Raw genomic sequence first — 115,343 nt, 5'->3', positions numbered from 1 at the left:
CGAGCGGACGGCCATGTTCCGCGCCATTGCGGACGGCCATAAGCCCGGTACCTTCAAAGCTATCGCAGTCGTGGCGGACACAGACGGCCCCGTATCGCCTTGCGGCGTCTGCCGCCAGGTGATGGTCGAGCTATGCGGCCCCGATATGCCAGTCATTCTCGGCAACCTGAAGGGCGATATTATGGAGACTACGGTCCGTGACCTGCTCCCCGGCGCCTTCGGTCCTGCGGATCTTACGCAGGGGCAGGCTCCGGAGTAAACGGCAAGCTTGTAAAGACGGTTGCTGTACGGTAGCAGGATCGAAAATGCATACCGTATGAGCCGGCTTTAAGTGTATATGGTACAACTATATTTCCGTGAGGATAGGTGAAATAAGGTTTAAGTGTAAAATGTACAACTAAATTCACGGTATATTGCCAAAAGTGACTTTGCTGAGGAAAATAGATGTACAAATTACATCTAAACTGCAAAAACCTCTGATTTTGAGCAGAATAAGTGTACAAAATACAACTAAGCTTTTTGGTGAGGGTTCGGGGTTCAAGTAACCTTTTGCGCCGCAGTCAAGCGTGTTCCCGCAGGGAACGAAAAGCGCTCGTGCTCCACAGCTCCCTGTCCCGCGCCGCATGCTGGTCACCGCCAATCAACCGCGCCGCAGTCAAGCGTGTTCCCGCAGGGAACGAACAGCGCTCATACTTCCAAAGTCTCTTACCGCGCCAAGTGCTGCGCCCACGCCAGTTCCGGGTGTCCAGAGGGCCGGGGCCCTTGGGGTCCCCTTTGGCGAAGGGGGATTTAGGGGGATCGAAACGCTTTTAAGGGTGAACGCTTTTAAGGGTGAACGCTTTTGACCGAAACGCTTTTGACCAAGTTGTAAGATAAATAGGAGGATCATATGAAATTCAAATCAGGGTTTGTCGCCATTATCGGCAGACCAAACGTAGGCAAATCAACACTCATGAACCAGGTAATCGGCCAGAAGATTGCCATTATGTCGGACAAGCCGCAGACCACCCGCAACAAAATTCACGGAGTATACACGGCAAATAACTCACAGATCGTATTCCTGGACACACCGGGTATCCATAAAAGACAATCCAAGCTGGGTGATTACATGAATCAGACGGCGATGAGCACTCTGCATGAAGTGGAAGCGGTATTGTTCCTCGTGGATGCCTCTGAGGGTATGGGCGGCGGCGACCGTTTTATCGCGGAACAGCTTGGCAGCATTAAGACCCCGGTCATTCTGGTCATGAACAAGATTGACAAGATTGAGCCGGAAGCGCTGCTGCCGATGATTACGGAATACAACAAGCTGCATGAGTTCGCCGAAATCGTACCAATTTCTGCCAAGATGGGCAATAACGTCAACACGCTGCTGGAGCAGGTGCAGAAATACCTGCCGGAAGGCCCGCAGTATTACCCGGACGACCAGATTACCGATCACCCCGAGCAGTTCGTCTGCGCGGAGCTGATCCGCGAGAAGATTCTGCATCTGACCCGTGAAGAGGTGCCGCATTCCATCGCAGTGGCGATTGAGGATATGAGCGTGGAACCGAATGGGGTTGTGCATATTTCGGCGGTTATCTTTGTTGAGCGCGATTCCCAGAAGGGGATCATTATCGGTAAGCAGGGAGCGCTGCTGAAGGAAGTCGGACGCCGGGCGCGGACGGATATTGAGAACCTGCTGGGCTCGAAGATTTTCCTGGAATTATGGGTGAAGGTGAAAAAAGACTGGCGTAACCAGGACCGCGTCCTGCGGGATTTGGGCTTCCATAAAGAATGATCACCTCTCACGCCGCCTCAACATGGCAGGAATTGCACGGATAGATCCTGGGGCATCGCACATCCTACATCTGAAGAGACATCGTGTTTCCGAAGAAAGGATGAATACGAATGCGGAATTTTTCGTGGAAGTATTTTGCAATGACTGGAGATCTCGATGCGTATTTGCTGTACAGGGAAGCTGGGGATTCGCCCGAGGGCAGCGGACCGCTGCCGGCGGAGGAAGAGATGGCCATCGATGAAGAAGCACAATAAGGACTGGTTGCTTGCCGAGTGGTTGGGGGAAGAGGCATGCTATACAGGGTGGAAGGGATCGTCATCCGCAGCATGGACTACGGTGAAGGGAACGCCATTATTACGCTTTGCACCGAGAACGCGGGTAAAGTAGGGGTTCTGGTGCGGGGCGCCAAGAAGGTCAAAAGCCGTCATGCTGCCCTGATCCAGCTGTTCACAACAGGTGAGTTCGTGTTCTTCCGTAACAACGGCGGACTGGGAACACTCAATGCCGGGGAGATCACGAAGTCCCATCATCCGCTGCGCGAGGATCTGGTCAAGGCGGCGTATGCATCCTATGCCTGCGAGCTGCTGGACCGGGTGCTGCATGATGAAGAGACAGGCAGCTTCTGGTACCGCCAGCTGACCGCCTGCCTGAATGCACTGGAGGAAGACAAAGAGCCCGGCATTATCAATAATGTATTTGAAATGAAGGTGCTGCAAGCTGCCGGTTATGGGCCTCAGCTCGATGCCTGTATCGTCTGCGGCAAGGACAAGCCGGATGAGGAGCTTAGAATCAGTCCCCGTCTGGGGGGAGTTCTCTGCCGCAGTTGCCGGCATAACGATCCTCCGGCCATGGAGATTTCCCCGCGTGCCTTGAAGCTGCTGCGGATCTTCGCGGCGCTGGATCTGACCAGGCTGGGAAATGTGGATGTGAAGCCGGAGACCCGTGCGGAGCTGAAGACCGTTATGCGGGGATTCATGGATATGCAGCTGGGACTCAGACTGAAGACCCAGAGCTTCCTGGACCAGCTTGATAAATACAATATTTGACGAATCACGAATTATCCGTTACTATAAGTTCAGTTTCTTTTATAAGATTGCCGTGTTTGCTCCAGAACTGGAGAGAGTGCGTGGATCGGGAAAGTAGTGGGCGGTATTGTCGCAGCAGCGAGCCGGGGGTAGTGGAAGCCTGGCGGGACGACGTTCATGAACAGGGCACCCGGGAGTACGGAAGCGGCAGCATGAAAAGTGGATTTCGTGATTTTTGCGTAATCAAGTAGGGTGGAACCGCGGGAGAACATATTTGAGCTCTCGTCCCTATGTCTGTTCATCAGGCATGGGGGCGGGAGCTTTTTGGCTTGTGGCTGTGCGGGAGATCATCTTCCATCACAGACCGCAGGTACATAGAAGCGGGTGCCGCCTCCATCGCGCAGCAGCAAGAGCCAGTCATACGCAAGAGGCAGTACCACACTTGTAAAGCGAAGGAGCCGGTAGTTATGAACTTTCAGCAGATGATTCTGACCCTGCAGCAATTCTGGGCCGCCCAGAACTGTATTCTCGTCCAACCGTATGATACGGAAAAAGGGGCGGGCACGATGAACCCTATGACTTTTTTGCGTTCCTTGGGTCCGGAGCCGTGGAAGGTTGCTTATGTGGAGCCTTCACGCCGTCCGTCCGACGGCCGTTACGGGGAGAACCCGAACCGCCTGTATCAGCATCACCAGTTCCAGGTTATCATCAAGCCGTCCCCGGACAATATTCAGGAGCTGTACCTGGATAGCCTGAAGGCACTGGGCGTAGATCCCCTGCTGCATGATGTGCGGTTTGTCGAAGACAACTGGGAGAATCCGTCTCTGGGCTGTGCGGGTCTCGGCTGGGAAGTGTGGCTGGACGGTATGGAAATTACCCAGTTCACGTACTTCCAGCAGGTTGGCGGAATTGAAGCAAGTCCGGTAGCGGTGGAGATCACTTACGGGATGGAGCGTCTGGCCTCCTATATTCAGGATAAGGAAAATGTATTTGACCTGGAATGGGTAGACGGTATGACGTACGGAGATGTATTCCATCAGCCGGAGGTTGAGCATTCCACCTACACCTTTGAAGTCTCGGACGTCAAAATGCTGTTCACCCTGTTCAACACCTACGAAGAGGAAGCCCGCAGAGCGATGGAGAACCATTTAGTGTTCCCGGCGTATGATTACGTGCTGAAATGCTCGCATACCTTCAACCTGCTGGATGCGCGCGGCGCAATCAGCGTAACGGAACGCACTGGCTTCATTACGAGAGTACGCAATTTGGCCCGCACCGTAGCGGCGACATATCTGGAGGAACGCGAGAAGCTGGGCTTCCCGCTGCTGAAGAAAGAAGGTGCTGACCATGTCTAAGGATATTCTGTTCGAGATCGGTCTGGAGGAAATCCCTGCACGCTTTATCCGCGCGGCGATGGAGCAACTGAAGGACAGAACGGCGAAATGGCTGGAGGCCTCACGGATCAGTCATCAGGGCGTCAGTGCATATGCAACACCGCGCCGCCTTGCCGTACTGGTGAAGGATGCCGCAGATCGCCAAGAGGATGTAAGCGAAGAGGTCAAAGGCCCGTCACGCAAAATCGCACTGGATGCAAGCGGCGAATGGAGCAAGGCTGCATTAGGCTTTGCCCGCAGTCAGGGCGCCTCGCCGGAGCAGTTCACGTTCAAGGAACTGGCAGGCGTGGAATACATCTATGTGACCAAGAACAGCACCGGCATCGAGACAGCCTCCTTGCTCTCCGAAGGCCTGGCTGGCATTGTCAACAGCATGACCTTCCCGAAAAATATGCGCTGGGGCGCTTATGATTTCAAGTTCGTCCGTCCGATCCGCTGGATGGTCGCACTCTTCGGCCAGGAGATTATTGATCTGGAGATCACCGGTGTCAAAGCAGGCAATGTGAGTCGCGGCCATCGCTTCCTCGGTGAAGAAGCTGTGATCGCAGAGCCTGCTGCATACGTTGAAGCACTGCGCAGCCAGCATGTGATGGTGGATGTGAAGGAGCGCGAAGAGCTGATTCTAAGCGGTATTCATAAGCTTGCGGAAGAGAAGAGCTGGAAGATTGCGATCAAGGAGGATCTGCTGGAAGAGGTCCTGTTCCTGGTAGAGACGCCGACTGTGCTGTTCGGCACCTTTGATCCGGCCTTCCTGAATATTCCGCAGGAGGTGCTGATCACCTCAATGCGTGAGCATCAGCGTTACTTCCCGGTGTTTGGTGAAGACGGCAAGCTGTTGCCGTTCTTCGTAACGGTACGTAACGGGAATGCGGTATCGCTGGATGTCATCGCCAAGGGGAACGAGAAGGTGCTGCGCGCCCGCTTGTCGGATGCCAAATTCTTTTATGAAGAAGACCAGAAGCTGCAGATTAACGATGCTCTGGCCAAGCTGGAGAATATCGTCTACCATGAAGAGCTGGGCAGTGTAGGTGACAAAGTGCGCCGCATCCGTGCCATCGCTGACCGCTTGGCGGTGAAGCTTGAGCTGTCTTCAGAGGCTGCTGCGGAAGTGAGCCGTACAGCGGATATTTGCAAATTCGATCTGGTTACCCAAATGGTGGGTGAATTCCCTGAGCTGCAGGGTACGATGGGTGAGGATTATGCCCGCAAGGCCGGGGAAGCAGAACAGGTGTCCAAAGCGGTCTTCGAGCATTATCAGCCGCGCTTCGCCGGAGATGCTGTTCCTTCTACACAGGCAGGTCTTGTAGTCAGCCTTGCTGATAAAATCGATACGATTGTCGGCTGCTTCTCGATCGGAATTATTCCAACCGGCTCCCAGGACCCTTATGCCCTGCGCCGTCAGGCGGCAGGAATTGTCCAGATCGTACTGGAGCATCAGCTGAGCCTAAGCCTGCAGGAAATTTTTGCAGCGGCACTGGAAGTTCATGAAAGTTTCCGTACAGAGAAACATTTCACCCCTGAACTGCGTATAACTCTGTACGAGTTCTTCGGTCTGCGCGTCAAACGCCTGTTAGCCGACAACAATGTACGTTATGATGTTGTAGATGCAGCGCTTGCGGCTGGATTCGATGATATCGTTGATGTAGTAAGCAGAAGTCTGGCTTTGATGAATGCCGTAACCGATCAGGCTGATTTCAAAATTACTGTGGATTCCCTGACCCGTGTCAGCAATCTGGCCGCCAAAGCTCCGGAGGATGCAGTTATCGACCCGGCCCTGCTTAAGGAAGAAGCGGAACAGAAGCTGTACGCGACTTGGCAGAGTATTCATGAGCCTTACCGCGCAGCCCTTGCTTCCAGACATGCCGCTGAGGCCCTGCAGATTCTGTCGGGACTTGAAGCATCCGTTACCGGATTCTTCGATTCGGTTATGGTTATGGCCGAAGACGAAGCCGTCCGCTCGAACCGTCTGGCGCTGCTGGCCGGCATTCATACCGACTCCAAGTTGTTTGCTGATTTCGGCAAGCTGGTGTGGTAATTCAGGCAGGTTTTAAGTAATGTTTACGATTTTATGGTATAGATCGAGGGTTTAGGGTATAAATATACGGAACGGTGCCAATGCGTAAGTTGACATTCGTTCCGTATTTATGCTTTACCAAAGAAGGATTTTTGAACGGTTGAGCGTAATATATATTACACAGGAATTTGGTGAGGTGAGCTTGGGAACTTCCCGGCTAAGAAAGATTGTTGTGGACGGGGATGCTTGTCCGGTTAAGCAGGAGATTATTACCGTGGCGCGCGAATTCGGGCTTCCGGTGCTGATGGTCTCCTCCTATGATCATGTGCTGCGGGCGGAAGAAGGCGTTAAGGTGGTTCAGGTGGACCGCGGGGCAGACAGTGCCGACCTCTATATCGCCAATCATATTTCTGCAGGAGATATCGTAATTACGCAGGATTATGGACTGGCGGCGCTGGCGCTGGGCAAACGCTGCCTTGCACTTTCAAACCGGGGCCAGGAATATGAGAATTCTACCATGGATTTTATGCTGGAGAGCAGGCATGCCAAGGCGGTTGAACGCAGGCGCGGGCACTATTCCAAGGGTCCCAAAGCGATTACCGCAGAGGAAAAAAATCTTTTTCAACATAAACTGACAAAACTTTTAACAATTTTGCAGGAGAATGTCCAGCTATAGCGAATTATATTTAACTGTTAAGAGATGAAGGTGGTTGAAGTGGCTAGCGGACATGGTCCTATTCCCGAAGAGGTTATCGAGAACGTGCTGGCGCGGCATGATATTGTCGATACAGTCAGCAAGGTTGTCCATTTGTCCAAGCAGGGTAAATATTTATGGGGCCTCTGCCCGTTCCATTCGGAGAAGTCCCCTTCCTTCACTGTCACCCCTGACCGGGGAGTCTTTCATTGCTTTGGCTGCGGTATGGGCGGAAATGCCATCAAATTCAGGATGGAAATCGAAGGATTATCCTTCCCCGAAGCAGTCAGAATCATGGCGGAAGAGAGTGATATCCCTGTTCCTGAGGGGAGAGGCGGGGCGCTTGCTGCCCCCGATCCCGAGCGGGACCGGCTAATTCAGGCGTATGAATTATCGGCGAAGTTTTATCATTTTTTGCTGAAAAACACGGAATACGGCACTGCCGCCATGGATTACTTAAGAACCCGGGGTTTCAGCGACAAAATGATTGACCAGTTCCAGATCGGTTACGCGCCGGACCGCTGGGATACGCTGCTGCAGTTTCTGGAGAAGCGCAGCTTCGATCTCGCCGAGATGGAGAAGGGCGGACTATTGTCTGCCAGAGGGGAAGGCAAAGGGTATCTGGACCGCTTCCGCGGCCGGGTTATTTTTCCGATTGCGAACCGCATGGGCAAGACGATCGCCTTCGCCGGACGTATTCTCGGGGAGGGTCAGCCGAAGTACCTGAACTCTCCCGAGAGCCGGTTATTTAACAAAAGCCGCATTCTGTACAATCTGCACCAGTCCAAAGCATCCATCCGCAAAACGCGGCAAATCGTCCTGTTCGAGGGATACGGTGATGTCATTTCGGCTTGGGAGGCAGGTGTACAGAACGGGGTAGCCACGATGGGAACCTCGCTCACCGAGGGTCACGTGGGCCTGATGAAGAGCCTTGGAGATGAGATTGTGCTTGCCTATGATGGAGATAAGGCTGGACAAGCTGCCGCCCTTAAGGCCATTCCTATCCTGGAAGCCAGCGGTCTGCGGGTCAAGGTAGCCCTGCTTCCAAGCGGCCTCGACCCGGATGAATTCATCTCCCGGCATGGCGGGGACAGATTCAGGGAACAAGTGATTGACTCTGCCGTGTCATCCATCAAATTTAAGCTTATATATCTGAAAAAAAACCATATACTCCTAGAGGAAGACGGCAAAATTGCCTATGTCAAGGAGGCTCTGGAGATTATCGCCGGGCTCCCTTCTTCAACGGAGCGGGAGGTGTACCTGCGGGAAATCGCCTCCGAGCTTGAGCTGTCTTATGACAGTCTGAAGCAGGATTGTAATTTACTTCGGGCCTCCATGCAAAAAAACAACCCCGAAGGGGATAATAACGATAATAGGTGGAATAATGGTAGGCATAAAAAAGGGCAAGTGCAGACACCTACCTTACTGCCTGCTTACCATGTTGCGGAACGGCGCCTGTTATCATTCATGATTCAAGATCCCGAAGCGGCGGCCTATGTGGGTGAACGGCTCGGAGAAGAGTTCAATATTGATGATCATGCGGCAATCGCCGCTTATCTATATGCTTATTATGCGCAAGGCAAACCACCCGGCATCAGCCGGTTTCTATCATCGCTTCAGGACGACCGTCTGGAGAAGACCGCAACGGCCATCTCCATGATGGATACTCCTCCAGACTGGAATACCCAGGTTCTGGACGATTGTATTCGTGAAGTGCGGAAGTATCCTCTGCAGCGCAAAATTGAACCCAAGCGTGAAGAGATGATTCAGGCGGAGAAATCCGGTGACTTTTTGCGTGCAGCACAAATAGCAAGTGAAATTTTAGCCCTAGAGAGACAATGAGCTGTTGACAGGATGTACCTAGGGAGGAGGGAGTCGAATTATGGCGAACGATCAGCACACTGAACTGGAAGCGGAATTTACTCTGGATCAGGTTAAGGATCAGCTTATTGATCACGGGAAGAAAAGATCATCACTTAATTACAAAGATATCATGGAGAAATTGTCGCCATTCGATCAAGACCCCGAGCAGATGGAGGAATTCTACGAGCAGCTGAGCGATCTGGGGATCGAGGTTGTCAATGAGAATGATGAAGAGGTGAACAGCCTCCGTCCAAGCGAAGACAATGAGGACAAAGAAGGAGACGACTTCAGCTTCGACGATGATCTGTCGCTGCCTCCGGGGATCAAGATCAACGATCCCGTCCGGATGTATCTGAAGGAAATCGGCCGCGTGCCGCTGTTATCGGCTGACGATGAAGTGGAACTGGCGATGCGGATCAAGAATGGTGATGAGGAAGCGAAGCGGAGACTGGCAGAAGCGAATCTGCGGCTCGTGGTCAGTATCGCCAAGCGTTATGTCGGACGCGGCATGCTGTTCCTGGATCTGATTCAGGAAGGCAACATGGGTCTGATCAAGGCCGTTGAGAAGTTTGACCATAACAAAGGCTTCAAATTCAGTACTTATGCAACCTGGTGGATTCGTCAGGCGATTACGCGTGCAATTGCTGACCAGGCGCGTACGATCCGTATTCCGGTGCATATGGTTGAAACCATCAACAAGCTGATCCGGGTCTCCCGCCAATTGCTGCAGGAGCTGGGACGCGAGCCGTCGCCTGAAGAGATTGCAGCGGAGATGGAGCTTACCGTTGAGAAGGTTAGAGAGATCATGAAGATTGCCCAGGAGCCGGTATCGCTGGAGACACCGATTGGTGAGGAAGATGATTCGCATCTGGGAGATTTCATTGAGGACCAGGAGGCGCTGGCGCCTGCGGATGCAGCGGCATATGAGCTGCTGAAGGAACAGCTGGAGGATGTGCTGGACACGCTGACTGAGCGTGAAGAGAATGTGCTCCGTCTGCGCTTCGGACTGGATGACGGACGGACGAGAACACTTGAGGAAGTGGGCAAGGTGTTCGGCGTAACCCGCGAGCGGATTCGCCAGATCGAAGCCAAAGCGCTTCGTAAGCTGCGTCACCCCAGCCGCAGTAAGCGGCTGAAGGATTTCCTCGAATAGACCTTACAACCGGGACCTTCTGCTGCACGGTGGCAGGAGGTCCTATTATGTTGTCAAGGGGATTCACCAATGCTGGAGCCCCGCCGTGTGCGGGAGCTTGTAATGAAAGTGAAGGCAAGTTCTGGAAAGAGGGATGCCGGTTGAACCTGGAGAAACGTGATACTATATTAAGAGAAATTCAATACTGGAGAAGAAGCAAGCTTTTGCCCGAGCAATATTGTGACTTCCTGACTAACCTGTATGATGATCAGGCAGAGGTGAAGGACAGCAATCCGGTATCGTTACGGAATCTCCAGCAGGGAAGCATCAAAATTTGGCTGTTTGGTTTTGGAATTATTTCCTTGATTTTCTTGATTAGTCTTTATTTTAGCGTTTTTCCCTGGCCTTTGCAACTTGCTACAGCGCTCAGCGTCCTAATTATTTGTTATGGATATTCAGCGATTTACCTGAACCGCAACAAGACAATCAGTCTGATGCTGGCGGGAATCGGCAGCATTTTAACGCTGGGATTCGGACTGTGGCTGATTGAGCTGCATAAGCTGGATGCTGATTTTTGGACACCGCTGCTGATTGCGGCCTGCGGGCTGCTGTGGTGTGTGCTTGGTTTTTTTCTGCGCATCGGACTGCTTCATTTCTGCGGATATGCCTTCTGGGCTCTGCTCTATGCAGGATTCTTCGGACATGTCCGGCCGGACGCCTCTCTTCTGGAGCTGGAGCTGCTCTGGCTTCCGCTGTGTGTGCTTATGATCTGGATGAGCTGGTTGATGTATCACAAGGTTAGCGGGGTCTCTGGGGTGTACCTGGGGGCGGGTGCTGCCCTCTGGCTGATGCCGGAGGTGGATGCGCTATGGCTCAGAGCGGGATTCCCGGAATGGACCTCGCTGATATTAATACTGAAGATTGCAGTGGGCCTTGCGCTGCTGTTCCTCTTCAGAAAAAAATGGATAACGTGGGTGGCCTCATGAACAACGTAAAATTATCAGACCGGCTTCAGCTGCTGCTGGAGCAGGTACCCGCAGGCAGCAGACTTGCCGATATCGGCTCAGATCATGCCCTGCTGCCTGTTGCCGCTGTGAAGAGCGGCCGGGTGCCTTCAGCTATTGCCGGAGAAGTAAATCCGGGACCCTATGAAGCGGCGCGTCGTGGTGTTGCGGAAGCAGGGCTCGGTGCTAAGATCGCTGTACGGCGCGGAGACGGGCTGGAGGTGCTGGAGCCGGGGGAAACGGACTGCATTACCATTGCCGGGATGGGCGGCTCACTGATCGCGGCGATTCTGGACCGCGGGCAGAAGCTCGGCAAGCTGGCCGGGGTGAAGACGCTCGCGCTGCAGCCCAATGTAGGCGAGGATATTCTGCGCCGCTGGCTGCTGGCTAACAGCTGGGTGCTGGTCTCGGAGCATATTTTGGAGGAAGACGGCAAAATCTATGAGATCCTGACCGCTGTCCCTGAGGGCGCTGAAGCGGCGGGTACGAATGAAGAGCTGTACAGCGGACGTCTGCTTGCAGCAGGAAAGGTTGCCCTTGATCAGGCGCTGCTGCTGGAGATGGGACCGCTGCTGCTGCAAGCGCCGAATGAAGTATTCGCTGCCAAATGGCAGGGTGAAATCTCCAAGCTGGAGAGCATTCTGGCCTCGCTCGCACGTTCGGAGCTGGAGGCAGCTGAGGAGAAGCGCAGCAGAATCAAGCTTCAGATTAAACGGATTGCGGAGGTGCTGGAATGTTTGCCAAAGGACAGACCGTAATTGGATACATGGAGCAGCTTGCTCCGAAGCATCTGGCTGAGGAATGGGATAATGTCGGGCTTCAGGTCGGCAGTCTCCAGAAGGAAATCACTGGGGTGCTGGTGGCGCTGGATGTTAATGAGAGCATTGTGGACGAAGCGATTGCCAAGGGCTGTAATCTGATTATTGCCCATCATGCGGTGATTTTCCGGCCGATCAAAGGGATTCTGACAGATACCCCGGCGGGCCGCTTATATGAGAAGCTGATCAAAAACGACATTGCCGTGTATATCAGCCATACGAATCTGGATGTGGCCGAAGGCGGAATGAACGACTGGATGGCCGAGGCGCTGGGCATTGAGAACGGTGCACCGATCAAGGATATTCATACCGAGCAGCTGTCCAAGCTGGTGGTATTCGTGCCGAAGGATCATCACCAGAAGGTGCTGGATGCCATCCTGAACGCCGGAGCGGGCTGGATCGGCAATTACAGCCATTGCAGCTTCAATATAGAAGGCTATGGCACCTTCATTCCGCAGGAGGGCACGGACCCGTACCTCGGCACGCCTGGCAAGCTGGAGCGGGCTGAGGAGGTCCGTATCGAGACGATTGTGCCGCATACGATCCGTAACAAGGTGGTACAGGCCATGCTGAAGGCTCATCCGTATGAAGAGGTGGCTTATGATCTGTATTCCATGGACCTCAAGGGACGCAGCCTTGGACTTGGAAGAGTAGGGAAGCTTAAGGAGCCAACAACGCTTGGTGAGTTCATTGAGACGGTCAAACGCGGGCTGGATGTGGAGAGCGTGCGGGTAGTTGGAGATCTGGACCGCAAGGTCCGCAAGGCGGCAGTCATGGGCGGGTCCGGTGCCAAGTACTACAGCAGCGCTATCTTCAAGGGAGCGGATGTGCTGGTGACCGGCGATATCGATTACCATACCGCACAGGATGCGCACCTCGCGGGAATCGCCCTGATCGATCCGGGCCATAATGCGGAGAAGATCATGAAGGTGAAGGTAGCGGAGTTTCTGGCCGGCAAGCTGACGGAGCATAAGTACGGCACGGCGGTACATGCCTCGCAGCCGGATACCGAGCCTTTTATATTCCTGTAGGCTGTTATTATTTACACTTGTGCGCTGGGCGGCATATCTGTATAATATACAATGTTGTTTCGGAAAGTTTGACAGACAATCGCCGGTATGCGTGAGAGCGTATGCGGGAGGAAAGTCCGGGCTCCACAAGGCAGGGTGCTGGATAACGTCCAGTCGGCGCGAGCTGAAGGATAGTGCCACAGAAATGGACCGCCGATGGCCGCTTTCGGGCGGCACAGGCAAGGATGGAACCGAGGTGTAAGAGACCCCGAGGAACGCTGGTGACTTCGTTCCTGGTAAACCCCATCTGGAGCAAGACCTAATGAGACGCAGCGTCTTCTTCACGGAAGCCGCAGCCTTCGCCTGAGGCGTGTCTAGGTTGGTCGCTGGAGCTGTGCAGTAATGTATGGCCTAGATAGATGATTGTCGCTTATGGTGGGAGGGTAGTTCCCGGCTGAACCACAACGAGCACAGAACCCGGCTTACGGCAAACTTTCCTAACTGACAACTTTAACAAGACTTTGCACTAATCACACTATATGAACAATAAGACGGCGGCCTCCTGATGGGGGCCGCCTTTTTGTGAGGAAATGTTGGGTTATCCGGAGCATTGAACGAGAGTATGGATACTTCAATGCTGCGGGCGGATGGAGTTACAGAGGAAGCAGGCGTTCCTCATACCGGGAGAGCGCGGTGGTCAATCGCTGCACCGCGAGCGGCAGCAGCTCCGGCCGCGTATGGGTGAAATTCAGGCGCATCGTGTTCTTCATGGGCTGCTCCGAATAGAAGACTTCCCCCGGAACGAAGGCAACCCCTTGCTCCACAGCAAGCGGCAGCAGCTCGGCGGTATGTATCCGGGCAGGCAGGCTTAGCCACAGGAACATGCCGCCGCGCGGCTCCAGGAAGGATGTATCCTGCCAGTTCTGTGAGACCAACTCTGCTGATAGCAGCTGCATTCGTGACTTGTATTCCCGGGAGACCAGCCGGATATGAGCTTCAAGGTCGAAGGACAGCAGCAGCTCATGCAGGGCGCGCTGATCGATGGTGCTGGAGTGCAAATCGGCGGCTTGCTTGGCTCTGGCGATCACTCTGACCAGCCCGGCGGGGCCAATGATCCAGCCTGTCCGCAGTCCCGGAGCTACGATCTTGGAGAAAGTACCTGTATAGACTACGCAGGTATCCCCGCCCAGATTCCTGTCGATGGCTGCGAGGGTTGGCGGATACGCTTCCGGGGATTCATCGAACCTAATCTCTCCGTACGGATTATCCTCTAGCATCAGCACGCCGTATTTCCGGCATAACTCCACCACTTGTTCACGGCGTACCTTGCTCCAGGTTGCGCCTGACGGGTTGTTGAAGGTGGGGACGGCATACAACAGCTTAGGGCGGTGCACTCGAAGCTGCTCTTCGAGATGCTCCGGCAGCAGCCCTTCCTCATCGCTCTTTACAACCTGGATGTCTGCTCGGTAAGAGCCCAGTACCTGCAAGGCGGCAAGATAGGTCGGTGCCTCTACAAGTACGGTGTCTCCCGGATCGAGCAGAATTCTGCAGAGCAGATCTATGGCCTGCTGGGAGCCGGTAGTGAGGATCATTTCCTCGGTGGAGACCGGGATGCCCTGTTGCCCCAGTCTGGCGGCAAGCTGTTCACGCAGCGGAAGATAGCCTTCTGTCAGTCCGTATTGCAGCGCAGAGCTGTCGCCGCTCAGCACGCGGCTGTAAGCATCCCGGATCGCTTCTGCCGGGAACAGTTCCTCGGCAGGCAGCCCGCCGGCAAGTGAGATGATGTCCTTGCCCTGTGTGATCTTAAGGATATCGCGGACTGCGGAGGACCCCAGGTGGTTCGTCATATCCGCGTAGTTGATCTTCATATTCATGCTCCCTGCTATTCTGAATTTTGTAGTATCATAACGGTATAGCGGTATAACAGTAAAGCGGTAAATATAACAGTTGGGAGGAGACAGGCCATGCATATTGATTTACTCCGCAGCGGTGACAAATCGCTGCCCCGGCAGATCAGTGAGACTATCGCGCAGCGGATCACCTCGGGACTGCTCCAGCCGGGCACGCGGCTGCCGTCCGTTAGAGGTCTGTCATCCTCCTTAAAGGTGAGCCAGGTAACGGTAAGCAAGGCTTATGCTGACCTGGAGCAGCGCGGACATATTCTGTGCAGCCAGGGTAAGGGCTGCTATGTGGCAGAACGGGACCGGAGCAGGCAAGGAGTAGAAGCAAGGTGGCAGGACGGTTATGATGACTATCTGCCACGGGCCCAGCTATGGCGTAACTTCGATTATTCTGAGGTGGACTATCCCTTTCATCTGGCCTCCATTCACAGCAGCCTGCTTCCGCTCGGGCCGATTGGCACGACCATGGCTGCACTTGTGAAGGAGCAGCCTGAGCTGATGGCCACCTATGGTAATTTCCAGGGTGACCCGGAGCTGCGCGAGGTGATGCGCAGGCACCTGCAGAGCCGGGGAATCCAGCTGGGCGCCGGTGATTTGATGATCACCAGCGGTGCACAGCAGGGGATCGATCTGGTCGCCCGGACCTTTGTCGGTCCGGGGGATACGGTGTATCTGGAGGCGCCCAGCTATACGGGGGCGATTGATGTTTTTGCCGGGCGGGGGGCTGAGATGATCTTCGTTCCGATGGACGGGGAGGGCATGCAGGTGGACCGGCTTACAGCGATGTGTGACCGGAGGCCGCCTAAGCTCATCTATACCAATCCGACCTTCCAGAATCCGAGCGGGGTCACGATGAGCATGCCAAGAAGACAGCGTCTGCTGGAGCTTGCCCGCAGCTACCGCTGTCTCATTGTGGAGGATGATCCGTTCAGTGACCTGTATTTCCATCAGCCGCCCCCGGCGTCTATTAAATCGCTGGATACCGCCGGGCATGTAGTCTACATGAAGAGCTTCAGCAAAGTCCTCGCCCCCGGCTGCCGGATCGCCTGTGTCGCCGCTGAGGGCAATATTCTCTCCCGGCTGATCGCCGCCAAATCGGCCAGTGATCTGGGCAGTCCGCTGCTGACCCAGCGGGCAGTGCTGCCCTTCATCGAGCGCCAGTATGACGAGTACGCAGCGAAGCTGCGGTCAGCATTGCGTGCCCGCCAGGAGGCGGCAGCGAGGCTGCTGAAGCAGAATGCTCCGGCCGGGGTAACCTGGCAGCTGCCGGGGGGCGGGCTGAATCTGTGGCTGCAGCTGCCGGAATCCCCCGGGATTGAGCAGCTGCATGCTCTGGCCGAGCAGGAAGGGATCTCCTTCCTGCCGGGCGATGTCTGCTATGCCGGGGATATCCCCTCCAGGCATATCCGGCTGAGCTATTCGCAGCTGACGCAGGAGGGGATGGAGCGCGGACTCCGCCGGTTCCTGCTGCTGCTGGAACGGCATCTGCGCTCTTAACCGCTAACGGCCGCAGCTTATTGTATAGAATCGAGCTGTTTGCCGACCTGCTGCGGGAACAGCTGGAGCGGAACCTGGCCTCCTCCTGCCGCCTGCAGGGTACGGTAGATATCCACCTGGCCCCAGCCGTAATACTTATCATGGCCGGCGGTGCCCAGATCGATGGCATTAGAGGTCAAGAGCGCGGTCACTTCCTTGTTCGTCAGCGCAGGGTTCAAGGAGCGCACCAGTCCGGCCAGCGCCGCTACATGGGGACTGGCCATCGAGGTGCCGGATAACGCCGCATACTGATTATCGGGATAGGTGCTGGCAATGCTCTCCCCGGGTGCAGCCACATCGATGTAATCCCCGTAATTGGAGAAGGAAGCACGCTCTCCCGCCGCATTCGTTGCGGCGACTGCAATCACCTCCTCATAGGCTGCGGGATATCCCGGCCGCTCCGTATTGTCATTGCCGGAAGCGGAGACAATCACTACATCCCGGTCATAGGCATACTTAATCGCATCATGCAGAAACTGCGAATCGGCATAGTTGCCCAGGCTGAGATTAATCACCTTAGCCCCCTGATCTGCCGCCCAGATAATGCCTTCGGCCACCGAATAGGTGGTGCCCGCCCCTGAATTATCCAGCGCTTTTACCGGAAGGATCTTGTTATACCAGCTGATGCCGGCGACCCCTTCTTCATTATTGGTTAACGCTCCAATGATGCCGGCCACATGAGTGCCATGTCCAACATCGTCATCCGGCGTGCTGCCGCTGGTAATCGCATTGTAGCCCTTGAGCAGCTGCCCCTTCAGATCCGGGTGGTTCGCTTGAACACCGGTATCCACAACGGCGATTACGATCTCCTTGCTGCCCTTGGACAGATTCCAGCCTTGCGGGGTTTCAATCGCCGGCAGATTCCACTGGTAAGTTGAGAAGAGCAGGTCGTTAGGGGTAATCACATTAGCTCCCGTATTTTCACTGACCGTATCATTGGTTAAGTACATATAGTGAGGCTCTGCGTACAGCGGATGCCACTTATTGGCGAAGTAAGTCTTGAGCTGGGAGTAACTCATCTTGTCTGACCGGAAAATATAGGCATACCCCAGCTTGCGCGGCTCCTTGCAGCGGATATCGGCAGCGATGATCTGAAGCTGTGCCGCCGTGGGATGTCCATTCGGGAAGCGGACGACAATCTCATTCTCGTAGTAATGGCTGGCATTCTCATTGTCATGTCCGGTCTTGACCGTGATGTCCTTCAAGGTATCGGCATGGACGGATTCTATCCGGTACTTGCCTTCCTTCGGGTACGGAATGAGCCGCAGATTCTTCAGCTGATGCAGCGCAACGCGGTCCAGAATCTTCTGGTTAATTAGAGCGATGACAGCCACTTGTCCCTCCCGGTTTCGCTGGGCTACGAAATAATACTTTTTGTCGCCGATGATGAACGAGGGGGATTCATAGGATTGGTGGCCTTTAATCGCAGCTTTGGCGGTGTTCAGATAATGAAGCAGCTGCTTATTCTCCTGGTCGGTTCCTTCCGGCAGTGAAGATTTGAAGGTGGTTGTCTTACGGGTGTTGAAATCAACCATCATCAGCATGGTAATATGCCCGTGCCCCTGCTGAAGGCTCTCGGCATAAGCTGAGATAGCTTCAGGGGAAGCATGATGCATATCGGCCAGCAGTGTGCTCAGATGTCTGTGCACATCGACTCGGTTCAATTTGTCAGTGGCCGCTACATCCTGCACAAGGGTGGTTTTTTTGATCGCTTTTTCCTGAGAGGGTTTAGGCACAGACGCTTGCCGAAGGGTGCCGCCGCTGCCTTCCGGCCGCAGGGCGAAGGTGAGCAGCAGTACGGTCAGCGCGGCAGTGACTATACCGGCGACGGTTAGATTTTTACGTGACATGATTTCCGCTCCTTCCTTGTCGTTTCATATACCTGTTAGGGTTCGGAGCTGAAGCTGGTTTTATTCATCTTACGAAAAGGCTACCGCCGTCCTTGGTTTTATGTTAATATCAAAAAGAAAGCGCCTTCCGGGGCTTGTACTTTTCTTTTTAGAAGAAGGATTCTTTTCCGGTATCCGTACGGTGGAGGCTTAGGAGATTTTGTGATACTATCAAGAGAGTACAACTGCAATGTCTAAGTGTCATTAACAACTACTAATGCAAGGAACAATAAGGGGGAGCAACCGCCATGTCAGCAGTAAGTGTGCAGAAATTGTGTGAATCGACGAGAGAGAAGCTTAAGTCCGTTATCGACAAAATGGAACTGTTCCTGAATGAGCATGCGCTTCCGCAGCTTGTTACCGAAGAGGATGAAGAAACGCTGCATTTCTATCGGGGGTTCTTGTCCGATCTCCGCCATCTGCTGGTGTTCTCGGAAATGTCTTATGAGAAGCTTGGGCTTGCATTGCGCCGCGCTACCTTCGATGAACCTTTCGCGCAAAAAGCGCTATATAATGTATATCATCTAGGAGTTAATAACTTCTTCTATCCTAAGAATGAGAGTTATTCGGAGGATGGACGTTACGCCTATACCGGGCAGGATGCGATCCGTTTCCGTAAGAAGCCTGTGCGTCCGGCACGCGATATCATTATGGAGATCACCAAGGTCTATGAAGAATTGCGTGATGATCTGACTTATTATGAGAATGATTATTTGACAGAGAAGCGGATGCAGAATCAGGTGTAATCCATTGTCCGGTCTATCATCTTATTTCTGTAAAAGACTGTCCAAACTGCCGATATGGCTGGTTGGGGCGGTCTTTTTTTTGTAAATATAAGCATTTATGTGTTTCACGCAATAAATCAATTTCTCGCCGAAACGGTAACAGCCTTTAAAAGGACGGCAAAGCCGTTTCCACTTGTGTGTTCAGGTGAGCAGCCTTCAGCCGCATAGCCGATTTCACCAGCGGGCATAATACATGACGAGGTGATCATTATGACAAACGCTAAACCGCTTGTGAAGTGTAGTGTAAGCAACTGTCATTTTTGGGGAGAACAGAACCTGTGCCGTGCCGAGGAAATTGTCATTGAGATCGATCAGCATGCAGGCAGCCGTTACATGGAGGAATACGCAGAGGAGCTGACGGCGGGTAATCATCATGATCATGCCGGAACCTCGTCCGCAACCTGTTGTCTGACGTTCAAGCCGAACACCTGAGAAGGAGGCCCTTATGGATAATCCGAATGATGAACCCAAAGTGGACCGTTCCGCCCGCCGAAAGGTTATCCTGCGCCCGCGCAGCAGAGTCGATTACCCCCGCCGGGACCGAAGCCACAATGAGGAGTATGCCGCCGAGCTCAGTCCGCTCCCCTCGCAGCTTCAGAACACTATGGAACGGAGCGGCGAAGCTCAGCGGCCATCAGGCCGTGTAAGAGAGGGAGAGGACAGGAGTATTGGCTATATCGGCCTGGGCTTCGGTGTAGTATCCTTATTCATCTGGTCCATTATATTGGGGCCGATTGCCGCTGTTCTGGGGTATTATGCGTATGCCAGAGGACAAAAATCAGCCGGGGCCTGGTCGATGGGGCTGGGGATTGTATCCACTTTAAGCTATTTTGTCTTAATTCCTTTTGCCCGTTAGCGCCGGCTGAATCTGCACATCCGATTTTCAAAACAGGCTATCAGACCTAACTATGCAGGTCTGAGGTCTGTTTTTTAGCTTAGGCATATAGTAATTGCTGTGAATAAATAGTAAAGTTCAAATATAAGACTTCGCGTGAAAGAGGGAATGAATGCATGTCAATCAATGCCGCTGCGCCAAGCGGTCAGTTGAAATGGGTAGACCTGAGAAGCTCAAGCATGAAGCGTGAGGATACCAAATCGAACCCCGGAGTGACCGGTGCCTCGGCGGCGTTCACTGCAATGCTTCAGCAGGCAGCCGGGACGTCTCAAGCCAATGACAGCAGCAATAAAAGCACATACGTTGCTCTTGCAGGTGCCTCTTCAATGGATAATCTGCTGTGGCAGCAGCTTGGGGAAGCAGCAGGACCCAAAAGTGACATTTCCGGGGAAATAACGCAGACCGTGCCGACAGATTATGAACAGCTGATTCAGACTGCCAGCGCGAAATATGGCGTTCCGGTTGATCTGATCAAGGCGGTTATTGATACGGAATCCTCCTTCAATCCGAATGTTGTATCTTCTGCCGGTGCCAAGGGACTGATGCAGTTAATGGACGGAACGGCTAACGGACTGGGTGTCTCCGATCCCTTCGATCCTGCCCAGAGCATTGACGGCGGCGTACGATACCTCTCATACCAGCTTAAGCGGTATGACGGACAGGAGAAGATGGCGCTGGCCGCCTATAATGCCGGACCGGGCCGGGTGAACAAGCTTGGAGTCAGCAGCGATGCTGAGCTTATGGCGAATCTCTCCGGGCTTCCGAAGGAGACACAGGCCTACATTGCCAAAATAGAACGCGCCCGCGCGCAATTCGCGGTATAATATAAGGATCAAACGGAATCTGCCCCCTGCTTCTTTTGGGAGGCAGGCCGTTTGATCCTTTTTGCAACATATAAGCAGTTATGAATTCTGATCAACAAAGGAGAACGCAGATATATGCTGTATTGGGATTATGCCGCTGCTGCCCCTCCCTATGAGGAGGTTGTGCAGACGCTGGAGCAGGTGATGAGGAAGCACTTCGCCAACCCCTCTTCCCTGCACCGGGCGGGAGAAGAGGCTGACAAGCTGATCAAGCGGGCGCGCGAGGTGTGCGCAGCTGCGCTTGATGTGTTGCCGCAGGAAATTATATTCACCTCGGGTGCTACCGAGAGCAACAATCTGGCGGTCAAAGGAGCTGCGCTGCAGTATCAGAGCAGAGGGCGGCATATTGTGACCACGGAGCTGGAGCATCCTTCGGTCTACGAGAGCTGTCTTCAGCTGCAGAAGCTGGGCTGGGAGGTTACCTTCGTAGCCCCTGACCCTCAGGGGGTGGTCGAACCCTCACGGATTGCCGCTGCGGTCCGGCCGGATACGGTGCTGGTCAGTGTGATGCATGTGAATAATGAGATCGGCACGGTACAGCCGCTGCGTGAGATCGGACAACTGGTCAAGGCGGTGAACCGCCGGACGCTCTTCCATGTAGACGGCGTGCAGGGCTACGGGAAGCTTGAGGCTCCAATGAAGGACTGGCAGGCAGATCTGTACAGCCTGTCCGCGCATAAATTACGCGGGCCGCGCGGTACAGGGATTCTCTATGTCAGAGAAGGCGTCACGCTGTTTCCCTTGTTGACTGGCGGTTCCCAGGAACAGGGCAAGCGCGCCGGGACAGAGAATGTGCCGAATATTGTAGCTTCAGCCAAGGCCATGCGGATGAGCGGGGAACAGCGGGAGGCCTTCAGCGCCCGGATTCGTCCGCTCAAGGCGCGGTTGGAGAAATATATAGCAGGGATACCGGAGCTTGTACTGAACAGCATGGAGGACGGGGCGCCGCATATTGTCCACTTCTCTTACCCCGGCATGAAGGGGGAGGTTCTGGCCCGCAGACTGGAGGAGCTCGGGATGGCGGTCGCCACACGCTCCGCCTGTTCCTCGCGTCTGGCTGAGCCGAGCCGGATTCTGCTGTCCATGGGCAGGGATACCGCTGCTGCGCTTGGCGGCATACGGATCAGCCTGGGGGACAGTCATACGCAGCAGGATGTGAGCCGGCTGGAGCAGGCGCTGCTGGCAGCCGTTCAATCCTTGAAGATTGCAGAAGGAGGCATGAAATAACCAATGACAACAACAGAGACAGGTAGCGGAGCACAGAATGGCGGATACGGAAGCAGCATGGACTATGCCGATATGCTCCTGCTGCGCTTCGGGGAGTTCATTTTGAAAGGAAAGAACCGCAGCCGGTTCGAGAAGACCGTACTGCGGCATGTGAAGGAGATGGTGAAGCCGTATCCGAACGTGAAGCTGACCCGGGAATTCGGGCGGATCTACGTCGAATTGAACGGTGAACCGGCAGGAGAATTAACAGAGGCGCTCGTAAAAGTATTCGGGATCGCCTCGATTAGCCCGGTAAAGGTCTCCCGGCCGGAATTCGAGGATATTCTTGCGGCCAGCCGGACCTTCCTCCACCTTATTGCTCCGGCGGCGGGAACCAGCTTCAAGGTTAGCGCTCGCCGGGTGTGGAAGGACTTCCCTTACGGCTCTATAGAGATGAATAAGCTTATAGCTACACCGCTGCTCCAGGGTTATCCGGGGCTGCTGGTAGATGTGAAGTCTCCCGATCTGGAGCTGAAGATTGAGATTCGAGAAGGTCATACTCTTATTTTCTGTGAGAATATTGCCGGAGTCGGCGGCTTCCCGCTGGGAACGAACGGTAAGGCTATGCTGCTTCTCTCCGGCGGGATCGACAGTCCGGTTGCGGGCTGGTCATCCATGCGCAGGGGGCTGGAGGTAGAGTGCGTCCACTTTTACAGCTATCCTTATACGAGCGAGCTTGCCCGCCAGAAGGTTGTAGATTTGACCCGTATCTTGTCACGTTATGCTGGTGTGATCAAGCTGCATCTGGTTCCGTTTACGGAGGTGCAGACCTCTTTTACCGGAATCGGGCAGGATAATCTGATTATTACACTCATGCGCCGGGCTATGCTGCGGATTGCTACCGCCCTTGCGGAGAAGGAGGGGGCGCTTGCGCTGATTACCGGCGATAGTCTGGGCCAGGTGGCCAGCCAGACCCTGCCAAGTATGAATGTGATCGGGCGTGCAACGGCTCTGCCGCTGCTGCGTCCGCTGGTGATGATGGACAAGAGTGAGATTGTGCAGCTCTCCAAGACCATCGGTACGTATGACTTGTCCATCCTGCCATACGAGGATTGCTGTACATTGTTCGTGCCCAAATCACCGACGACAAATCCGAATCTGCGGATTGTAGACAAGATTGAAGCGACGCTGCCGGGCTATCAGGCCTTACTCGATACGGCGGTTGCCGGAACCGAGACCGTACTCATTACACCTTATGGCAACGAGAAGCCGGAGGACTTGGTACCGGCGCAGGCAGGCCTTCAGGAAGAATGGTTCTGAACAGCGAGTTGTGTCCGGCGGCGCTTCCAGTGTCCCGCAGCCATAATACCGGCAATGACTGCGGCGATGAACAGAACATGCAGCAGCGGATGTGACTTGAAGTACGGGGCAATGACCTTCTCGCCGGAAATCATGCTGGAGGCTGTGAAGCCGAGTACGCCTGACCCGAGATAGATAATCCATGGATATCTGTTGATCAACCGGATAAACAGGGTGCTTCCCCAGACCACAATAGGTACACTGATCAGTAGTCCCAGTATGACCAGCGTAATATTATGATTCGCTGCACCGGCAACAGCAATGACGTTGTCCAGTCCCATCGCTGCATCGGCTATCACAATCGTCCGGACAGCTGCCCATAGAGTTCCGCCGGCCTGAATATCCGTCTCTGCACTGCCGCCGGCCAGCAGCTTATAGGCTATAAGAATCAGCAGCAGCCCGCCGATTGCCAGCAGCCATGGAATCTTAAGCAGCCATACCACAAGAATCGTGGCGATGATCCGCAGGATTACCGCTCCGCCTGTGCCAAGAAGAATTGCCTGCTTCTGCCGTTGTCCTTGCAGGTTCCGCGCGGCCAGGCCGATGACGATGGCATTGTCGCCCGCCAGAATAAGATCGAGGAACACGATATTCAGCAGAGATAATATGAAATCCGCAGCGGATGTATTCATCCCGGGTCACTCCTATAGGTTTGGTGGCTTGCATTCCCCTTGCGGCCATTCCGGCCGGAGACTATAGATATACGCTGCAATCCGGCCGTACATGCGCAGTTTCTAAAATAGCGGGACAAGAAGCATAGCTTGTCGCCCCCCGGCATACATGTAGATACATGGAGTTCAGGGAGGCTGAGGTGGATGGATTCATTATTGCTGCTTGGTGAAATTCTAATGATTAATCTGGTGCTCAGCGGAGACAATGCCATGGTCATTGCGATGGCCAGCAAGAATCTGCCGGAGAAGCATAGGAAGCTGGCAGTCTGGTGGGGGGCCGCTGGAGCAGTCGCGCTGCGCTGTATCCTGACCTTCGCCGCAGTGCTGCTGCTCAAGATTCCGTATATTGAAGCCGGAGGGGCCATGTTGCTGCTCTGGATTTCCTTCAAGCTGCTGCTCGAGGACGAGGAAGAGCTGAGAATTGAGGGAAGCCCTAGCGTATGGAAATCGGTGCGCACCATCCTGCTGGCGGACTTCATCATGAGCCTGGATAATGTACTGGCGATTGCCGGGCTGGCCAAAGGGGATCTGGCACTGATTGTAATCGGGATTGCGATCAGCATTCCGATTGTCGTCTGGGGGAGCGGCATCATCGTGGGCTGGCTGCACCGCTTCCCGGTGCTGGTCTTCATCGGCGCCTATATTCTGGCGTATACCGCCGGGAACATGCTGCTGCAGGATGCCAAATTCGGCCCGGTGATTTCGTTCCTGCTGCCGACGCTTCATACCATACTGCCAATGCTGCTGGGCATTATTGTGGTTGTCACGGGCATGCTGAAGCACAGGAAAGTATCCGCAGGCTGATAACCGGCAATAATAAGGCTGTACCAAAAGCTGGAAGGCTTTGGTGCAGCCTTATTTCTTTTTTTTTCGAGAATGCCCCGCCGGGATGTGTGAAGAATGATGGTGTTTTATGCGTTTATCAGATAAAATAAAGGAAAACCTGTCGCCGGATTTGCCTGCTGAAGGGGCACCGACCGGTGAAAAGACACGAAATTTTGAAGGGATAGGTGAAAGATGTCTTCCAAAAATGACATGAAACTGGGTGTGTTCATCGCCGCCGCCGGCCTCGTGATTCTGCTGGGCAAGCTGGGGGTGTTCGGTTTTCTGGGACGGGCCTTATGGCCGCTCATCATTCTGGTTCCGGGCCTGTTCCTGCATGTGCTCTTTTTCACCCGCCGCGCTTCTGCATCTGTACTCATTCCTGCGGGCATACTATCGGTGTATGGCTTGCTCTTTGGCTTATGCAATACCTGGGGCTGGGACCTCATGAGATACTTATGGCCTGTTCTTCTGCTGGGGATCGCAGTGGGACTGTATGAATATTCGCTGTATGCTTCAGGCAGAACCGGAGGGTTAACTACAGCCGTTGTGATCCTTGGATTGCTTAGTGTAGTGCTGGTTATCTTCACCCTGCTGGGTACTGGTGCGCTCTATCTGCTCGGCGCTGTGCTGGTTGCTGCGGGACTGTGGCTGATGCTGGGAAGAGGCAGACCGGGAAGCCGCAAGAAGTGGAACGGTGGCTGGTAGAACAGATCGTCTACACGCCCTGATAGGACAATTCAAGACCGCTGAGCCGGACATGAGGCAAAATTAGAAAATTTAAGCGGACTTGGCAACGTTTTTTTTCAGAAAAAGACTTGCTTTTCATAGTACTTTCACTATAAAATTAAGGAATGTTGGAGCGTCGGCTTTCTGCCTGGCGCTTCTTTTGTGAGACTGCCGTGACATGCTAAGAATTTAAACAGTTTTAATTTGATAAATGAGAGGATTTGGATACAAATCATGCATTCAAGAAAAGATATCCGTAACATTGCGATCATTGCCCACGTTGACCATGGTAAAACAACACTCGTCGATCAGCTTCTTCAGCAGTCCGGGATTTTCAGCGCGCACGAGCACGTTCAAGAACGCGCCATGGACTCTAACGATATCGAACGGGAACGTGGAATTACAATCCTAGCTAAAAATACAGCAATCACTTATAAAGAGTTCCTGATTAACATCGTAGATACACCTGGACACGCTGACTTCGGCGGCGAAGTAGAACGGATCATGAAGATGGTTGACGGCGTACTGCTCGTTGTTGACGCATATGAAGGCTGCATGCCGCAGACCAAATTCGTACTCCGCAAGGCGCTGGAACAGCACCTGACCCCAATCGTAGTCGTGAACAAGATTGACCGTCCGGCTGCACGTCCGAAGGAAGTTATTGATGAAGTGCTGGACTTGTTCATTGAGCTTGAAGCCAGTGACGATCAGCTTGAATTCCCTGTAGTCTATGCTTCTGCGCTTAACGGCACATCGAGCATGAATGCTGAGAAGCAGGATGAGACCATGCTTTCACTATACGAAACAATCGTTGAGCATATCCCGGCTCCAACCGAGAAGGTTGAAGAACCGCTGCAGTTCCTGGTAACACTGATGGACTACAACGAATACTTGGGCCGTATCGCCATTGGCCGCGTGAACCGCGGTGTAATCAAGCAAGGCCAGTCCGTTACAGTCATCATGCGTGACGGCAAGAGCAAGACTGCCCGTATCGAGAAGTTGTTCGGCTTCCAGGGTCTGAAGCGTGTGGAGACAGAAGAGGCCGGCGCAGGCGACATCGTGGCTATTGCCGGTATCAAGGACATCAACATCGGTGAGACGATTGCTGATCCGCAGCACCCTGAAGCATTGCCTGTTCTTAAGATTGACGAGCCAACGATGCAAATGACTTTCCTTGTGAATAACAGTCCTTTTGCCGGTAAAGAAGGTAAATGGGTAACTTCCCGTAAGCTTCGTGAGCGTCTGTTCAAAGAACTGGAAACGGATGTGAGCTTGCGTGTAGATGAGACAGACAGTCCTGATGCGTTTATCGTTTCTGGACGCGGTGAGCTTCACCTTGGTATTCTGATCGAGAATATGCGTCGTGAAGGTTATGAAATGCAAGTGTCTAAACCGCAAGTAATCATTAAAGACATCGATGGTGTCAGATCCGAGCCGCTTGAGCGCCTCATGATTGACATTCCGGAAGAAAGCATGGGCTCCGTTATGGAAAGTCTGGGCAGCCGTAAAGCCGAGATGGTCAACATGATCAACCACGGTACCGGCCAAGTCCGTCTGGAATTCCTGATTCCGGCACGCGGCCTGATCGGCTATAACACACATTTCCTGACGCTGACACGCGGCTACGGTGTAATGAACCATGCCTTCGACAGCTATGCTCCACTGGTTGGCGGCCAAGTTGGCGGACGTCATCAGGGTGTGCTTGTAGCAAGTGAAAGTGGCACAACAACCCAATACGGAATCGTGGGTGTTGAGGATCGTGGTATTCTCTTCCTGGATGCAGGTACAGAAATTTATGAAGGTATGATTGTTGGCGAGCATACCCGTGATAACGATATTATCGTTAACATTTGTAAAGAAAAAGCACTTACCAACATGCGTACCTCAGGCAAAGATGATACTGTAAAAATGAAGACTCCACGTACCTTCTCTTTGGAAGGCGCGCTTGAATACTTGAATGATGATGAATATTGTGAGATCACTCCTAAATCTGTACGTCTGCGCAAAAAGATCCTGAATAAGGGCGAGCGCGAGCGTGTAGAGAAGCAGCGTAAGGCGGCGCAAGCCAGCCAAGCGTAAGCTGATAACAATGAAGCCGCCGGATTATTCCGGCGGCTTTTCTCATTTTACAGGCGTGGATCTTTCAAATTGCAGGGATTAATAGCAGTATAAAACGGCTGCGGGTGATATAATGTAAGCGTAACTTATGATCCGGAAGGAGTGACGGGCTATGCAAAGCTGGTTCGCTGAGCATCCAGTTATCGCTTACATTGTCATTTTTATCTTACTCACTTATGTGTATAACCGAGTATTCCGCGTCAATCAGAAGCTGCCGATCGGCAAAGAGATCGTACTGTATGTGATGATGGCGGCAGGCTCAGGCATGCTTCTTATCTTCCAGCATGACAAGCTGCCGATCATCCAGTGCCTGCTGGTAGCGGTCGGGCTGATGCTGCTTGTGCGGGTCCGCTACCTGGTGGAGGCCCGGCAGAAGCGGAAGGCTGCAGCGGCTGCAAAACGGCAGTAGGCGCAACTTTTGATGACAGGGCTCGTCTAAGTTATTACGAAGTTATCTACTTCAACTCCAGTTGAATGAAAAGGAACTAAAAGGATTATGAATACAAGCAAGGGCAATTTGCCACCCAGAAGGAACAGCCAGCAAGGAAGCACCACTACTAACCGGCAGCAGCCGAGGTCTGCTGCTTCAGCTACAACTGCAAAGAAAAAAGCGCGGAAACCGAAAAAGCGCGGATTCTTCGCCCGGATGATGAGGGTGCTGCTCATCATTCTCCTGATTGCTGTTATAGCAGCATTGGGTTACGCTGGATATTTGTACTGGAAGGTGGACCACGGAGGATTCGGCGTGGACCAGCCGGTTGCGGCAGGACAATCCGCCTCGGAGAAGCCGCTGACGATGCTGCTGCTTGGAACGGACAACCGTCCGAAGCACCCGTCCAACCTGACGGATGTGATCATGGTCGCGGCCTTGAACCCGGAGACCAAATCGGCTACGGTGGTCTCATTACCCCGTGATACATATGTCGAGCTTGGCGGATACAAGAAGACGAAGATCAATGCCTTTTACTCCCGCTTCAAGAGCAAGGAGAAGACCTCCGGGACTCTGGCCGAGGATGAGATGAAGAAGATGATGGGCAAATATCTGGACATTAAGGTCGATTACGCAACCGTACTGGATTTCCAGGGCTTCCGGGATATTGTGGATGAGTTCGGCGGTGTAGACGTTAATATTAGTGCCAATATGTGTTACACGGACAGTGTGGACGGCACCAATATTAATCTTAAAAAAGGCGAAGCCAAGCTAAACGGAGATAAAGCGCTGGATTATGTGCGTTACCGTAAGTCCAACTGCAAGCCGGCGACGAAGCCTTCGGATGATTTTGAACGCAATAAGCGCCAGAACGAGGTACTGACTTCATTAATCTCTCAGATGCAGTCGCTGGGCGGTGTTCTCAAAATCGGCCGGGTGCTGGATGCGGTGGACGATAATCTGGAGAGCGATATTGAGAATGCGCAGATTAAGAGCCTGATCGCTACGTATTGGGATATTTCCAAGGAGAATGTCGAATATGTACCGGTAACCGGAACCTGGCGCAGCCCCTATGTATATATTAACGATAAGGAGCTGGACGCAGCCAAGAAAAGCCTTCAGGACCGGATATCCGGAGTGTCCGCTGCAGTGGTCTCAGGCCAGCCTTGAGCAGCAGGCAGGGTACAATCTGTAAATTGAATGCAAGTTTCGTCCTGTGCTATAATATAATAAATTGAATGTATTCTTGCCGCATAGGGGGCCTGTAACTATGTCTGAAGCCGTTGCTCAGCTCAATGAAACTCTGCTAGCTATGCTGCAATCGGAGACGTTTGTTCTTCTTAACACTGTGGACGCAGAATCCGGCGGACCTACGTCGACTGCGATCTCCTGGATCTATGCTGTGAGCCCTTCCATTGTCCGGCTGGCTGTGGACCACCGCTCCAGACTGGTGAACAATATGAAGGTTAACCCGAGGGTAACGATTACTGTGTTTGGCGAAGGGACGGTGCATGCCATTAACGGTCATGCTGCGGTTCGGCTGGACCCGTTGCCGGATGTTCCGTTTAAGATGTGCTGTTTTGATATTGAGATTGAAGCGGTCCGCAATGCGCTGTTCTATGGTGCGCACCTGGAATCTGCTCCGAAATATGCGAAGGTATACGATGCACGTGCGGCCGAGAAGCTGGACGGACAAGTGTTTGCCGCCATGCAAAAAGCCTAGTGTGCTATCACTAGGCTTTTTTTGAAATTAGCTCCTACCGGGTATTGCCTTGCGGCTCAATATCCTCCGGCAGCTGCGGAATGATCCGGCCGATAATATCGGCCATCTCGGAGGCGAAGCCCGAGACCGGGTTGCCCTTGGAGATATGCTTGCCCATCTCGGCGAGTCTGCTGCTGAGGTCCATGTCGGCAGTCACCAGAACTCTTACGCCCCGCGGGTCCTTGCGGATCGCTTCGGCGACCGAATATTTCACGCTTCCAACCCGCGAACGGGTAAGGGCGCCGTCCACATCAATGCCGACCACGGCAAGGTTGTTCATGACGACACAGTGGACGCCTTCTACACCTGGGACTCTTCGCGCTAATTGTTCAAAATGATCCTTGAGTGCCACATCGCTGTCGCGCTTGCCTGCTGAAGGTTGTCCCGAATCCGGGGTGGGCTCCTGTACGGCTGTACTATCTTCCGACAAAGTCCGCACTCCGCGGTTCCCCTGGCTGTGCACCGCTTCAGCCGACTGTTTATCCTGAGGAGAGGGTGATGTCTCTTTATTAGCGATACCGCAGCTTGTCAGCAGCAGCAGTACCAGCAACAGACACATTGATTTTCTCATATGTGCGTACTCCTTTCAGCCTGAGAATTAGTGATTTACCTTATCTTGCCCTTGCTGAAAAGAGTTATGTATGATCAATCAAACCAGGCGCTGTGGAGGGGATAACATGAAAAAGATATTCGTACTGGACACTAACGTGCTGTTGCACGACCCCAATTCGATTTTTGCTTTCAAGGCGAATGAGGTGGTCATTCCTGCTGTAGTCCTGGAAGAAATCGACTCCAAGAAGCGTAATGCCGATGAAATCGGCCGCAATGCCCGCACCGTATCGCGTCTGTTAGACGGGCTCCGGGAGCTGGGCCACCTGCACAGCGGGGTGGTACTGGACCACGGAGGCACGCTGAAGGTGGAGCTTAACCACCGCAGCTTCGTCAAGGTACAGGAGATGTTCGGCGAAGTCTCCAATGACAACCGGATACTCGCTGTAGCGCTCAATTATCTCCATGAGGAGAATGAGAAGGCTGACCCGAGTCCTGTGGTACTTGTAAGTAAAGATGTTCTCGTCCGCATCAAAGCGGATGTGCTTGGTATAACGCCGGAGGATTATTTGTCTGACCGCACCGGCGATCTGAATGAGCTCTACTCCGGCTGCCAGTCGCTGATGGCCCATCCTTCACTGATTGATGAATATTACAGTCACCGGTTCCTGCCCACGAAGCAGCTGGCGCTTTCCTATCCGCTGTATCCGCATGAATTCGTCATTCTGAAAGATGAAATCGGCAGCGGCAAATCAGCGCTACTGAAGGTCAACAGTGATGCTTCCCGTCTGGAGCCGCTCTATCTGGGCAATGATGCGGTATGGGGCATTAGCGCCCGGAATGCGCAGCAGCGGATGGCACTTGAGCTTCTGCTGAATGATGATATTCCGCTGGTGACCATTACCGGCAAAGCGGGAACAGGTAAGACGCTGCTGGCGTTAGCGGCCGGATTGTTCAAGGTAGAGGATGAACACAAATACAAGAAGCTGCTGATTGCCCGCCCGGTAGTTCCGATGGGTAAGGATATCGGCTATCTTCCGGGAGAGAAGGATGAGAAGCTCCGTCCATGGATGCAGCCGATTTATGATAACCTCGAATTCCTGTTCGACACCAAGAAGGCAGGGGATATCGATAAAATATTGATGGGTCTGGGAAGTATCCAGGTTGAGGCGCTGACTTATATCCGCGGCCGCTCCATCCCGTCGCAGTTCATTATCATTGATGAGGCGCAGAACCTGTCCCGCCACGAAGTGAAGACGATTGTCTCCCGGGCCGGCGAGGGCAGCAAGGTGATCCTGATGGGTGACCCCGAGCAGATTGACCACCCTTATCTGGATGCGGCGAGCAACGGCCTCAGTTATATCGTTGAGAAGTTCAAGCAGCAGGGCATCAGCGGACATATCACTCTTGAGAAGGGTGAGCGTTCGCATCTGGCCCAGCTGGCTGCCGATCTGCTCTAACCCGCTAAACAACACTAACAAACTTTATTCCAGCCGGGAGCTCACCACTCCCGGCTTTTGCCTGCCCGTCCCGGAAGGGGCGGGAGAGGACTTGGCTGGAGTCAGTTGGAGCAACAAAGCGATAGCACCGCAGGTGCGACTACCGCCCAGATTGCGACCCTGCTCTTCAGACACTCCCATCCCGCCGTTTCCTTCTATATAAAGAGAACGGTTTCACAACCCAAGACAAGCGCCTGTATCTCTGCTAAAATGAGGAATAAGAAACGCTGAAGGAGAGAGCGCATGTGCTGAAACGCAAAAATTACTGGCTGCTGTTTGCAGTTCTGCTGCTGGCGCTGACAAGCCTGTCACCCAGCATGGAGCTGAATACGGATCATGGAAGCTATCAGCCCAGACAGCCGTTGGACCAATCAGAGCGTCCTCCTTCAGGGGTAGCAGGAGAAATCGAGAGCCTCCAGATCCGCGTCTCACTCAGTGCGGAGGAGTTCAGCGTATTGGAGCAGATTAGCAAAGAGTACGCTTTATCCAGCGGAGTCAGCGTGATCCTTAAGAATGTAGAGGCGGAAGACGGAGGAGCACAGGTGCGTGATGAACTAACCATTGGGACAAGCCCGGATATCGTGATGCTGGACGGCCACAGCATTTATGATCTGGCGACCCGGGGCTATTTGCTGCCTGTAGATATCTACCAAAGTGTTCCCGGGAGCACGCCGCTTACGATGCTGATTCCGCAGATGCAGTGGAACGGATATAACTGGGGAGTGCCGCTGGATATCGATCCCTATGTCCTTGTCTATTCGCCGGAGCGGCTCGCCGGAATGGGTTTTGCGGAGGTGCCCGCAAGCCTGGAGCAGTGGAATATGCTGCTAGGCCGGCTGAAGGAGGACCCGGAGAAGAAACGTTATCTGCTGGCTATGGATACGCAGAATCCGTACGGATATGCCGCCGTGCTGCATAGCATGGGCAGCAGTTTGCGCTCCGCCAGCCTTGAGCAGGCTCAGTGGACAGAAGCGGCGCGCAGCTATTTGTATCTGACCAGCCGGTTCAATAAGGAGATCTGGGAGCTGCTGCAGGATGGGAAGCTTGCGGTGGCGGCTGTGCCGCTCTCGGAGTGGGAGAAGCACGGGAATTCGACGCTGGCGGTGCAGATGCCGAAGAAGCAGGAGGGGATACCGAGCTACGAGGTTATTCACAGCCGCTTTTTTGCCCTTCCTGCACAATCCGGCAGTCCGGAAGCAGCGGTCAAATGGCTCGCCTACGTGACTTCAAGCAAGGCCCAGCTGGAATGGCTGGAGAACACGGATCGTCTGCCGGCACTGGATGAGCTGTACCGCTCCGCTCAGCCCAAGATTGGGAAGCTGCCAATGGAAGCCGGATGGTTCCTTGCAGAGGATAACACCCCCGGTCCCGGCTCTGAGGCAGAGTGGAGCCGGAAGGCGGAGGCGGCGCTTGGTTTGTTAACAGGCAAGCTGAATGCCGCCGCTTATGAAGCGGTGGTACAGCCTCCTTTAGAATGAGAGGGACAGCTTCACATGCAGGATGCCGTCCGAGCTTGAGACCTCGGTGGCCTGCAGGAAGGAGACAATCTTCGCCGGATAGAAGCCGAGATCGAATTCTTCCTCCAGAGCCTGGCGGGTGGTATCCGGCAGCTCCAGGCCATTGAATACCACATGATCAACATGGAACATCAAGCCGTTGACAGGCTCCTGCTGTATGGTATAGCGGCCGGTCAGCGACAGCGACAAGCCCCCGCTTTTACCCGTTGCCGAGACTGAATTGTCCTTGAACGCAAACCGGAAATCCTGAAACAGCGGGTTCTGGGTTACCAGGAACTCATTCAGATCCTTTTCGGACAGGGCCAGATTATAGGTCATCCCCTTGCGCACCAGCACGCCATCCCGGCTCTGAACGAACTCCGGCAGCTGCTTCATCGCAGAAGCCAGCGCTTTGAAATACTTCCTCACCTCATGCAGTCCGATATTCTCCCAATATTTACTGAACTCCTCCAGCAGCCGCTCCATACTCTGAGGATCTGTACTGGCCTGAATCCCGCCTGCAATCTCCTTATCTAAGGCAAGCACACGCTTCTGCTGCTCTTCGAGCGCCGTTTTGAGCTCTGCCAGCTCCTGACTGCTGCGCCGGGCGGCCGTGAGTGTGCTTTTCAAATCCTTGTACTGCGTCTCATATTCTGTGAGCGTCTTCCGGTCTTGCCCCATAATAATCTCATAATAATCGAATAGAGCGATTAGCCTGCTGATGCTTTTGGCGGAGAGGAATGCGGTAAGAAGTCCATCCCGTTCCCCCATATAATAGGCCCGCACAACAGCACCTGCCCGTTCCTGCTGGTCCGCGATATTACTCTGTTTGGCAGCAGCTTGCTCCTCCAGCTCAGCGGCTTTGTGCTCCAGCGTCTGTTGCTCTGCAGTAATCCGGGCAATCTCACGTTCAAGCTCTGCAGAGGACAGCGTCTGCTCCAGCAGCTTGCGGGTCTCTTCGTCATCCGGCATAGAGGGCGGCGGAGCGCTGACTCCTGAAGCGGAGCCGGAACCGGCGGACAGATAGACCGGAGAAGCCGGCGACATAGCGATGCAGGTGAGGATCAATATTGCTGCGAATAACCGGCGAACCGTATTACGGGATAACACTTGCACCACCACCTTGAACAGAGTTAGACAGGTATGTACTATTAATATGTTTCAGCCTGTTAAAATATCATACCCTGTTTTGCGTCTCCCCGAACTACAATTTTGCAAACAAAAAGAACGGAAATGCTCCCTTAATCAAGAAGCCATATCCGTTCATTTCTATATATATGCGTTAGAGCGGCAATTCCATCTCAAATATCGTCCAATAGCTGAAGCCCGTAAACGTCAGGATCATATACCCCCAAAAGAGCAGGATGTAGGTCTTTTCCGTAAACTTCATGTACCCCAAAATCACAAAAAAAGCGGTTTGCAAAAAGAATAACAGGGCCATTTCCGTGAGATTTCCGGCAAAAGCCATAAGTCCGATGGTAAGTGTAAAAAATCCCAATACGCGAAACATGCGGTCCAAGAGAGGGTCCCCCTTCCAATATGAATCCGGCTAACAGCTGCTTTAGCTTTATTATAACGGCTCTCCAAAACACTGTAAACGAATTCATTGAAAAAAATACAAAATTTCATAAAAAATATGATTTTTATTATTGACACAAGCCTTTTGTTTCGAAAAAGAGAATTTATAGCAAAGGTAGTATGAGGTGCAGACAAATTGGCAATACAAATTAGTATCAAATAGATTCTATGAACTCTAATAGAGGCATAGAAATGGAGTAAGCAGCTTTTATCCCTATTCACTACCCGGCGGAGCTGCCGGTTCTGAAGATGGTTATTTCATGATGTTGTTAGGAGGGTTAGGCTTTATGACAGCCGTTAGACAGGATGCTTGGAGTGCAGAAGATGATCTGATATTGGCAGAAATAACGCTGCGTCATATCCGCGAGGGCAGCACACAGCTTGCTGCTTTTGAAGAGGTGGGTGAAAAAATCGGCAGAACGTCGGCTGCCTGCGGTTTCCGCTGGAACAGCTGCGTGCGCAAAAGCTACGAGGATGCCATCGGTATTGCCAAAGGCCAGCGCCAGAAACGGAGCTATCTGAAAAAACAGCCTGCTTCGCGCGGGGCGCAGGTAGCCGGACTGATTCTCGGTGACATTGAGGAAGACTACAGCCGCAGCGAAGGATTAAGTGAGAACAGCTTGTCCATCGATGCCGTCATCCGCTTTTTGCGGCAATGGAAAGGAACGTTTCAGGAGGCTGGAAGACAGCTTAAGATGCTGGAGCGCGATCTGCGGGAGAAGGAAGAAGAGCTTTCAGAGCTGAGAGTGGAGAATGAACGCTTATCCAGAGAGGTTAATCTTGCCCAGAGCGATTACCGTGTGGTCAATGATGATTACAAGGCACTGATCCAGATTATGGACCGTGCCCGCAGGCTGGCTTTTCTTAATGAAGAGGATGAAGAGAAGCCCCGCTTCAAAATGGATGCGAACGGAAACCTGGAACGGATTGAATAGAAGATTTATGCAGCGAGCCCTGCGTCCGAGTGCGTAACAGCAACGGATTAGCAGGGCTTTTTGTTTTGCTTTTGCAGAGACAAGCAGGATATAATTAGGAAAATTATTGGTGCTTAGCATGGCAGGGGGCAGGGTTAGTGAGAATAGATGTGATAGGTGCGGGGTCACTGGGGCTGCTGCTTGCAGGGCGGCTGATCGCCGGTGGGGCTGAAGTACGGATATGGTGCAGGGGGGAAGAGCAGAGCAGGGCACTATCCGAACGGGGGCTGACTGTCAGCTATGAAGATGGCAGGGAGGCAACACAGCTTCCAGGCGGGAGTTTCTCCGCTGCACCGGTAGAAGAATATACACAGCGTCAGCTCGCCGAGCCCGGGGAGGTTACGCTGTTAACGGTCAAGCAGAAGGTGCTTCATGAGGCTCTGCCTGAGATTCTCCTGCCGCTCAGAGACAGAGAGCTTGTAATCATAGGCTTTCAGAACGGCTGCGGACATCTGGAATTGCTCAGGGGGCTGCTGCCGCAATCATCCATCTGGGCGGCTGTAACGACAGAGGCGGCAAAGAGGAAAACATTAACAGAGGTTATTCATGCCGGCAAAGGGGAAATATGTATAGGGAAGAGCAGCTCTCCTATAAATATTCATGAAACTGACCGGCAGGCATCTGAGCCTGCGGCGATAATTAGTTTCATAGAAGCTCTTGCCTCAGCAGGATTTCACGCTTCTCTGTCGAAAGAAGTGGATACCATCATTTACCGGAAGCTTCTGATCAATGCTGTCATTAATCCTCTAACCGCCATTTGGCGGGTCCGGAACGGCGAATTACTGGCCTCCGCTGCACGTGTACAGCTTATGAAGGAACTGTATACAGAGGCAGCCGGGATATTAGAGGCCTGCGGGATTTCCCTGGAGCACGGTGCCTGGGAGGCCATTCTTGAAGTGTGCCGCGCGACCTCGGGCAATACATCATCGATGCTTGCTGATGTACTTGCTGCAAGGGAGACGGAAATCCGCTGGATTAACGGAAGCATTGTAGATATGGGGCTGCGGCAGGGCGTTCAGGCTCCGCTGCACCGCTGGATCTGCGGACTGGTAGAAGGCATGACTGTGAGGGAGGGGTGAGGCTGTTTGGAATTTCTCCGGAATTCGTTCGGCGTGTTAAGCGTTATTCCGATTGTTCCTTTTTTGATTGTGTATTTCGCAGGAATCGGGCTGAGGCATGATAAGAGGAAAACGATGATGCTGGCGATGGACGTAACTACTTTATTTTTATTGCTGTCAGTTTCGGGACTGTTTAATATTATTTTTGACTCAACCTTTGGATTCTTTCTTATACTACTTATTGTATTAATATCCGCCGGACTGATTGGCGGCGCGCAAAACCGCCTCAAAGGAGGGGTGGACGGAAAACGGTTACTTCGTGCTGTGTGGCGGCTTTCTTTCTTTTTCCTGGGCGTAGGTTACGTATTATTTATGGTGGTAGGCCTCATTCAATACATATCACAAGCGATGTAACGTTCCATTGCTCCGGTGAAGCGTCAACGTCACAAAATTTTAAAGAATTAAAAAAAACTCGTTTTCAGAAAATATTGCTCTAGATTTTTTTGACCACTGGTTGTATAATCATAAACCATATACCACATTCTATTTAGGGGGAACTGCTAGATGAAGAAGAGTAAAAGTCTATTGCTCATGATTGCAATAGTTCTGGTGATCGGCACAGTGCTTGCTGGCTGCGGCGGAAACAAGAACAATGCGAACAGCGGCACCAATGCAGCGGCGACGACTGCACCAGAGGGCAGCACGAACACAGGAACAACAGGTGACGAGAAGCTGGCTGCTGACCAGACACTTAGAGTCAACCTGACTGCAGAACCACCTACGTTTAACCCTGCACAAGCTCAGGACAGCCAAGCCAACACCGTCCTGAAGACAATGTATGAAGGCTTGACCCGCATGAATGATGAAACTGGCCAAGCTGAGCCAGGTATTGCCGAGAAGTGGGATATTTCCGCTGACGGACTGGTATATACGTTCCACCTGCGTGATGCGCAGTGGAGCAACGGTGACCCTGTAGAGGCTGCTGACTTCGTTCGCGCATGGAAAATCGTGCTCGACCCTAACACAGATCCTACTGCACCTTACGCTTATCAATTGTACTACCTGAAGAACGCTGAAGAATATTATGGAAAGAAAATTACAGATTTCAGTCAAGTGGGCGTAAAAGCTGTAGATGCGAAAACTCTTGAAGTTACGCTGAAAGCTCCAACTCCTTACTTCCTTGGACTTCTGTCCTTCTATACTTATTACCCTGTACACAAATCCGTTGAGGGTAATGCTAAATGGGCTACAAGCAAAGACACTATGATCACTAACGGCGCGTTCACACTGACTGAGTGGACTACCGGCCAATCCCTGCAAGTAAGCAAGAACGATAAATACTGGGATGCTGCCAACATCAAGCTGGCTAAAATCGACTTCTCCCTGGTTAACAGTGGAGCAACTGAACTCTTGAGCTACAAGAACGGCGAGCTTGACCGCGCTGGTGCACCTCACGGTGAAATCCCGCAAGAACAGGTGCCAATCGTACAGAAAGAGCTTCCTAACGAATTCCAGAGAAAAGGTATCGCAAGTACCTACTACTATGAATTCAACATCACCGAAAAACCGTTCAATAACGTTAAAATCCGTAAAGCATTGGCTATGACTGTTAACCGTCAATCGCTGATTGACAACGTAGCACAGGGCGGACAACTTCCGGCATTCGGGTATGTACCTCCAGGTATCGCGGGCGCTGACGGTGAATACCGTACTGCAGTTAAAGACGATTACTTCAAAGAAGATACAGAAGAAGCTAAAAAATTGCTGGCAGAAGGTCTTGCTGAAGAAGGCCTGACTGCACTGCCACCGGTTGAATTGTCTTACAACACAAGTGAAGGCCACAAGAAAATTGCTTTGGCTGTAGCTGATATGTGGAAAAAAGCTCTGGATATCACTGTTAACACGGTGAACCAGGAGTGGGCAGTATTCATCGACAACCGTCAGAACCTGAACTACCAGATCGCACGTGCCGGCTGGACTGCGGATTACAATGATCCAATGACCTTCCTGGATATGTGGGTAACAGGCGGCGGTAACAATGATACTGGTTATGCTAACCCTGAGTACGATAAGCTGATCCAAGAAGCCAAAACAAGCTCTGATCTGGCAAAACGCCAAGAATTGTTTGCTAAGGCTGAGAAAATGATCATTCAGGATGACATGATCCTGATTCCGTTCTACTACTACACCAACAACTCCCTGACTAAAGAGTACCTCAAAGGTGTAACTCTTGACTTCAGCGGTGCAATTGACTTCACTCGCGCTTACCTGCTCGAGCACTAAGAATGACAGAACCTTCAGCTTATATAACTGAATAGTGATAGTCTGAAGGGAGCTTTACACTTCGGGATATATATGTGGAATTCCATATATATCCCTTTTTTTTGCATTTCGGGCATTTTGTTAAACATTTCACGAACTTACAAAATAAGAAATTAGACAAATGGCCATTTTTTTCATAAAATCTAATTATGTGTCTTAAAAAAAGTCAAAGGAGGTGTTGATGGGGATGGTTCGTTATATTGCCAATAAGTTTTTCTATATGCTTGTCTCGCTGTTTGTGCTGATTTCAGCGACCTTTTTTCTGATGAAAGCTATTCCGGGGGACCCGTTTACTTCTGAAAAGAAGATTCCACCAGAAATAAAAGCGCGTTTATACGAGCAATATGGATTGGACAAGCCGCTCTATCATCAATATTTTAAGTATTTGGGTGAAATCGCCCAGGGCGATCTGGGTGTATCCATGAAGCGTCTGAATCAGGATGTAACACATCTGATCGGTCAGACATTCTCGGCGTCTCTGAAGCTGGGGCTTATCGCAATTCTTGTGTCGGTTATTGTCGGAGTCTTCCTCGGCATGATGGCGGCACTCTATCACCGCAAGTTTATTGACAGTGCAGCAATGGTGCTGGCGGTGCTGGGGATTGCGGTTCCGAGCTTTGTAGTCGCCTCGCTGCTGCAGTATGTGTTCGCCTACAAATTTCATATGTTCCCGGTCTCCGGGTTCAAAGGGCCGATGTATTATGTCTTGCCTGTAACCGCGTTATCGGCGCAGCCTATAGCCTTCATAGCGAGGCTGACGCGCTCCAGTATGCTGGAGGTCCTGCATGCAGATTACATCAAGACAGCTAAGGCGAAAGGCCTAAGCTGGGCAGCCATCTTGAGCCGCCACGTGCTGCGTAACGGAATTCTGCCGGTGGTAACCTATATGGGACCTATGACGGCTAACATCGTAACCGGTTCGGTCGTTATTGAGCAGATCTTCGGTGTCGGCGGGATCGGCAAGCAATTTGTCGAAGCGATTGGCGTCCGTGATTATACCGTTATTATGGGGATTACCATCTTCTATGGTGTACTGCTTATGGTAGCGCGGTTTATCACTGACATTGCTTATGTGTTTATAGATCCGCGTATCAAACTATCTGGCGGAAAGGAGGGCTAACGAGTGGCTTCTGATAAAAACTTGGTATCGCAGGATGCGAACCTGAAACCGGAAGATTTCCGTAAGGTCGGAGTTGATGAACGGCAGGCTGAAGTCATTCAGCGCGAAAGTCTGTCCGCCTGGCGGGATTCCTGGGAACGTCTGCGCCAGAATAAAATGGCAATGACAGCTCTGGGGGTTCTTGGACTGATTGTACTGGCTGCAATAATTGCGCCGTTCTTCTCAAAGTTCAATTACTACTCTAACGATTTGCTCAACACGAATAAGCCCCCATCATCCGACCACTGGTTCGGTACAGATGATCTGGGACGCGATATCTTTGTCCGTACCTGGTACGGCGCACGAATCTCACTGATTGTCGGCCTTGCCGCTGCTGCCATTGACCTTTTCATTGGGGTCATCTACGGCGGAATCATGGGTTACTTCGGTGGCCGTGTAGACAATATCATGAATAAGATCTCTGAAATTCTGTACTCCATTCCATACCTGCTGGTAGTTATCCTGCTGCTGGTCGTACTTGAACCAAGCCTTGGTACCATTATCCTGGCGCTGACGATAACGGGCTGGATTACGATGTCCTGGATTGTGCGCGGGGAGATTATGCAGCTGAAGAACCGTGAGTTCGTATTGGCTTCGCGTTCGATGGGTGCAGGGTCCAAGCGTCTGCTGTTCAAGCATCTTTTGCCGAATGCTGTAGGACCGATTATTGTAACGATTACGCTGTCCGTGCCGAATGCCATCTTTGCCGAAGCGTTCCTGAGCTTCCTCGGTCTTGGTGTACAGGCCCCGGTAGCTTCACTCGGTTCGATGATCAATGACTCGCTGACCGGCTGGCTTTACTATCCGTGGCGTTTCCTGTTCCCTGCGATTCTTATCAGTTTAACGATGCTTTCCTTTAATATTTTTGGTGACGGCCTGCGTGATGCGCTTGATCCTAAGCTGAAGAAATAGATATTAACAATGGTGGAACCCATGCGGCAAAGATATTGGCATGATATTTCAAGACCCGATGACTTCTTTGAACCCAATGATCCAAGTGGGCAATCAGATAACCGAAGTTTTGATTAACATCAGAATATGCTAGCGGCCGAAGCGAATCATTAAGCTGTTGAAATGCTGAAGCTAGTAGGCATTATGAAAGCGTAGGCTCGCTTTAACCAATATCCCCACGAATTCTCCGGCGAAGTGCAGCAATTCGCTTGGGATCTCCATCATCCTGAATACACTGAACCCCGGCGTAGTTGCCGGGACGGTTATCGTAATACACCAAGGGTCTTGTGCGGCATGGCAGCACAAGACCCGAAGAAGGGCGAGCAGGTGATTCCGATCACTTCAGCTTCCCCGGATCTGATTAAGCCGCCGGTCGGTTATCCGTTCACAGCGTACTGCAGCGAAGCAGTGCCTCCTGTGAAGGAGTTGATTGATCCCGGCATCACAGAGTTCAGTGATACGCTTATAGCGCGCTGCTGGAATCTGCATTCGATGGCCAAGGAGGTGCAGTTCGTTTGAGTAAGAATCTGAGCAAGAATCTGATTGAAGTAGAAGGTCTTAAGAAATATTTCAATGTGGGCAAAGGAAGAGTTCTTAAGGCAGTTGATAATATTAGCTTCTCGATCCGTGAAGGCGAAACCCTGGGGATGGTAGGGGAGTCCGGCTGCGGCAAGACTACTGCCGGCCGCACAGTTCTCCGCTTGTATGAACCGACTGCGGGAAGCGTGAAATACAATGGTACAGATATCTACAAATTGTCCGGCGGCAAGATGAAGGCTATGCGCCGTGATATGCAAATGATTTTCCAGGACCCGTATGCCTCGCTTAACCCGCGGTTCACGGTGTCTGATATCATCGGTGAAGCACTGGATATTCACAATCTGGCTGGAAGCCGGCAGGAACGCAAGAAGCGGATTGAAGAGCTGCTGGATATGGTTGGACTTAACCATGACCATGCCACCCGTTATCCGCATGAGTTCTCCGGCGGACAACGTCAGCGTATCGGGATTGCCCGTTCGCTCGCCGTGAACCCTAAGTTCATCGTCTGTGACGAGCCGATCTCGGCACTCGACGTATCCATCCAGGCGCAGGTCGTTAACCTGCTGAAGGAGCTGCAGGATCGTCTTGGACTTACTTATCTCTTCATCGCGCATGACTTGTCCATGGTTAAGCATATCAGTGACCGTGTGGCCGTTATGTACCTGGGCAAAATGGTAGAGCTGGCGGAAAGCGAAGAGTTGTATGCTAATCCGATCCATCCATATACCAAATCTCTGCTCTCGGCGATTCCGGTTCCAGACCCAGAGGTTGAAGCGAACAAAAAACGCATTCATCTGCATGATGAGCTGGGCAGCCCGATTTATGCGGCCGGCGAGAAAACAAATGACAGCGATTATGAACTGGTTGAAGTGTCCAAGGGACATTTCGTAGCCAAGCAATTTGCCTAAACTTAAAAGGGCAAGTAGAACGTAGGCGGGAGCATTCAGCTCTCGCCTATTCTTTCGATTTACGGATATCCTTCATAAGGATGGCGTATATTACTTTGACGCCGCACCCAACTTTGGATACAATCATAAAGGGTTTACCGATTTATGAATTACATATAGCAGCGGGTTATTGCAGAACAAGGAGGCCATTATCGATGAATGTTGTACCGGAACCACTGCCGGGCGGATCTGCGCTCGCCAGTGACTATATACATCAATACGAAACAGTAGGACATTTGTATGGCGGGGACTTCCGCAGCCCGGAGAGCCGGGCTGAACGCGCAGTGTGGCTTGATCGTACAGGAAGCTTGCGGGCAGACCGTGCAGAGGTTGTGTCGTACCTGCGCAGCTACAACGGGAAACACAATACCCATGAAGCCGTCCTCCGCTCGATAGAATTGCTGGAACAGCCGGATACCCTGGTAGTGACAGGCGGCCAGCAGAGCGGTTTGTTCACAGGCCCTCTATTCGTGGTCTATAAGGCCATTACTACGATTCAGGCAGCCAAGGAGGCAGCGGCCCAGCTTGGCCGGCCGGTCGTTCCGCTGTTCTGGATTGCGGGTGAGGATCATGACTGGGATGAGGTCAATCATACGTATGTGCTGAACCGGACAGGCGAAATTACCCGCATTAAGCTGGATAAAGGCGAAGGTCCCCGGTCCTCGGTCAGCGAGATCCAGGTAGATACCGAGAGCTGGCTTCAGGCGGTTACGCAGCTGGACGGCTTATTGCAGGACAGTGAATTCAAACCGCAGCTGATGGAACTGGTTACGGCTGCATCCACGGCCGCCGGGAATATGACGGAGGCGTTTGCCAAGCTGATGGGATCTTTGTTCGGCAAATTCGGACTGATTCTGCTGGATTCGGCCGATCCTGCCCTGCGCAGGCTGGAAGCGCCCATGTTCGCATCAATGATTGAGCGCAATGACGAGCTGGAGGCAGCTTATCTTGCCGCAGCTGAACGGATTACGGCCAGCGGATATGAGCTGCAGGCCGATGTGACGCCCGGCAATGCGAATCTTTTCTATATTCATGAAGGTGCAAGGCTTCTGCTCCATAAGGTAGAGGGACGGTTCGCAGACCGGAAGGCTACGGTCTCGTTCTCGCGTTCTGAGCTGCTGGAGCTGCTGGAGAGCCATCCCGAACGGTTCAGCAACAATGTGTTAACCCGTCCGCTGATGCAGGATTATGTACTTCCTGTACTCGCTACGGTGCTTGGACAAGGGGAAATGGCTTACTGGGCGATTCCGCATCAAGCCTTCAGGGTGCTGGACGGACAGATGCCGCTGATTATTCCGCGCATGTCTTTTACAGTGATTGAGGGAACGCTTCGCAAGCATATGGATAAATACGGCTTGTCCTTCACGGATGTGCAGACGGGTCTGGATGATAAACGCAAAGCGTGGCTGAACGCTCAGGATGAGCTGAAGCTCGAAGACAAATTTGAAGAGATCAAGACGGCCTTCTCCGGGATGTATGAGCCGCTGATCGAGCAGCTTGGCAGCATTCAGGCAGGTCTGCTGAAGCTGGGTGGCAATAACAAGGATAAGATTATCGACCAGATCTCCTTCCTGCAGGGCAAAGCTCTGGATGCGATGGAGAAGCAGAATGAGGCTGCACTTCGCCAGTGGGAACGGATCGAGCTATCGCTAATGCCGCTGGGTAAGCTTCAGGAGCGTGTCTATAATATGATGTATTATCTGAACCGGTACGGGCTGGAATGGCTGGAGGAATTGATGGCTGTGCCTGCTGACTACAGCGGAACACACCGTATTATTTATATGTAAGCAAATTATTCTAGGGGGTCCTACCATGAGTTCATTATCCAAGCAAAACAGTATTGTTGCCGATATGTCGCTTGCACCCGAGGGGCATCTCAAAATCGACTGGGTTCGCCAGCATATGCCGGTACTGAACCGTATCCGTGAGCAGTTCGAAGCAGAGCAGCCGTTCAAGGGGCTCAAGGTATCGATCACCCTTCACCTGGAAGCTAAGACCGCTTATCTGGCCAAGGTAGTGCAGGCTGGTGGCGCTGAGGTAACAATTACAGGGTCCAACCCGTTATCTACCCAGGATGATGTGTGTGCTGCACTCGTTGAGGATGGCATTACCGTATTTGCCAAGTACAATCCTTCTCCGGAAGAGTTCAAGGCACTGAACATCCGGGCACTGGAGAGCAAGCCGGATCTCATTATCGATGACGGCGGCGATTTCGCCACTCTGCTGCACTCCGAGCGCCCCGACCTGATGGAGAATATCCGCGGGGGAGCTGAGGAGACAACGACCGGTATTATCCGACTGAAGGCGCTGCAGAAGCAGGGCATGCTGAAATTCCCGATGGTGGCGGTAAATGACGCTTATTGCAAATATTTGTTCGATAACCGTTACGGTACAGGACAGTCGGCATGGGACGGTATCGTCCGCACCACCAACCTGATTGTGGCCGGCAAGACCGTGGTTGTGGTGGGCTACGGCTGGTGCGGTAAAGGTGTAGCAATGCGGGCCAAGGGTCTTGGAGCGAATGTGATTGTAACGGAAGTGGATGCGATCAAGGCGGTAGAAGCCCACATGGACGGATTCCATGTCATGCCGATGCTGGAAGCTGCGAAGCAGGGTGATTTCTTCGTTACAGTCACAGGTAACCGGTATGTGATCCGCGGTGAGCATTATGATGTGATGAAGGATGGCGCGATTCTCTGCAATGCCGGACATTTCGATGTGGAAGTCAACAAGCCGGAACTGGCCGAGCGCTCGGTGTCCCAGCGGACGGTGCGCAAGAACATCGAAGAGTATCAGCTGAAGGATGGACGCAAGCTGTACCTCCTGGCTGAAGGACGTCTGGTGAATCTTGGCGCAGCTGATGGTCATCCGGCAGAGATTATGGATACCACCTTCGCACTTCAGGCATTGTCCCTTAAATATGTGAATGACAATTATAAGAGCATTGGTGTCAAAGTGGAGAATGTTCCCTATGAGCTGGATGAGCAGGTAGCGCGCTACAAGCTGGAAAGTCTGGGGATTGCCATCGACAGCCTGACACAGGCGCAAGTCGAGTATCTGGACAGCTGGAATCTGAACGACTAAGGATATGGATCTGCACGAGCCCGGAGCCAATCACATTGGCCCGGGCTTTTACGTGTCCGCAGGAGATGCAAGAATAGCCTCTTGACAAACAAGAAAAAATTACCTTGCTCCGGAAAAAGGTTTTTGATTTTTAATGGCGAATCTATTATGCTTAGGTGGTGAAAAGTGGGGCAAAGTGGGGACTCGGGATGTAGAGGTGGGAATAGATCATGTTTATGGGGGAATACCAGCATACCATTGACGATAAAGGACGGATCATTATCCCGGCCAAATTCCGTGACATGCTCGGAACCTCCTTCGTGGCGACCCGCGGCCTGGACTCCTGCCTGTTTGTTTATCCCATGGAAGAATGGGGAATCATGGAGCAAAAGCTTAAAAGCCTTTCACTGATGAAATCGGATGCCCGTGCCTTCAGCCGCTTTTTTTTCTCGGGAGCGACTGAGTGTGTATGGGACAAGCAAGGCAGGGTGAATCTGCCGGGAAACTTGCGGCAATATGCCAAGCTGGACAAGGACTGTGTTATTCTGGGCGTTTCGAACCGGGTGGAGATCTGGAACAAGGAGCTATGGGAGCAGTACTTCGAACAGTCAGAGGAATCGTTCAACGAAATCGCCGAGAAATTGGTGGATTTCAATTTTGATCTATAAAACATAACATTTCGAATTACTGCCTTGGAGGGATGCAGCTTGTTTCACCACATCACGGTACTAAAAGAAGAAGCGACAGAAGGGCTGCACATCAAGAAGGATGGCCTATATGTAGATTGTACGCTCGGGGGAGCCGGGCACAGCGCCCTTATCGCATCCAAGCTTAGCGGCGGGGGACGGCTGATCTGTCTGGATCAGGATGACTGGGCACTGAACAACGCGAAGGAGAGATTGTCCGGATACGGCGACAAGGTGGTGACCGTCAAGACCAACTTCCGCGATCTGGAGCAGGTGCTGAAGGGACTGCCGTTTGTTCCGCAAAAGGACGGAGTTCCCCAAGTAGACGGGATTCTCTTTGATCTGGGGGTATCTTCTCCGCAGTTTGATGAAGGGGAACGAGGCTTCAGCTACAACCATGACGCCCCGCTGGATATGCGAATGGATCAGTCGGCACAGCTGAGTGCAGCAGATATCATTAACACATGGAATGAGCAGGACATTGCCAGGGTGCTTTTCCAATATGGAGAAGAGAAATTCTCACGGCGGATTGCCCGGAAGATTGTAGAGCGCAGGGAAGAACGCCCGGTGGAGACCACCGGAGAGCTGGCCGAGCTGATTAAGGAAGGCATTCCTGCGGCGGCAAGAAGGACCGGAGGACATCCGGCGAAGCGGAGCTTTCAGGGGCTGCGGATTGCCGTCAATGATGAGCTGGGTGCTTTTGAGGAAGGCCTGCATGCTGCTGTACGTTGCCTGGCGCCTGAGGGCAGGGTATCCGTTATTACCTTTCACTCGCTGGAGGACCGGATCTGCAAGCAGATTTTCAGCAGCTATCTAAGCCGTTGCACTTGTCCGCCTGACCTGCCGTACTGTGTATGCGGTGCCGAAGGCACCCTGAAGCTAATTAACCGCAAGCCAATTGTGCCGGGGGAAGAAGAGCTGGAGCTTAACTCGCGTGCCCGTTCAGCCAAGCTGCGTGTCGCAGAGAAATTGTAGATGACGATAAAGGAGAATCAGAGATGGCTTATACCCGCGGAAATTTAGCAGTTCAACCAAAGAGAAAAGAAGAGGCAAACCCGCTGTACCGTGAGAAAACGAAAGTTGTCACCAGGCGCAGAGTGCTGCCGCTGCAAGAGAAGCTTTTGTACATGCTGACGCTGGGAGCCTTTATTCTGGTAGCAGCCTCCCTGATCTGGCGTTACGTCCATATTTACGATTTGAATATGCAGGCCCAGAAGCTGGACAGCGAAATCGCTAAGAATAAAAAACAAATTGCCACCTATCAGATGGAGAAGCAGACGCTGGAGCAGACAATCGTCCCGCGGGCGAAGGAAATGGGCTTTGTGGTCCCTTCTGAGGAATCTACTATCTATGTTCCGCTTAGCAGCCAGGCTACTGACAAAGCCGGTAAAAAATAGCGATGAACGGCAATCGCAATAATAGAGGTTGTGAGGTACCTTATGGTTAAGAGAATCAAACTTCGCACGCTGTTTATAGGAGGGTGTATTACCCTCTTTTTTCTTGTTTTAGTCGCCAGAGTATTCTGGATTCAGGTTCTGCAAGGCAAGGAGTGGCAGGAGACCGCAGCTAAGCAGTGGGCTCATACTTCAACCATCAAGGCCGTCCGCGGGGTGATCGAAGACCGTAACGGCAATGTGCTGGCGAGCGATGTGCCCGCCGAGACTGTAGTCGTCAATCCTAAGGTCATTGCCGAGAAGAAGATCGGCGAAGAGGTGATCCAGGGTCTGCATGAGCTGCTGAACAAACCGGTGGATGAGCTGAAGAAGCTGGTGGAAGCCAAGAATAATGAAGGCGAGTATTTAACCAACCGTGAGATCCGTAATGAAGGCTGGAAGATCGACAAGGACATGGCCGACAAAGTGAGGGCTTTTGTAGACAAGCTAAAGGAAGAACATGATACGCTGGAAACCGGGGTAGGGCTCGTCAGAGAGCAGAAGCGCTATTATCCTAAGGATTCGCTGGCTGCACATATTCTGGGCTATACCGACAGGGACGGCAAAGCGATGATGGGACTGGAAAAGTATCTGGATACACAGCTCGCCGGGGTCGATGGCAAGCTCAATTACCAGAGCGATGGCAAGGGGGTTAAGCTCCCCGATTCCAAGGACACGTTCCAGCCGGTGGTGAACGGCAGTAACTTCAAGCTGACGATCGACAGCACGATTCAGTACTATATTGAAGAGGCGATAAAGAAGGCGAATGCCGAGTACCGGCCGAAGTCGATCAGTGTCATTGCCGCCGATCCCAAGACGATGGAGATCCTGGGGCTGGCGAATACACCAACCTTTAACCCCAATGAATATTATGACCTTAATCAGGACCCGGCGGGCTTCTTCAACCATGCGATCATGACGAGATTCGAGCCGGGTTCAACGTTCAAGATTGTACCGCTGGCGGGTGCTGTGCAGGAGAAGCTGTTCGATCCGAATGCTAAGTTTCAATCCGGCTCCATCCGGATTAAGGGATACAGCAAGCCTATCTTTGATATGAACAGAGCCGGATATGGAACAATTACCTTTTTGGAAGGGGTCAAGCGGTCCAGTAACGTCGCCTTCGTCAAGTTTGGGTATGAGATGCTGGGCAAGGATGGGTTGCTGAAGTATATCAATGATTTTGGTTTTAGTGAGAAGACAGGAATTGATCTTCCGGGCGAAATCACCGGGCTTGTCAACCCGGACCCGAACCGGGCGGTAGAGAATGCTACACTTGCCTACGGTCACGGCAAGCTGCTGGTGACCCCGATTCAGCAGTTGACCGCCATGGCGGCGATTGCGAACGGCGGCAAGCTGCTGGTGCCCCATGTAGTGAAGGAGGTTACCGATCCGAACACCGGCAAGACCACGGTTACTCAGCCGGAGGTTGTGCGGCAGGTGCTCTCCGAAGCAAGTGCAAGGGAGACGGGCAGCTATCTGGAGCAGGTAGTGGCAGATCAGCAGCACGGAACCGGCCGGCATGCCTACATTGAGGGATACCGGGTGGCGGGCAAGACAGGTACGGCGATTAAGCCGGATGGTAAGGGCGGGTATAACCGCGACAAGGTTCGCTCCTCCTTCCTCGGTTACGCACCGGCCAATGACCCGAAGATCGTGGTCTTCGTAACCATTGACGAGCCTGCCGATGCGGCCGGCGGCGGTGCTGCGGCGGGTCCGGTCTTCAAGGATATCGTCTCCCAGGCGCTTCCTTATATGGGCGTGCCCAAAGCGGGAGATGTCACAGGTCCTGCTGACAAGAAGACGGTGAAGGCCGAAGCTGTTGTCCAGCGCAAAGCGCCGGATCTGACCGGCAAGACGGTGAAGGCAGCGAGACAGCTGCTCATTAATCAGGGCTTTGATTTCGAAGCTGTAGGCCAAGGGGCAAATGTGGTCAGTCAGTACCCTGAGAAAGGCACCGCCCTGACCGCCGGGCAGCGGATCTATCTGTTAAGCGAGCAGGGAGAGAATGTGACGCTTCCTGATCTGCGCGGCCAGTCTCTGCGCGATGCCCTGGAGATTCTGAACCTGCTGAAGGTGGGAATCTCCGTTGAGGGAGAAGGCTATGTCACAGAACAGAGCCAGGCCAAGAATAAGGGAAAAACGCAGGTAGCGCTGAAGCTTAGCCCTCTCAATGAATATGGCGAGAATATTCCTGTTGCTTTAGCGGGCGATGCAGAGAAAGAAGAAGCTGCAGAATAACACCCATATAGGCTTGTTCTAACCCCTGTTTGTCCCGAATAGTCATGAAGGTAAGAGATCATGTCTATGAGTGAAAGCGGGGAGAACACAATGAAGGTATCGAAAGTCGTTAGCCGGCGGAGAATGCTGTGGACGCTGCTGGGACTGGCCGTGTTGTTCGGCGCGCTGGCTGTGCGTCTTGCCTATGTACAATTAACCCAGGGTGAGAAGCTGAGCGAGAGGGCCGAGGATTTATGGCGGCGGAACATCCCCTTCACCGCCAAGCGCGGCGAGATCCTGGACAGGGAGGGGGTGGCGCTGGCTTACAACATCAGCTCACCTACGATTTATGCCATTCCTGTACAGGTGAAGGAGAAGGAACAGACCGCGAAGCAGCTGGCTCCGCTGCTCGGCATGACCGAGGAGAAGCTGGTTCAGCTGCTGACCCAAAAGAAGGCCTCAGTGAAACTGCAGCCCGGCGGCCGCAAAATTACGATGGAGCTTGCCGCGAGCATCCGTAATTTGCAGCTGCCGGGCATCGTTGTCGCTGAGGATAACAAACGGTATTATCCCTTCGGGGATCTGGCCGCACATATTCTGGGCTTCACCGGAATTGACAATCAGGGGATTACCGGAATTGAGAGCATCTATGATAAGCTGCTTCAGGGGAGCGCGGGCAATATCTCCTATCTCTCCGATGCGGGAGGCCGGCTGATGCCCGGGTCCTCCGAGAAGTACACCGAGCCGCAGGATGGACTTAGCCTGCAGCTGACTATCGACAAGCAGATTCAATCTATAATGGAACGCGAGCTGGATCAGGCCATGGTGAAATATCAGGCGCAGGGGGCCTGGTCTATTGCCATGGACCCCCGCAATGGCGAGATTCTGGCGATGGCCAGCCGGCCGGGGTATGAGCCGGGCGCTTACCAGGAATACGATGCCGAAGTATATAACCGGAATCTTCCGATCTGGATGACGTATGAGCCGGGTTCCACCTTCAAGATCATCACGCTGGCTGCGGCCTTGCAGGAGGGGAAGGTGGATCTGCAGCATGAGCATTTTTTTGATCCGGGCTACATTGAGGTTGGCGGAGCTAAGCTGCGCTGCTGGAAGAAGGGCGGACACGGAAGCCAGACCTTCCTTGAAGTGGTCGAGAACTCCTGCAACCCGGGATTTGTAGCCTTGGGACAGCGTCTGGGTAAGGATACGCTGTTCAAGTACATCCGGGATTTCGGCTTCGGGAGCAAGACGGGCATTGATTTGAACGGTGAAGCGAACGGAATTCTGTTCAAGCCGGCCCAGGTGGGCCCGGTGGAGCTGGCGACTACTGCATTCGGCCAGGGGGTATCCGTCACGCCAATCCAGCAGATTGCTGCGGTATCGGCAGCCATCAATGGCGGCAAGCTGTATACTCCGCATGTGGCCAAGGCCTGGATTAACCCGGACACCGGGAATGTTGTCTCCGAGACTGAGCCGGAGGAAGTGCGGCAGGTGATCTCGGAGGAGACCTCGAAGAAAGTGCGGGCTGCCCTTGAGAGCGTGGTTGCCAAAGGCACAGGCCGACCGGCATTTATTGACGGCTACCGTGTGGGCGGCAAAACAGGGACAGCACAGAAAGTAATCAACGGCCGGTATTCTCCAACGGAGCATATCGTTTCCTTTATCGGCTTCGCCCCGGCGGATGATCCGCAGATCGTGGTCTATACGGCAGTCGATAACCCGAAGGGAATTCAGTTCGGGGGTGTAGTAGCCGCTCCGATTGTCCAGAATATTCTTGAGGATTCTCTTCTGTATCTGAAGGTTCCAGAGCGTAAGGATCAGCTGCCAAGAACCTATAAATACGGCGAGACCCCGATAGTGACGGTTCCTGATCTTACGGGAGCCACCGTTCAGGATATCTATGAGGATTTGAATATGAATTTCATGCTGGTCCGTTCCGGCACCGGCAACACCGTGATCAATCAGGCTCCGAAGGCGGGGGCAAGAGTGCAGCAGGGCTCTACGATCCGGATTTACATGGGTACGCCAAGTGAACCCTGAAATTTGTTATATAATGATTTAAAAAAATTGAACTTGAAAATATACAGACAGGGAAAAGTGGCGGAAGGGAATTTTGGAGCTGTAGGAGCGGTAGCGTCCGCCTTTGTCACCGGATTTCTACCGCAAGCAGCGGTTTGATTAAGAGAAATCTGGGGACAACAGCGGCCGGAAGCCCAAAACTTCTCTGGAGTCACGGTAATCCCATACTGAAAAACTTACAAGTACAAATGCAGAGTGAGGGATAGGTATGTTAATTAAAGAACTCTCTTCTTGTCTGGCCGCTGCCCATCTATATGGGGACGGAGACATAGAAATTTCGGATTTGCAGGCCGATTCACGCAAGGTGGGTCCGGGCGATCTGTTCATCTGTCTGCCCGGACATACAGTGGACGGACATGATTACGCACCTCAGGCTGCTACCAAGGGCGCGGCTGCCCTGGTCTGCGAACGGAAGCTGGACATTGACCTGCCGCAGATCGTGGTGGATGACTGCCGGTATGCCATGTCTGTGCTGTCCAATGCCTTCTTCGGTTCACCGAGCAGCCGGATGAAGCTGATCGGCATCACCGGTACCAACGGCAAGACCACGACTACGTATCTGATTGAACGGATCATGCAGGATCATGGGGTGAAGACCGGCCTGATCGGTACAATCCAGATGCGGTATGACGGTCAGAGCTATCCGATGTCCGGTACGACACAGGAGTCGCTGGAGCTTCAGCGCAGCCTGAATCATATGGCGCTTAAGGGCGTGCAGTGCTGTGTAATGGAAGTATCCTCCCATGCACTCCAGCAGGGCCGGGTGAAAGGGACCGACTACCGCACCGCGATCTTTACGAATCTGACCCAGGATCACCTGGATTACCACCATACGATGGAGGAGTACCGTGCAGTGAAGGGCTTGTTCTTCTCGCGGCTCGGCAACGTGATCTCCCCGTGGAAGGAAGAACGCAAGTATGCCGTGCTGAATGCTGACGATGAAGCCAGCGCCTATTTTGCCACCCAGACCGCAGCGGAGGTCATTACATATGGTATCGACAAGGCTGCCAATGTCCGGGCCTCGCAAATATCGATCACCGCCAAAGGAACTTTTTTCCACGTGGAGACGTTTAAGGGTGAGACGGATATTTCGCTTCGCATGGTCGGCAAGTTCAACGTCTATAATGCGCTTGCGGCTATTACGGCTGCGCTGCTGGAGGATGTGCCGCTTGCGGACATCAAGGCCAGTCTGGAGTCGGTTGCCGGCGTGGACGGCCGTGTCGAATCGGTGGATGCCGGGCAGGATTTCGCGGTGATCGTTGATTATGCGCATACGCCGGACGGTCTGGAGAATGTGCTGAAGGCGGTATGTGAATTCGCTGCGGGCAAGGTGCTTACTGTCTTCGGCTGCGGCGGGGACCGCGATACGACCAAACGGCCACTCATGGGCAAAATAGCTGCGAAATACAGCGACCATGTGCTAGTCACCTCCGACAACCCGCGGACGGAGGACCCGCTGCAGATTCTGGCTGATATTGAGGCGGGCCTGCGTGAGGATGGCGTGGCGCGTGAGCGCTATGAGATGATTCCGGACCGGAGGGAAGCCATCACAAAAGCTATTGAAATGGCAAGCCCCGGCGATGTAGTATTGATTGCGGGGAAAGGTCATGAGACCTATCAGCTGATCAAGGGAGTCGTTCATGACTTCGATGACCGCATCGTTGCCAAAGAAGTGATAAGGGGCCGAAGCTATTGATTATTAGAACATTGCATAACGTCGCGGAAATGTGCGGAGGAGAGCTGTCCTCGTCCGAAGCTAAGGATATAGAGATTAAGGGAGTCGTAACCGACTCGCGCAAAATATCGCAGGACTGCCTGTTCGTCCCGCTCGTTGGAGAGAACTTCGACGGCCATCACTATGCGGCCGCTTCGCTGGCGGCAGGATCTGCCGCTACCCTCTGGCAGAGGGATAAGGGGCCTGCACCCGCAGGCGGCGGGGTTATTCTGGTAGAGGACACTTTAGCGGCACTGCAGAAGCTGTCCTCCGCCTATTTGGCCGAGGTGGCCCCCCAGGTGGTTGCCGTAACGGGAAGCAACGGCAAGACGACGACCAAGGATATGATTACGGCATTGCTGGAAGTGCAGTACAAGGTACACAAGACCCAAGGGAACTTCAACAATCATATCGGCCTGCCGCTTACGATTCTCTCCATGGACAGCGATGTTGAGATCGCTGTGCTGGAGATGGGCATGAGCTCACGGGGAGAGATCGCCCTGCTGTCTCTGCTCGCTTCTCCTGACGTAGCGGTAATTACCAATGTCGGCGAATCCCATCTGCTTCAGCTTGGCTCCCGCAAGGAGATTGCCAGAGCTAAGCTGGAGATTGTGGACGGACTTCAGCCGGGCGGGCTGCTGATCTATAACGGGGATGAGCCGCTGCTTGCCGAGGTTCTGGCAGAGCCAGGCTTCCGCACGCCTGAAGGGCTGCTAACCTTCCGCTTCGGGCAGTCGGATGACAATGATGATTATCCGACCGGCCTGATGACGCACAGCGGGGGAATGACCTTCACCTCGCTGCAGCATGGGGAGCGGGCCTTCACCCTTCCGCTGCCGGGGCAGCATAATGTAATTAATGCGCTCGCTGCGCTTGCAGTGGCGCGTCATTATAAGGTGACCGATGAGAATATGGCAGAAGGACTAAGCGGCCTCAAGCTGACCGGTATGCGGATTGAGGTTATTCAGGCGGCAAGCGGGCTGGTGCTCTTGAATGATGCCTATAATGCCAGCCCTACGTCCATGAGAGCGGCGATTGATGTGCTGCAGTCCATGAAATGCAGCGGCCGCAGAATCGCGGTGCTGGGGGACATGCTGGAACTCGGGCCGGAGGAGCTTCAGTTCCACCGGCAGATCGGCAGCTATCTCGACCCGGAGCTGACGGATGATGTATTCACCTTCGGGCCGCTGTCGGCGCAGCTTGCGGCGGCGGCCTCGGAGCGGTTCGAGGCCGGGCATATCTATGCTTTTACAGATAAAGAAGCCTTGATCAATGCCTTGACTGCGATGTGCGGCAATGATGATGTTGTGTTGTTCAAAGCATCCAGAGGGATGCGGCTGGAAGAAGTGCTCCACCGCTTGAAAGAACATTCTGAAGCGAATGCTAACTAAGGAGGGGTGTACCCATGGATTATCAATTACTTCTGCTGACTATTGCTGTGTCCTTTATCCTTGCGGTCATTGCCGCTCCGCTGATCATACCGCTGCTGCGCCGGCTTAAGCTGGGACAGCAGGTTCGTGACGACGGGCCCCAGACCCATTTGAAAAAGGCGGGAACCCCTACCATGGGCGGCGTAATTATCATGGTCGCGTTCACGCTGTCTTTTCTGAAATTCTCGGTCATTAATTCGGATTTCTATGTACTGCTGGCCGCTACACTGGGTTATGGACTCATTGGATTTCTGGATGATTATATCAAAATTGTGTTCAAGCGCTCCCTCGGCCTTACGGCGCGCCAGAAGCTTCTGGGCCAGCTGCTGGTCGGCGTCGTGCTCAGCGTCCTGCTGATCTCGGCCGGACATAGTACGAATATCAGCGTTCCGGGAACCTCCTTCAGCTTCGACTGGGGCCCCTGGTTCTATTATCCGTTCATTGTGCTGATGATGATGGCGGTCACGAATGCAGTTAACTTCACGGACGGTGTGGATGGTCTGCTATCAGGCGTAAGCGCAATTGCGCTCGCTGCCTTCGCGGTGGTAGCCATGCAGGCAACCTCGATTGCCGCTGGTGTCTGTGCCGCTGCGATGATTGGCGCAGTGCTTGGCTTTCTCGTATTCAATGCCCATCCTGCCAAGGTGTTCATGGGTGATTTCGGCTCCTTCGGGATCGGCGGGGCGATTGGCGCGATTGCTATTGTCACCAAGACCGAGCTGCTCTTTGTGGTGATTGGCGGAGTCTTCGTGGTTGAAATGCTGTCCGTAATTATTCAGGTCGCTTCGTTTAAGACGCGCGGCAAACGGGTATTCAGAATGAGCCCGATCCATCATCACTTTGAGCTGGGCGGCTGGTCGGAGTGGCGTGTAGTCGTCTCCTTCTGGGCGGTGGGCCTCGTGCTGGCGGCAGCTGGACTATATCTCATCAAGGGGTTGTAACGAATGAAACATCCGGATCTGTACCGTGGTCAAGAGGTGGTCGTCCTGGGGCTCGCCAAAAGCGGCGTCCAGGTGGCCAAGGTGCTGCACGAACACGGCGCTGTGGTGACGGTCAATGATAAAAAGGAAAGAGATCAGAGTCCCGAAGCTTCCGAACTGGAATCTTTGGGAATTTCTGTTCTATGCGGCGGGCATCCGGAGAGCCTGATCCATGAGGGTGTTCAGCTGGTTGTGAAGAATCCGGGGATTCCTTATTCGGTCGCTCCGGTGCAGCAGGCGCTGGAGCTGGGAATTGAGGTGGTGACCGAGGTAGAGGTAGCTTATCATCTCTGCGCTGCCCCGATGATCGGCATCACCGGTTCCAACGGCAAGACCACTACAACGACCTGGGTGGGTCATATGCTGGAGGCAGCAGGGATGCGCCCCATTGTGGCCGGGAACATAGGAACGCCGCTCTCTCAGGCCGCACAGGAGGCTGACGCGGACAACTGGATGGTGGTCGAGCTAAGCAGCTTCCAGCTGAAGGGCACGGAAGCGTTCCGGCCCAAGATTGCTGCCTTGCTGAATGTCGCTGAGACCCACCTGGACTACCATGGAGGCATGGAGGATTATGTAGCCTCCAAATCCAAGCTGTTCGCCAATCAGGGACCGGAGGACACCGCTGTGCTGAACTGGGATGATCCGGTCTGCCGCGAGCTGGTGCCCTATCTGAAGGCGGGCATTCTGCCCTTCTCCATGAACGAGGAGCTGGTGCAGGGCATCTTCGTCCGCCCGTCCTACGTGGCGGATACGGCAGACGAGCTGAAGCGGGTCATTATCTACCGCGATTACACTGAGAGCGAGACCGAAATAGCCGATGTCGATTCTATCGGACTTCCCGGCCGTTTCAATGTGGGGAATGCGCTGGCTGCCTGCGGCATTGCTATTGCCGCAGGAGCGGACCCGGCGGTGCTGGGTCCGGTGCTGGCTTCCTTCCGCGGGGTGGAGCACAGGCTGGAGTATGTAACAGACAAGGCAGGGGCCGCCTATTATAACAATTCCAAGGCTACCAATTCCAAAGCTACCTCCATGGCGCTGACCTCCTTCCGGAAGCCGGTCATTCTGATTGCCGGGGGCCTGGACCGCGGCTCGGATTATATGGAGCTGCTGCCTGTCCTCGGAGAGAATGTCAAAGCCCTGGTGACGCTTGGGCAGACCCGGGACAAGCTGGCGGCTGTAGCCCGGCTGGCAGGAGTAAAGACGGTCATCTCCGTCGATAATGGGGAGAGTGCCGCTGCCGTGCTGGAGCAGGCTGTGCGGGAGGCTTCCGCCTTGGCGGAAGCTGGGGATGTAGTTCTCCTGTCCCCTGCCTGTGCCAGCTGGGATATGTTTACCTCCTATGAGGAGCGCGGGCGTATTTTTAAAGAGGCGGTGCATAACCTTTAAGTAGGGGGGTGGATAAGCCCCTACTACGGATGCAAGAGGTGTGCTCCTGATGAACAAATCCCGTCATGCGCCCGATATCTGGCTGCTGCTTCCGATACTGGCTTTACTGGCTATCGGTATGGTAATGGTATACAGTGCCGGGTCCGTTCTGGGCTTCCGCAATTATGGCGATTCGTTTTATTTTGTCAAAAGACAGATGCTGTTCGCAGGCCTGGGCCTCATCGCGATGTTCATTACGGCGAACACCGATTACCTGGTGCTGAAGAGATTCGCCCGGCCGCTCCTGCTCGTGTGCTTCGCCCTGCTGGTGCTGGTGCTGATTCCAGGCATCGGAGTGGTTCGCGGAGGTGCGCGCAGCTGGCTCGGCATCAGCTCCTTCGGCATTCAGCCCTCGGAATTCATGAAAATGGGGATGATCCTCTTCCTGGCCAAGTGGCTTGGAACCGAGGAGTACGACATCTCCAGCTTCATGCGCGGGCTGCTTCCGCCGCTGGCGCTGATCGGCTCCGCGTTCGCATTGATTATGCTTCAGCCGGATCTCGGCACAGGCACTGTCATGTTCGGCGCGGCTATGATGATGGTCTTCACAGCGGGGGCGCGGATGAAGCATCTGCTTTCCCTCGGTGCGCTGGGGCTGGCCGGGTTCGCCGGACTCATTGCCGCTGCGCCTTACCGGCTGCAGCGGATCACCGCCTTCCTGGACCCGTGGTCCGATCCGCTGGGCGCGGGTTATCAGATCATTCAGTCGCTCTACGCGGTGGGTCCCGGCGGGCTGGGCGGACTGGGCTTCGGGATGAGCCGGCAAAAATACAGCTATGTCCCGGAGCCGCAGACTGATTTTATTTTCTCCATATTGGCCGAGGAGCTGGGATTCATCGGAGGGCTGGCCGTGCTGCTGCTGTTCCTGCTGCTGATCTGGCGCGGAATGAAGGTAGCCATGAGCCTGCCGGACCGCTTCGGCAGCTATCTTGCCGTAGGAATCGTCTGTATGGTGGCGGTTCAGGTCGTCATCAACATCGGTGTGGTAATCGGCCTGATTCCGGTAACCGGCATCACGCTTCCGCTCATCAGCTATGGCGGCTCATCGCTCACCCTGATGCTCACAGCTCTTGGCATTCTGCTTAATTTATCCCGTTATGCGAGGTGAAAGACATGCGTATTGTACTTAGCGGCGGCGGCACAGGAGGACATATCTATCCTGCCGTAGCCGTAGCCAGACAACTGGAATCCGAAGATGCGGATTCTGTCTTCCTGTATATAGGAGGCAAGCGAGGTCTGGAGAGCAAGCTGGTTCCCCAGGAGAATCTGCCTTTCCAGTCCATTGATATTACAGGCTTCCGCCGCAAGCTGTCGATGGATAATGTGAAGACGGTCATGCGGTTCCTGAAGGGGGTCAAAGCCTCCAAAGCTATGTTGCGCGAGTTCAAGCCTGATGTGGTTGTCGGCACCGGGGGTTATGTCTGCGGACCTGTGGTGTATGCAGCCTCCCGGCTAGGCATCCCGACGCTGATCCATGAACAGAACGCGATTCCGGGACTGACCAACCGCTTTCTCAGCCGGTATGCCAGCACGGTCGCGGTGAGCTTTGAAGGCACAGAGCCGGCTTTTCCCGGGGCCAAGAATGTAATCTATACAGGCAATCCCCGGGCCACTACGGTCATGACGGCTAATCCGCAACGCGGCTTCGCTTCACTCGGTATCCCCGAAGGAAGCACGGTGGTACTGGTTGTGGGAGGAAGCGGGGGAGCCAAGGCGATTAACCGTGCCATGATTGAAATGGCACCCTTTGTGGGTAAGGGTAATGGTGTTCACTATGTGTATGTCACCGGAGAGTCTTACTTCGAGGATACCCGCAAAGCAGTACGCGAGCAGCTGGGCGGTATTCCGAACTGGCTGCATGTCCTCCCTTACATTCACAATATGCCTGAGGTGCTGGCCTGCACTTCCCTGATCGTGAACCGGGCAGGCGCCTCTTTTCTCGCAGAGATTACCGCGCTTGGCATACCCTCTGTCCTCATTCCGTCTCCCAATGTAACGAACAATCATCAGGAAGCCAACGCCAGAGCGCTGGAAGGTGAAGGTGCGGCAGTGGTACTGCTGGAGAAGGACTTAAGCGGCGAGGCACTGTTCACAGCGGTTCAGAAGATCATCGGAGCGGATACGCTGCGTCACAGCATGTCGGAGGCCTCTAGACGCCTCGGTAAAAGAGATTCCGCCTCCCTGGTTGTCAGCGAGCTCCGCAGGCTGGCTGCAGGACGGGGACGCTAGAATCCGGGCTGACATTGTCACACACACGGAGCTCCGAACATAGGATGATCCTATAATCGTGACAATCACCCAGAGCGCTTCTTGATGTCTGAGATTCGGAAACGGAGTTCGTTCCGGCCGATTCTGCAGGACCGTGGTGCAGGAAGTGCTTACGGTGGGTGAGCGGTAATCTCGGAGGTGATACATTGGACAAATTGGTGATTGAGGGCGGAAACCCCCTGTCAGGCACCATACGTATCCATGGAGCAAAAAATGCGGCACTGCCGATTCTGGCAGCCAGCCTGCTGGCCGAAGGAGTTCACTCACTGCATAATGTGCCGAAGCTGCTGGACATCGAAACGATGCTGCATATTCTGCAGCGGCTGGGCTGCAGGACAGTACATGAAGAGGAGACGGTCACCGTCGATACGTCCTTTCTCCTGACCTCTCATGTTCCGGAGGACCTGATGCGGCAGATGAGATCCTCCATATTCCTGATGGGCCCGCTTTTGGCCAAGTTCGGGGAAGTGACGATCTATCAGCCGGGGGGCTGTGCCATCGGGGAGCGCAAGATCGACCTCCACCTGCAGGGCCTGAAGCTGCTCGGGGCAGAGATTGAGGAGACGGGCGGCCGGATCTGCTGCCGGGCTGCTAGCTTGAGAGGCTGTGATATCCATCTGGATTATCCCAGCGTGGGCGCCACGGAGAATATCATGATGGCCGCCGCCATGGCAGAGGGCACGACCACCGTCTCCGGGGCAGCGAGAGAGCCGGAAATCCAGGACCTGCAGAACTTCCTCAATGCGATGGGGGCACAGATTATCGGCGCAGGGACGGATACGATCACCATTCAGGGTGTCCGCAAGCTCCATGCCTGCAGCTATGAGGTGATCCCCGACCGGATTGTTGCCGGAACCGTGATGATCGCCGCCGCCGCCACGCGGGGCAATGTGACGCTGACACACACCAATGCAGGACATTTGACCTCCCTGATCCACATCCTGAGGCGCGCCGGTGTTCAAATTACAGTGTGCAATGATATAATTAATATCAGCTGTATGGGACGTCCCCGTGCGGTTGAGCGAATTGTTACCTCTCCGTATCCGTCCTTTCCTACGGACCTGCAGTCTCAGGTTATGGTTCTATTGTCCCTGGCGGAAGGATTCAGTGTGATTAAAGAAACGGTCTTCGAAGGGCGCTTCAAGCATGTGGAGGAGATGGCCCGGATGGGAGCCGATATCTCCATTGATCTGAACAGGGCATTCATACGCGGCGTTAAGAGGTTGTATGGGGCAACGGTTGAGGCTACTGACCTGCGGGCAGGAGCAGCCCTTGTAATCGCCGGGCTGGCTGCTCAGGGAACGACTATTGTAGAGCAGGCGCATCATATTGACCGGGGATATGACGGCATCGAATTATTGTTTCAAAAGCTGGGGGCGCGCATTAGCCGCAAGGTGCCGGTGCCTGACCCGCTGGATTTGGCCAATTAAAGCTCCCTGTCTCCTTCGGCGTAGCCGTGAGGAAGGAGACAGGGCCTTATTACGGAGATATGAGAATGCCAAAAACGCGAATACCTCTTTTGAAAGAGGACAAGCCTAGCAAGAGAAAAAACCGTAAAATCATCATCATCCTGGCACTGCTGTTTACTGCGCTGCTGGCTGTAATCTTCTTCCGTTCGTCGATCAGCAAGATTACAGCCATTGAAATGCAGGGGGATAAATATACGTCCCGTGAGCAGCTGCTGGCTGCAAGCGGCCTGAAGATCGGAGGACAGTTCTTCGCAGTCTCCGGAGATTCCGTGGGGGAGGCACTGGAGAAGCTGAATACGGTTCAGGAGGCGCAGGTCAGCAAGAAGTTCCCCGGTGTGGTTACGATCACTGTGAAGGAGTACCCGGCGGTTGCTTATGAACTGGACCAGGCAGGCGTGCTGGAGGCTATTCTGTCAAGCGGAGCCGCCGTCTCTGTGACGGATACCGGAATTGCTGTAGAGAAGCCGATATTGACTAACTGGAAGGCTGACGATCCTTATAAGACCAAGCTGTGCCAGGCGCTGGCCGGCATTCCGAATGAGCTGACCAGTGATATATCGGAGATTGTACCTTCTCCGACGTTATCTTTTCCTGACCGGATCAAGCTCTACACACGTTCACGCTTTGAGGTCATAACGGCCATTTCACTGCTGAAGGATAAAGTAGGCTATTTGAATCAGGTGATTCAGACGGAGGAGCCGGGACTGATCAAAATGCTGGAGGCTGATTCCTATGTTCCCTTCCATTCTGAAGCTGGGGACACCGGAGAAGACGCAGATGCACAAGAGTAAATAGTCCCTACTAATAGAGCGGAATAAATGCTACAATCTGTTTTACGGGTAATAAGCAATATCCCTCTTTTTTCTGCGGATTTTTTGAGATGCAATCCAGGATATAGCCGCTGTTCTCTTGTTTTTCTTATTTGAATGTCAGGTGCTGATCCCGCTAAGCGGAGAGCGTCTGCCTGCACGTGAATACCTTGTCATATTATTCCTCTCAAAAAATTTGTTGAAAAAAGAGGGAAAGGATTAGGGATGTTGAATATGTACAGAGATGTTTCCCGCGACCGGGATCAAAGACATGTTTATTATGATTATAACAGGAGGTGCCATAGGGCTTGAGCAACAATGACATCATTGTTAGTTTGGACATCGGTACATCCAAAGTTCGGGCAATAATCGGGGAAGTTACTAGTGGAACCTTCAATATTATTGGCGTTGGATCTGCTGATTCGGAAGGGATACGCAAGGGTGCGATTGTAGACATCGATCAGACTGTGCAATCGATCAGGAGTGCCGTAGAGCATGCGGAGCAAATGGTCGGTATTCAAATATCCGAGGTGTATGTCGGCATATCCGGCAATCATATCGGCCTGCAATCCAGCCACGGCGTAGTTGCCGTTCAGAATGAGGACCGTGAGATCGGCGAAGATGACATCGACCGCGTAATCAAGGCAGCGGAGGTTATTGCACTCCCGCCGGAACGCGAGGTCATTGATGTTGTCGCCAAGCAGTATATCGTCGACGGCCTAGAAGGCATTCAGGACCCGCGCGGAATGATTGGCGTCCGCCTGGAAGTGGAGGCCACGATCATTACCGGTGCCAAAACCCCCATACATAATCTGCTCCGCTGCGTGGAGAAATCAGGTCTGAAGGTTAAAGATCTTGTCCTTATGTCTCTCGGGGCTGGCGGATTAGCGCTCTCCAAAGATGAGAAATCGATGGGTGCTGTACTGGTGGATATAGGTGCCGGACAAGCCACGATAGCCGTATATGAAGAAGGTTCCCTTAGTGCAACCTCCACGATTCCGATCGGAGGAGAATTCATAACCAATGATATTGCGTATGGACTTCGGACACTTACCGACCAGGCCGAGAAGGTCAAGCTGAAATACGGCTGTGCCTGGATCGACGATGCCGCTTCGGAGGTCGTCTTCAAGGTCCTGCGTATCGGCAGCAATGTAGAGAAGGAATTCAACCAGGAAGATCTGGCTGCGATTATCGAGCCGAGAGTCCAGGAAATCTTCCACCTGATCCGCCAGGAAGTGAAGCGGCTTGGTTATACGGAGCTCCCGGGAGGTTATATACTTACGGGTGGCACAGTATCGATGCCTGGGGTGCTTAAGGTAGCCCAGAACGAGCTGGCAGCCTCCGTACGGATCGCTGTTCCGGATTATATTGGAGTACGCGACCCCGGCTTCACCGGCGGCGTAGGCATTCTTCATAATGTGGTACGTAACTACCGCGGACGGAGCAGCGGCGGAAGTGCCAACAAGAAGACCGTTAACCGCAGCAAGCAGAGCGCAGCGCCGGTTCAGGATTCTTCCAAGAAGCCGGGTCTGGTGGAACGACTAAAGAATATGTTTAGCGAGTTCATATAAGTGTAATCCAGATATACTTGGACTGGCCATCCAAGCACTACTCGAGGGGGAGATGGAAACAATATGTTGGAATTTGATTTTGAAATGGAGAGTTTGGCGCAAATAAAAGTCATCGGCGTCGGCGGCGGCGGAAGCAACGCTGTGAACCGGATGATTGAAAATGGCGTTCAGGGTGTTGAGTTCATCACGGTTAATACAGACGCCCAAGCGCTGCATATGGCCAAATCGGAGCATAAATTACAAATCGGAGATAAATTGACCCGCGGACTTGGCGCAGGAGCGAATCCTGAGGTCGGCAAGAAGGCGGCAGAGGAATCCCGCGATCTGATCTCGAATACGCTGAAGGGCGCGGATATGGTCTTCGTTACCGCAGGCATGGGCGGCGGTACCGGAACAGGCGCAGCGCCTGTCATTGCCGAAATCGCCAGAGAATGCGGAGCATTGACGGTAGGCGTCGTGACCCGCCCGTTCACTTTTGAAGGCAGAAAACGTGCCAACCAGGCAGAGCTTGGAATCGAAGCGCTCAAGGAAAAGGTTGATACGCTGATTGTGATTCCGAATGACCGCCTCCTGGAAATTGTGGATAAGAAGACTCCAATGCTCGAAGCCTTCCGTGAAGCGGACAATGTACTCCGTCAGGCGGTACAAGGCATCTCCGACCTTATTCAGGTTCCCGGCCTGATCAACCTTGACTTTGCCGATGTAAAGACGATTATGACGGAGCGCGGTTCAGCGCTTATGGGCATCGGGATTGCCACCGGCGAGAACCGGGCATCTGAGGCGGCCCGCAAGGCGATTATGAGCCCGCTGCTTGAAACCTCCATCGAAGGTGCGCGCGGCGTCATTATGAATATTACAGGCGGCTCTAACCTCTCCCTGTACGAAGTGAATGAAGCCGCCGAGATTGTTACCTCTGCTTCGGACCCTGAAGTGAATATGATCTTCGGTGCCATTATCGAAGAGAGCATGAAGGACGAGATCAAGGTTACGGTTATTGCGACCGGTTTTGAACACAAGCCTTCTCCCATAGCTCCTGTACGCCGTCCTGCGGCAAACAGCGAACCATCTGCTGATAATAAGAGCAAGAGTGAGAATCTTCGTCCATTCGGGAATCAGACAAGCTCTGATCAGCTGGATATTCCGACCTTCCTGCGCAACCGGACACGCGGCAATAATGATTAAGAGCCATTAATAGCGATTATAGCTTTGACTGTTACGGAAGCACCGTATCACGCAGCTTTGAACTGCGGGGTATGGTGTTTTTTTGCTTTTCAGGCTGTATAATAACGTTAACGGGAGACGATACCATGGAAATGCTGGACCCCCGGGTGGATTTTGTATTTAAGCGGATATTTGCAAGCGAGGGCAACAAGGATGTACTGCTCGCTTTTCTGAACCGGATATTCTTGGATGCGGGCGATCTTCCGCTGGAGGAAGTAGTGCTGCTTAATCCTTATACGGATAAGGATGATCCGCTGGATAAGCAGGCGATATTTGATATATGGGCGAAGACGGTTGACGGCAAGCTAATCAACATCGAGATGCAGCTTTTCAACAAATATGATATTGAGAAACGCACGTTGTATTATTGGAGCAAACGGTATGCCGGCCAGCTTCAGGTCAACGGCAAATATATTGATCTCAAGAAGTGCGTGACGATCAACATTCTGAATTATAAGGTGCTGCCCAATGAACATACCCATAGTGTATTTCATTTGCGGGAGGACAGCAGCGGAGCGCCGCTGACAGACGATATCGAGATTCATTTCCTGGAGCTGCCCAAGTTGAACCAGCCGCTTATACCCGGCGAGGGCGGCCTTGTGAACTGGCTGTTATTTCTAAAAGGGATTGACTACTCTGATTGGGAGGTGCTGCAAATGAACGAGCCAGCCTTGAAGAAGGCGATGGAGACGCTGGAATTTCTGAGCCAGGATTCAGAAGCCCGCCGTAAATATGAGGACCGCCAGAAGTTTCTGATGGACGAAGCCTCGCAGCGGGATGGTGCGCTGCGCGAAGGCTTCGCTAAGGGAACTGCGGCGGGTGAACTAGAGGCCAAGCGGGTAATAGCAAAGAATCTCCTGTCTATGGGAATGGATTATTCTTCAGTGCAGAAGGCAACCGGACTCTCCGAAGAAGAGTTGAAATCTATCAACAATTAAATACGATACGCATGAAGCCAGCCGCTTAAGGCTGGCTTTTGTTGTGCGCTGAAGTTCCTCTCAAGGCCCATAACTCGACAAAAAAACTGCAAGAACGCCCCCCATGTTTAGACAGACTTTGGATGCGGGAGTTTCTATACTAATCTTATCGTCTAAAAAGAGAGCCTGCACCCCGGCCTCCGGATAGATATCCGCTTGCAGGCAGGTGAGAGCGATGGTTGTGTATATTGACTTGATTTTTGCCGCCAATCTGCTGATCGACGGAGTCCTGCTGTGGCTGACAAGCTGGCTGGTGAAGCACAAGGTATCCTGGTGGCGCCTGACTCTCTCAGCGCTGGCGGGTGCACTCTATGTCGTCATGATGTTCGTACCGGAGCTGTCCTTTCTGTATACCTTTCTCGTCAAATTCGGTTTATCGGTTTTGATGATCTGGATAGCCTTTGGATTTAGAAGTCTGCAAAGCTATCTTCGGGCATTTGGGGCGTTTTATATCATTAATTTTGCGGCGGCGGGAGGGATCATAGGCGTTCATTATCTGCTGCAAAGCTCTGGTGACCTCTGGAAGGGCATGATCTTCACCTCATCGGGAGGCCAAGCTTACCGGCTGAAGATCGGGTTCTGGTTCGTGCTTGCCCTGCTTCCGCTGGTGCTGCTGCTCTTCAAGCTGATCCAGTCCTCCCGCCGGCACAGAGAGCAGCTGGATTCCTATATCGGCGAAGTGACGGTGGAGATCGACGGAGTGTCGGTTACCTGCCCCGGACTGCTGGATACCGGGAACCGGCTCAGCGATCCGCTGACGAGGATTCCGGTGATGGTGATGGAAGCCTCGCTGTGGGAGGGCCATTTGCCGGCTTCCTGGAAAGGGAGGCTGACCCAGACGGGTGCAGATACACTTGTACTGGAAACGGACGGGCAGTCGTTCGCCTGGCAGGACAGAGTGCGGCTGGTGCCGTACAGAGGCGTCAACCGCGGGGCATCCTTCATGCTCGCGCTGAAGCCGGATAAGGTGAGGATAGAGCTTGGCGGTGATACCTTTTGCAGCACAAGGGTACTCATCGGGCTGGATGGCGGGACACTGTCGGGAGACGGCGCGTACCGGGCGGTCATACATCCTGACCTGACCCATAAAGAGAGTGCTCCAGAAGCACCGGCTGACAAGGTGATGGGCTAAGTAACCTATAGGAGGAACAATAATGGTCAAATTCAAGCTTGTGCTGCAACTGCAGTATTACCGCATGCTGTTTCTGCTCGGTCTGAAGAGCCAGGAGATTTATTATATCGGGGGAAGTGAAGCGCTGCCGCCGCCGCTGACACGCGAGGAGGAGGAATTTCTGCTCCAGCGGCTCTCCAGCGGGGATGCGGCCGTCCGGGCCATGCTGATTGAGCGCAACCTGCGGCTGGTGGTCTACATCGCCCGGAAATTCGAGAACACCGGCATTAACATCGAGGATCTGGTATCTATTGGCGCGATTGGACTCATTAAGGCGGTCAACACCTTTGATCCGGAGAAAAAAATCAAGCTGGCCACCTACGCCTCGCGCTGCATCGAGAATGAGATTCTGATGTATCTGCGGCGGAACAGTAAGACCAGAAGCGAGGTTTCTTTTGATGAACCGCTGAATATTGACTGGGACGGCAACGAGCTGCTGCTCTCGGATGTGCTGGGCACGGAGAACGATACCATCTACCGGAACATCGAAGAGCAGGTGGACCGTAAGCTGCTGCAGAAGGCGCTGGAGAAGCTCAGCGAGCGGGAACGGCTGATTATGGAGCTGCGGTTCGGACTGCGGGGCGGCGAGGAAAAAACGCAAAAGGATGTGGCCGATCTGCTGGGCATCTCCCAATCCTATATTTCGCGCCTGGAGAAACGAATTATCAAGCGGCTGCGCAAGGAGTTCAACAAGATGGTGTAAGTGATGAAAGCTGAGGAATAAAATGCCGGACCGGGGAGATAATGTACAGTAATGTTTCTCCTTGGGAGGTTAATCATCATGACCCGAAATAAAGTCGAGATTTGCGGTGTGGACACCGCCAAGCTGCCTGTTCTCACGAACGTGGAAATGCGGGCATTGTTCACTTCGCTGCAGCAGCAGGGCGAGCGATCCGCCAGAGAGAAATTGGTAAATGGCAACCTCAGGCTTGTGCTAAGCGTGATTCAAAGGTTCAATAATCGTGGAGAGTTCGTGGATGATTTGTTTCAGGTAGGCTGCATCGGACTCATGAAAGCCATCGATAATTTCGATTTATCGCAGAATGTCAAGTTCTCCACCTATGCGGTGCCGATGATCATCGGAGAGATCCGCCGCTACTTGCGGGATAACAACCCGATCCGGGTATCCCGCTCCCTGCGCGACATTGCCTATAAGGCGCTGCAGGTGCGTGACAGCCTGACGAACCAGAATTCGCGGGAGCCGACGATCTTCGAAATATCTGAAGCGCTCGGCGTTCCGAAGGAGGATGTTGTCTTCGCCCTTGATGCGATTCAGGACCCGGTATCCCTGTTCGAGCCGATCTATCATGACGGCGGGGACCCGATCTATGTGATGGATCAGATCAGTGACGACAAGAATAAGGATGTCTCGTGGATTGAGGAGATTGCACTCCGGGAGGCCATGCAGCGGCTGGGGCAGCGGGAGAAACGCATTCTGTCGATGCGCTTCTTCGAAGGCAAGACCCAGATGGAGGTCGCCGACGAGATTGGCATCTCACAGGCCCAGGTCTCACGGCTTGAGAAATCAGCGATCCAGCAAATGCAAAAGCATGTAAAGTCCTGACCACAATCTATAAATGAGCGGAGGATATTCCGGATGGCGGCAACTAGCGGCTAGCCGGAATATCCTTTTATATATCCGTGGCGCTGAGGCTCTGGAATACAGTCATGCGGCCAAGCCCTAAGGACATATACTGAAGCTATAGGTCTGAATGTACAGGGGTGGCAGGATGATTGAGGAAACGTCAGCTTCAGGTAAAAAGATGAAAATCTCCGATTTTCAAACCAAAGATGTAATCAATATTGTTGACGGTAAACGGCTGGGCCAGATCAGCGATCTGGAGCTTGATTTGCGTAGAGGTGTCATTGACGCTGTGATTGTCCCGGGGTACACCAGATTCATGGGGCTGTTCGGCGGCGGTGCTGATCTGGTGATTCCGTGGCGGAATATCGTGAAGATTGGTGCGGATGTCGTGCTCGTGAAGCTGGAGGAGCCCCGCATGCCGCAGGGACAGGAAGACCGCGAGATGATGTACCTGGATCGGCCGGACCGCAGTGAACGGCGCACTTATTAATGAGGTGCGTCTTTTTTCTGCGGATATGGGTAAAGTCATAGGAGAATGTTTTCGGGGCCCCCGCAAAGTACCTGAGTAGGCTTCGGAGCGCTGCGCCACTTTGTGGGGCTGAGTGTGTTACACTTAAGCGGAGGTGAAGAGATGGAACCGTTTATGCAAAATGGTACAGCGCCCATGCTGCTGCATCTGGAGCCGTGGCGTGAGCCGTATAGGAGCATTACTGCAGGCTTCACCGGCAGAGCAGGCGGCAGCGGAACGAAGCCCTATGACAGCTTCAATTGTGCTTTTCATGTAGGCGATGATCCGGCGGATGTGCTGGCCAACCGCAGCCTGCTGGCTGCGAGTCTGGGATTCCGGCTGGCCGACTGGACCTGCGGGGAACAGACCCACGGCAAAGAGATCGCAGTCATTACAGAACAGGAACGCGGCCGGGGCAGCCTGGACCGGGCCTCTGCCTTTCAGGCCACTGACGGGCTGCTGACGAATGTGCCCGGGGTGCTGCTGACTTCTTTTTACGCTGATTGTGTGCCGCTGTTCTTCCATGATCCGCTGAACCACGTGGTAGGGCTGGCGCATGCAGGCTGGAAGGGGACCGTGGCGGAAATCGCGGCGGCGATGGTGGAGCGCATGGGACAGACGTACGGGACCCGTCCAGAGGACATACAGGCCGCTATAGGGCCTTCCATCGGAGACTGCTGCTATGAGGTGGATGATTACGTGATGGACCCTGTCCGCCGGCTGGAGGCCAGGCTGAACCTGCCGGATGCGGCGGAAGGCGCACGGGCTGTATATAGACCATCGGAGACAGACAGCAGCAAAATGATGCTGAACTTGAAAGAATTGAATCAACGCATTATGATAAAAGCAGGAATATTGCCGACTCATATCGAATGTACAACTTGGTGTACAAGCTGTAACAGTGATCTGTTCTTTTCGTACCGGAAGGAAAACGGGGTCACTGGGAGAATGACGAGCTGGATCGGAATAAAGGAGAGTTGACATTTTGGCCTCGCTACAAGAAAGAATAGCCACTACCCGGGAACGTGTCGCACGGGCCTGCGCGGCCAGCGGCCGGGATGCCAATGAAGTCAAGCTGATTGCGGTAACGAAATACGTATCGCTGAATACGGTTGCCGCTGTGCTGGAGGCAGGTCTTGAGGAGATCGCCGAGAGCCGCTGGCAGGATGCGGAGCCGAAATGGAATGCGCTTGGACATAAGGGAATCTGGCACTTTATCGGGCATTTGCAGACGAATAAGGTGAAGGACGTTATCGGTAAATTTCAATATATTCACTCTCTGGACCGGCTGTCGCTGGCCAGGGAGCTGCATAAGAAGGCGGAAGCTGCGGGACTTGAAGTGAAGGTGTTCCTGCAGGTGAATATTTCAGGCGAGGATACCAAGTTCGGCCTGGCGCCGGAAGCGGTGGAGGACTTCCTGAGGGAGATCGCCCCGCTTGACCGGGTGAAGGTCATCGGCCTGATGACGATGGCCCCTCACGAGGAAGACCCCGAGGCGACCCGGCCGGTATTCCGCGGACTCCGCGAGCTGCGTGACCACCTGAATCTCCTGGGCTTGACACCTGAGCCAATAGAAGAGCTGTCGATGGGCATGTCGAATGACTTTGAAGTGGCGATACAGGAAGGAGCCACCCGGGTACGCCTGGGAACGGTATTAGTAGGTCATGAGGAGGGAGAATGATGGGCGTGATGAACCGATTTATGAGTTTCTTGGGCTTGCAGGAGGAAGAGGAGATTGTGGAACGGGAGCAAATCTCCCGTGATGAGGATGAATACGAACCCGCCCCTGTAGAAACACGCAAGAATCAGAGGGCCAACGTCGTCAGCATTCATTCCCAAAAAAATGTGAAGGTTGTGCTCTACGAGCCGCGTTCGTATGATGAGGCGCAGGAGATTGCCGACCATCTGCGTTCACACCGCACGGTAGTAATTAACCTGCAGCGGGTGCGCAATGACCAGGCGATGCGGATTATCGATTTTCTCAGCGGAACTGTTTATGCTCTGGGTGGAGGAATATCCAAAATTGGGGGCAATATATTTATGTGCACACCGGACACCGTGGAGATTCAAGGCTCCATTACCGAGATCCTGGGTGACGAGCAAGACTACAATCGAATGAGGTGAGCAGGGTTTGAATGAAATATCTTCAATTATAGACATCCTATTTCAGATTTACTATTACATGATCCTCGTATACATTCTGATGTCCTGGCTGCCGAATCTGCGTGAGAACTTTATCGGTGAGCTGCTGGGCAAGCTGGTGGAGCCGTATCTGGCACCGTTCCGGAGGATTATTCCTCCGCTATTTGGAACGCTGGATATTTCCCCGATTGTCGCGATTATCATGCTGCGCTTTGCCGCAGTCGGGCTTCACTCTATCGTAGCCTCGGTCTTCGGCTAATCCGATGAAGAATGAAATCTACGGGCATTTCCACCCGGATGAGCGGCCGTTTGTGGACAAGGCCTGGGAGTGGGTTACGAATGCCGGAGAGTATCATGAGACGAAGCTGACCGAATTCCTGGACCCCCGTCAGGCCTATATTCTGCAGAGTCTGGTGAACCGCCATCCCGATGTGATTGTGCGTTGGGAGGGCGGTTCTTCGGATGCCGAACGGAAGCGGGGGCTGGTGGCTCCGGATTATCGTGACCTCACAGATGAGGATATGGAGTTAAGCGTGCTGAATATCACCTCCGGCGAACAGAAATTTCTCTCGCTTATGCATGGGGATTATATGGGGGCAATCCTGGGACTTGGCATCAAAAGAGGCAAGATCGGTGATATTCATGTGCTGGAAGACGGCTGTCACGTAGTGGTGGCTGCTGACATCGCGGATTACCTGTCCATCCATTTGACCGGTGTACACCGGATTAATGTCAGTACCGAGATCCTGCCGTTATCGGGTCTGCGCAGCAGTGAAGTCAAGCTGGAGAAGATGGAGTTCACAGTGGCTTCCCTCCGGCTTGACGGGATTGCAGCGGATGTCACGCGGCTCAGCCGGAGCAAGATTCTGGCCCCGATCAAGGCCGGGCGCGTCCGGGTGAACTGGAAGGTCGAGGAAGATCCGTCCTGTTCGCTGAAGGACGGGGACATGGTCTCTATCCAGGGCTTCGGACGGTTCAAGGTGCTGGAGATCGGCAGCTTGACGAAGAAGGGCCGTTACCGGATTTTGGTAGGCAAATTTGTCTGAAGTCTTTGCAGGATTACAGCTGTGCTTGTCGAAATTGATAATCTCAGGGAAATATGGACATTTAGCAGGCCGTGCGCCGGTAATTGTCTTTCATCTATAATCTTCACCGAAATTTCTAGGAGGTGCACAGCATGCCATTAACACCGCTCGATATACATAACAAGGAATTCTCCCGGAGAATCCGCGGTTATGACGAAGATGAGGTCAATGAATTTCTGGATCAGGTGATTAAGGATTACGAGAGTGTGATCCGGGAGAACAAGGAACTGCACAACCAGTTATTAACACTTCAGGAACGCCTGGATCATTTCGTGAATATTGAAGAGAGTCTGTCCAAGACCATTCTTGTAGCCCAAGAGGCTGCAGATGATGTGAAGAACAACTCCAAGAAGGAATCCCAGCTGATCCTCAAGGAAGCGGAGAAGAACGCCGACCGGATTATCAACGAAGCGTTGTCCAAATCCCGTAAGGTGGCGATCGAGACCGAGGAGCTGCGTAAGCAGGCTTCGATCTACCGTACCCGGTTCCGGACGCTGCTGGAAGCCCAGCTGGAGCTGCTGTCCCAGGATGACTGGAATGCGCTGGAGAGCCGTGAGGTTAGCGAGAACGCGCTCTGAGCAGGTAACCGCTCAGATGCATACAAAAACTCCTTAGTAGAAGTTAATCTTGTTTGCTTTAGTGCAAATAAGACTTCTACCAAGGAGTTTTTTTGTATAGCCTTTATACAGTGGCGATTACCTTTCCGGTGATGAGGATAGGGCCTCTTAAGGTGATATCTCCTTGAAGATCCTCCAGGTTAGTAGCAAATACCTGAATCGCATAATATCCTTCGGGAAGATCGGTAAGAATGGTCTGGAACATGGTGGTCATCCGCAGTGGTTCGTCTTCATCGTTCGAGATGGAGGACTGCTGGGCACTGCCGACCAGGATGCCATCTACAAGGACTTCAAGCAGGAGCTTGGGTTGATCGGGCGGAGTAGCAAATACGTTCGTTACCTCCCAGCCAACGGTAGTAGTGAGTTCTACATAATTGCTTGGAGCAGGAGGAATTGCCATACCGAATTCTAATATCAGAGTTGGTGTGGCAGGGACTGGAATCATAATAACTCCGGTGCTTAGATTGGTATGGAAACTTCTTGCATATTCAACTAATGTTTGCGCCATATTTTCACCTCCAATTTGATCATAATCACATCATATGGTTTTCATGGATATTATGCTTGGGGCGACATCCTATTCTTTGGAAAATTGGGAGTTTATAAGGGAGGAATATATTTGAATATTCTATTTATTACCTCAGGTTTCCGGGCCGTCTATTACTTTTTTGAGCAGAGTATAATAGAAGCCTTTTCGAAGGCCGGCCATCGTTGTGAATCTTTCACGCTAAAGAGTGGCTTGGATGCGCTAAAGCTTAAGCAGCAGTCCCTGCAGCCGGATCTGATTCTGGTCCTGGCCGGCCTCAAAATCACGACACCTGTGCTGGAATTCATACAACAAACCAAAGGGAAGTCAGCTATATGGCTGACCGAGGACCCTTATTATATGGATTGGACGGTTTCGCTCATCCCTTATTTTGATTACATCTTCACCATCGATCAAGCCGCATTGGAACAGTACAGACAGCTTGGTCATCCCCATGTCAATCATCTGCCACTGGGCACAGATCCCTGCCTGTTTCATCCCTCAGAGGTCTCTGAAGAGTATGAAAGTGATATTTGTTTAGTAGGTGTACCCTACAGTAACCGCATAGAGCTTATCGAATTCTTACTCCAGAGAACCGATTACCGGATTCAAATTGTGGGGAGAGGGTGGGGCAGGTATTACAATGAATGGGTGAAGCAGCCCGGCCAGACTATAGAGCTGGTGAACGCCTGGGTGAAGCCCGAAACAGCCGTGAATTATTATAATGGCGCTAAGATCGTTCTGAATATCCACCGGCCCTCCGCTGAGAAGTACAACCGGAACCGGGCGGGGATCATCGCAACAAGCATCAACAACCGCACTTTCGACGCGGCCAGCTGTGAAGCGTTTCAGCTTACAGACTATAGAAGCGGGCTCAGTCATCAATTTGAGGAAGGAAAACAGGTGGTTTCGTATCAGGATAAGCATGATTTACTGCAGAAGATCCATTACTATATGGCACATGACGATGAGCGCAAGCGGATAGCTGAAGCAGCGAGGCAGCAGGTGCTGGCCGCCCATACTTTTGAACACCGGGTGCATGATTTGTTAATGAACGTGCAAGCTTGATAGACGGATTTACCGGACCTGATTGACGCCTTACAGTTATTCTGTTAGGCGTTTATTCAGGTTGCCCATAGATCCAGAGAAGCATTCTGTCCTCCATTTGAAAATTTAGTCTTCTAACCTATACCGTTTCGAAGAAGGATACATATGATAGCAAGTAAACAGCGAGGGAGGTATTCGATTGCCAAAAGTTACGATCATTATGACCAGCTACAATAAGGCCGCATATGTCGCAAAATCCATTGAATCCATTCTGGATCAGACGCTTACAGATTTTGAATTCTACCTGATGGATGATAACTCGAATGAAGAAACTCTGAAAGTAATTGAGCCCTATCTCAAGGATAAGAGAATCAAATTCTTCAGAAGCGATACAGAAACCCTGCAGCAGAGGGTGGAGAAGGTCAGATATTCCGCGCTGATTAATCAAGCCCTGTATCAAGCAAAGGGAGAGTATATTTCCTATGCTACGGATGACAACTGTTACAGAAATACTAGACTTGAGCAGATGGTGGACTATCTGGAGGAGAACCCCGAGGTCATGATTGCCTACTCTGCATCGCTGGTCAACTACTTGAATGAACACAATGAAGTGACCCGCAGCCAGTTAAGACCGGCCAAAAAAATCGTTTCGGTGGCCCCTTGCGTCATCGATCATTGCTCCATCCTGCACAGAAGCTCCATTCTTCCTGTCATTCATGACAAGTTCGGGTCCTACTGGGATGAGAATCCGGAGTTCTATAGAATTGGCGACGGCCGGTTCTTCTGGCGGCTCAACCAGTTCTGGGACTTCTACCCGGTGGATGAGGTTCTGGATGATAACTATATCACCGAGCTGTCCATTCACTTTCAATTGCAGCACCAGGAGAAGAGCCAGTTCATCCAGATGCTTCCCCCGCAGCGAACCTGCAAGGAGCTGAGAGAAGAGCTGAAATTAATGCAGCAGAAGAAATAAAAAAGCTGCCAAAACCGGTGCATGAAGAAGGAGGAAACAGATTGTCTATCTATCTGTCCAATTACTGGTCGCTCTACAGTGAATTTATCCATGCTGCACAGGAGCTGAAGTACAGGAATATCCCTCTGGCCCTGATGACGAACTTCTATCAGCAAATCAATGATGAGCTTAGAAGCGAGATGGGAAGCAGTGATTTTAAGCTGAAGCTGGAGCATTCCGGTATTCATGAACAGGATCAGATTCAGCCTTTTTTTGAAACGATGGTTGCGCCGCTCTATCAGTCTGTGAAGTCCAATCTGAAGGGCAAAATACTGATTAATCTGGACTATATCAGAATGTCGGAGCAAACGATCAGCGAGCATTTCAGCGGAGATTCGGCCATGATTCTATCCCGCTCCAGAGCGGATGAGCTATTTGGCATCCCCAATGTATACAGCCTGGGCTACAAGCAGGACACCAAAGCTGCTGCGGAAGAGCTGGTCCAGCGGGCGGCAGACCTCTTCGCTAAGGCCGAAGGACATCCTGCGTTCAGCAATGGATTTTTCACCCAGACCTTCCTAAGCCGGATTCCTACCATTGTAGATACCATTGAAATGGTGTTTAATCTCTACAATGACCTGCCGGTAGCCGCTGTAATGGTAGGTACGACAGAAGATGTTGCCAGCCGGACACTTGCCGTCGTTGCAGGGATTAAGGGGATTCCCAGCGTATGTCTGCAGCACGGAATTCTGATGGGAGAGGAAGCATTCATTCCTGTATTCTCCAGCCATGTCGGAATCTATGGGCAATACGAACACGACTGGTATACGAGAAGAGGGCTTGAATCGGAGCGAATTGTGATCACCGGCCACCCGCGTTATGATGATATCTTTACGGCACCGCATACCCCCAAAGATTCGTTCCGGGAGACCTACCAGCTTGACCCTCATAAAGTCACCTTACTAATCGCTACCGGACCAACGCTCGATGAATACAAGATCCGCACCCTGCTTACCCAGTTGGCCTCACATCCGCAATTCCAGTTGATTATTAAGCCCCATCCCTGGGAGCTGTCCAAGAAGCTGATCTCGCTGTATACCGAGTATGAAGAAGAATATAGCAATGTTCATGTGGTTACCGACCGAAAGGCTGACACCCGTGAGCTGATTATGAAATCGGACGCCGTGGTCGCCACCCTCTCCACGGTTGCCCTCGAAGGCCTTTTGTTCGATAAGCCCGTATTTGTCTACAAATTCATTCAGGCCAACCGTGAATATGATTACTATGATGCCCTTGATCCCTATATTCAAAAAGAGCCGGCTGATCTGACCCGAATGGTGGCCCATTATTTCTCCAGCAATAAAGAGAAAGTAAACTACAAGGCTGTGAAGGATAAGTTCTTGCAGCAATCCTATCAGATTGAGCAATCCGGCCGGAGACTTGCCGAATTAATGGACCGCCTGATCCAGGGAAGACCCAAGCTATGAACAGGGGGGAGGAGGAGATGTTCTTTAGGAACAAGAAAATTCTGGTCATTGGCGGAACCGGCACCATCGGGAAAAGCATTGTGAGGCTTATCGCAGAGCAGGAGCCTGAAGTCATCCGGATTCTCAGCAGAGATGAATATAAACAATTTGAGCTGCAGAATGAACTGAACGGAAATCCAAGGCTGCGCTACCTGATTGGCGATGTTCGTAATTATGACCGTGTGCTGGCTGCGATGGAGGGGATAGATTATGTTTTCCATACCGCAGCTATGAAGCATGTATCCTTCTGTGAATATAACCCGTTCGAGGCTGTACTTACGAATATTATCGGCACTCATAACGTGATTCAGGCAGCGAAGCAGCAGAAGGTACGCAAGGTCGTTTTTACAAGCACAGATAAGGCCATTTCGCCGACCAACAACTACGGGGCCACCAAGCTGTCTGCTGAGAAGCTGATTTCCTCTGCCGTCACCTCGGGAGGCCCCGGCCAAACCGTGTTCTGCACCGTGCGGTTCGGGAATGTGATGGGCTCCAGAGGGTCTGTCATTCCCTTGTTTGTGAAGCAGGCGAGAGAAGGCAGAGCGATCACCGTAACAGATCTGTCCATGACCAGATTCATGATGACGCTGGAGCAGGCGACCCGGCTCACCGTTCAGTCCCTGCAGCTGGCGAAGGGTGGTGAGACTTTTATTCTGAAGATGCCTGTGATCAGGCTGAAGGATCTGGCTGAAGTTGTAGCCGAAGAGGCGTCGAAGAAATACGGGGTTCGCCTGTCGTCTAAGGTGAAGATCCTGGAGATCGGCCTGAAGCCCGGTGAGAAGAGATACGAAGAGCTGATGACCCATGAGGAATCCTTAACCGCTTATGAATTAAAAGATGTATATATTGTCCCTTCCCCCTATGCTGCACCGCAGTCCTACCGGGAAGCAAGCAGGCCGAAGCCGGGCACCTACAGCTCCGAAGGAGAGATCCCGCTGACCAAGGAGGAGGTAAGGAAGCTGGCGATTGAACAAAATCTAATCTAGTGGAGGCTATTATGAATATACTCGTAACCGGAGGTACAGGGTTCATTGGCAGATGGGTCGTAGGGCGTTTGTTAAAGGATGGACAAAGTGTCTGGGTGATCGATAATTTGGCGAATTCATCCCTGGATAATCTGAAAGAGTATGAAGATAGCGAGCATCTGCAGAAGGTACAGATCATGGACCTCAAGGACAGAGAGGCCTTGAAGGAGCTTTTCCGGGAGAACACCTTCGACCTGTGCTACCACCTGGCGGCAAGCATAAACGTGCAAGACAGCATTGATGATCCTGAAACCACGTTCAATAATGATACGCTGGCCACCTTCTATCTGCTCGAGGAATGCCGCAAGCAACAGGTGAAGATGGTCTTCATGAGTACCTGCATGGTCTATGCCAGAGCCAATGATGAGCAGGGAATTGACGAGCAATCCCCCATCAAGCCAGCCTCGCCTTACGCCGGTGCCAAGATTGCAGCGGAGAATATGGTCCTGTCCTATTTCTACGCTTATGATCTGCCGGTGGTCGTTGTAAGACCGTTCAACACCTATGGTCCCTATCAGAAAACCGGGGGCGAAGGCGGCGTCGTGGCGATCTTCATTCACAGCAAATTAAAAGGCGAGCCGCTGAATATCTACGGAGACGGCACCCAATCACGGGATCTATTATACGTGGGGGACTGTGCAGATTTCGTGGTGGAGGCGGGCTACAGCGATAAGCTGCATGGAGAAATTGTCAATGCAGGCACGGGTGAGGATATCACCGTCAATCAATTGGCCGAGCTTATTGCAGACGGGCAGGCCCCCATCCATCACGTTCCGCATATTCACCCGCAGAGTGAGATCCAGAAGCTGTTATGCAATTACAACAAGGCGGAGAAGCAATTGTCCTGGACGCCTAAGGTTACCATTCAAGAGGGCATCCGGCGGACAGAGCAATGGATTCTTGAGACCTTTCACCGAAAGGAGCCGAACCAGTCATGAGAAAAAGCAAACTGGCCATTGACGGCGGGAAGCCTGTACGTGCCCACTACTTGCCGTATGGGAGACAGATGATCGATGACGAGGATATTGAGTCCGTGGTCAAGGTGCTGCAAAGTGATTACTTGACCAGCGGGCCGGCCATTGAGCAATTTGAAGCGGAGATCGCAGCGTTTACAGGGGCGAAATATGCGGTGGCTTTCTCCAGCGGAACAGCAGCGTTGCATGGAGCTTGTTATGCCGCCGGAATCGGTGAAGGGGATGAGGTGATTACAACCCCGATGACGTTTGCCGCCACGGCGAACTGTGTGCTGTATCAGGGGGGCGTACCGGTATTTGCCGATATCGATCCGCGGACGTATAACCTTGATCCGCAGCGGATCAGGGAGAGCATTACCGCGCGGACGAAAGCGATTATCCCGGTCCACTTCACCGGCCAGCCGGCGCAGCTTGATGAGATTCTGCAGATTGCCCGGGAGCATAATCTGATCGTGATCGAAGATGCCGCCCATGCGCTTGGTGCAAGATATAAGAATACAAGCATTGGGGCTATCGGAGACATGACCATGTTCAGCTTCCATCCTGTAAAGCATATAACAACGGGAGAAGGCGGAATGATTACGACCAATAACCCGGTGTATTATGAGAAGCTGCTGCAGTTCCGCACCCACGGCATCACCAGGGATGAGCGCAAGTTAAGGGAGAACCACGGACCCTGGTATTATGAGATGCAATTCCTCGGGTACAACTACCGGATTACAGATATCCAGACCTCACTCGGTATCTCCCAGCTGCGCAGAATCGGAAGCTTCATTGAGAAGCGCAAGCAGCTTGCAGCCTTGTATCTGCAAGAGTTGAGCGGGACTGAAGAGCTTATTCTGCCGCATCAGCTGCCGGAGGCGGAGTCGAGCTGGCACCTGTTCATTGTCAGACTTCAGCTATCGAAGCTGAAGGCCACCCGCAAGACGGTCTTTCAGGCGCTGCAAAAGGAGAACATCGGAGTAAACGTCCACTACATCCCCGCCTATCTCCATCCGTACTACGAAAGCTTGGGATTCCGCAAGGGAATCTGTCCGGTTGCTGAAAGCTGCTACGAGGAATTCATTACGCTGCCGTTATATGCGGGCATGGACCCCGAAGATGTGATGGATGTGGTCGCCGCGGTCAAGAAGGTGATCCGCCACTACTCCAAGTGAAAATAGAGAAGGGAGTGATTAATGTGGCCAAGGCAAAAGTGATTGCCGAGATTGCCAATGCCCATATGGGCGACCCCGGCCGGCTGCGGGAGCTGATCCTCGCAGCCGCACGCAGCGGTGCAGACGGAGTGAAATTTCAATGGTTCCATTACGATAGCTTAGCGGTGCCGGATTTCATCCATTATCAGACGTATATCAATTTGTTCATCGGCAAGCAGCAATGGGCGGAAGCGGTACAGCTTGCCAAGGCTACGGGGCTGGAGGTATGGGTAGATGTCTATGACGAATGGGGTGTCGGGCTTCTCGCGGAGCTTGAATCGCAGGTAGACGGCTTGAAATTACCCACAACCGTCTTACAGTCGCTCCCCTTGATAGAAGCCCTGCACAGGTTCGATAAGCCCTTACTTATCGGTGTAAGCGGCTGGCTGGAGGAAGAGATGGATTCCCAATTAGCCTACATCCGGGGTCATTTCAAAGGTCCCATCGTGCTGATGCACGGCTTCCAGGGCTATCCGACCCGGACGGAGGATTCCAATCTGAGCAGGATCGCCCATATTAAGCAAACCTATCAGCTGGAGGTGGGCTTCGCGGACCATGAGGATGCCGATCATGAAATGGCGGTCGATCTTCCGGTCTATGCCTATCTGCTGGGGGCCAGTGTCATTGAGAAGCATATCAACCTGAACCGTGCGGAGAAGGGGATTGACTATTATTCCGCGCTGGAGCCGGAGGAATTCGGGCGGATGGTGGATAAGCTGCGCCGGGCAGAGTGTGTACTGGGGAGCCTCGAAATTAAGGAATCGGAAAGAAGGTATCTGGAGGATTCCTCTCTGAAGATCGTCTCCCGTACGGAGCTGCGCCCGGGTGAAATGATCACGCCTGCGAACATATGCTATAAGCGTTCCTCTATGCCGGATGCCCTCATGGCGCGCAATGCTTCGGTGCAATTCCCTGTGATTGCAACGGCAGCAATACCAGCGAACACACCCATCACGCCCGGGAAGGTAAAAGCACCCAAAATCTGCATCGCCGTCATCTGTAGATTGAAATCTACCAGGCTCCGCCGCAAGGCGCTGCGAGAGATTCACGGTATTCCAGCCATCGAGAGATGCCTGATGAATTGTCTGGCTGTGCCGGGCGGCTATGAGGTGGTGCTGGCCACCTCGGATCTGCCGGACGACCAGCCGCTTACGGCGTTCACCCTGAACCATCAGGTGAAGGTGGTAACAGGCGACCCGGACAATGTGGCTGCCAGAATGCTGAGCGTGGCTGAAGCGGCCCAGGCAGATATCGTAGTCCGGGTTACCGGCGACAATCCGGCGATCTCTCCGGAGATGCTTCAGCTTCTGATAGACCGGCATCTGGCAAGCGGTGCGGACTTTACCTACGCCAAGGAGTCGACCATGGGGACGGTGGGGGATGTGTTTACCGTTGAAGCGCTGAGAAGGCTGCTGCACTATTCCAATCCGCTTACGCATGCGGAGTATCTGTCCTTTTACTTTTTCAACAATCCGCAGATCTTCAAGATCAATGCTGTGGATCTTCCTGCAGAGTGGGTGCATCCCGAGTGGCGGTTAACCATGGATGAGCTTCAGGATCTGGAGCTGTTCGAGGCGATCTACCAGGCACTGGATGTGGGGGCAAGACCGCTGTACTTCGAAGAATTGAAGGCATTCCTGCAGGGCCACCCTGAGATGGCTGAGCGCAACAGGGGCATTCAGGTGAAATGGCGGGATGATACGGAGCTGGTCAAGGAGCTGAATGAAGCAACCACCCTGAAGAAGAGACCATAACGTTAGCGAGGCTAAGGAAGATGATGAATAAAGCCAGGCTTGTGCTGGGTACAGCCCAGTTAGGCGGAAATTACGGAATTGCGAATACAGCCGCCAATCTCTCTGTGCAACAGAGGAAAGAGCTGCTCCAATATGCCCTCTCCTCGGGGATCGGTTATTTGGATACCGCACCGGGATACGGGGACAGCGAGTCTATCATCGGAGATTGCCTGGAAGATGCAGACCCGCAGAGCCGGCCGCAGATTGTGACGAAGCTCCCTTCCGTCCAGCGGTTAGGACTGCACACGGAGGAAGCGCGGAGGAGGTTCGTCACCTCTTCCGTCCGCTCTTCCCTGAACCGGCTGAAGTGCTCTGCGCTGGATGTCTGTCTCTTGCATGATCCGCTGGATCTGACTTACCAGGGCGGCGAAATTCTGCGAATACTGCAGGAGCTGAAGCAGCAGCAGCTGATCCGCAGAATCGGCGTATCCGTGTATGATGCAGAGGATATTGCGAATTTTATGCGCGAGGAAGACCTGGACAGCATTCAAATTCCGCTGAATGTGCTGGACCAGAGATGGATAACGAATGGAATGCTGGAGCGGCTCGCCCGGAAGGGCACAGAAATCTTCGTCCGCAGTGTCTATCTGCAAGGCCTGCTGCTGATGGCACCGGAGCAGCTTCCGGCGGGGCTGAAGCAAGCGGAGCAGCCGTTGTTACGATTAATCAGGTACAGCGAGGAAACCGGGATACCGGTTAAAGAGCTGTGCTTCCTCTATGTGAGGGATCTTCCGGGGATATCCGGGCTGGTGATTGGTTGCGAGAAGGTGGAACAGGTGCAGGAGAACCTGCGGATGATGGCATTGCCCCCTCTAAGCCGGGCAGTGAGGCAGAAGCTCGGTGAATCCTTTACGGATATTCCTGTAGAGATCATTGACCCCAGGAGGTGGAAGTAACCGGATGCGTACTCTTCAAGAATTATTCAATCTGCAAGGGCGGACAGCGGTTGTGACTGGAGGTGCTGGTTATCTGGGCACAGCTATAGCAGAGGGGCTGGCTGAGGCTGGCGCGTCAGTCTATCTGGTAAGCTCAAGTGGTCAGCGCTGCAAGGAGACCGCTGAGGCGATCGCCCGCACCACCGGAGCAGCCTGCTTCGGCAAGGCAATGGATATCCGGGATGAAGCATCAGTCAGAGCATGTATTCAGAGCATCGCCGAAGCGGCCGGAAGCATCGATATCCTGGTGAATAATGCCGCGTTCAGCTCAGCGGCCAAGCTGGCCGTCATGAGTGAAGAACAGTGGCTGGCCGGGCTGGACGGGACGATCAACGGAACCTTCAGATGTGTCAAGTCCGTCCTGCCCTATATGGTTGAACAAAAGAGAGGCTCCATCATTAACGTCTCCTCGATGTATGGGCTGGTCTCGCCGAACCCGGAGGTCTACGGAGAAAGCGGGATGGATAATCCCGCCAATTACGGGGCCGGTAAAGCGGCGATTGGCCAGTTTACCCGTTACATTGCCTGCCACTTCGGGCAACATGGAATCAGAGCGAATACGGTATCGCCTGGGCCTTTTCCGAATGCAGCGGTTCAAGCCGACCCGCAGTTCATCCGGCAGCTGGAGAGGAAGAATCCGCTGGGCAGGATCGGCACTCCTGAAGATTTGAAGGGAGTCATGGTATTCCTGGCTTCTGCCGCTTCAAGCTATGTTACAGGTGAGAATATCTCTGTTGACGGAGGCTGGACCGCATGGTAAGCACAGCAGCTAATCAGATGAATATATGGATTCGGGCCGATTCCTCGTATTCAATGGGCACGGGCCATGTCATGCGTTGCCTGACACTTGCGGGAGGGCTTGCCGCCAAGGGCGGGAAGGTCTCGTTCATTTGCCGCGAGCTGCCAGGGAATCTGGCTGACTATATCAGGGGCCAGGGCTATGCGGTGGAGCTGCTGCCGCCGCCGGATGATCCGTCGTACGCCGCATTCTGGCTTCAGGTGGATTGGCGGACCGATGCCTTGCAGACAGTTCAGCGGCTGGAGGGGGCTGCTCCTATAGATTGCCTCATTGTTGACCATTACGGGATTGATAAGCGGTGGGAAGCATGGGTGCAGGGGACAGCGAAGAAGATCGTGGCCATCGACGATTTGGCGGACCGCCCGCATGAGTGTGATCTGCTGCTGGACCCCAATCCATCCGCTGCCCGGGACCGCTACCAGGGGCTGCTTCCCGCCTACTGCATTGAATTGACAGGCACCTGCTATACGCTGCTGCGGCCGGAATTCCGCGCGGCTAAGCTGGGGCTGGCTGAACGGGACGGAGGCATAAACCGGGTTCTGGTGTTTTTTGGCGGCACAGATCCTACGGGTGAGACCCTCAAAGCCTTACAGGCCCTGCAAAGTCCCGCCTTCGCTAACCTGCAGCTGGATGTCGTAGCAGGCGGAATGAACTGCCGTAAGGATGACATCGCAGCGTTATGTGACTCGATGCCACAGGCCAGCTTCCATTGTCAGATTGATTACATGGCAGACTTGATGCAGAAGGCAGACCTCTCCATCGGAGCAGGCGGAAGTACGACCTGGGAGCGCTGTTACCTGGGCCTGCCTTCACTATGTATTATTACGGCGGATAATCAGCGGGAGATCACGGCCTTGGTTCATGCGCAGGGGGCTGCACTTTGCCTGGGGAAGAGTAATGAGGTGACCGCTCAAGCCATTGAGCAGGGGCTTAAGGCTATGCTGGCCGACCCGTCCAAGGTACGGGCCATGTCTGAGCAGGCGCTCCGCCTGATGGGCGAGGATAAATGGGATGAGGTCATAGACAGGATTATGGGAGGGGACTATGGCAGACTTAAGGGACTATAGGCTTGAGAAGCTGGGGCAAGAGCATAGCCGGCTCACATGGGAATGGCGCAATGCCGATCACATCCGCCCCTATATGAATCATGACGGGATCATTGCGCTGGAAGAGCATCTTAGCTGGATGCATGCTATAGCCGAGGATACCAGCCGGGTGGTCCGAATCTGTTACTATCTGGACACACCGGCAGGCTTCGTGCAGTTCTCACAGATTGACAGGGTCCACAAGACCTGTGAATGGGGCTTTTATATAGGGGACAAGAGCTGTCCCCCCGGCTCCGGCACCATGATGGGAATCTTGGCGCTGGAGCATATTTTCCAGCTGGAGCAGCTAAATAAGGTGTGCGCGCAAATCCTGGATTTCAATCAGCGGAGCTTGTCCTATCACCACAAGCTAGGCTTCATAGAGGAAGGCAGGCTAGGCAGGCAACGGATCAGAAATCATCAGCCTGTGGATGTGGTCTTGATGGCCCTATTCCGGGAGAAATGGGAGAAGCACAGGCTACGGCTGACAGAGGAGGCAACGACAGGCCATGAAGGAAATCAGGATCGGTAACCGCACCATCGGCAGCGGGCATCCGCCTTTTGTCATCGCGGAGATGTCCGGTAATCATAATAAGTCCCTGGACCGCGCGCTCGACATCGTTAAGGCCGCCGCCCGGGCTGGCGCACATGCGTTCAAAATCCAGACCTATACGCCGGACACCATGACGCTTAATCTGCAGAATAAGGATTTCATGATTGGGGATTCGAACGGACTGTGGAAGGGAAAATCGCTGTATGAGTTGTATGCTGAGGCGTATACACCATGGGAGTGGCATGAGCCTATCTTTGCTTCGTGCAGGGCGCTCGGGATGATTCCGTTCAGTACCCCGTTCGATGAGTCCTCGCTCGAATTCCTGGAGACCCTCGGTGTCGACTGCTACAAGATTGCTTCTTTCGAAAATAATGATATTCCCTTATTGCGGAAGGTGGCCTCCAAAGGGAAGCCGATGATTATATCCACCGGGATGGCCTCGCTTGGCGATATTGAACAGGCTGTCCACACCATTACCGGGGCAGGCTGCCAGGAATATATACTGCTCAAATGCACCAGCAGCTATCCTGCTTCGCCCGGGAATACCAACCTCAATACCATTCCGTATCTCCGCGACATCTTCCGTGCTCAGGTGGGCCTGTCCGACCATACCCTGGGCGTAGGGGCCGCTGTGGCAAGCGTGGCGCTGGGCAGTACGGTGATCGAAAAGCATTTCACCCTGAACCGTGCGGAAGGCGGGGTGGATGCTGCATTCTCCCTGGAGCCGGCAGAATTCGCTTCCCTAGTCCGGGAGACGGATACGGCCTGGAGGGCACTCGGGGGTATCTCCATCGGTCCCACCCCCGAAGAAGAGAAATCCCTGCAATTCAGACGGTCTGTCTATACCTCCAAGGACATCAAGGCCGGAGACCTGCTCACTGCGGATAACATCAAAGTCATCCGCCCCGGCTACGGCCTTGCGCCCAAATACTATGATCTGCTCCTCGGCAAACGCCTCAGAACCGATCTGCCCGTCGGCACCCCGCTGAGCTGGGACCTGCTGTTGTAATCCGCCTTGACAATTGGGGAGAAAACGTCTATAACTAGAACATATCTGTATCCATTGAATCTAAATTCGATGACGGGACAAGTACGATAAGGTAACGTTCTCCAGAGAGTCGGTGCTTGCTGCGAGCCGATCGTTCACGCCTTACCCGAAGATCCTCCCCTAGAAGCTAAGCTGAAGCGTGTATACGTGCGTAGGCTCCGCCGTCTGCCGGACGTTATCCCGGACCCGCCAGGTTGTCTATTGCCTGCGGACTGAGATTGTACTGAATCCACACCCTTAGGATGTGCGTGCAGTACAAATTAGGGTGGTATCGCGAGCGCTGTCTCGCCCCTTTGGGGGCGGGGCGGCGTTTATTTGTGTGTTGGGCATCCCCCTAAATCGTCAGAGATCCCCCTAAATCCCCCTTCCAAGGGGGACCCCAAGGGCTGGCCGCCCTCTGGACACCCGCAACAAGTGCTCCGTGGAAAGAGTGGCGTGGGCGGAAGGGAATGGACTCTGTTGGCGGAAGGACCAGCCCTTCTTAGGCTCCCCTATCGGGTACGCCTGCGGGGCCTCAACAGCGCTAACGGCAAGCCCCCCCGGCCAAGTAGCTGCCCTCCGGGATCGCGGGCCGGGTGGCCCAAGAATGAACGGCAAGCCCCCCGTCCAGTGCTGCCCTCCGGGTTCGCGGGCCGGGTGGCCCAAGAGCCAACGGCAAGGCCCCCGGGCGGGAGCCCGGTGGTGCCCTAGCGTAGTTAAGGCCCCGCAGGCGTACCCGTCGGTGCAGCCTAAGAAGGGCCGAGGACTCCGCCGAAGTAATCCTTCCCGTCCACTGACCCTGCTCCTCGCGCGATGCATTTATTTCGGGTGTCCAGAGGGCAGCGCCCTTGGGGCCCTCCCTTGGCGAAGGGAGGGTTTGGGAGGGATCGAAAATTTTTAAAGTTTTAAATCTTTTTTAAAAGAAGAAGGCTCGGATAATATCCGAATACAGTTTAAGACTAAACGAAGGGATTGACCATCATGCATAAGGTAGACGTCAAAGAAAAAGCCCGGGCCAGAGATGTCCGGATCTTGAAAAAGTGGAGCGAGGAGGACACATTCCGCCGCTCTATGAAGAACCGCGAGGGACGCCCGAACTATGTGTTCTATGAAGGGCCGCCGACCGCGAACGGGGTGCCGCATATCGGGCACGTGCTGGGCCGGGTCATCAAGGATTTTATCGGCCGCTATCAGACCATGAAGGGCTTCCGCGTCATCCGCAAAGCGGGCTGGGATACGCACGGCCTGCCGGTAGAGCTCGGGGTGCAGAAGAAGCTCGGCATCTCCGGCAAGCAGGATATCGAAGAATATGGTGTGGAGAAGTTCATCAAGGAATGTAAGGAAAGTGTATTCGGCTATGAGAAGCAGTGGCGCGAGTTCACGGAAGCGATCGGCTACTGGACAGATCTGGATCATCCGTATGTAACGCTGGACAATACGTATATCGAGAGCGTGTGGAACATCCTGGCTACGGTTCATGAAAAAGGCCTGATGTACCGGGGTCACCGCGTTAGCCCGTACTGCCCGAGCTGCCAGACGACCCTCAGCTCCCATGAAGTAGCCCAGGGGTATAAGACCGTTAAGGATCTGAGTGCCACCGCCAAGTTCAAGCTGGACGGCAGCGGCGACTATGTGCTGGCCTGGACGACTACGCCTTGGACGCTTCCGGCGCACATGGCGCTGGCGATGAATCCGGCTATGGAATATGTGCGTGCGCAGCAGGAAGACGGCGTGTATGTACTGGCTAAGAATCTGGTGGACGAAGTATTGAAGGGCGAGTACACCATCCTGTCTACACACACAGGCGCTGACTTTATCGGCCAGAGCTACACACCGCCGTTCGGTTATATCAAGGCAGAGAAGCATAATGTGATTGTCGGAGCCTCTTTTGTAACGGACTCCAGCGGTACCGGGATCGTACATATGGCTCCGGCTCACGGGGAAGACGACTATAAGAGCTGCCGCGAGAATGGGATCAGCTTCGTGAATGTAGTGGATGCTTCCGGGAAATACACGGATGTAGTGAGTGATTTTGCCGGACGGTTCGTGAAGGACTGTGACCTTGATATCGTGAAGGTGCTGTCTGAACGCGGCCTGCTCTACCACAAAGAGAAATACGAGCACAGCTATCCGTTCTGCTGGCGCTGCGACACCCCGCTGCTCTATTACGCAACAGACAGCTGGTTCATCCAGACGACAGCAATCAAGGATCAGCTGATTGCCAACAATAACAGTGTGGACTGGTACCCGGACCATGTGCGCGAAGGCCGCTTCGGCAAGTTCCTGGAGGAGCTGGTGGACTGGAATATCAGCCGTAACCGCTACTGGGGTACACCGCTTAACGTATGGGTCTGCCAGGATACCGGCAAGGAATTCGCACCGCACAGCATCGCCGAGCTGAGAGCGATGGCCATCGGCGAGGTCGCTGAGGATATCGAGCTGCATAAGCCGTATGTGGATAATATCCAGCTGCGCAGCCCGTTCAGCGAAGGCGGCGTCATGGTCCGCACCCCGGAAGTGATCGACGTCTGGTTCGACAGCGGCTCGATGCCGTTCGCCCAGAGTCATTACCCGTTCGAGAATCAAGACCGGTTCGAGGACCAGTATCCGGCAGATATGATCTGCGAAGGGATCGACCAGACGCGCGGCTGGTTCTACAGCCTGCTGGCAGTATCGACCCTGTTCACAGGGAAGGCGCCGTACAAGGCGGTTATCGCCCATGGCCATATTTTCGATGAGAACGGCCAGAAGATGTCCAAATCCAAAGGCAATGTCATCGACCCTTGGGAGATCATGAACGAATACGGAACGGATGCCTTCCGCTGGGCCATTCTGTCTGACAGTGCGCCGTGGAACAACAAGCGGTTCTCGCGCGGTCTGGTCGGGGAGACGAAGTCCAAGGTAGTGGACACTCTGGTGAACACGCATGCCTTCCTTACGCTGTATGCCGGAATCGACGGCTATGATCCTGCGGATCATCCGTTCAAGGTGTCAGAGCATAAGCTAGACCGCTGGATTCTGTCCCGCCTGAACAGCCTGATCGTGCTGGTGGATAAAGGGCTGGCCGTGAACGACTTCGTGAATACCTCCAAGGCTATTGAGAACTTCGTGGATGAGCTGAGCAACTGGTACATCCGCCGTTCCCGTGACCGGTTCTGGGGCAGCGGGCTGGGCGAAGAGAAGCTGGATGCTTACCGCACCCTTACGCATGTCCTGCTGACCACTGCCAAGCTGATGGCTCCATTCACCCCGATGCTGTCCGAGGATATCTTCACGAACCTGGGCGGCGGAGAGAGTGTGCATCTGGCAGACTATCCGGCAGCGGATGAGAACCTGATCGACCTTGCTCTGGAAAAAGATATGGAGTATGCCCGCGGCATCGTCGAGCTGGCCCGTAACGTCCGCAACGAGAGCGGCATCAAGACCCGCCAGCCGTTGTCCGAGCTGATTGCCTCCACTCCGGACGACTTCAACGTGGCGGATTATGAAGAGCTGATCAAAGAAGAGATCAACGTCAAGAATATCGTCATCGAGCACAGCGACAGCGGCTTCGTAGACTTCACCCTGAAGCTGAACCTGAAGGTGGCAGGTAAGAAATACGGCAAGAGCGTTGGCTTCCTGCAGGGCTTCCTCAAAGCGATGGATAGTGACGCTACCCGCAAAGCAGTGCAAGAAGGCGTTATCGCCATTGTGTCACCGGACGGAGAAGAGCTGCAGATTACGTCCGAGGAGCTGCTGGTTGAGAAGCAGGCCAAACCAGGCTTTGCCTCCGCTTCCGGCTATGGACTGACAGTGGCCTTGAACACGGAAATCACGCCGGAGCTGGTACAGGAAGGCTGGGTACGCGAAGTCGTACGTGCGGTGCAGGATTACCGCAAACGTCTGGATCTGCCGATCGACAAGCGGGTTGCGTTGACCCTGCATGTCGATGACGAGCTGAAGGCGGCGGTGACCGCATTCGAGCATGTGCTGCGTGAGAATGTACTAGTGACTACGGTTGATTTTGACGGAGATTATACCTATGAGACCGTGGATGCCGGCGGCAAGAGCATCGGTATTCATATCGGCGCTTAACTCCGGAGCGGCCGCGCATTTCCTGCATTACTTGTCCATGTATGGCATATACTAGCCGCAAAGGAAAAGTTTCCACGGGTTAGAATGCAAATGACGAGCCCTGTGCTTGAAGAGAGAATTCTCTTTGACCGGGCTCGTTTGTTTTGCGGCTTATAGACAACAGGAGGTGCAGGGGCATGGGCGGATCGAACAACGGGAAGATTCCTGCGGAGCAGCCGAAGCAGCCGGAAGGGCCGGGAAGAATTTCGATCAGAACCACGGACAGAGGGAATAACAGGGAGGAAGCACAGCATGAGCAGCAGCCCACGCATTCTGGAGCAGGCCAACCATCGGGCAAGACAGATCCGGGCGCAGAATATCCTGAGAAAAGTCAGCCAGCTGCTTCTTCCGATCCTAAGCCTACAGTGACTGTCACAGCAGCCGTCGATCCGGCCGATCTTCCCCCGGAAGAGAAGCTGAACGCCCTGTACCGGATAACCACGAGTCTGGCTCAACAGATGGAGAAGTCACGAATCTCGGAATATACCGAGCTGCTGCATTCCCCGTTCCGGCTGATCTGGCTGAACATTCTCTCCGGAACGGCCAGGGGGCTGGGGATTGCGCTCGGGTTCACTTTTTTTGCAGCGACGATTATTTATGTGCTTCAGGTGCTGGGTGCGCTGAATCTGCCGATCATCGGCGATTATATCGCAGACATTGTACGGATTGTCCAGCATCAGCTGGAGCTGAAGACGTTCTGAGCGGCGCTGAACCTGAAATAACCCCACAATGGTGGGGTTTTGCGATTAGTAGGAAGTGAAGCAGGGTTCCAAGACAAGCACAGGGATAGTTGTAAAATGTACACCTAAATGCAGCAAAATAGCCTGTTTTAAACGGATAACTGTAATCTGTACAACTAAATTTGCCTAAAGAGACCCGAACTTAGAGTACAAGGCTTTTTAAATGTACGGAATGCAACTAAACGGGATATCGCGTATGAATCAGATGTTTTAGTTGTACAAAGTGCAATTAAGCCTCTCCAACTCTCTCATCGGATCATTCCTAACCATTGCCAAGCAACATTAGCTGGGCATGGTTTGTGCTCATTTGCTGTGCCAGCTGATCTATTTCCGTTCTTTTCGAGTCGGGTCAAGCAGGTAGTCGCCCTCCTCGTCGTCCATGTAATGACGGTAGCTGTTGCCCTTGATAATCATCAGATGATTGCCCGAAATGTCGGTGGCCACGAAATTCTCCCAGGGCTCCACGAAGCCCTCGGTTTCGTCCGCTTCGATCTCCATATCATTGTAGGAGCCGATGTTGTTCCCTTCTCCCATGGCCGGTGAATCCGAGTTGCCCCAGCTCTCCACGATCTGCCAGGCATCCTCGCCATCGAAGCCGTTCTGGTCGTCCCGCTCATCCAGACTGGTACGGCCAAACGGCGGAGACAGCAGCTCTTCCTCGGCCGGACGGGTGAATGGAGCACTCTGGCGGGGAGCATGCTCTTTCGTGTAGCGGGTGGAGGGAAGGGCGGCCAGGCGCTCATAAGGAATCGGTTCGCCGCTGGCGATGCAGATGCCGTAGGTTCCTTCGTCCATCGCCCGCAGGGCGGATTCAATATCGTCCAGCTCATGCTCATCGCGCTCCAGCAGGGAGATATCCATGGAACGGTTATACAGCTCTGTGGCAGCATCGCCGGGATGGTTATCGATTTCGGACAGCTCGCCGGTGTTGTCCCGCATAGCCTCCTGCAGTCCGTATTGTCCGCTATTGCTTAGCCTGTGCTTGATATCCTCCTGCTGCTGCAGGAGAGCAGTACGCAGCCCGGAGAGCTGCTGTGGTGTCAGATGGCTCATTGCTGTGAGCTCCTTTCGGTAGCTAATCGCTGAAACGGTACCGTCCTTTAAAAGGATGGCAAAGCCGGTTCCGCTTGTACGGATAGCTTGGCCTCCGGGGCCCTTTTTTAGCGATGGCAAATAGTGCCCTGCCTTAACCGGCTTACCTGGTCATGCAATAGACGGGTTCTTGAGGCCTGTGCTACAATATACAAGTCTTTATACAGTATTCGTACCGCGTAGCCGCGGGAAAAATAAGAACGGAGTGACAACTTCTGTGGTGTACTTTCTGATTGCGCTAATTGTATTTCTGATTGACCAGGGTACCAAATATCTGATTGCCACCCGGCTGGAGCTCGCAGAGCAAATTCCGGTAATCAAGGATTTCTTCATTATTACGTCACACCGCAATCGTGGAGCCGCCTTCGGAATTCTGGAGGGGCAGCAGTGGTTCTTCATTGTGATTACAGTAATCGTTGTATGCGGAATCGTCTGGTACCTGGACAAGGCCCGCAAGACCCGCAAGCTGCTGCCTACCGCGCTGGCGCTTGTCCTTGGCGGAGCGATCGGTAACTTCCTGGACCGGATTCTTAACGGTGAGGTTGTGGATTTCCTCATGTTCAATTTCGGAAGCTATACGTTCCCGATCTTCAACGTGGCCGATTCCTGTATCGTGGTCGGGGTGGGTCTGATTATTCTGGACACGCTGCTGGAAGTGAAGGGCGAACAGGAAGTCACCGAGGTGAAGGAATCACAGGAAGTCAAAGAAGGGAATGAATGATTTGAACAAAGACGTCACAGAGCTGGCGGATTCAGGCGCCCTCGAGGAAGAAAGAGACGTCACCGAATGGATCGTTGCCGAGGGCAATGCGCGGGAGCGGATTGATAAATACGTTACAGAGGCCTTGGAAGACGAGATCTCGCGCTCCCAGGTTCAGCTATGGATCGGCAGCGGCCATGTTGTGGTGAACGGCTCGCCGGTCAAAGCGAACTACAAGCTGAATGAAGGCGATAAGGTAACCGTTACGGTGCCGGAACCCGAGGTTACGGACCTGATCGCACAGGATATTCCAATTGAAGTGGCTTATGAAGACAGTGATGTGATTGTGGTGAACAAGGCGCGCGGCATGGTCGTGCATCCGGCAGTAGGGCATCCCTCCGGCACTCTGGTCAATGCGCTGATGTATCACTGCAAGGATCTGTCCGGTATTAACGGCGAGATTCGTCCAGGCATTGTCCACCGGATCGACAAGGATACCTCTGGTCTGATTATGGCGGCCAAGAATGACGCCAGTCATGCTTCGCTGTCCGCCCAGCTTAAGGAGCACAGCGTGACTCGCCGCTATATCGCAGTGGTGCACGGCAATCTGTCTCATGACAAGGGAACCGTAGATGCTCCAATCGGCCGTGATCCGCATGACCGCAAGCTGTATACCGTAACCGAGAAGAACAGCAAGCGCTCCGTGACGCATTTTACCGTGCTGGAGCGGTTCGGTGACTGCACACTGCTGGAGCTTCAGCTTGAGACAGGACGCACGCACCAGATCCGTGTTCACATGAAATTCATCGGCCATCCGCTGGTGGGTGATCCGGTCTACGGGCGCAGCAAGGGAACTACTATGAACGGACAAGCCCTTCATGCAGCGGTACTCGGTTTTGTACATCCTTCTACAGGCGAGTACAAGGAGTTCAGCGCACCGATTCCGGCGGATATGGAAGAGCTTCTATTTACGCTGCGCAGCAGATAAGTACAAATCAATAGATTATAAATCCATGGTACACAGGCCGGATTTGCGTCATATTAAGAGCATAGCTTCACAATATAGGCCCAGGAGATGAATAGAAGATTATGAGCATTGAACAATATCAGGCGACATTCATTCAGACGAATTTTGCAGACCGCATCGGCGGCGAAGGATACGGCAAGGACACCTCCATCTACAAATTTGAGAAAATCAAGCGCGCCAAAGCTTCGGCGAAGCAGGATTTTCCGAACATTGAACTGATCGACATGGGCGTCGGTGAGCCGGACGAAATGGCAGATGAAGGCATTGTGTCCAGACTTGCGCTGGAAGCGGCTAAGGAAGAGAACCGCGGTTACTCCGATAACGGTATTCCTGAATTTAAGGCGGCTGCGGCTGTGTATCTTAAGGAAGTTTTTCAGGTGGACGGAATTGACCCTGTAACGGAAATCGTGCATTCCATCGGTTCGAAGCCTGCGCTGGCTATGCTGCCATCCGTATTCATTAATCCGGGCGATATCACGATCATGACCATTCCGGGTTATCCGGTGCTGGGCACCCATACCAAGTATCTGGGAGGACAAGTCTACTCTGTGGAGCTGAAGAAGGAGAACAACTTCCTGCCTGACCTGAGCTCCATTCCTGAAGAGGTAGCCCGCAAGGCGAAGCTGCTCTACCTCAATTATCCGAACAACCCTACCGGTGCAAGTGCCACCCCTGAATTCTTCAGCGAAGTAGTGGCCTGGGCCAAAAAATATGATGTAGTCGTCATCCATGACGCACCTTATGCTGCACTAACGTATGACGGCGTGAAGCCGCTGAGCTTCCTGTCCGTGCCTGGTGCCAAGGATGTTGGCGTTGAGCTGCACTCCCTGTCCAAGTCCTACAACATGACCGGCTGGAGAATCGGCTTCGTGGCCGGCAACCCGCTGATCGTGAAGGCGTTCAGTGATGTGAAGGACAACAATGATTCCGGCCAGTTCATCGCCATTCAAAAAGCTGCCGCTTACGGCCTCTCTCATCCTGAGATTACCGAAGCGATTGCCGCCAAATACTCCCGCCGCCACAACATGCTGGTGGATGCGCTGAACAGCCTGGGCTTCAAGGCCGAGAAGCCGAAGGGCTCCTTCTTCCTGTATGTAGCCGCACCTAAGGGCGTCAAGGGCGGACGCCGTTTCGAATCCGGCGAGGATTTCTCGCAGTTCCTGATCCGCGAGAAGCTCATCTCCACCGTGCCTTGGGATGATGCCGGCGCGTTCGTGCGTTTCTCCGTGACCTTCGTGGCCAAGGGTGAGGAAGAGGAGAAGCGTGTCATCTCCGAAATCCAAAGACGTCTGAGCGACGTTGAATTTGAATTTTAAGTTTTGGTTTGAATGGGAGCCGCTGCAGAGCAATCTGCGGCGGTTTTTATTTGTCACCGTCTATTTACTATGGTGATCGCCCGGCCTGCCTGGCCACCCGCCCCAATTTGTTGCACAAATTGCAACCTCGCACCGCTCAAACCAAGCCCGGACACGCAAATCCTGCACTTTTTACAACATTCCATTCGGTGATGATGAATCTTTGGCATGAATCCTGCAAAAACTGCAACAATTGGCCCAGCAGCACACAGGAGCGGGAGAATTCCTGCATAATGTGCAACATTAGAGCATCAGTAGAGCATCAGTGCAGCCTACCCTTTCCGGTAAGCAACCCGATGGAAAGCATTAATGTAACGAAACAGCGCTTCGCCGTCATCCGGCACATTCCCCGGTTCACCCAGCGGCAGCATCATGGCCTGATAAGGCTCCGGTACCATTCGATATTGATGCACATAAGAGGTCAGGACGAACCCGTTTCGCTCCCAGAAATGAATACGTTCCTTATGCGACGCCGTAGCCCCCGATTCCGCTTCGATGATGATTCCCCGGATGCCGTGTTCCTGCACAGCCCAAGCTTTGATCTGCTCCAGCATCCAGGTCCCCGTTCCCTCTCCGCGCAATGCCTTATCCACCGCCAGGTAATCGATAATCAGGATCTTGTCCGCAGCTTGTCCCACAACACCCGTAACAGCCATCGCGACAACCACCCCCTGATGCACCCCCGCATGTAAGTAACCAATCTCCCGGTTCAGCATACTGCGCAGTATCCCCTTAGTCTTAGCCCCGCTCGGAAAAGCCTCATGATAAACCTGCTCCATCCGCCCCCACCACGCTTCATCCCATTCTTCTATAGTAACAAACTCCATGTTCATGATTGTATTCGCCTCCAGTTTCATCATAGCAGAGGGAGCGCAGGAACAAAATTATCCAAAGGTTGGAGGGGAGGTTTCGCACTTCGTATTTGGAGTTGTTACGAAGTACTATCAGCGCAGCGCTATAGTGCCCCCACTGCCTGCCCCTCCCCCAAGGGGGATGGCAAGTCCTTGTCCCTTGCACCGTTTAGGTGGAAGCGGCGGAGGGGATTTTGAAACTGCAGGAGCGATAGCGTTCGCCTTTGTCTCCGGATTTCCACCGCGAAGAGCGGTCTAAATCAAGAAATCTGGAGACAACAGCGACCGAAAGTCCAAAATCACCGCAGCCGCGCCCTTCACCTAAATTTCTTTTCCCTATCTGTTACCGTCTTCCCCCCACACTCCCGAATATAATTTGACATCCCCCCATCCATCTGTCATAATTCCCTATAGTTGAATAGCGCCTTTAATTCAGTCCCGTGAGGCTGGCAAGGTAACGTGAATCGAGGTTCGCGTCATGAAAGAAGGAATCCGTAGGAGTACGGAGGGTCTTTTTATGCGCGCGGACACGCCATCTTTTTGAATCTGCGGATTTCACTCCTTGCCTGCTTTGGGCAAGGAGTTTTTTAGTTTATCCGGGGAACTTGAACAGGCGATCAAGCAGGGGGATGGCAAAGAGGATGGTTACTGAAAAAAATGTCATTATGGACGAAACGGCGATTCGCCGGGCACTGTCACGCATTGCACATGAGATTTTGGAGAAAAACAAGGGTATCGAGAATTGCCTACTGGTCGGCATCCGGACCCGCGGCATCTACCTGGCTCAGCGGATCGCGGAGCGCATTAAGGAAATTGAGGGCGTAGACATCCCTTACGGGGAGCTGGACATTACCCATTACCGCGATGACCGCGAAGGCGGCGGGAACAACCGGGAAGCGATGGACAAGACGGTTGTCAACAGCAACCTGATCCTGCCTCCGGGCACCAGCGGCACCCGGGACAAGAAAGTGATCCTGTTCGACGATGTACTGTACACCGGAAGAACCATCCGCGCGGCAATGGATGCGCTGATGGATTGCGGACGGCCCCGGATGATCCAACTGGCTGTACTGGCTGACCGCGGCCACCGGGAGCTGCCGATCCGCCCCGACTATATCGGCAAGAACGTACCCACCTCCAGGCATGAGCAGATTGAAGTGTCCCTGAGCGAATACGACGGCAAGGACGAGGTGTACATTATTTCAAACCGGGAGGAACGATAACAATGATGACGGCAACTAAGGTGAAGGAACGCAGTCTGCTGGGGATGAAGGAGCTGGCGGAGTCGGAGATTACCCAGCTGTTAGACAGAACAGCCTACTGGGATAATCAGAGCGAGAAGCTCACGCCGGTGCTGAGAGCCCATTTTGTTGCCAATATGTTCTTCGAGAATAGTACGAGAACCCGCTTTTCCTTCGAAATGGCCGAGAAACGCCTGGGTGTGCAAGTACTGAACTTCACGGCTGCGGCCTCCAGTGTCGAGAAGGGCGAGTCCATCTACGACACAGTGCGCACACTAGAGTCGATGGGCATCGATGCCGGAGTGGTCCGGCTGAAGCCAGCCGGGGTACTGCAGCAGCTTGCCGAGAAGGTAGGCGTTCCGCTGATCAATGCCGGGGACGGCAACAACGAGCATCCGACGCAGGCGCTGCTGGACCTGTACACGATGCGCAAGCATTTTGGCGGACTGAAGGGCCTGAAGGTCTCGATTATCGGGGATATTATGCACAGCCGGGTAGCGCGGTCCAATCTCTGGGCACTCACCAAAATGGGGGCAAGCGTGCAGTTCTGCGCACCGGCAAATATGCAGGCTCCTGAGCTTGCGGCCTACGCTCCATATGTGTCTATGGAAGAAGCGCTGAAAGCGGATGTGGTCATGATGCTGAGAGTGCAGCTGGAGCGGCATGCTTCGGGCATTATTTTATCAGCCGAGCAGTACCGGGAGCACTTCGGGCTGACCGAGGAACGGGCATCGAGGCTGGACCCGGCAACGATCATCATGCACCCGGCGCCGGTCAACCGCAATGTGGAGATCGACGATGCGGTGGTGGAGAGCAGCCAGTCCCGGATTTTCCCGCAGATGGCGAACGGAGTGCCGGTACGGATGGCTGTCATGGAGCGGGCGCTGCAGTAGCAGAAAAAAACCTCACATAAGCGTATTAATAAATATACACAAAGATGAATTTTTATTATATAATAACTACAGAGCTTACGGCTGCGGCCGGAAGGCACAAAGGAGAATCCTAACCGTGATCATCAAAAATGCCAGTGTACTGAACGAAGAAGGCGTGCTGGAGCGCAAGCATATTGTTGTGCAGGACGGAGTTATCTCGAAGATTCAGGATGCCGCCGAGGCGGTAGAAGAAGCCGGAGAGACCGTTGAAGCGGATGGTAAGCTGCTGATTCCGGGACTGATCGATATGCATGTGCACTTACGTGAACCGGGGTTCGAGCATAAGGAAACGATTGAGACCGGTGCACGTTCGGCAGCCAAAGGCGGATTCACATCGATTGCCTGCATGCCGAATACACGCCCGGTAACTGACAGTGCAGAGATCGTACAGCTCGTGAAGGACAAGGCACGTGAAGCAGGGCTTGTGAAGGTGCTGCCTTACGCGGCCATTACCAAGAATGAGCTGGGACGCGAGCTGACGGATTTTGCGGCACTGAAGGAAGCGGGAGCGATCGGCTTCACCGATGACGGCGTAGGCGTACAGAGCGCGCAGATGATGAAGGATGCGATGAAGCTGGCGAAGGGACTGGATATGCCGGTGATTGCCCACTGTGAGGATAACTCCCTGGTGGAAGGAGCGCCGGTAGCCGAAGGCACTTTTGCCGACAAGCATGGCCTGAAGGGAATTCCGAACGAGTCGGAAGCCATTCATGTAGGCCGTGACATTCTGCTGTCTGAAGCAACGGGTGTTCACTATCATGTGTGCCATGTCAGCACCGAGCAATCGGTCCGGCTGATCCGCCAGGCGAAGCAAATCGGCATTAAGGTGACCGCCGAGGTGTGCCCGCATCATCTGCTGCTCTCGGAGGAGGATATTCCGGGCATGGACGCCAATTGGAAAATGAACCCGCCGCTGCGCTCGCGCCGTGACGTCGAGGCCTGCATTGAAGGGCTGCTGGACGGCACGCTGGATATCATCGTGACCGACCATGCCCCGCACAGCGAGGAAGAGAAAGCCAAAGGCATGCAGCTTGCACCGTTTGGCATCGTCGGCTTTGAGACGGCCTTCCCGCTGCTGTATACCGCTTTTGTGGCCACAGGCAAATGGGATCTGTCCCTGCTGGTGCAGCGGATGACCGCTGATCCGGCCCGGGTGTTCAGACTGAATACAGGCAGCCTTACCGTTGGGGCGCCTGCCGATCTGACCCTGATTGACTTGAATGAAGAGAAGGAAGTAGACCCGGCCACGTTTGCGAGCAACGGTCGCAATACACCTTTTACCGGATGGAAGCTTAAGGGCTGGCCGGTGAAGACCTGGGTAGACGGCAGAGCCGTATGGAGTGAGGCTTAACAGAAGTAAGCAGTAGCCCATGCAGCCCGGCTGCATGGCTGTGACATAAGAATCAGACTACAGAAACAAGAAGGAGTGGAAGGCATGCAGGCGAGATTGCTGCTTCAGGACGGAACACTGTTTACAGGCACCGCATTTGGCGCGGAAGGCGAGAAGACGGGCGAGGTTGTTTTTAACACAGGAATTACAGGCTATCAGGAGGTACTATCGGACCCTTCGTACTGTGGGCAGATCGTCACCATGACGTATCCGCTGATCGGGAATTACGGTATTACCCGTGATGACTTCGAGTCCGTTCGCCCTTTTGTACACGGCTTTGTTGTGCGGCGTCACGAATCCGTACCCAGCAACTGGCGTGCTGAATACAGTGTAGACGATCTGCTGAAGGAATATGACATTCCCGGCATCAGCGAGATTGATACCCGTATGCTTACCCGCATTATCCGCCACTATGGCACCATGAAGGCAATCCTCACCACTTCGAACAAGCGTGTGGAAGAATTGATGGAGATGATGGGTGACACGACCATTGAAGAGCTGCGCAATCAGGTTGCACGTACCTCAACTACAGCAGCCTACAGCAGCCCGGGCACCAAAGAACGCATCGTGCTGGTCGATTACGGCGCTAAGACCGGTATTCTGCGCGAGCTGAACAACCGTGGCTGTGATGTGGTGGTTGTCCCTCATGATGTCACCGCAGACGAGATCCGCCGCCTGAACCCTGACGGCATTCAGCTCTCGAATGGCCCTGGAGACCCGAAGGATGTGCCTTATGCGGTACAGACAATCTCCGAGCTGCTCGGCGAATACCCGATCTTCGGCATCTGCCTGGGACACCAGCTGTTCGCCCTGGCCTGCGGCGCCGACACTGAGAAGCTCAAGTTCGGCCATCGCGGCGGGAACCATCCGGTGAAAGAGCTGGAGAGCGGACGCTGCTTCATCACCTCCCAGAATCATGGGTACACAGTGAATGAGGAATCCATTGCCAGCACAGACCTGGAAGTTACCCATATCAATAACAATGACAAGACCGTTGAAGGACTGAAGCATACCCGTTACCCCGCTTTTTCGGTGCAGTACCATCCGGAAGCGGCGCCGGGACCGCTTGACAGCAGTTATCTGTTCGACCGCTTCCTGCAGCTGATCGCAGACCACAAGGCACAGCGGCCGGCCGGATCGCGTCAGGCGCAGCTTGCAGCGAATGCCAGAATCACGGCACCGAAATCATCCGCACCCCAGCTTGAAGCCGTGAAAGGAGCTCTATAACATGCCTAAGAACAACAAACTCAAAAAAATTCTGGTTATCGGCTCCGGCCCGATCGTTATTGGTCAAGCTGCCGAATTCGACTATGCAGGCACTCAGGCCTGCCAGGCTCTTAAAGAAGAGGGCGTCGAGGTCGTACTGATCAACAGCAACCCGGCGACGATTATGACCGATACCAATATGGCTGACAAAGTATACATCGAGCCGATTACGCTGGAATTCGTGACTGGCATTATCCGTCAGGAGCGTCCGGACGGGCTGCTGCCGACACTCGGCGGACAGACCGGCCTGAACATGGCTGTAGAGCTGGCCCGTGCCGGAGTCCTAGAGCAAGAGAAAGTGAAGCTGCTGGGTACACAGCTTGAATCCATCGAGAAAGCGGAGGACCGCGATTTGTTCCGCGAGCTGATGCGCGAGCTGGATCAGCCGGTGCCGGAAAGTGCGATTATTACCAGTGTGGAAGAAGCTCTGGGCTTCGCCGCAGGAATCGGCTATCCGCTGATCGTCCGTCCTGCCTACACGCTGGGCGGAACAGGGGGCGGAATCTGCGACAACGAAGAAGAGCTGCGTGAGACCGTCAAGGCTGGTATCCGTTACAGCCCGATCGGCCAGTGTCTGGTCGAGAAGAGCATCGCCGGCATGAAGGAAGTCGAATATGAGGTTATGCGTGATGCGAACGACAACTGTATCGTGGTCTGCAACATGGAGAACTTTGATCCGGTGGGCGTACATACGGGCGACAGTATCGTAGTGGCCCCGAGCCAGACGCTGTCTGACCGTGAATATCAGATGCTGCGGAGTGCTTCCCTGAAGATTATCCGCGCGCTGAATATTGAAGGCGGCTGTAACGTCCAGTTCGCCCTGGACCCGCAGAGCTACCAGTATTATGTGATCGAAGTGAATCCGCGTGTCAGCCGCTCCTCGGCGCTGGCGTCGAAAGCGACCGGTTATCCGATTGCCAAGATGGCCGCGAAGATCGCACTCGGCTACACGCTGGACGAAATCGTCAATCCGGTGACCGGACAGACCTACGCCTGCTTCGAGCCTACACTGGACTATATCGTCAGCAAAATCCCGCGCTGGCCGTTCGACAAGTTCATCTCGGCGAACCGCAAGCTGGGTACACAGATGAAAGCGACCGGTGAAGTGATGGCGATCGGCCGTACCTTTGAAGAGTCGATTCACAAGGCCATCCGCTCGCTGGAGATTGGTGTCCACCGTTTCCGCTTGCCGGGAGCGGAGCTGCTTGAAGAGAGTGTGCTGCGCTATAGACTTGCCAAGCCGGATGATGAGCGCCTGTTCCTGATCGCGGAAGCCTTCCGCCGCGGCTATGAGCTACAGGAGATTCAGGATATTACGAATGTGGACTGGTGGTTCCTCTCCAAGATCGAAGGGCTCGTGAGCTTCGAGGACGAGATCCGTGCCGAAGAGACACTGTCTGCTGACATACTGTATCAGGCCAAGCGTAAGGGCTTCACAGACCGGGCGATTGCCGAAATCCGTGCTGAAGGCCGTCCCGGCGGGGCATTCACCAAGGAGGCGGAAGTGCGTGTGCTGCGTCTGCAGCAAGGGCTGGTTCCGGTCTTTAAAATGGTCGATACCTGCGCCGCAGAATTTGAGGCTTCAACGCCATACTATTACTCCACCTATGAGACCGAAAATGAGGTCATTCATTCCGATAAGCAGAAGGTCATTGTACTCGGCTCCGGTCCGATCCGTATCGGCCAAGGAATTGAGTTCGACTACTCTACGGTACATGCGGTATGGGCCATACAGAAGGCTGGCTACGAAGCTGTAATTATCAATAACAATCCAGAGACCGTATCGACGGATTTCAATACCTCGGACCGCCTGTACTTTGAGCCGCTGTTCTTCGAGGATGTCATGAACGTGATTGCCCAGGAGAATCCGATCGGAGTCATCGTACAGTTCGGCGGACAGACCGCGATTAACCTGGCTGCACCGCTTGCTGCTGCGGGCGTGAACATTCTGGGTACCAGCCTTGAGAGCATCGACGAAGCTGAGAACCGCAAGAAGTTCGAAGCGCTGCTGGCCCGTCTGGATATCGCACAACCTAAAGGCAAGACCGTAATCAATATTGATGAGGCTGTCGAAACGGCGCAGGCGCTGGGCTATCCGGTGCTGGTTCGACCATCGTATGTCCTGGGCGGACGCGCCATGGAGATTGTCTACAACGACACAGAGCTGCTGAGCTACATGGTTGAAGCGGTAAAAGTGAATCCGGAGCATCCGGTGCTGATCGACCGTTACATGCTTGGCAAGGAAGTGGAAGTGGACGCTATCTGCGACGGAGAGACGGTTGTCATTCCGGGCATCATGGAGCATGTGGAACGCGCAGGGGTTCACTCCGGCGACTCCATCGCTGTCTACCCGCCGCAATATCTGGATGAAGGTCTGAAGCAGAAGATTGCCGAGATCACGATCAAGATTGCCAAAGAGCTCAAGACCATCGGGCTGGTGAACATCCAGTTCGTCATTTATCAGAACGAGGTCTATGTCATTGAAGTGAATCCGCGCTCCTCGCGTACGGTTCCGTTCCTGAGCAAGGTGACCGGTATTCCGATGGCGAACCTGGCGACCAAGATCATTCTTGGCGGCAAGCTGAAGGAAGACGGGTACACCGAAGGCCTGTGGCCGGAGAGCGATTATGTGTCGGTCAAAGTGCCGGTGTTCTCTTTTGCCAAGCTGCGCAGAGTCGAGCCTACGCTCGGACCGGAGATGAAATCCACCGGTGAGGTCATGGGCCGCGATAAGCTGTATGCCAAGGCGCTCTACAAGGGGCTAATCGGCGCAGGCATGAAGATCCCGGCTACCGGGGCAATCATTGTAACTGTAGCCGACAAAGACAAGGCTGAAGCAGTTGAGCTGATGAAGGGCTTCCATGCCATGGGCTATAAAATCATCGCCACCGGCGGTACGGCAGCTGCGCTGGAGCAGGCCGGGCTGAACGTGATGAACGTTAACAAGCTGGATGAAGGCGAGCCGACCATCCTGGATCTGATCCGCGGCGGTCAAGCGAACTTCGTCTTCAATACACTGACCAAGGGCAAAACGCCTGAGCGTGACGGATTCCGCATCCGCCGTGAAGCGGTAGAGAATGGCGTCGTATGTATGACCTCGCTCGATACGGTAACGGCGCTGCTGAGAATGCTGCAGACGATTAACTTCTCGTCCCAGTCGATGCCTGCTTTTGTCGGACAATAAAGATAGAGGGTGAGGCAGCTGTAAGAGGCTGCTACAGGAACGGTTTGCGTTAGCGCAGACCGTTCACCTATGCCCGGGACCTGGAAATGTTGCCAGATAACAATGAGAGAGGGTTGACTTTGTGGAGCAGACTTCAGCAGCACAGCAGCATGAACATGAGAACATCGGACAGGTAGAGAAGCGTAATGAAATGGCCGGACGCCTGATGGTCGCCTTGGATTATCCGAATGCAGACCAGGCGCGGGCGCTGATCGAACAGCTCGAAGGCATTCCCTGTTATATAAAGGTGGGAATGCAGCTGTTCTATGCAGCCGGACCTGATTTCATCCGGGAACTGAAGGAGCGCGGATATTCGGTATTCCTCGATGTTAAAATGCACGATATCCCCAACACCGTAAAGGGCGGGGCAGAGAGCTTGACTCTGCTTGGCGTTGATATGTTCAACGTACATGCCGCCGGAGGAGCTGCCATGATGGCTGCTGCCGTGGAAGGAGCGGCCCAGGCGGTCAGCCTGAAGCCCTCGTTGCACATGCCGCTGATCATTGCAGTAACCCAGCTTACCAGCACCAGTCAGGAAGTGATGAACCGGGAAATCGGCATAGCCGGACCTGTGACCGATGCAGTGGTGCGTTACGCCAAGCTTGCCGCGGAAGCAGGCCTGCATGGAGTCGTAGCCTCGCCGCAGGAATCCCTGGTGATTGCCGAAGCCTGCGGACCAGAGTTCCGCACGGTTACCCCGGGTATACGGCCCGCCGGGGCATCCCTGGACGACCAGTCCCGGGTCATGACTCCGAGGCAGGCTATCCGCCAAGGCAGCCACTACCTGGTAGTAGGCCGGCCGATTACAGCAGCGGCAGATCCGCGAGCAGCAGCACTGAATATTATTGAGGAGATGAGCCAAGCATGAGCATATTAGAGAATCGAAGTGAACAGGTCGCCAGTCATTTGCTGGAGATCGGAGCCGTAGCCCTGCGCCCGCAGGAGCCGTTCACCTGGACCTCCGGCATCAAATCGCCGATCTACTGCGATAACCGTCTGACCATGGCCTTCCCGGCTGTCCGCAACTACATTGCGGAGGCCTTCGCAGAGCTGATCAGAACCAGCTACCCGGACGCCGAGGTGATTGCCGGGACAGCAACCGCCGGTATTCCGCACGCGGCCTGGGTGGCTGATAAGCTCGGTCTGCCGATGGCTTACATCCGGGACAAGGCCAAAGGCCACGGCAAACAGAACCAGATCGAAGGACTCATCAAGCCCGGCCAGAAGGTGGTCGTGATCGAGGACCTGATCTCCACTGGCGGCAGCTCCATCAAAGCCGCACAGGCCGTACAGGAAGCAGGCGGCCTCCCGCTGGCCGTGCTGGCCATCTTCAGCTACGAGCTGGACCGTGCCGTAGAAGCCTTCGCTGCGGCGGAGCTTCCGCTCCAGAGCCTGTCCAACTACAGCACGCTCATTGACGTAGCGCTGGCTCAAGGCAAGATTGCTGAGAGCGATGTAGCGCTGCTGCAATCCTGGCGCAAGGACCCTGCCGCCTTCGGCGTGTAAGGGCTAGGAAAAGGCGCAGGAAATGAGTAGAGGGTACGTAAAGATAAACATAAAGCGTAAGCGTAGAGCGTATAGAATGCATAGAAGAAGCTTTGTCCCCTTTGCCGGGGGACGGGGCTTCTTTTTTAATGCTTTAATTAGTTTTTGGGCTCTTAGGGAAAAGAAGTGGAAAAACAGCATCTATTCACTGGCCCAGCACACTTATAGAGGATTTAGTTGGAAAAAATACACTTGTTGAAACCTGAAATGGACAATAACGCAGATACTGCCAGAACTAAATGTCCTTAATCCACTTATTTCCTTTGAAAAGGCGATTTCCGCCCAAGCAATTGTATAAAATCCAACTATTTCCCTCAACGGCTCATTACAATTAGCTGCATACGGGCAGAAATTGCCATCCGCTCCGCTGAGCAATCCTCTAATTTTCTTGCAAAACTGGGCATGATAAATAGCACCGGGACATATATTATTGCGATGAAGGAGAAGAGGGTATCATGAATTGGATCTATTTTGCCAAGTTGTTCAGGACCAGATTTCAAGCGGGCTGCCTTGCCAAAAGACTGGAGCAGGACGGCTGGATCTATGGGTATCATGATCCGCGTTTTGTCGAAATATACCGTTCGCGCAAGGGCCGTTATGGAGTTCGTTTTCTGCCTTAGCCAGAAAAACCAAAATCATCCTTGACTTTATCCATGGCTATATTGTATATTATCTATTGTCGCTGTTTAAATAATTATTAACTGACGCGGGGTGGAGCAGCCCGGTAGCTCGTCGGGCTCATAACCCGAAGGCCGCAGGTTCAAATCCTGCCCCCGCAATTACCTTATTACACCGGACAGCACTTGTATAATACGGATATCCTAGTCCGGGCCCTTAGCTCAGTTGGTTAGAGCGGTCGGCTCATAACCGATTGGTCACAGGTTCGAGTCCTGTAGGGCCCACTTCACTGAAACCCTTACCTAGTAAGGGTTTTTTGCTGTATGTAGGCTCGTAGGAGCGAATATGCTTGAGTGGGAAAGGCCGTATTTTTTAGCTTGCTTACGGATTTGCTAACGAAGATTTTTATTCTACAGTTTCAAGCTGTTTTTCTGCGAATTTATTGAGTTCACTTTCAATTCTGTCAACGGCCTCTTCTTGCATGATTGGCGACAGAAGTGAGTACCTCTCATTAAACATCGCTGGAGTCATTCCCAGACGTTCGGCGGCAACCTTAGGATTTATTCCAATCGCTAGTAGAAATGAAGCATGGGTGTGACGCTGATCATGGAACCGTATCTTCTTGACCCCTGCTTTACGAATAAGAACATCCATGCCCTCTGTGATTCGCTTCGGCTTAATATAACCTCCTCCAGGATAACAGCCTACCAGGTCATTGTCCTCGTAGGCTTCCCCATAATCCTTCTTGTAGGCTTCGATTTGTGAATAGCGCTCCTGAAGATCGTCAATAATATTCTGAAAGAGCTTGACCCGCCGGATCACCAAGCCATCCCGTGTCCAATTCGCTGTCTGAATAACCTTCAGCTCTTTCTTCTCAAAATCGATATCTTTCCACCGCAGCCCCAGAATTTCACCGCGCCGCATTCCAGTGTAAATTGCTAATGAAAAAGCAATGTAGTGAACATGATGCTTTGAGGATTGCAAAAACTGAGTAAATTCTTCAATGGTCCAGAACTGCATTTCTTTTTGTTCATTTCCATTACTTTGCTCCGCATGGACACCTTACTCATGATGTCTTCTGCCAGTAACCCCGATTCTGTATATGCAAGCCTGAGCGCGCGTTTCAGCACTCCGTGAATGTTCTTCACATAATCCTTTGATGGTACGTGGAGTTAATGCCTGCAAATTTCCAGACTAATCTCCGTTTTGTTAATATGCATTAAAGTGGAGGGGGCTGATGATGATCATTAAGCTAACGGGAGGATAGCGAACATTTAAAATCAAAAGCGATACAAACAGTCGCGGACCTTCAGAGATGGAAGATTCGTTTTTTCTATACGCAGATTCCACTTTATGGTATATTTATATGCGTTTATCATATCGAATTCATATGACGAAGTGGGTGTAAACAAAATGGATTTTCGGAAGTTTTTGCTTATATATGGGGTGATTATCCTGTCTTTAATCTTTTCTGGCTGTACTTATACGAAAAATGAGAAGGGTGCTGAAGGTGGGAATGGTAAGCTAGTTGCAGCAAGTGAAACAACTGGTGTTCCTTCCACTGTGGCAACACGGGATTATATTCTGAAGGACAGTTCGAACTCGGTGCTGTCCCCGGAAAAGATCGGCAGCCTGGACAACCATATACTGGAGCTTGCGCGCAACGAGATATTTGCAAGGCATGGGTATGTATTCAAGCGGAAGGATTTGCAGGACTACTTTGCCGCCAAGCCTTGGTATCATGCAGACTCTACTTACAAGGAGCATCTTAACCCGACGGAGAAACAGAACGTTGCGTTACTTCATGAATACGAAGCCAAATATGCTGCCTATAAGCTCGAACCTGCCCACACAGATGACGTCCATTTACGGGGTTACACAGGCGATTCGGGCTTTAAACAGAAGAAGATGAAAGTGGATCTGAACGGAGATGGTAGTGAAGAAGAAATCCAGTTAATCCCTCCTGAAACGGAATTAGGGGCTTTCAAGCTGAAGGTGAGGGACATCACGATAGAGGTGGGCAGTGAGCTGCTTCCTTATCTTGATATTGTCGATTTGGATATTGACGATCAATATTTTGAGATTGCACTTCAAATGGATTCGCAAATGGATTTTCTACGATCAACATCTTTCTATGCCTATGACGGTGAAACCCTAAAGCAGATAGGTGAACTTCCCGGTTTCTCGGCACACAGCTCGATGTTTGACGGCCATGGACGAGTGGTCAGCGCAAAAGAAAGCAAGGATTTTCAAACCTGGTTCCGTGAATTGGTATTCCATCTGGATAACGAACATGCTCTTCATGAAGAGCACCAGGACTTTTATCCGATGGAACCACCGACGCCTTTAACGATCAAAAAGGAAATTACCGTGAAGTTTCATAAAGATGATACGGGCGGAACCTTTTCGCTGAAACCCGATGACAACGTAAAATTTCTGGGTGATGACAAACTCGGCCATATCAAGTTTCAAACTAGCACGGGGAAGGAAGTCTGGTACACAATGAGCGATAAGGATGTGGACTATAGTGATTTTTTTGACGGGTTGATTTTATATGATTAGACGGAGAATGGCGTTCTGGACCCGTTGTAAAAGTCGGTTTGGACAATTATTTAATCTCACACGTGATCGGATTGACGAGTAATCAACTGTTTAACGGGAAACGATAGTTTAAAAAACAGCGGTAGTATAGGATAATCTTCGTCCGTGATTGCTGCTGTTTCTATTATTAGGGTCAGTATATTATTTATATGTTTGACGCCATAACATTTTAAAACAGTAGGAGTCATCTAATAACAGGTGCCTTTTATTTGCGTTGTGTACCAGCCAGATGTGGCGGACGCACATGACGATCAGATGGATGAAGTCGAGATTGAGAAGGCAGCTCATCTCTTCATGGAGAAGCAGCACACTTACAACATCGATAAGCAGCACGATCTCGAAGTTGACAAGGGATTTGTCATTGAGTCCTACATAGCCCCTTGCGACATGACACTCGGTGACCAGCAGATCGTGAAGGGCTCCTGGGTGGCAGCCGTGAAAGTAACGGATGACGACACCTGGGAAGCCATCAAGAAAGGAGAGATCACCGGCTTCAGTATGTGGGGTGTCGGGAAGCGGGAAGAGATCGAGGAGGAAGAGGAGGTATCAAAGGGATTTTGAACCGAAAGGCCCAGGCGCTGGGCTTGATCGAGAAAGGCGCTGTCGCTGACAAATACCATAAAAACCGGAAGAACCGAGAATTTTGGGCGGCGCAGGATGCGCTCAACTCGGTTCTTTTTAATTGGGACACTTGGGGACGAACTGGAGCTGGCAGCAGAGAATGGAGCGACCGTAATCGGTTACCGGGTGACTAACGGCAGCGAGAAGGTCGCTGCTGCATCGGTGGAGGCCAGCTACACTATTGAAGCCCGTTATCCAGGAACGCGGGGCAATGACTTTGAGTATATGATTCGTGCCGCCCCGGTAGATGCCAGCAAGAAGGAAATTGTCATTCGGGATACGAAGGGCATTTTTGACACCGAGACCTTCCTGGTAACGGATAAGGTTGAAGCAGCGGAATCGCTGAAGAAATCCAACATGGTACGGTTTAAAAGCACCGGTTCAACGGCTTGGGCAGATGTGGCCTACACGAAACTGAACGGTGGAGTCACCGGTACCGCAGCCATTACTGCAGCAAACTGGAGCGGAGTCTTCAACCGGATCGACGGCTTGGTGTTTGATGTCGTCTATCTGCCGTCCTCCGAGGCGGCGGTACAAGCAGCGGCCAAGCAGTGGCTGCTGGATCGCCGGACCAAGGCGCGCAAGCTGGCGCAACTAGTTATTGCTGGTGCCGCTTCTGCAGACGACGACATCGAGATCCATAATACCCGCAGCCGTGCTGCAAATGCCCGCTTTATTATTAATTGTTCTCTGGCCGGTGAACATACCAACGGTAAGACCTATGACTCTCTTCGGTGGGCTGCGTGGGTGGCTGGGCTGGTCGCGGGCACGCTGGCGAATCGGTCCTTTACAGGTGTTAAGGTGCCAATGACACAGGCTAAGGTGGACTGGAGCCATTCGGAGGTATTGAAGGGTTTGTCTGAAGGAACCCTGATGGCCACGCGAGACGGTTACGAATACATTATCGAGTCTGCTGTGAACACCCTGACCACGCTGGGAGCTGGGGAGCGGGAGGACTTCGGGAAGATCCGCGTGTCGATGACAATCGACCAGATCTTGAACGACATCTACGCTGCCGGTAAAGCCAATAAGGCCAAGCTGGACAATGACAAGGATGGCCGAGGGTTGTTCATTGCTGCGGTTGTCAGTTATTTGAAGGTGCGGGCGCTACAGAAGGCCATCGGTGATGAATTCACCTTTACCGAGCACCCGACAAAGGTGAGCGACCCAGATTACGCATACTTTTCCCTGTCGGCAAAGCCGCTCGATGCGATTGAAATCTTTAATATTGATTGGGAGGTGGCGTAATCCATGGAACGCGAGCTGATTGGCCGTAATTTATCTGTGCAGGATGATAACGGGGATTCAATTCAGACCATCAAAGAAGTAGAAGTTATCCTGAAGCCGGAGACGCTGGACATTATCCGTGCGCGGAAGATGTCCAAGACGAAGCAGATTGTTGGGTATGAAATTACGGTAAAACTGGTGATGTCGAAGTTGGAGTCTGCCCTTCGTTACCGCCTTCTGGCTGACTTCAAGGTGGGTAAGACGATGTTCCTGAACGGGATCACCGGCTCTCTCGAGGACATGCAAACTGGCAATGTAGAACGAGTGATGATCAGCGGCGTGCATATTCATGATGAGATGGATCTCCTGGTGGCTAAGATCGACGACAATAACGGAATTGATATCACACTTTCCGGAACTGCGAATGATTTTGATTTCATTGAGCAGTTCCCAGCTTATATGGCATAAAGATGGTTGCTTCAGTGATTTAATCGGTTTATGATTTGATCAAGGAAAAATAAGGGGTGAATCAATGAAATTACTGGACGGACTCTAGCTTCCCTGAAGGAGGTTAGAGTTGATTTGAGTAGAAGTATTAAGAAAACACCCGTATGTAAAGAGCAGGCAAGTCGTTGGATCAAACGGCAGGCAAGCAAGGCTGTAAGAAGATATCCTCATGACATTTCATTTGGAAAATCCTATAGAAAGATTTTTTCTTCTTGGGATATCAGTGATTGGTGGTTCTACACACCGTACAAAAAGGCAGTTAATGAGTGGGAAACTACTCACAAGACTTGGCGTAAACAGGTGAGTTTTCAAGAAATGACTTTCCAATGGGCTAAGAGCTTTAAACGAAAATAGTAAAAGAGTCGTTGGCAGGGAAGCGCCAGCGACTTTTTTGCATTCTAATACAAAAATATGGAGGTCTTTTGCATGACCGCTAAATTAGAAAAATATCTATCCAAGGGCAAAACAGGTAGGAACGATGAACCATCATGGTACCAGCAGACGGAGAGGATTGGTCAGTACGCCGCCTGACTACCATTGAGGTACGCCGGGCCTATGAGCTGGCTTATGAAGAGAACGGAGATCCGAAAGAATCCTATAACGAGATTGATGTGATGATTGTCAAGGCAACGGAACACGATTTTGACTGGAACAGCAAAGATTTGTTGCTGGCGTATAACTGCGTTAGTAAGTATGAGTTGCCGCCGCGCATCCTGGACAACCCTTCTGATTATGCGGAGCTGAGCAAAGCAGTGACCAAGTTCCAGGAGACAAAGGATGCATTATTGAAAGAAGCAAAAAACTCATCAAGCAAGACGGAGAAGCAAGCTGGATAGCATCCTTTTGGATAAACCAGAAGCGGCTGCCAGCTAAGGTCCTTCCGTATGAGGTAGATAAACAGCGGCAGTATTATTTCTGTCTTGCGGCCGGCATGGTCGCCGAAGAAGAAGCCAAGAGAGTTCTAAGAAAATGATATAGATCTTTATTTGCTTAAATAAAATTTTGAAACAACAGAACCTTGGTCTAGATCCACAGTTAACCAATCAATTGTATCTGTCCCCCCAGATCCTGGATTATAAATCTGAAAAACAAAATTTTCATTTTCCATTTGAGAAAACTCAACATATGTAAGTTTATCGACGTAGCCGTGTTGAACTAAATTATCGGCTGCAAATGATTTAGCAAGTTCCAAAGCCTGTTGCTGTTCTAGGGAAAGCTCGTTTAGATCATCTGTTACCAGGGGAGTGTAGTCATCAAGACAGGTGTCTCCAAGTATCTCGCAACTAATCTCTTGAGTAACTAGATTCACATGGTACCACTCCATGACTTCAGTTGTAGCTTTACTAGATTGTTTAACTATGTAATTCCCTTCATCATCAGTTCCAACTAAATTTATAGACGAAATCCTTAATTGCTCTTGATTTAACTTGGAACTCACTAATTTTATTGCTGCGTCTTCACTCGAAATAGACTGGTTTTCTGAGGTGATATTAGAGTTGTTGGGATTTGCCTCAGAGCTAATCTGATTATTAATTTCTGATTCATCGCTAGTTCCAGGGGTTTCGCTTGATTCTGCCTTTATTTTAACGTTTGTCTTTACTTCTTTTGTTTCATTTTTGTTTGTATTTATTGAGTTATTTGTAGAAACTTTACTTCTTTCATTATGAGAACAACCAATAAGAACCAAGAAAAATAATATTATCATTACTTTTTTCATAATGCTTCCCTTCAGTATTAAATTTATTAATAAGTTTTGCGTTATCTCTGATGAAATCCCTTAACGAACTTCACAATATGCCCATCCCAGTTATTCGTGAATTTGTTTAAATATCCTGCTTTGTAGATTTATATTTCGAATGCTTAAAAGACCTATATCTATAAATGCAAGGTGGTGAAAAACCATTGCAGCGACAACAAAAGTGACGGTCCCGTTTGAAGCGAGGGACTTTATTTCCGGTGCAGTCCGGAGTATGCGGACTGCACTCCGTGGAGCAACTGATGATTTACTCGACTTCCGCCGGGCTGCAGGACAGACGGGGGATAACTTGGTATCTGATCTTCGTCGTTCCCGGAGTGCGGCAAATGATTTAGGCGGCCGAATTGGTAATGCATCGGACGAGGCGCGCCGGCTGGGTCGTGCGAACGTCGATGATATCTTTCGACGCGCTCGATCCGGAGCAGAAGATTTACGCCGCTCAGCATCTCGCGCGGACGCTGAGTCCGCGGTATGAGCTATTCACGGGTGCATATAAAAGCACAAGATGGAGTCAGTCCGGTCATAGATGGGATTTCAAGCAAGCTAACTATAATAGGGTTAAATATACTGACCGGAATAACAGTGAAAACGGGTGATTGTGAACTGAATTTATATGTAATTTAACCTTTCCCCAAGCTCAGTTGGTTAGAGCGGTCGGCTCATAACCGATTGGTCACAGGTTCGAGTCCTGTAGGGCCCACTTCACTTAACCCCCTTGCCTAGCAAGGGGGTTTTTAATATGCACCGGCTGCTGTATTCCATGTTAACAAATATTGTATCGGCCTTCCCCATGCGCTCATTGCTATTCCTTAACAGGGCGAAAAGCTTTAAAAGAAAATAAAAACAGGAGTGGTTGGCAGGGAAACGCCAGCAGCTCCTGTTTTATTGTTTTATCCCCCTAACCAAACATAGAAGGCAAAAAGAACAAGAAAAAGATTATAAGTACAATAACGCTGCTTATTCTGCTCATCATGAGATAAGCCTCACTTGGTTCGGAATCGCCCTTTACCATCCAACCATAACGCATATACCAGCCCATGGCCGGGAAGAAGATATTCAGGATTGCAATCAGTACAAATAGAATAGCAAAGACAACCATTTTTACCAACTCCTTTATCAGTTTTACGTGAATTGTGCATCTGAAGTTGCACATCTTTTATAACGTCAGCTTAATTGATGTAGCATGAGTTTGAAGGAGAATAACCAAAAAACAGACCCGAATTAGAAATTCGGATCTGACAGGGAAGTATCAGTTGTCCAATCCTAAAATACGAAAAATAATAAAATTTGGTGTGGGACTTTGTGATGTATTCAAGGGCGTAACTACTATGGCTAACGCCCGTTTTTTTGGAATTAGGTGGCTGACTAGTAAAAACTAGTTGTTCGTCCATTTCTAAATCGGATGGGATGCGTACACTACACTATCTTATTAGGGAGGTGTCCGTATTGAGTTGTCCAGACGATAAAAAATGTCATCCTAAAAAAATCGTCACCCTTGTTCCTTCAAAAAGAAAAAGAAAAGAACATCGGAAAGTTGTTAAAAAAGTGATTAAAAAGGTGGTTAAAGTAACCTGTCCACCGCCTGAAGTCAATGTCACTACCCCTACCGTCATTGGTCCCACAGGGCCCCAAGGAGCACAGGGCTCCCCAGGCATACCGGGAATCCCGGGGGCAAGAGGCCCCCAGGGAACAGCAGGTCCTCAGGGACCTGCCGGTGGCCCTCCAGGGCCCCAAGGCCCCCAAGGTGTGCCCGGGCCATCCGGAGCGATAGGCCCCCAGGGAGCAGCGGGGCCCGTTGGCCCGCAAGGGGCGCAGGGAGTTCCGGGAGCGCAGGGCCTCATAGGTCCCCAGGGCCCGCAGGGTGAACCTGGTCCGGC

At 53.0% G+C, this 115,343-nt stretch carries 105 protein-coding genes, 3 tRNA genes, 1 other RNA gene and 1 pseudogene (1 of these 110 running past the window's edge); 98 read left to right on the top strand and 12 right to left on the bottom strand.

What is annotated here, in order from left to right:
• From C173_RS09610 to rnpB, 13 genes are all read left to right on the top strand, one after another.
• Positions 1-259: the 3' portion of a cytidine deaminase gene (locus C173_RS09610; protein WP_036724338.1), read on the top strand. 161 nt of this gene lie to the left of the window's left edge; the window shows 259 of its 420 coding nt (coding positions 162-420); its start codon lies beyond the left edge, outside the window; it ends in the stop codon at positions 257-259.
• A 630-nt stretch (positions 260-889) separates the two neighbouring features.
• The gene (gene era / locus C173_RS09605) at positions 890-1,780 is read left to right on the top strand and encodes a GTPase Era (RefSeq protein ID WP_036724337.1); all 891 of its coding nucleotides are present in this window, start codon (positions 890-892) and stop codon (positions 1,778-1,780) included.
• 110 nt (positions 1,781-1,890) lie between these two features.
• Entirely contained in the window at positions 1,891-2,034 is a 144-nt protein-coding gene (locus C173_RS33610) for a YqzL family protein (RefSeq protein WP_076075837.1), read from the top strand.
• Between the two features lie 36 nt (positions 2,035-2,070).
• Positions 2,071-2,826, top strand: coding sequence for a DNA repair protein RecO (recO, locus tag C173_RS09600; RefSeq protein ID WP_036724335.1), 756 nt, complete (start codon positions 2,071-2,073; stop codon positions 2,824-2,826).
• 446 nt (positions 2,827-3,272) lie between these two features.
• On the top strand, positions 3,273-4,160 hold the full coding sequence (gene glyQ, locus C173_RS09595; protein WP_036724333.1) for a glycine--tRNA ligase subunit alpha: 888 nt from the start codon (positions 3,273-3,275) through the stop codon (positions 4,158-4,160).
• On the top strand, positions 4,153-6,234 hold the full coding sequence (gene glyS / locus C173_RS09590; protein WP_036724331.1) for a glycine--tRNA ligase subunit beta: 2,082 nt from the start codon (positions 4,153-4,155) through the stop codon (positions 6,232-6,234). The genes glyQ and glyS overlap by 8 nt, the downstream gene beginning before the upstream one ends.
• A gap of 175 nt (positions 6,235-6,409) precedes the next feature.
• Positions 6,410-6,889, top strand: coding sequence for a YaiI/YqxD family protein (locus tag C173_RS09585; RefSeq protein WP_036724396.1), 480 nt, complete (start codon positions 6,410-6,412; stop codon positions 6,887-6,889).
• Between the two features lie 24 nt (positions 6,890-6,913).
• On the top strand, positions 6,914-8,749 hold the full coding sequence (gene dnaG, locus C173_RS09580) for a DNA primase (protein ID WP_245368119.1): 1,836 nt from the start codon (positions 6,914-6,916) through the stop codon (positions 8,747-8,749).
• A gap of 40 nt (positions 8,750-8,789) precedes the next feature.
• Positions 8,790-9,923 carry an RNA polymerase sigma factor RpoD gene (gene rpoD / locus C173_RS09575; protein ID WP_036690273.1) on the top strand — a complete coding sequence of 378 codons (1,134 nt, stop codon included), beginning with the start codon at positions 8,790-8,792 and terminating at the stop codon, positions 9,921-9,923.
• Between the two features lie 47 nt (positions 9,924-9,970).
• Positions 9,971-10,888: a hypothetical protein gene (locus C173_RS09570; RefSeq protein ID WP_051477947.1), complete on the top strand. Its 918-nt coding sequence runs from the start codon at positions 9,971-9,973 to the stop codon at positions 10,886-10,888.
• A complete protein-coding gene (locus C173_RS09565) occupies positions 10,885-11,664 on the top strand; it encodes a tRNA (adenine(22)-N(1))-methyltransferase (RefSeq protein WP_036724327.1) in 780 nt (259 codons plus the stop codon). Before C173_RS09570 ends, C173_RS09565 begins: the two co-directional genes overlap by 4 nt.
• The gene (locus tag C173_RS09560) at positions 11,640-12,755 is read left to right on the top strand and encodes a Nif3-like dinuclear metal center hexameric protein (protein WP_036724326.1); all 1,116 of its coding nucleotides are present in this window, start codon (positions 11,640-11,642) and stop codon (positions 12,753-12,755) included. Before C173_RS09565 ends, C173_RS09560 begins: the two co-directional genes overlap by 25 nt.
• A 63-nt stretch (positions 12,756-12,818) precedes the next feature.
• Positions 12,819-13,234, top strand: an RNA gene (rnpB, locus tag C173_RS32810) — RNase P RNA component class A.
• Positions 13,235-13,387: 153 nt separating this feature from the next.
• Here rnpB and C173_RS09555 read toward each other — a convergent pair.
• Entirely contained in the window at positions 13,388-14,602 is a 1,215-nt protein-coding gene (locus C173_RS09555) for an aminotransferase-like domain-containing protein (RefSeq protein WP_036724325.1), read from the bottom strand.
• 96 nt (positions 14,603-14,698) lie between these two features.
• Here C173_RS09555 and pdxR point away from each other — a divergent pair, with 96 nt between their 5' ends.
• Positions 14,699-16,132 (top strand): MocR-like pyridoxine biosynthesis transcription factor PdxR, encoded by a 1,434-nt coding sequence (gene pdxR / locus C173_RS09550; RefSeq protein WP_036724323.1) that lies wholly within the window; start codon positions 14,699-14,701, stop codon positions 16,130-16,132.
• Positions 16,133-16,149: 17 nt separating this feature from the next.
• Here pdxR and C173_RS09545 read toward each other — a convergent pair whose 3' ends face one another.
• Positions 16,150-18,021 carry a S8 family peptidase gene (locus C173_RS09545; RefSeq protein WP_036724319.1) on the bottom strand — a complete coding sequence of 624 codons (1,872 nt, stop codon included), beginning with the start codon at positions 18,019-18,021 and terminating at the stop codon, positions 16,150-16,152.
• Positions 18,022-18,308: 287 nt separating this feature from the next.
• Here C173_RS09545 and C173_RS09540 point away from each other — a divergent pair, with 287 nt between their 5' ends.
• The 6 genes from C173_RS09540 (at position 18,309) to thiI (ending at position 23,129) form a co-directional block, all read left to right on the top strand.
• A complete protein-coding gene (locus tag C173_RS09540; protein WP_036724316.1) occupies positions 18,309-18,806 on the top strand; it encodes a YpuI family protein in 498 nt (165 codons plus the stop codon).
• Between the two features lie 249 nt (positions 18,807-19,055).
• Positions 19,056-19,277: a DUF1540 domain-containing protein gene (locus tag C173_RS09535; protein ID WP_036724314.1), complete on the top strand. Its 222-nt coding sequence runs from the start codon at positions 19,056-19,058 to the stop codon at positions 19,275-19,277.
• A gap of 13 nt (positions 19,278-19,290) precedes the next feature.
• Positions 19,291-19,701, top strand: a complete 411-nt coding sequence (locus tag C173_RS09530; RefSeq protein ID WP_051477946.1) for a hypothetical protein — start codon at positions 19,291-19,293, stop codon at positions 19,699-19,701.
• A 218-nt stretch (positions 19,702-19,919) separates the two neighbouring features.
• Positions 19,920-20,564, top strand: a complete 645-nt coding sequence (locus C173_RS09525; protein ID WP_442792633.1) for a lytic transglycosylase domain-containing protein — start codon at positions 19,920-19,922, stop codon at positions 20,562-20,564.
• A gap of 114 nt (positions 20,565-20,678) precedes the next feature.
• Entirely contained in the window at positions 20,679-21,830 is a 1,152-nt protein-coding gene (locus C173_RS09520; protein ID WP_036724311.1) for a cysteine desulfurase family protein, read from the top strand.
• Positions 21,831-21,887: 57 nt separating this feature from the next.
• On the top strand, positions 21,888-23,129 hold the full coding sequence (gene thiI / locus C173_RS09515; protein WP_036724391.1) for a tRNA uracil 4-sulfurtransferase ThiI: 1,242 nt from the start codon (positions 21,888-21,890) through the stop codon (positions 23,127-23,129).
• On the opposite strand, the gene C173_RS09510 is transcribed toward thiI, so the two are convergent.
• The gene (locus tag C173_RS09510; protein WP_036724309.1) at positions 23,111-23,800 is read right to left on the bottom strand and encodes a TerC family protein; all 690 of its coding nucleotides are present in this window, start codon (positions 23,798-23,800) and stop codon (positions 23,111-23,113) included. The genes thiI and C173_RS09510 overlap by 19 nt on opposite strands.
• A gap of 183 nt (positions 23,801-23,983) precedes the next feature.
• Between C173_RS09510 and C173_RS09505 the strand changes: the two genes are divergently transcribed.
• The 6 genes from C173_RS09505 (at position 23,984) to C173_RS09480 (ending at position 29,661) form a co-directional block, all read left to right on the top strand.
• Complete coding sequence (locus C173_RS09505; RefSeq protein WP_036724307.1) at positions 23,984-24,643, top strand: TerC family protein; 660 nt, start codon at positions 23,984-23,986, stop codon at positions 24,641-24,643.
• Positions 24,644-24,856: 213 nt separating this feature from the next.
• Positions 24,857-25,369, top strand: a complete 513-nt coding sequence (locus C173_RS09500) for a hypothetical protein (RefSeq protein ID WP_036724306.1) — start codon at positions 24,857-24,859, stop codon at positions 25,367-25,369.
• A gap of 255 nt (positions 25,370-25,624) precedes the next feature.
• Positions 25,625-27,469: a translational GTPase TypA gene (typA, locus tag C173_RS09495; RefSeq protein WP_036724305.1), complete on the top strand. Its 1,845-nt coding sequence runs from the start codon at positions 25,625-25,627 to the stop codon at positions 27,467-27,469.
• Between the two features lie 151 nt (positions 27,470-27,620).
• Positions 27,621-27,917: a YlaH-like family protein gene (locus C173_RS09490; RefSeq protein WP_036724304.1), complete on the top strand. Its 297-nt coding sequence runs from the start codon at positions 27,621-27,623 to the stop codon at positions 27,915-27,917.
• A gap of 87 nt (positions 27,918-28,004) precedes the next feature.
• Entirely contained in the window at positions 28,005-29,108 is a 1,104-nt protein-coding gene (locus C173_RS09485; protein WP_036724303.1) for an LCP family protein, read from the top strand.
• 100 nt (positions 29,109-29,208) lie between these two features.
• On the top strand, positions 29,209-29,661 hold the full coding sequence (locus C173_RS09480) for a pyridoxamine 5'-phosphate oxidase family protein (RefSeq protein WP_036690242.1): 453 nt from the start codon (positions 29,209-29,211) through the stop codon (positions 29,659-29,661).
• 34 nt (positions 29,662-29,695) lie between these two features.
• Here C173_RS09480 and C173_RS09475 read toward each other — a convergent pair whose 3' ends face one another.
• Positions 29,696-30,271 carry a YhcN/YlaJ family sporulation lipoprotein gene (locus C173_RS09475; protein WP_036724302.1) on the bottom strand — a complete coding sequence of 192 codons (576 nt, stop codon included), beginning with the start codon at positions 30,269-30,271 and terminating at the stop codon, positions 29,696-29,698.
• Positions 30,272-30,377: 106 nt separating this feature from the next.
• Between C173_RS09475 and C173_RS09470 the strand changes: the two genes are divergently transcribed.
• Positions 30,378-31,709: a PhoH family protein gene (locus C173_RS09470; RefSeq protein WP_036724299.1), complete on the top strand. Its 1,332-nt coding sequence runs from the start codon at positions 30,378-30,380 to the stop codon at positions 31,707-31,709.
• A 284-nt stretch (positions 31,710-31,993) separates the two neighbouring features.
• Complete coding sequence (locus C173_RS09465; protein WP_036724297.1) at positions 31,994-33,226, top strand: extracellular solute-binding protein; 1,233 nt, start codon at positions 31,994-31,996, stop codon at positions 33,224-33,226.
• Here C173_RS09465 and C173_RS09460 read toward each other — a convergent pair.
• Together C173_RS09460 and C173_RS09455 are read right to left on the bottom strand one after the other, a co-directional pair.
• The gene (locus C173_RS09460) at positions 33,218-34,354 is read right to left on the bottom strand and encodes a hypothetical protein (protein ID WP_036724296.1); all 1,137 of its coding nucleotides are present in this window, start codon (positions 34,352-34,354) and stop codon (positions 33,218-33,220) included. The genes C173_RS09465 and C173_RS09460 overlap by 9 nt on opposite strands.
• Before the next feature lie 172 nt (positions 34,355-34,526).
• Entirely contained in the window at positions 34,527-34,763 is a 237-nt protein-coding gene (locus C173_RS09455; protein WP_036724295.1) for a DUF2626 family protein, read from the bottom strand.
• A gap of 346 nt (positions 34,764-35,109) precedes the next feature.
• On the opposite strand from C173_RS09455, the gene C173_RS09450 reads away from it, so the two are divergent.
• The 36 genes and pseudogenes from C173_RS09450 to C173_RS09275 all read left to right on the top strand — a co-directional run bounded on the left by C173_RS09450 (position 35,110) and on the right by C173_RS09275 (position 73,184).
• Positions 35,110-35,757 (top strand): RsfA family transcriptional regulator, encoded by a 648-nt coding sequence (locus tag C173_RS09450; RefSeq protein WP_036724294.1) that lies wholly within the window; start codon positions 35,110-35,112, stop codon positions 35,755-35,757.
• A 137-nt stretch (positions 35,758-35,894) separates the two neighbouring features.
• A complete protein-coding gene (locus C173_RS09445; RefSeq protein WP_036724293.1) occupies positions 35,895-36,875 on the top strand; it encodes a ketopantoate reductase family protein in 981 nt (326 codons plus the stop codon).
• A gap of 6 nt (positions 36,876-36,881) precedes the next feature.
• The gene (locus tag C173_RS09440) at positions 36,882-37,268 is read left to right on the top strand and encodes a DUF3397 domain-containing protein (RefSeq protein WP_036690228.1); all 387 of its coding nucleotides are present in this window, start codon (positions 36,882-36,884) and stop codon (positions 37,266-37,268) included.
• A gap of 150 nt (positions 37,269-37,418) precedes the next feature.
• Complete coding sequence (locus C173_RS09435; RefSeq protein WP_036724292.1) at positions 37,419-39,137, top strand: peptide ABC transporter substrate-binding protein; 1,719 nt, start codon at positions 37,419-37,421, stop codon at positions 39,135-39,137.
• A gap of 226 nt (positions 39,138-39,363) precedes the next feature.
• On the top strand, positions 39,364-40,296 hold the full coding sequence (locus tag C173_RS09430) for an ABC transporter permease (RefSeq protein ID WP_036724388.1): 933 nt from the start codon (positions 39,364-39,366) through the stop codon (positions 40,294-40,296).
• Between the two features lie 3 nt (positions 40,297-40,299).
• Complete coding sequence (locus C173_RS09425) at positions 40,300-41,247, top strand: ABC transporter permease (protein ID WP_036724290.1); 948 nt, start codon at positions 40,300-40,302, stop codon at positions 41,245-41,247.
• A gap of 25 nt (positions 41,248-41,272) precedes the next feature.
• Positions 41,273-41,805, top strand: a pseudogene (locus tag C173_RS35650) (peptide ABC transporter ATP-binding protein); the annotation flags it as partial.
• Between the two features lie 8 nt (positions 41,806-41,813).
• A complete protein-coding gene (locus C173_RS09415) occupies positions 41,814-42,734 on the top strand; it encodes an ABC transporter ATP-binding protein (RefSeq protein WP_036724386.1) in 921 nt (306 codons plus the stop codon).
• Between the two features lie 194 nt (positions 42,735-42,928).
• A complete protein-coding gene (bshC, locus tag C173_RS09410) occupies positions 42,929-44,560 on the top strand; it encodes a bacillithiol biosynthesis cysteine-adding enzyme BshC (RefSeq protein WP_036724289.1) in 1,632 nt (543 codons plus the stop codon).
• A 25-nt stretch (positions 44,561-44,585) separates the two neighbouring features.
• Positions 44,586-45,857, top strand: a complete 1,272-nt coding sequence (locus C173_RS09405) for an adenosylhomocysteinase (protein ID WP_036724288.1) — start codon at positions 44,586-44,588, stop codon at positions 45,855-45,857.
• A gap of 209 nt (positions 45,858-46,066) precedes the next feature.
• Complete coding sequence (gene mraZ / locus C173_RS09400; protein WP_036724286.1) at positions 46,067-46,504, top strand: division/cell wall cluster transcriptional repressor MraZ; 438 nt, start codon at positions 46,067-46,069, stop codon at positions 46,502-46,504.
• Positions 46,505-46,543: 39 nt separating this feature from the next.
• Complete coding sequence (gene rsmH, locus C173_RS09395; protein WP_036724285.1) at positions 46,544-47,497, top strand: 16S rRNA (cytosine(1402)-N(4))-methyltransferase RsmH; 954 nt, start codon at positions 46,544-46,546, stop codon at positions 47,495-47,497.
• 23 nt (positions 47,498-47,520) lie between these two features.
• A complete protein-coding gene (locus C173_RS09390) occupies positions 47,521-47,919 on the top strand; it encodes a hypothetical protein (protein ID WP_036724284.1) in 399 nt (132 codons plus the stop codon).
• 42 nt (positions 47,920-47,961) lie between these two features.
• A complete protein-coding gene (locus tag C173_RS09385) occupies positions 47,962-50,193 on the top strand; it encodes a penicillin-binding transpeptidase domain-containing protein (RefSeq protein WP_036724282.1) in 2,232 nt (743 codons plus the stop codon).
• A 90-nt stretch (positions 50,194-50,283) separates the two neighbouring features.
• Positions 50,284-52,212 (top strand): stage V sporulation protein D, encoded by a 1,929-nt coding sequence (locus C173_RS09380; RefSeq protein WP_036724385.1) that lies wholly within the window; start codon positions 50,284-50,286, stop codon positions 52,210-52,212.
• 247 nt (positions 52,213-52,459) lie between these two features.
• A complete protein-coding gene (locus C173_RS09375) occupies positions 52,460-53,947 on the top strand; it encodes a UDP-N-acetylmuramoyl-L-alanyl-D-glutamate--2,6-diaminopimelate ligase (RefSeq protein WP_036724281.1) in 1,488 nt (495 codons plus the stop codon).
• Positions 53,947-55,356, top strand: a complete 1,410-nt coding sequence (locus C173_RS09370; protein WP_327196442.1) for a UDP-N-acetylmuramoyl-tripeptide--D-alanyl-D-alanine ligase — start codon at positions 53,947-53,949, stop codon at positions 55,354-55,356. The genes C173_RS09375 and C173_RS09370 overlap by 1 nt, the downstream gene beginning before the upstream one ends.
• A gap of 14 nt (positions 55,357-55,370) precedes the next feature.
• A complete protein-coding gene (gene mraY, locus C173_RS09365; RefSeq protein WP_036724278.1) occupies positions 55,371-56,336 on the top strand; it encodes a phospho-N-acetylmuramoyl-pentapeptide-transferase in 966 nt (321 codons plus the stop codon).
• Positions 56,337-56,339: 3 nt separating this feature from the next.
• Positions 56,340-57,761: a UDP-N-acetylmuramoyl-L-alanine--D-glutamate ligase gene (gene murD / locus C173_RS09360; RefSeq protein ID WP_036724277.1), complete on the top strand. Its 1,422-nt coding sequence runs from the start codon at positions 56,340-56,342 to the stop codon at positions 57,759-57,761.
• Between the two features lie 49 nt (positions 57,762-57,810).
• A complete protein-coding gene (gene spoVE, locus C173_RS09355; RefSeq protein WP_036724276.1) occupies positions 57,811-58,908 on the top strand; it encodes a stage V sporulation protein E in 1,098 nt (365 codons plus the stop codon).
• Positions 58,909-58,913: 5 nt separating this feature from the next.
• Positions 58,914-60,029 carry an undecaprenyldiphospho-muramoylpentapeptide beta-N-acetylglucosaminyltransferase gene (gene murG / locus C173_RS09350; protein WP_036724274.1) on the top strand — a complete coding sequence of 372 codons (1,116 nt, stop codon included), beginning with the start codon at positions 58,914-58,916 and terminating at the stop codon, positions 60,027-60,029.
• 185 nt (positions 60,030-60,214) lie between these two features.
• On the top strand, positions 60,215-61,498 hold the full coding sequence (gene murA, locus C173_RS09345; RefSeq protein WP_036724272.1) for a UDP-N-acetylglucosamine 1-carboxyvinyltransferase: 1,284 nt from the start codon (positions 60,215-60,217) through the stop codon (positions 61,496-61,498).
• Positions 61,499-61,563: 65 nt separating this feature from the next.
• On the top strand, positions 61,564-62,328 hold the full coding sequence (locus tag C173_RS09340; protein ID WP_036724271.1) for a cell division protein FtsQ/DivIB: 765 nt from the start codon (positions 61,564-61,566) through the stop codon (positions 62,326-62,328).
• Between the two features lie 326 nt (positions 62,329-62,654).
• Positions 62,655-63,917 carry a cell division protein FtsA gene (ftsA, locus tag C173_RS09335; protein ID WP_036690197.1) on the top strand — a complete coding sequence of 421 codons (1,263 nt, stop codon included), beginning with the start codon at positions 62,655-62,657 and terminating at the stop codon, positions 63,915-63,917.
• A gap of 63 nt (positions 63,918-63,980) precedes the next feature.
• Positions 63,981-65,099: a cell division protein FtsZ gene (gene ftsZ, locus C173_RS09330; protein ID WP_036724269.1), complete on the top strand. Its 1,119-nt coding sequence runs from the start codon at positions 63,981-63,983 to the stop codon at positions 65,097-65,099.
• 125 nt (positions 65,100-65,224) lie between these two features.
• On the top strand, positions 65,225-66,076 hold the full coding sequence (locus C173_RS09325; RefSeq protein WP_036724268.1) for an Rpn family recombination-promoting nuclease/putative transposase: 852 nt from the start codon (positions 65,225-65,227) through the stop codon (positions 66,074-66,076).
• A 214-nt stretch (positions 66,077-66,290) separates the two neighbouring features.
• The gene (spoIIGA, locus tag C173_RS09320; RefSeq protein WP_036724267.1) at positions 66,291-67,247 is read left to right on the top strand and encodes a sigma-E processing peptidase SpoIIGA; all 957 of its coding nucleotides are present in this window, start codon (positions 66,291-66,293) and stop codon (positions 67,245-67,247) included.
• A gap of 19 nt (positions 67,248-67,266) precedes the next feature.
• A complete protein-coding gene (gene sigE, locus C173_RS09315) occupies positions 67,267-67,989 on the top strand; it encodes an RNA polymerase sporulation sigma factor SigE (RefSeq protein ID WP_036690190.1) in 723 nt (240 codons plus the stop codon).
• A 78-nt stretch (positions 67,990-68,067) separates the two neighbouring features.
• Positions 68,068-68,850 carry an RNA polymerase sporulation sigma factor SigG gene (gene sigG / locus C173_RS09310; RefSeq protein ID WP_036690188.1) on the top strand — a complete coding sequence of 261 codons (783 nt, stop codon included), beginning with the start codon at positions 68,068-68,070 and terminating at the stop codon, positions 68,848-68,850.
• Positions 68,851-69,049: 199 nt separating this feature from the next.
• Positions 69,050-69,361 carry a YlmC/YmxH family sporulation protein gene (locus C173_RS09305; RefSeq protein ID WP_235191841.1) on the top strand — a complete coding sequence of 104 codons (312 nt, stop codon included), beginning with the start codon at positions 69,050-69,052 and terminating at the stop codon, positions 69,359-69,361.
• A gap of 141 nt (positions 69,362-69,502) precedes the next feature.
• Positions 69,503-70,360, top strand: coding sequence for a peptidoglycan editing factor PgeF (pgeF, locus tag C173_RS09300; RefSeq protein WP_036724264.1), 858 nt, complete (start codon positions 69,503-69,505; stop codon positions 70,358-70,360).
• A 4-nt stretch (positions 70,361-70,364) separates the two neighbouring features.
• Positions 70,365-71,060, top strand: coding sequence for a YggS family pyridoxal phosphate-dependent enzyme (locus C173_RS09295; RefSeq protein ID WP_036724261.1), 696 nt, complete (start codon positions 70,365-70,367; stop codon positions 71,058-71,060).
• The gene (locus C173_RS09290; protein ID WP_036690181.1) at positions 71,060-71,503 is read left to right on the top strand and encodes a cell division protein SepF; all 444 of its coding nucleotides are present in this window, start codon (positions 71,060-71,062) and stop codon (positions 71,501-71,503) included. Before C173_RS09295 ends, C173_RS09290 begins: the two co-directional genes overlap by 1 nt.
• 7 nt (positions 71,504-71,510) lie before the next feature.
• A complete protein-coding gene (locus C173_RS09285; protein ID WP_036724260.1) occupies positions 71,511-71,780 on the top strand; it encodes a YggT family protein in 270 nt (89 codons plus the stop codon).
• 4 nt (positions 71,781-71,784) lie between these two features.
• Positions 71,785-72,567: a YlmH family RNA-binding protein gene (locus tag C173_RS09280; RefSeq protein WP_036724259.1), complete on the top strand. Its 783-nt coding sequence runs from the start codon at positions 71,785-71,787 to the stop codon at positions 72,565-72,567.
• Between the two features lie 131 nt (positions 72,568-72,698).
• A complete protein-coding gene (locus tag C173_RS09275; RefSeq protein WP_036690176.1) occupies positions 72,699-73,184 on the top strand; it encodes a DivIVA domain-containing protein in 486 nt (161 codons plus the stop codon).
• 103 nt (positions 73,185-73,287) lie between these two features.
• On the opposite strand, the gene C173_RS09270 is transcribed toward C173_RS09275, so the two are convergent.
• A complete protein-coding gene (locus C173_RS09270; RefSeq protein ID WP_036724258.1) occupies positions 73,288-73,731 on the bottom strand; it encodes a hypothetical protein in 444 nt (147 codons plus the stop codon).
• Positions 73,732-73,842: 111 nt separating this feature from the next.
• Here C173_RS09270 and C173_RS09265 point away from each other — a divergent pair, with 111 nt between their 5' ends.
• From C173_RS09265 to C173_RS09200, 14 genes are all read left to right on the top strand, one after another.
• On the top strand, positions 73,843-74,817 hold the full coding sequence (locus C173_RS09265; protein WP_036724255.1) for a CgeB family protein: 975 nt from the start codon (positions 73,843-73,845) through the stop codon (positions 74,815-74,817).
• Between the two features lie 178 nt (positions 74,818-74,995).
• On the top strand, positions 74,996-75,769 hold the full coding sequence (locus C173_RS09260; RefSeq protein ID WP_036724254.1) for a glycosyltransferase family 2 protein: 774 nt from the start codon (positions 74,996-74,998) through the stop codon (positions 75,767-75,769).
• A gap of 41 nt (positions 75,770-75,810) precedes the next feature.
• Complete coding sequence (locus C173_RS09255) at positions 75,811-77,235, top strand: CDP-glycerol glycerophosphotransferase family protein (protein ID WP_036724253.1); 1,425 nt, start codon at positions 75,811-75,813, stop codon at positions 77,233-77,235.
• Positions 77,236-77,252: 17 nt separating this feature from the next.
• Positions 77,253-78,260: an SDR family NAD(P)-dependent oxidoreductase gene (locus tag C173_RS09250; protein ID WP_036724384.1), complete on the top strand. Its 1,008-nt coding sequence runs from the start codon at positions 77,253-77,255 to the stop codon at positions 78,258-78,260.
• A gap of 11 nt (positions 78,261-78,271) precedes the next feature.
• Positions 78,272-79,237, top strand: a complete 966-nt coding sequence (locus tag C173_RS09245) for an NAD-dependent epimerase/dehydratase family protein (RefSeq protein ID WP_036724383.1) — start codon at positions 78,272-78,274, stop codon at positions 79,235-79,237.
• Entirely contained in the window at positions 79,234-80,430 is a 1,197-nt protein-coding gene (pseC, locus tag C173_RS09240; protein WP_036724251.1) for a UDP-4-amino-4,6-dideoxy-N-acetyl-beta-L-altrosamine transaminase, read from the top strand. The genes C173_RS09245 and pseC overlap by 4 nt, the downstream gene beginning before the upstream one ends.
• Positions 80,427-82,223 (top strand): N-acetylneuraminate synthase family protein, encoded by a 1,797-nt coding sequence (locus C173_RS33600; RefSeq protein ID WP_235191840.1) that lies wholly within the window; start codon positions 80,427-80,429, stop codon positions 82,221-82,223. The genes pseC and C173_RS33600 overlap by 4 nt, the downstream gene beginning before the upstream one ends.
• Before the next feature lie 23 nt (positions 82,224-82,246).
• On the top strand, positions 82,247-83,158 hold the full coding sequence (locus C173_RS09230) for an aldo/keto reductase (protein WP_235191839.1): 912 nt from the start codon (positions 82,247-82,249) through the stop codon (positions 83,156-83,158).
• A gap of 4 nt (positions 83,159-83,162) precedes the next feature.
• Positions 83,163-83,957, top strand: coding sequence for an SDR family NAD(P)-dependent oxidoreductase (locus C173_RS09225; protein ID WP_036724249.1), 795 nt, complete (start codon positions 83,163-83,165; stop codon positions 83,955-83,957).
• A 17-nt stretch (positions 83,958-83,974) separates the two neighbouring features.
• The gene (gene pseG, locus C173_RS09220) at positions 83,975-85,063 is read left to right on the top strand and encodes a UDP-2,4-diacetamido-2,4,6-trideoxy-beta-L-altropyranose hydrolase (RefSeq protein WP_036724380.1); all 1,089 of its coding nucleotides are present in this window, start codon (positions 83,975-83,977) and stop codon (positions 85,061-85,063) included.
• Positions 85,041-85,613 carry a UDP-4-amino-4,6-dideoxy-N-acetyl-beta-L-altrosamine N-acetyltransferase gene (gene pseH, locus C173_RS09215; protein WP_036724248.1) on the top strand — a complete coding sequence of 191 codons (573 nt, stop codon included), beginning with the start codon at positions 85,041-85,043 and terminating at the stop codon, positions 85,611-85,613. The genes pseG and pseH overlap by 23 nt, the downstream gene beginning before the upstream one ends.
• Positions 85,591-86,643, top strand: a complete 1,053-nt coding sequence (gene pseI, locus C173_RS09210) for a pseudaminic acid synthase (protein WP_036724247.1) — start codon at positions 85,591-85,593, stop codon at positions 86,641-86,643. The genes pseH and pseI overlap by 23 nt, the downstream gene beginning before the upstream one ends.
• Before the next feature lie 999 nt (positions 86,644-87,642).
• On the top strand, positions 87,643-90,735 hold the full coding sequence (gene ileS / locus C173_RS09205) for an isoleucine--tRNA ligase (RefSeq protein ID WP_036724246.1): 3,093 nt from the start codon (positions 87,643-87,645) through the stop codon (positions 90,733-90,735).
• 404 nt (positions 90,736-91,139) lie between these two features.
• Entirely contained in the window at positions 91,140-91,475 is a 336-nt protein-coding gene (locus tag C173_RS09200; RefSeq protein WP_036724379.1) for a DUF5665 domain-containing protein, read from the top strand.
• 363 nt (positions 91,476-91,838) lie between these two features.
• Here C173_RS09200 and C173_RS09195 read toward each other — a convergent pair whose 3' ends face one another.
• On the bottom strand, positions 91,839-92,567 hold the full coding sequence (locus C173_RS09195; RefSeq protein ID WP_036724245.1) for a TraR/DksA C4-type zinc finger protein: 729 nt from the start codon (positions 92,565-92,567) through the stop codon (positions 91,839-91,841).
• Positions 92,568-92,823: 256 nt separating this feature from the next.
• Between C173_RS09195 and lspA the strand changes: the two genes are divergently transcribed.
• The 3 genes from lspA to C173_RS09180 all read left to right on the top strand — a co-directional run bounded on the left by lspA (position 92,824) and on the right by C173_RS09180 (position 95,649).
• The gene (gene lspA / locus C173_RS09190) at positions 92,824-93,327 is read left to right on the top strand and encodes a signal peptidase II (protein ID WP_036724244.1); all 504 of its coding nucleotides are present in this window, start codon (positions 92,824-92,826) and stop codon (positions 93,325-93,327) included.
• On the top strand, positions 93,320-94,294 hold the full coding sequence (locus C173_RS09185) for an RluA family pseudouridine synthase (protein ID WP_036724243.1): 975 nt from the start codon (positions 93,320-93,322) through the stop codon (positions 94,292-94,294). The genes lspA and C173_RS09185 overlap by 8 nt, the downstream gene beginning before the upstream one ends.
• A gap of 101 nt (positions 94,295-94,395) precedes the next feature.
• The gene (locus C173_RS09180) at positions 94,396-95,649 is read left to right on the top strand and encodes an LL-diaminopimelate aminotransferase (protein ID WP_036724241.1); all 1,254 of its coding nucleotides are present in this window, start codon (positions 94,396-94,398) and stop codon (positions 95,647-95,649) included.
• Between the two features lie 311 nt (positions 95,650-95,960).
• Here C173_RS09180 and C173_RS09175 read toward each other — a convergent pair whose 3' ends face one another.
• Complete coding sequence (locus C173_RS09175; protein ID WP_051477943.1) at positions 95,961-96,521, bottom strand: GNAT family N-acetyltransferase; 561 nt, start codon at positions 96,519-96,521, stop codon at positions 95,961-95,963.
• A 659-nt stretch (positions 96,522-97,180) separates the two neighbouring features.
• Between C173_RS09175 and pyrR the strand changes: the two genes are divergently transcribed.
• The 10 genes from pyrR (at position 97,181) to C173_RS09130 (ending at position 107,038) form a co-directional block, all read left to right on the top strand.
• On the top strand, positions 97,181-97,762 hold the full coding sequence (gene pyrR, locus C173_RS09170) for a bifunctional pyr operon transcriptional regulator/uracil phosphoribosyltransferase PyrR (protein WP_036724239.1): 582 nt from the start codon (positions 97,181-97,183) through the stop codon (positions 97,760-97,762).
• Positions 97,763-97,764: 2 nt separating this feature from the next.
• On the top strand, positions 97,765-98,673 hold the full coding sequence (locus C173_RS09165) for an aspartate carbamoyltransferase catalytic subunit (RefSeq protein ID WP_036724237.1): 909 nt from the start codon (positions 97,765-97,767) through the stop codon (positions 98,671-98,673).
• Positions 98,674-98,788: 115 nt separating this feature from the next.
• Entirely contained in the window at positions 98,789-100,063 is a 1,275-nt protein-coding gene (locus C173_RS09160) for a dihydroorotase (RefSeq protein ID WP_036724236.1), read from the top strand.
• Positions 100,064-100,147: 84 nt separating this feature from the next.
• Positions 100,148-101,329, top strand: a complete 1,182-nt coding sequence (gene carA / locus C173_RS09155; RefSeq protein WP_051477942.1) for a glutamine-hydrolyzing carbamoyl-phosphate synthase small subunit — start codon at positions 100,148-100,150, stop codon at positions 101,327-101,329.
• Between the two features lies 1 nt (position 101,330).
• Positions 101,331-104,552, top strand: a complete 3,222-nt coding sequence (carB, locus tag C173_RS09150) for a carbamoyl-phosphate synthase large subunit (protein WP_036724235.1) — start codon at positions 101,331-101,333, stop codon at positions 104,550-104,552.
• A gap of 190 nt (positions 104,553-104,742) precedes the next feature.
• Positions 104,743-105,459, top strand: coding sequence for an orotidine-5'-phosphate decarboxylase (gene pyrF, locus C173_RS09145; RefSeq protein ID WP_036724375.1), 717 nt, complete (start codon positions 104,743-104,745; stop codon positions 105,457-105,459).
• A complete protein-coding gene (gene pyrE / locus C173_RS09140; protein WP_036724234.1) occupies positions 105,456-106,097 on the top strand; it encodes an orotate phosphoribosyltransferase in 642 nt (213 codons plus the stop codon). The genes pyrF and pyrE overlap by 4 nt, the downstream gene beginning before the upstream one ends.
• Before the next feature lie 494 nt (positions 106,098-106,591).
• Positions 106,592-106,756: a hypothetical protein gene (locus C173_RS34640; RefSeq protein WP_019909365.1), complete on the top strand. Its 165-nt coding sequence runs from the start codon at positions 106,592-106,594 to the stop codon at positions 106,754-106,756.
• A gap of 85 nt (positions 106,757-106,841) precedes the next feature.
• A tRNA-Met gene (locus C173_RS09135) sits at positions 106,842-106,915 on the top strand.
• 49 nt (positions 106,916-106,964) lie between these two features.
• Positions 106,965-107,038, top strand: a tRNA-Ile gene (locus tag C173_RS09130).
• 121 nt (positions 107,039-107,159) lie between these two features.
• Here C173_RS09130 and C173_RS09125 read toward each other — a convergent pair.
• The gene (locus C173_RS09125; RefSeq protein WP_235191838.1) at positions 107,160-107,774 is read right to left on the bottom strand and encodes a site-specific integrase; all 615 of its coding nucleotides are present in this window, start codon (positions 107,772-107,774) and stop codon (positions 107,160-107,162) included.
• A gap of 393 nt (positions 107,775-108,167) precedes the next feature.
• Here C173_RS09125 and C173_RS32795 point away from each other — a divergent pair, with 393 nt between their 5' ends.
• The 6 genes from C173_RS32795 (at position 108,168) to C173_RS09095 (ending at position 112,546) form a co-directional block, all read left to right on the top strand.
• The gene (locus tag C173_RS32795; RefSeq protein WP_235191837.1) at positions 108,168-109,316 is read left to right on the top strand and encodes a YARHG domain-containing protein; all 1,149 of its coding nucleotides are present in this window, start codon (positions 108,168-108,170) and stop codon (positions 109,314-109,316) included.
• Positions 109,317-109,571: 255 nt separating this feature from the next.
• On the top strand, positions 109,572-109,916 hold the full coding sequence (locus C173_RS09115; RefSeq protein WP_051477940.1) for an XkdF-like putative serine protease domain-containing protein: 345 nt from the start codon (positions 109,572-109,574) through the stop codon (positions 109,914-109,916).
• 96 nt (positions 109,917-110,012) lie between these two features.
• Positions 110,013-111,224 carry a phage tail sheath subtilisin-like domain-containing protein gene (locus C173_RS09110; RefSeq protein ID WP_081751105.1) on the top strand — a complete coding sequence of 404 codons (1,212 nt, stop codon included), beginning with the start codon at positions 110,013-110,015 and terminating at the stop codon, positions 111,222-111,224.
• A gap of 3 nt (positions 111,225-111,227) precedes the next feature.
• Positions 111,228-111,671, top strand: a complete 444-nt coding sequence (locus C173_RS09105; RefSeq protein ID WP_036724233.1) for a phage tail tube protein — start codon at positions 111,228-111,230, stop codon at positions 111,669-111,671.
• Between the two features lie 114 nt (positions 111,672-111,785).
• Positions 111,786-112,064 carry a hypothetical protein gene (locus C173_RS09100; protein ID WP_036724232.1) on the top strand — a complete coding sequence of 93 codons (279 nt, stop codon included), beginning with the start codon at positions 111,786-111,788 and terminating at the stop codon, positions 112,062-112,064.
• Between the two features lie 134 nt (positions 112,065-112,198).
• Positions 112,199-112,546: a hypothetical protein gene (locus C173_RS09095; RefSeq protein ID WP_235191836.1), complete on the top strand. Its 348-nt coding sequence runs from the start codon at positions 112,199-112,201 to the stop codon at positions 112,544-112,546.
• A 146-nt stretch (positions 112,547-112,692) separates the two neighbouring features.
• Here the strand turns inward: C173_RS09095 and C173_RS09090 are convergent, their stop codons facing one another.
• Positions 112,693-113,427, bottom strand: a complete 735-nt coding sequence (locus C173_RS09090) for a hypothetical protein (protein ID WP_036724230.1) — start codon at positions 113,425-113,427, stop codon at positions 112,693-112,695.
• A 673-nt stretch (positions 113,428-114,100) separates the two neighbouring features.
• Between C173_RS09090 and C173_RS09080 the strand changes: the two genes are divergently transcribed.
• A tRNA-Met gene (locus C173_RS09080) sits at positions 114,101-114,166 on the top strand.
• 198 nt (positions 114,167-114,364) lie between these two features.
• Here the strand turns inward: C173_RS09080 and C173_RS09075 are convergent.
• Entirely contained in the window at positions 114,365-114,565 is a 201-nt protein-coding gene (locus C173_RS09075; protein ID WP_036724228.1) for a DUF6199 family natural product biosynthesis protein, read from the bottom strand.
• Between the last annotated feature and the right edge of the window lie 778 nt (positions 114,566-115,343).

The organism is Paenibacillus sp. FSL R7-277, assembly GCF_000517965.1.
GTDB classification, from domain to species: Bacteria; Bacillota; Bacilli; order Paenibacillales; family Paenibacillaceae; genus Paenibacillus_AQ; species Paenibacillus_AQ silagei.
Note: the sequence above shows the minus strand (reverse complement) of the source record. Positions and strands in the feature narration are given on the sequence as shown.

What these genes read in the sequence shown, in the direction of transcription:
- ftsZ (WP_036724269.1), top strand. Translation starts at nt 63,981, where the DNA reads ATGTTGGAATTTGATTTTGAAATGGAGAGTTTGGCGCAAATAAAAGTC.
- pseH (WP_036724248.1), top strand. Translation starts at nt 85,041, where the DNA reads ATGGCAGACTTAAGGGACTATAGGCTTGAGAAGCTGGGGCAAGAGCAT.
- C173_RS09375 (WP_036724281.1), top strand. Translation starts at nt 52,460, where the DNA reads ATGTTAATTAAAGAACTCTCTTCTTGTCTGGCCGCTGCCCATCTATAT.
- C173_RS09475 (WP_036724302.1), bottom strand. Translation starts at nt 30,271, where the DNA reads ATGAGAAAATCAATGTGTCTGTTGCTGGTACTGCTGCTGCTGACAAGC.
- murD (WP_036724277.1), top strand. Translation starts at nt 56,340, where the DNA reads ATGAAACATCCGGATCTGTACCGTGGTCAAGAGGTGGTCGTCCTGGGG.
- C173_RS09535 (WP_036724314.1), top strand. Translation starts at nt 19,056, where the DNA reads ATGACAAACGCTAAACCGCTTGTGAAGTGTAGTGTAAGCAACTGTCAT.
- C173_RS09095 (WP_235191836.1), top strand. Translation starts at nt 112,199, where the DNA reads ATGGTACCAGCAGACGGAGAGGATTGGTCAGTACGCCGCCTGACTACC.
- C173_RS09175 (WP_051477943.1), bottom strand. Translation starts at nt 96,521, where the DNA reads ATGAACATGGAGTTTGTTACTATAGAAGAATGGGATGAAGCGTGGTGG.
- pseI (WP_036724247.1), top strand. Translation starts at nt 85,591, where the DNA reads ATGAAGGAAATCAGGATCGGTAACCGCACCATCGGCAGCGGGCATCCG.
- C173_RS09340 (WP_036724271.1), top strand. Translation starts at nt 61,564, where the DNA reads ATGCCAAAAACGCGAATACCTCTTTTGAAAGAGGACAAGCCTAGCAAG.
- C173_RS09540 (WP_036724316.1), top strand. Translation starts at nt 18,309, where the DNA reads ATGTCAGCAGTAAGTGTGCAGAAATTGTGTGAATCGACGAGAGAGAAG.
- C173_RS09180 (WP_036724241.1), top strand. Translation starts at nt 94,396, where the DNA reads ATGAGCATTGAACAATATCAGGCGACATTCATTCAGACGAATTTTGCA.
- mraY (WP_036724278.1), top strand. Translation starts at nt 55,371, where the DNA reads ATGGATTATCAATTACTTCTGCTGACTATTGCTGTGTCCTTTATCCTT.
- pyrE (WP_036724234.1), top strand. Translation starts at nt 105,456, where the DNA reads ATGAGCATATTAGAGAATCGAAGTGAACAGGTCGCCAGTCATTTGCTG.
- C173_RS09125 (WP_235191838.1), bottom strand. Translation starts at nt 107,774, where the DNA reads ATGCAGTTCTGGACCATTGAAGAATTTACTCAGTTTTTGCAATCCTCA.
- C173_RS09305 (WP_235191841.1), top strand. Translation starts at nt 69,050, where the DNA reads ATGAAAATCTCCGATTTTCAAACCAAAGATGTAATCAATATTGTTGAC.
- bshC (WP_036724289.1), top strand. Translation starts at nt 42,929, where the DNA reads ATGAATGTTGTACCGGAACCACTGCCGGGCGGATCTGCGCTCGCCAGT.
- C173_RS09555 (WP_036724325.1), bottom strand. Translation starts at nt 14,602, where the DNA reads ATGAAGATCAACTACGCGGATATGACGAACCACCTGGGGTCCTCCGCA.
- ileS (WP_036724246.1), top strand. Translation starts at nt 87,643, where the DNA reads ATGCATAAGGTAGACGTCAAAGAAAAAGCCCGGGCCAGAGATGTCCGG.
- sigG (WP_036690188.1), top strand. Translation starts at nt 68,068, where the DNA reads ATGACCCGAAATAAAGTCGAGATTTGCGGTGTGGACACCGCCAAGCTG.
- C173_RS09225 (WP_036724249.1), top strand. Translation starts at nt 83,163, where the DNA reads ATGCGTACTCTTCAAGAATTATTCAATCTGCAAGGGCGGACAGCGGTT.
- carB (WP_036724235.1), top strand. Translation starts at nt 101,331, where the DNA reads ATGCCTAAGAACAACAAACTCAAAAAAATTCTGGTTATCGGCTCCGGC.
- C173_RS09380 (WP_036724385.1), top strand. Translation starts at nt 50,284, where the DNA reads ATGAAGGTATCGAAAGTCGTTAGCCGGCGGAGAATGCTGTGGACGCTG.
- C173_RS09185 (WP_036724243.1), top strand. Translation starts at nt 93,320, where the DNA reads ATGAATGATTTGAACAAAGACGTCACAGAGCTGGCGGATTCAGGCGCC.
- C173_RS09530 (WP_051477946.1), top strand. Translation starts at nt 19,291, where the DNA reads ATGGATAATCCGAATGATGAACCCAAAGTGGACCGTTCCGCCCGCCGA.
- recO (WP_036724335.1), top strand. Translation starts at nt 2,071, where the DNA reads ATGCTATACAGGGTGGAAGGGATCGTCATCCGCAGCATGGACTACGGT.
- pyrR (WP_036724239.1), top strand. Translation starts at nt 97,181, where the DNA reads ATGGTTACTGAAAAAAATGTCATTATGGACGAAACGGCGATTCGCCGG.
- murG (WP_036724274.1), top strand. Translation starts at nt 58,914, where the DNA reads ATGCGTATTGTACTTAGCGGCGGCGGCACAGGAGGACATATCTATCCT.
- C173_RS09520 (WP_036724311.1), top strand. Translation starts at nt 20,679, where the DNA reads ATGCTGTATTGGGATTATGCCGCTGCTGCCCCTCCCTATGAGGAGGTT.
- C173_RS09450 (WP_036724294.1), top strand. Translation starts at nt 35,110, where the DNA reads ATGACAGCCGTTAGACAGGATGCTTGGAGTGCAGAAGATGATCTGATA.
- pdxR (WP_036724323.1), top strand. Translation starts at nt 14,699, where the DNA reads ATGCATATTGATTTACTCCGCAGCGGTGACAAATCGCTGCCCCGGCAG.
- carA (WP_051477942.1), top strand. Translation starts at nt 100,148, where the DNA reads ATGCAGGCGAGATTGCTGCTTCAGGACGGAACACTGTTTACAGGCACC.
- C173_RS09435 (WP_036724292.1), top strand. Translation starts at nt 37,419, where the DNA reads ATGAAGAAGAGTAAAAGTCTATTGCTCATGATTGCAATAGTTCTGGTG.
- mraZ (WP_036724286.1), top strand. Translation starts at nt 46,067, where the DNA reads ATGTTTATGGGGGAATACCAGCATACCATTGACGATAAAGGACGGATC.
- glyQ (WP_036724333.1), top strand. Translation starts at nt 3,273, where the DNA reads ATGAACTTTCAGCAGATGATTCTGACCCTGCAGCAATTCTGGGCCGCC.
- spoVE (WP_036724276.1), top strand. Translation starts at nt 57,811, where the DNA reads ATGAACAAATCCCGTCATGCGCCCGATATCTGGCTGCTGCTTCCGATA.
- C173_RS09195 (WP_036724245.1), bottom strand. Translation starts at nt 92,567, where the DNA reads ATGAGCCATCTGACACCACAGCAGCTCTCCGGGCTGCGTACTGCTCTC.
- glyS (WP_036724331.1), top strand. Translation starts at nt 4,153, where the DNA reads ATGTCTAAGGATATTCTGTTCGAGATCGGTCTGGAGGAAATCCCTGCA.
- C173_RS09485 (WP_036724303.1), top strand. Translation starts at nt 28,005, where the DNA reads ATGAATACAAGCAAGGGCAATTTGCCACCCAGAAGGAACAGCCAGCAA.
- C173_RS09560 (WP_036724326.1), top strand. Translation starts at nt 11,640, where the DNA reads ATGTTTGCCAAAGGACAGACCGTAATTGGATACATGGAGCAGCTTGCT.
- C173_RS09105 (WP_036724233.1), top strand. Translation starts at nt 111,228, where the DNA reads ATGGAACGCGAGCTGATTGGCCGTAATTTATCTGTGCAGGATGATAAC.
- era (WP_036724337.1), top strand. Translation starts at nt 890, where the DNA reads ATGAAATTCAAATCAGGGTTTGTCGCCATTATCGGCAGACCAAACGTA.
- spoIIGA (WP_036724267.1), top strand. Translation starts at nt 66,291, where the DNA reads ATGGTTGTGTATATTGACTTGATTTTTGCCGCCAATCTGCTGATCGAC.
- C173_RS09570 (WP_051477947.1), top strand. Translation starts at nt 9,971, where the DNA reads ATGTTGTCAAGGGGATTCACCAATGCTGGAGCCCCGCCGTGTGCGGGA.
- pseC (WP_036724251.1), top strand. Translation starts at nt 79,234, where the DNA reads ATGAGAAAAAGCAAACTGGCCATTGACGGCGGGAAGCCTGTACGTGCC.
- C173_RS09385 (WP_036724282.1), top strand. Translation starts at nt 47,962, where the DNA reads ATGGTTAAGAGAATCAAACTTCGCACGCTGTTTATAGGAGGGTGTATT.
- C173_RS09245 (WP_036724383.1), top strand. Translation starts at nt 78,272, where the DNA reads ATGAATATACTCGTAACCGGAGGTACAGGGTTCATTGGCAGATGGGTC.
- pgeF (WP_036724264.1), top strand. Translation starts at nt 69,503, where the DNA reads ATGGAACCGTTTATGCAAAATGGTACAGCGCCCATGCTGCTGCATCTG.
- pseG (WP_036724380.1), top strand. Translation starts at nt 83,975, where the DNA reads ATGAATATATGGATTCGGGCCGATTCCTCGTATTCAATGGGCACGGGC.
- C173_RS09510 (WP_036724309.1), bottom strand. Translation starts at nt 23,800, where the DNA reads ATGAATACATCCGCTGCGGATTTCATATTATCTCTGCTGAATATCGTG.
- dnaG (WP_245368119.1), top strand. Translation starts at nt 6,914, where the DNA reads ATGAAGGTGGTTGAAGTGGCTAGCGGACATGGTCCTATTCCCGAAGAG.
- C173_RS09470 (WP_036724299.1), top strand. Translation starts at nt 30,378, where the DNA reads ATGAAAAAGATATTCGTACTGGACACTAACGTGCTGTTGCACGACCCC.
- C173_RS09280 (WP_036724259.1), top strand. Translation starts at nt 71,785, where the DNA reads ATGAAGAATGAAATCTACGGGCATTTCCACCCGGATGAGCGGCCGTTT.
- C173_RS09325 (WP_036724268.1), top strand. Translation starts at nt 65,225, where the DNA reads ATGGAAATGCTGGACCCCCGGGTGGATTTTGTATTTAAGCGGATATTT.
- C173_RS09565 (WP_036724327.1), top strand. Translation starts at nt 10,885, where the DNA reads ATGAACAACGTAAAATTATCAGACCGGCTTCAGCTGCTGCTGGAGCAG.
- C173_RS09230 (WP_235191839.1), top strand. Translation starts at nt 82,247, where the DNA reads ATGAATAAAGCCAGGCTTGTGCTGGGTACAGCCCAGTTAGGCGGAAAT.
- C173_RS09090 (WP_036724230.1), bottom strand. Translation starts at nt 113,427, where the DNA reads ATGAAAAAAGTAATGATAATATTATTTTTCTTGGTTCTTATTGGTTGT.
- C173_RS09110 (WP_081751105.1), top strand. Translation starts at nt 110,013, where the DNA reads ATGCGCTCAACTCGGTTCTTTTTAATTGGGACACTTGGGGACGAACTG.
- C173_RS09390 (WP_036724284.1), top strand. Translation starts at nt 47,521, where the DNA reads ATGGCTTATACCCGCGGAAATTTAGCAGTTCAACCAAAGAGAAAAGAA.
- pyrF (WP_036724375.1), top strand. Translation starts at nt 104,743, where the DNA reads ATGGCCGGACGCCTGATGGTCGCCTTGGATTATCCGAATGCAGACCAG.
- thiI (WP_036724391.1), top strand. Translation starts at nt 21,888, where the DNA reads ATGGACTATGCCGATATGCTCCTGCTGCGCTTCGGGGAGTTCATTTTG.
- C173_RS09270 (WP_036724258.1), bottom strand. Translation starts at nt 73,731, where the DNA reads ATGGCGCAAACATTAGTTGAATATGCAAGAAGTTTCCATACCAATCTA.
- C173_RS09545 (WP_036724319.1), bottom strand. Translation starts at nt 18,021, where the DNA reads ATGTCACGTAAAAATCTAACCGTCGCCGGTATAGTCACTGCCGCGCTG.
- C173_RS09430 (WP_036724388.1), top strand. Translation starts at nt 39,364, where the DNA reads ATGGTTCGTTATATTGCCAATAAGTTTTTCTATATGCTTGTCTCGCTG.
- typA (WP_036724305.1), top strand. Translation starts at nt 25,625, where the DNA reads ATGCATTCAAGAAAAGATATCCGTAACATTGCGATCATTGCCCACGTT.
- C173_RS09165 (WP_036724237.1), top strand. Translation starts at nt 97,765, where the DNA reads ATGATGACGGCAACTAAGGTGAAGGAACGCAGTCTGCTGGGGATGAAG.
- C173_RS09250 (WP_036724384.1), top strand. Translation starts at nt 77,253, where the DNA reads ATGTTCTTTAGGAACAAGAAAATTCTGGTCATTGGCGGAACCGGCACC.
- C173_RS09075 (WP_036724228.1), bottom strand. Translation starts at nt 114,565, where the DNA reads ATGGTTGTCTTTGCTATTCTATTTGTACTGATTGCAATCCTGAATATC.
- C173_RS09275 (WP_036690176.1), top strand. Translation starts at nt 72,699, where the DNA reads ATGCCATTAACACCGCTCGATATACATAACAAGGAATTCTCCCGGAGA.
- C173_RS09480 (WP_036690242.1), top strand. Translation starts at nt 29,209, where the DNA reads ATGTCTGAAGCCGTTGCTCAGCTCAATGAAACTCTGCTAGCTATGCTG.
- C173_RS34640 (WP_019909365.1), top strand. Translation starts at nt 106,592, where the DNA reads ATGAATTGGATCTATTTTGCCAAGTTGTTCAGGACCAGATTTCAAGCG.
- C173_RS33610 (WP_076075837.1), top strand. Translation starts at nt 1,891, where the DNA reads ATGCGGAATTTTTCGTGGAAGTATTTTGCAATGACTGGAGATCTCGAT.
- C173_RS09500 (WP_036724306.1), top strand. Translation starts at nt 24,857, where the DNA reads ATGTCTTCCAAAAATGACATGAAACTGGGTGTGTTCATCGCCGCCGCC.
- C173_RS09505 (WP_036724307.1), top strand. Translation starts at nt 23,984, where the DNA reads ATGGATTCATTATTGCTGCTTGGTGAAATTCTAATGATTAATCTGGTG.
- C173_RS09405 (WP_036724288.1), top strand. Translation starts at nt 44,586, where the DNA reads ATGAGTTCATTATCCAAGCAAAACAGTATTGTTGCCGATATGTCGCTT.
- C173_RS09490 (WP_036724304.1), top strand. Translation starts at nt 27,621, where the DNA reads ATGCAAAGCTGGTTCGCTGAGCATCCAGTTATCGCTTACATTGTCATT.
- C173_RS32795 (WP_235191837.1), top strand. Translation starts at nt 108,168, where the DNA reads ATGGATTTTCGGAAGTTTTTGCTTATATATGGGGTGATTATCCTGTCT.
- C173_RS09290 (WP_036690181.1), top strand. Translation starts at nt 71,060, where the DNA reads ATGGGCGTGATGAACCGATTTATGAGTTTCTTGGGCTTGCAGGAGGAA.
- rpoD (WP_036690273.1), top strand. Translation starts at nt 8,790, where the DNA reads ATGGCGAACGATCAGCACACTGAACTGGAAGCGGAATTTACTCTGGAT.
- C173_RS09525 (WP_442792633.1), top strand. Translation starts at nt 19,920, where the DNA reads ATGAAGCGTGAGGATACCAAATCGAACCCCGGAGTGACCGGTGCCTCG.